At 63.8% G+C, this 111,361-nt stretch carries 109 protein-coding genes, 1 tRNA gene and 2 pseudogenes (1 of these 112 running past the window's edge); 61 read left to right on the top strand and 51 right to left on the bottom strand.

The genetic code is table 11. The features are described 5' to 3' along the window. Positions 1-129: 129 nt before the first annotated feature. Genes hutU through hutI form a run of 4 tightly spaced genes read right to left on the bottom strand, consistent with a single transcriptional unit; the run spans position 130 to position 5,406 of the window. Positions 130-1,797, bottom strand: a complete 1,668-nt coding sequence (gene hutU / locus ACZK2G_RS14070; protein WP_478473638.1) for a urocanate hydratase — start codon at positions 1,795-1,797, stop codon at positions 130-132. Further along, positions 1,794-2,648 carry an N-formylglutamate deformylase gene (gene hutG / locus ACZK2G_RS14065; protein WP_046986813.1) on the bottom strand — a complete coding sequence of 285 codons (855 nt, stop codon included), beginning with the start codon at positions 2,646-2,648 and terminating at the stop codon, positions 1,794-1,796. Before hutG ends, hutU begins: the two co-directional genes overlap by 4 nt. Beyond that, positions 2,645-4,186, bottom strand: coding sequence for a histidine ammonia-lyase (gene hutH, locus ACZK2G_RS14060; protein ID WP_478473636.1), 1,542 nt, complete (start codon positions 4,184-4,186; stop codon positions 2,645-2,647). Before hutH ends, hutG begins: the two co-directional genes overlap by 4 nt. Continuing rightward, positions 4,183-5,406 carry an imidazolonepropionase gene (hutI, locus tag ACZK2G_RS14055; RefSeq protein WP_136638234.1) on the bottom strand — a complete coding sequence of 408 codons (1,224 nt, stop codon included), beginning with the start codon at positions 5,404-5,406 and terminating at the stop codon, positions 4,183-4,185. Before hutI ends, hutH begins: the two co-directional genes overlap by 4 nt. Before the next feature lie 67 nt (positions 5,407-5,473). Here hutI and ACZK2G_RS14050 point away from each other — a divergent pair, with 67 nt between their 5' ends. Both ACZK2G_RS14050 and hutC read left to right on the top strand, forming a co-directional pair. Beyond that, positions 5,474-6,844, top strand: coding sequence for a formimidoylglutamate deiminase (locus ACZK2G_RS14050; protein ID WP_136638233.1), 1,371 nt, complete (start codon positions 5,474-5,476; stop codon positions 6,842-6,844). A 28-nt stretch (positions 6,845-6,872) separates the two neighbouring features. Further along, the gene (hutC, locus tag ACZK2G_RS14045; RefSeq protein ID WP_136638232.1) at positions 6,873-7,601 is read left to right on the top strand and encodes a histidine utilization transcriptional repressor HutC; all 729 of its coding nucleotides are present in this window, start codon (positions 6,873-6,875) and stop codon (positions 7,599-7,601) included. Positions 7,602-7,758: 157 nt separating this feature from the next. Here hutC and ACZK2G_RS14040 read toward each other — a convergent pair whose 3' ends face one another. From ACZK2G_RS14040 to ACZK2G_RS14030, 3 genes are all read right to left on the bottom strand, one after another. Next, positions 7,759-8,763 carry a restriction endonuclease gene (locus tag ACZK2G_RS14040; RefSeq protein WP_046987521.1) on the bottom strand — a complete coding sequence of 335 codons (1,005 nt, stop codon included), beginning with the start codon at positions 8,761-8,763 and terminating at the stop codon, positions 7,759-7,761. Positions 8,764-8,999: 236 nt separating this feature from the next. Continuing rightward, positions 9,000-9,491 carry a phasin family protein gene (locus tag ACZK2G_RS14035; protein WP_253078535.1) on the bottom strand — a complete coding sequence of 164 codons (492 nt, stop codon included), beginning with the start codon at positions 9,489-9,491 and terminating at the stop codon, positions 9,000-9,002. A gap of 80 nt (positions 9,492-9,571) precedes the next feature. Further along, positions 9,572-9,847 (bottom strand): polyhydroxyalkanoic acid system family protein, encoded by a 276-nt coding sequence (locus ACZK2G_RS14030; RefSeq protein WP_005410185.1) that lies wholly within the window; start codon positions 9,845-9,847, stop codon positions 9,572-9,574. Positions 9,848-9,972: 125 nt separating this feature from the next. Here ACZK2G_RS14030 and ACZK2G_RS14025 point away from each other — a divergent pair, with 125 nt between their 5' ends. The 4 genes from ACZK2G_RS14025 (at position 9,973) to aroA (ending at position 14,818) form a co-directional block, all read left to right on the top strand. Further along, complete coding sequence (locus tag ACZK2G_RS14025) at positions 9,973-10,779, top strand: FHA domain-containing protein (protein ID WP_046987519.1); 807 nt, start codon at positions 9,973-9,975, stop codon at positions 10,777-10,779. A gap of 318 nt (positions 10,780-11,097) precedes the next feature. Further along, positions 11,098-12,183, top strand: a complete 1,086-nt coding sequence (serC, locus tag ACZK2G_RS14020; RefSeq protein WP_337302680.1) for a 3-phosphoserine/phosphohydroxythreonine transaminase — start codon at positions 11,098-11,100, stop codon at positions 12,181-12,183. Between the two features lie 51 nt (positions 12,184-12,234). After that, positions 12,235-13,434 carry a prephenate dehydratase gene (gene pheA / locus ACZK2G_RS14015; protein ID WP_046987517.1) on the top strand — a complete coding sequence of 400 codons (1,200 nt, stop codon included), beginning with the start codon at positions 12,235-12,237 and terminating at the stop codon, positions 13,432-13,434. Between the two features lie 76 nt (positions 13,435-13,510). After that, complete coding sequence (gene aroA, locus ACZK2G_RS14010) at positions 13,511-14,818, top strand: 3-phosphoshikimate 1-carboxyvinyltransferase (RefSeq protein ID WP_046987516.1); 1,308 nt, start codon at positions 13,511-13,513, stop codon at positions 14,816-14,818. A 212-nt stretch (positions 14,819-15,030) separates the two neighbouring features. Here the strand turns inward: aroA and ACZK2G_RS14005 are convergent, their stop codons facing one another. Together ACZK2G_RS14005 and ACZK2G_RS14000 are read right to left on the bottom strand one after the other, a co-directional pair. Further along, positions 15,031-15,603, bottom strand: coding sequence for an energy transducer TonB (locus ACZK2G_RS14005; RefSeq protein ID WP_478473634.1), 573 nt, complete (start codon positions 15,601-15,603; stop codon positions 15,031-15,033). Positions 15,604-15,722: 119 nt separating this feature from the next. Beyond that, positions 15,723-16,361 (bottom strand): energy transducer TonB, encoded by a 639-nt coding sequence (locus tag ACZK2G_RS14000; protein WP_136638230.1) that lies wholly within the window; start codon positions 16,359-16,361, stop codon positions 15,723-15,725. Between the two features lie 113 nt (positions 16,362-16,474). On the opposite strand from ACZK2G_RS14000, the gene serS reads away from it, so the two are divergent. Then, complete coding sequence (serS, locus tag ACZK2G_RS13995) at positions 16,475-17,755, top strand: serine--tRNA ligase (protein ID WP_478473633.1); 1,281 nt, start codon at positions 16,475-16,477, stop codon at positions 17,753-17,755. Positions 17,756-17,840: 85 nt separating this feature from the next. On the opposite strand, the gene ACZK2G_RS13990 is transcribed toward serS, so the two are convergent. After that, complete coding sequence (locus ACZK2G_RS13990; protein WP_046987637.1) at positions 17,841-18,191, bottom strand: SH3 domain-containing protein; 351 nt, start codon at positions 18,189-18,191, stop codon at positions 17,841-17,843. A 237-nt stretch (positions 18,192-18,428) separates the two neighbouring features. Further along, entirely contained in the window at positions 18,429-19,016 is a 588-nt protein-coding gene (locus ACZK2G_RS13985; RefSeq protein WP_136638228.1) for an FMN-dependent NADH-azoreductase, read from the bottom strand. Between the two features lie 125 nt (positions 19,017-19,141). Here ACZK2G_RS13985 and ACZK2G_RS13980 point away from each other — a divergent pair, with 125 nt between their 5' ends. Next, entirely contained in the window at positions 19,142-20,134 is a 993-nt protein-coding gene (locus tag ACZK2G_RS13980; RefSeq protein ID WP_006375981.1) for a LysR family transcriptional regulator, read from the top strand. Positions 20,135-20,188: 54 nt separating this feature from the next. Here ACZK2G_RS13980 and ACZK2G_RS13975 read toward each other — a convergent pair whose 3' ends face one another. Beyond that, the gene (locus ACZK2G_RS13975) at positions 20,189-21,256 is read right to left on the bottom strand and encodes a DUF4241 domain-containing protein (protein WP_478473631.1); all 1,068 of its coding nucleotides are present in this window, start codon (positions 21,254-21,256) and stop codon (positions 20,189-20,191) included. Positions 21,257-21,380: 124 nt separating this feature from the next. Between ACZK2G_RS13975 and ACZK2G_RS13970 the strand changes: the two genes are divergently transcribed. The 3 genes from ACZK2G_RS13970 (at position 21,381) to ACZK2G_RS13960 (ending at position 24,114) form a co-directional block, all read left to right on the top strand. After that, positions 21,381-21,470 (top strand) — tRNA-Ser (locus tag ACZK2G_RS13970). Between the two features lie 84 nt (positions 21,471-21,554). Continuing rightward, positions 21,555-23,021, top strand: coding sequence for a DUF6538 domain-containing protein (locus tag ACZK2G_RS13965; RefSeq protein ID WP_478473630.1), 1,467 nt, complete (start codon positions 21,555-21,557; stop codon positions 23,019-23,021). 871 nt (positions 23,022-23,892) lie between these two features. Further along, complete coding sequence (locus ACZK2G_RS13960; RefSeq protein ID WP_478473629.1) at positions 23,893-24,114, top strand: hypothetical protein; 222 nt, start codon at positions 23,893-23,895, stop codon at positions 24,112-24,114. A gap of 298 nt (positions 24,115-24,412) precedes the next feature. Here the strand turns inward: ACZK2G_RS13960 and ACZK2G_RS13955 are convergent, their stop codons facing one another. The 5 genes from ACZK2G_RS13955 to ACZK2G_RS13935 form a co-directional block, all read right to left on the bottom strand. Continuing rightward, entirely contained in the window at positions 24,413-26,101 is a 1,689-nt protein-coding gene (locus ACZK2G_RS13955) for a retron Ec67 family RNA-directed DNA polymerase/endonuclease (protein WP_478473627.1), read from the bottom strand. Beyond that, positions 26,098-26,454 (bottom strand): hypothetical protein, encoded by a 357-nt coding sequence (locus tag ACZK2G_RS13950; protein ID WP_478473625.1) that lies wholly within the window; start codon positions 26,452-26,454, stop codon positions 26,098-26,100. The genes ACZK2G_RS13955 and ACZK2G_RS13950 overlap by 4 nt, the downstream gene beginning before the upstream one ends. Positions 26,455-26,614: 160 nt before the next feature. Next, positions 26,615-27,076, bottom strand: coding sequence for a hypothetical protein (locus ACZK2G_RS13945; RefSeq protein ID WP_478473624.1), 462 nt, complete (start codon positions 27,074-27,076; stop codon positions 26,615-26,617). Positions 27,077-27,083: 7 nt separating this feature from the next. After that, entirely contained in the window at positions 27,084-27,404 is a 321-nt protein-coding gene (locus ACZK2G_RS13940; RefSeq protein ID WP_478473623.1) for a hypothetical protein, read from the bottom strand. Positions 27,405-27,435: 31 nt separating this feature from the next. Then, the gene (locus tag ACZK2G_RS13935; protein ID WP_478473621.1) at positions 27,436-28,206 is read right to left on the bottom strand and encodes a hypothetical protein; all 771 of its coding nucleotides are present in this window, start codon (positions 28,204-28,206) and stop codon (positions 27,436-27,438) included. 112 nt (positions 28,207-28,318) lie between these two features. On the opposite strand from ACZK2G_RS13935, the gene ACZK2G_RS13930 reads away from it, so the two are divergent. Then, a complete protein-coding gene (locus tag ACZK2G_RS13930) occupies positions 28,319-28,669 on the top strand; it encodes a helix-turn-helix domain-containing protein (RefSeq protein WP_100443450.1) in 351 nt (116 codons plus the stop codon). A gap of 80 nt (positions 28,670-28,749) precedes the next feature. Here ACZK2G_RS13930 and ACZK2G_RS13925 read toward each other — a convergent pair whose 3' ends face one another. From ACZK2G_RS13925 to ACZK2G_RS13910, 4 genes are all read right to left on the bottom strand, one after another. Beyond that, a complete protein-coding gene (locus ACZK2G_RS13925; RefSeq protein ID WP_478473619.1) occupies positions 28,750-30,090 on the bottom strand; it encodes an ATP-dependent nuclease in 1,341 nt (446 codons plus the stop codon). After that, positions 30,087-31,043 carry a reverse transcriptase domain-containing protein gene (locus tag ACZK2G_RS13920; RefSeq protein ID WP_478473618.1) on the bottom strand — a complete coding sequence of 319 codons (957 nt, stop codon included), beginning with the start codon at positions 31,041-31,043 and terminating at the stop codon, positions 30,087-30,089. The genes ACZK2G_RS13925 and ACZK2G_RS13920 overlap by 4 nt, the downstream gene beginning before the upstream one ends. A 303-nt stretch (positions 31,044-31,346) precedes the next feature. Beyond that, complete coding sequence (locus ACZK2G_RS13915; protein ID WP_478473616.1) at positions 31,347-31,718, bottom strand: H-NS histone family protein; 372 nt, start codon at positions 31,716-31,718, stop codon at positions 31,347-31,349. Between the two features lie 81 nt (positions 31,719-31,799). Continuing rightward, complete coding sequence (locus ACZK2G_RS13910) at positions 31,800-33,191, bottom strand: site-specific integrase (RefSeq protein ID WP_478473615.1); 1,392 nt, start codon at positions 33,189-33,191, stop codon at positions 31,800-31,802. 413 nt (positions 33,192-33,604) lie between these two features. Between ACZK2G_RS13910 and ACZK2G_RS13905 the strand changes: the two genes are divergently transcribed. The 3 genes from ACZK2G_RS13905 (at position 33,605) to mobQ (ending at position 36,581) form a co-directional block, all read left to right on the top strand. After that, positions 33,605-34,306, top strand: coding sequence for a DUF5343 domain-containing protein (locus ACZK2G_RS13905; protein WP_478473614.1), 702 nt, complete (start codon positions 33,605-33,607; stop codon positions 34,304-34,306). Continuing rightward, positions 34,303-34,887, top strand: a complete 585-nt coding sequence (locus ACZK2G_RS13900; RefSeq protein WP_197581457.1) for a Swt1 family HEPN domain-containing protein — start codon at positions 34,303-34,305, stop codon at positions 34,885-34,887. Before ACZK2G_RS13905 ends, ACZK2G_RS13900 begins: the two co-directional genes overlap by 4 nt. 152 nt (positions 34,888-35,039) lie before the next feature. Beyond that, on the top strand, positions 35,040-36,581 hold the full coding sequence (gene mobQ / locus ACZK2G_RS13895) for a MobQ family relaxase (RefSeq protein WP_478473613.1): 1,542 nt from the start codon (positions 35,040-35,042) through the stop codon (positions 36,579-36,581). Between the two features lie 40 nt (positions 36,582-36,621). On the opposite strand, the gene ACZK2G_RS13890 is transcribed toward mobQ, so the two are convergent. Continuing rightward, on the bottom strand, positions 36,622-37,128 hold the full coding sequence (locus ACZK2G_RS13890; protein ID WP_478473612.1) for a hypothetical protein: 507 nt from the start codon (positions 37,126-37,128) through the stop codon (positions 36,622-36,624). Between the two features lie 568 nt (positions 37,129-37,696). Here ACZK2G_RS13890 and ACZK2G_RS13885 point away from each other — a divergent pair. Then, positions 37,697-37,948, top strand: a complete 252-nt coding sequence (locus ACZK2G_RS13885; RefSeq protein ID WP_046986722.1) for a hypothetical protein — start codon at positions 37,697-37,699, stop codon at positions 37,946-37,948. 153 nt (positions 37,949-38,101) lie between these two features. Here ACZK2G_RS13885 and ACZK2G_RS13880 read toward each other — a convergent pair whose 3' ends face one another. After that, entirely contained in the window at positions 38,102-40,855 is a 2,754-nt protein-coding gene (locus ACZK2G_RS13880) for a UvrD-helicase domain-containing protein (RefSeq protein WP_478473611.1), read from the bottom strand. Positions 40,856-41,033: 178 nt separating this feature from the next. Between ACZK2G_RS13880 and ACZK2G_RS13875 the strand changes: the two genes are divergently transcribed. Then, the gene (locus tag ACZK2G_RS13875; protein ID WP_478473610.1) at positions 41,034-41,243 is read left to right on the top strand and encodes a hypothetical protein; all 210 of its coding nucleotides are present in this window, start codon (positions 41,034-41,036) and stop codon (positions 41,241-41,243) included. A gap of 69 nt (positions 41,244-41,312) precedes the next feature. On the opposite strand, the gene ACZK2G_RS13870 is transcribed toward ACZK2G_RS13875, so the two are convergent. Further along, positions 41,313-41,645: a hypothetical protein gene (locus tag ACZK2G_RS13870; protein WP_248298424.1), complete on the bottom strand. Its 333-nt coding sequence runs from the start codon at positions 41,643-41,645 to the stop codon at positions 41,313-41,315. A gap of 116 nt (positions 41,646-41,761) precedes the next feature. Next, positions 41,762-42,751, bottom strand: a complete 990-nt coding sequence (gene acuI, locus ACZK2G_RS13865; RefSeq protein ID WP_478473608.1) for an acrylyl-CoA reductase (NADPH) — start codon at positions 42,749-42,751, stop codon at positions 41,762-41,764. 102 nt (positions 42,752-42,853) lie between these two features. Here acuI and ACZK2G_RS13860 point away from each other — a divergent pair, with 102 nt between their 5' ends. The 4 genes from ACZK2G_RS13860 to ACZK2G_RS13845 all read left to right on the top strand — a co-directional run bounded on the left by ACZK2G_RS13860 (position 42,854) and on the right by ACZK2G_RS13845 (position 46,169). Further along, on the top strand, positions 42,854-43,201 hold the full coding sequence (locus tag ACZK2G_RS13860; protein WP_478473606.1) for a winged helix-turn-helix transcriptional regulator: 348 nt from the start codon (positions 42,854-42,856) through the stop codon (positions 43,199-43,201). A gap of 197 nt (positions 43,202-43,398) precedes the next feature. Then, positions 43,399-44,262, top strand: coding sequence for a Smlt3025 familytype IV secretion system inhibitor (locus tag ACZK2G_RS13855; protein ID WP_478473605.1), 864 nt, complete (start codon positions 43,399-43,401; stop codon positions 44,260-44,262). A 31-nt stretch (positions 44,263-44,293) separates the two neighbouring features. Beyond that, the gene (locus ACZK2G_RS13850) at positions 44,294-45,619 is read left to right on the top strand and encodes a Smlt3024 family type IV secretion system effector (protein WP_478473604.1); all 1,326 of its coding nucleotides are present in this window, start codon (positions 44,294-44,296) and stop codon (positions 45,617-45,619) included. 94 nt (positions 45,620-45,713) lie between these two features. Beyond that, entirely contained in the window at positions 45,714-46,169 is a 456-nt protein-coding gene (locus ACZK2G_RS13845; RefSeq protein ID WP_046986714.1) for a hypothetical protein, read from the top strand. 177 nt (positions 46,170-46,346) lie between these two features. Here ACZK2G_RS13845 and ACZK2G_RS13840 read toward each other — a convergent pair whose 3' ends face one another. The 7 genes from ACZK2G_RS13840 to ACZK2G_RS13810 all read right to left on the bottom strand — a co-directional run bounded on the left by ACZK2G_RS13840 (position 46,347) and on the right by ACZK2G_RS13810 (position 53,289). Further along, the gene (locus ACZK2G_RS13840) at positions 46,347-46,724 is read right to left on the bottom strand and encodes an EF-hand domain-containing protein (protein ID WP_046986713.1); all 378 of its coding nucleotides are present in this window, start codon (positions 46,722-46,724) and stop codon (positions 46,347-46,349) included. A gap of 30 nt (positions 46,725-46,754) precedes the next feature. After that, positions 46,755-47,141: a hypothetical protein gene (locus tag ACZK2G_RS13835; RefSeq protein WP_046986712.1), complete on the bottom strand. Its 387-nt coding sequence runs from the start codon at positions 47,139-47,141 to the stop codon at positions 46,755-46,757. A 91-nt stretch (positions 47,142-47,232) separates the two neighbouring features. Then, positions 47,233-49,203: a MacB family efflux pump subunit gene (locus tag ACZK2G_RS13830; protein WP_478473603.1), complete on the bottom strand. Its 1,971-nt coding sequence runs from the start codon at positions 49,201-49,203 to the stop codon at positions 47,233-47,235. Then, positions 49,200-50,390 carry an efflux RND transporter periplasmic adaptor subunit gene (locus tag ACZK2G_RS13825; RefSeq protein WP_478473601.1) on the bottom strand — a complete coding sequence of 397 codons (1,191 nt, stop codon included), beginning with the start codon at positions 50,388-50,390 and terminating at the stop codon, positions 49,200-49,202. The genes ACZK2G_RS13830 and ACZK2G_RS13825 overlap by 4 nt, the downstream gene beginning before the upstream one ends. 135 nt (positions 50,391-50,525) lie before the next feature. Beyond that, entirely contained in the window at positions 50,526-50,975 is a 450-nt protein-coding gene (locus ACZK2G_RS13820) for a hypothetical protein (protein WP_295381863.1), read from the bottom strand. A gap of 290 nt (positions 50,976-51,265) precedes the next feature. Continuing rightward, entirely contained in the window at positions 51,266-52,615 is a 1,350-nt protein-coding gene (locus ACZK2G_RS13815) for a sensor histidine kinase (protein WP_478473600.1), read from the bottom strand. Then, positions 52,615-53,289 carry a response regulator transcription factor gene (locus ACZK2G_RS13810; RefSeq protein ID WP_046986708.1) on the bottom strand — a complete coding sequence of 225 codons (675 nt, stop codon included), beginning with the start codon at positions 53,287-53,289 and terminating at the stop codon, positions 52,615-52,617. Before ACZK2G_RS13810 ends, ACZK2G_RS13815 begins: the two co-directional genes overlap by 1 nt. Positions 53,290-53,503: 214 nt before the next feature. On the opposite strand from ACZK2G_RS13810, the gene ACZK2G_RS13805 reads away from it, so the two are divergent. Further along, positions 53,504-53,785 (top strand): hypothetical protein, encoded by a 282-nt coding sequence (locus ACZK2G_RS13805; RefSeq protein ID WP_046986707.1) that lies wholly within the window; start codon positions 53,504-53,506, stop codon positions 53,783-53,785. A gap of 77 nt (positions 53,786-53,862) precedes the next feature. On the opposite strand, the gene ACZK2G_RS13800 is transcribed toward ACZK2G_RS13805, so the two are convergent. From ACZK2G_RS13800 to ACZK2G_RS13780, 5 genes are all read right to left on the bottom strand, one after another. Further along, entirely contained in the window at positions 53,863-54,333 is a 471-nt protein-coding gene (locus tag ACZK2G_RS13800; protein WP_046986706.1) for an outer membrane lipoprotein, read from the bottom strand. After that, positions 54,330-54,896, bottom strand: coding sequence for a putative periplasmic lipoprotein (locus ACZK2G_RS13795; RefSeq protein ID WP_046986705.1), 567 nt, complete (start codon positions 54,894-54,896; stop codon positions 54,330-54,332). Before ACZK2G_RS13795 ends, ACZK2G_RS13800 begins: the two co-directional genes overlap by 4 nt. Before the next feature lie 214 nt (positions 54,897-55,110). Further along, the gene (locus ACZK2G_RS13790; RefSeq protein WP_136638211.1) at positions 55,111-57,246 is read right to left on the bottom strand and encodes a TonB-dependent siderophore receptor; all 2,136 of its coding nucleotides are present in this window, start codon (positions 57,244-57,246) and stop codon (positions 55,111-55,113) included. 117 nt (positions 57,247-57,363) lie between these two features. Continuing rightward, positions 57,364-59,190 (bottom strand): hypothetical protein, encoded by a 1,827-nt coding sequence (locus ACZK2G_RS13785; protein ID WP_295381869.1) that lies wholly within the window; start codon positions 59,188-59,190, stop codon positions 57,364-57,366. A gap of 153 nt (positions 59,191-59,343) precedes the next feature. Further along, complete coding sequence (locus ACZK2G_RS13780; RefSeq protein ID WP_136638293.1) at positions 59,344-59,982, bottom strand: TetR/AcrR family transcriptional regulator; 639 nt, start codon at positions 59,980-59,982, stop codon at positions 59,344-59,346. An 82-nt stretch (positions 59,983-60,064) separates the two neighbouring features. On the opposite strand from ACZK2G_RS13780, the pseudogene ACZK2G_RS13775 reads away from it, so the two are divergent. Then, positions 60,065-61,593: pseudogene (locus tag ACZK2G_RS13775) on the top strand (FAD-dependent monooxygenase). Positions 61,594-61,638: 45 nt separating this feature from the next. Here ACZK2G_RS13775 and ACZK2G_RS13770 read toward each other — a convergent pair. The 4 genes from ACZK2G_RS13770 to ACZK2G_RS13755 form a co-directional block, all read right to left on the bottom strand. Beyond that, on the bottom strand, positions 61,639-61,884 hold the full coding sequence (locus ACZK2G_RS13770; protein ID WP_046986700.1) for a hypothetical protein: 246 nt from the start codon (positions 61,882-61,884) through the stop codon (positions 61,639-61,641). Between the two features lie 126 nt (positions 61,885-62,010). After that, positions 62,011-62,280, bottom strand: coding sequence for a hypothetical protein (locus ACZK2G_RS13765; RefSeq protein WP_032971045.1), 270 nt, complete (start codon positions 62,278-62,280; stop codon positions 62,011-62,013). Positions 62,281-62,384: 104 nt separating this feature from the next. Next, complete coding sequence (locus ACZK2G_RS13760; protein ID WP_046986699.1) at positions 62,385-62,861, bottom strand: hypothetical protein; 477 nt, start codon at positions 62,859-62,861, stop codon at positions 62,385-62,387. Between the two features lie 93 nt (positions 62,862-62,954). Next, on the bottom strand, positions 62,955-64,193 hold the full coding sequence (locus tag ACZK2G_RS13755; protein WP_046986698.1) for an NADH:flavin oxidoreductase/NADH oxidase family protein: 1,239 nt from the start codon (positions 64,191-64,193) through the stop codon (positions 62,955-62,957). An 89-nt stretch (positions 64,194-64,282) separates the two neighbouring features. Here ACZK2G_RS13755 and ACZK2G_RS13750 point away from each other — a divergent pair, with 89 nt between their 5' ends. Then, positions 64,283-64,759 (top strand): MerR family transcriptional regulator, encoded by a 477-nt coding sequence (locus ACZK2G_RS13750; RefSeq protein WP_046986697.1) that lies wholly within the window; start codon positions 64,283-64,285, stop codon positions 64,757-64,759. Positions 64,760-64,775: 16 nt separating this feature from the next. On the opposite strand, the gene ACZK2G_RS13745 is transcribed toward ACZK2G_RS13750, so the two are convergent. Continuing rightward, complete coding sequence (locus ACZK2G_RS13745; protein ID WP_136638207.1) at positions 64,776-65,987, bottom strand: MFS transporter; 1,212 nt, start codon at positions 65,985-65,987, stop codon at positions 64,776-64,778. A 235-nt stretch (positions 65,988-66,222) separates the two neighbouring features. Here ACZK2G_RS13745 and ACZK2G_RS13740 point away from each other — a divergent pair, with 235 nt between their 5' ends. The 19 genes and pseudogenes from ACZK2G_RS13740 to ACZK2G_RS13650 all read left to right on the top strand — a co-directional run bounded on the left by ACZK2G_RS13740 (position 66,223) and on the right by ACZK2G_RS13650 (position 85,748). Next, the gene (locus ACZK2G_RS13740) at positions 66,223-66,480 is read left to right on the top strand and encodes a hypothetical protein (protein WP_006374755.1); all 258 of its coding nucleotides are present in this window, start codon (positions 66,223-66,225) and stop codon (positions 66,478-66,480) included. Positions 66,481-66,516: 36 nt separating this feature from the next. Beyond that, entirely contained in the window at positions 66,517-68,196 is a 1,680-nt protein-coding gene (locus ACZK2G_RS13735) for a type IV secretory system conjugative DNA transfer family protein (RefSeq protein WP_046986263.1), read from the top strand. Positions 68,197-68,622: 426 nt separating this feature from the next. After that, positions 68,623-69,069: a hypothetical protein gene (locus ACZK2G_RS13730; RefSeq protein WP_046986265.1), complete on the top strand. Its 447-nt coding sequence runs from the start codon at positions 68,623-68,625 to the stop codon at positions 69,067-69,069. An 89-nt stretch (positions 69,070-69,158) separates the two neighbouring features. After that, a complete protein-coding gene (locus ACZK2G_RS13725) occupies positions 69,159-70,214 on the top strand; it encodes a VirB8/TrbF family protein (RefSeq protein WP_046986266.1) in 1,056 nt (351 codons plus the stop codon). Continuing rightward, complete coding sequence (locus ACZK2G_RS13720; RefSeq protein ID WP_426355613.1) at positions 70,211-70,990, top strand: TrbG/VirB9 family P-type conjugative transfer protein; 780 nt, start codon at positions 70,211-70,213, stop codon at positions 70,988-70,990. Before ACZK2G_RS13725 ends, ACZK2G_RS13720 begins: the two co-directional genes overlap by 4 nt. Next, on the top strand, positions 70,987-72,252 hold the full coding sequence (locus ACZK2G_RS13715) for a TrbI/VirB10 family protein (protein ID WP_006374750.1): 1,266 nt from the start codon (positions 70,987-70,989) through the stop codon (positions 72,250-72,252). Before ACZK2G_RS13720 ends, ACZK2G_RS13715 begins: the two co-directional genes overlap by 4 nt. 12 nt (positions 72,253-72,264) lie before the next feature. Beyond that, a complete protein-coding gene (gene virB11, locus ACZK2G_RS13710) occupies positions 72,265-73,308 on the top strand; it encodes a P-type DNA transfer ATPase VirB11 (RefSeq protein WP_337302700.1) in 1,044 nt (347 codons plus the stop codon). A 3-nt stretch (positions 73,309-73,311) separates the two neighbouring features. Beyond that, positions 73,312-74,295: a lytic transglycosylase domain-containing protein gene (locus ACZK2G_RS13705; protein WP_426355615.1), complete on the top strand. Its 984-nt coding sequence runs from the start codon at positions 73,312-73,314 to the stop codon at positions 74,293-74,295. A 73-nt stretch (positions 74,296-74,368) separates the two neighbouring features. Next, on the top strand, positions 74,369-74,779 hold the full coding sequence (locus ACZK2G_RS13700) for a TrbC/VirB2 family protein (protein WP_049436633.1): 411 nt from the start codon (positions 74,369-74,371) through the stop codon (positions 74,777-74,779). Next, positions 74,772-75,080, top strand: coding sequence for a VirB3 family type IV secretion system protein (locus ACZK2G_RS13695; protein WP_006374695.1), 309 nt, complete (start codon positions 74,772-74,774; stop codon positions 75,078-75,080). Before ACZK2G_RS13700 ends, ACZK2G_RS13695 begins: the two co-directional genes overlap by 8 nt. Positions 75,081-75,161: 81 nt before the next feature. After that, positions 75,162-77,600, top strand: coding sequence for a VirB4 family type IV secretion/conjugal transfer ATPase (locus ACZK2G_RS13690; protein WP_032129524.1), 2,439 nt, complete (start codon positions 75,162-75,164; stop codon positions 77,598-77,600). A 26-nt stretch (positions 77,601-77,626) separates the two neighbouring features. Beyond that, a complete protein-coding gene (locus tag ACZK2G_RS13685) occupies positions 77,627-78,457 on the top strand; it encodes a hypothetical protein (RefSeq protein WP_154352844.1) in 831 nt (276 codons plus the stop codon). Positions 78,458-78,536: 79 nt separating this feature from the next. Beyond that, positions 78,537-79,688, top strand: a complete 1,152-nt coding sequence (locus ACZK2G_RS13680) for a TrbL/VirB6 family protein (protein WP_337302701.1) — start codon at positions 78,537-78,539, stop codon at positions 79,686-79,688. After that, on the top strand, positions 79,669-80,265 hold the full coding sequence (locus ACZK2G_RS13675; protein WP_428710128.1) for a DUF4189 domain-containing protein: 597 nt from the start codon (positions 79,669-79,671) through the stop codon (positions 80,263-80,265). The genes ACZK2G_RS13680 and ACZK2G_RS13675 overlap by 20 nt, the downstream gene beginning before the upstream one ends. 250 nt (positions 80,266-80,515) lie before the next feature. Continuing rightward, positions 80,516-80,932, top strand: a pseudogene (locus ACZK2G_RS13670) (type IV secretion system protein); the annotation flags it as partial. Positions 80,933-81,270: 338 nt separating this feature from the next. Further along, positions 81,271-82,284, top strand: a complete 1,014-nt coding sequence (locus ACZK2G_RS13665) for a hypothetical protein (protein ID WP_478473596.1) — start codon at positions 81,271-81,273, stop codon at positions 82,282-82,284. Between the two features lie 493 nt (positions 82,285-82,777). Continuing rightward, entirely contained in the window at positions 82,778-83,314 is a 537-nt protein-coding gene (locus tag ACZK2G_RS13660) for a hypothetical protein (RefSeq protein ID WP_032129521.1), read from the top strand. Positions 83,315-83,371: 57 nt separating this feature from the next. Continuing rightward, a complete protein-coding gene (locus ACZK2G_RS13655; RefSeq protein WP_046986276.1) occupies positions 83,372-84,376 on the top strand; it encodes an XVIPCD domain-containing protein in 1,005 nt (334 codons plus the stop codon). A 97-nt stretch (positions 84,377-84,473) separates the two neighbouring features. Further along, on the top strand, positions 84,474-85,748 hold the full coding sequence (locus ACZK2G_RS13650; RefSeq protein WP_478473595.1) for a hypothetical protein: 1,275 nt from the start codon (positions 84,474-84,476) through the stop codon (positions 85,746-85,748). 54 nt (positions 85,749-85,802) lie between these two features. Here ACZK2G_RS13650 and ACZK2G_RS13645 read toward each other — a convergent pair whose 3' ends face one another. Genes ACZK2G_RS13645 through ACZK2G_RS13635 form a run of 3 tightly spaced genes read right to left on the bottom strand, consistent with a single transcriptional unit; the run spans position 85,803 to position 88,478 of the window. Further along, the gene (locus ACZK2G_RS13645) at positions 85,803-87,128 is read right to left on the bottom strand and encodes an XVIPCD domain-containing protein (RefSeq protein ID WP_046986278.1); all 1,326 of its coding nucleotides are present in this window, start codon (positions 87,126-87,128) and stop codon (positions 85,803-85,805) included. Further along, positions 87,125-87,778 carry a hypothetical protein gene (locus ACZK2G_RS13640; RefSeq protein ID WP_046986279.1) on the bottom strand — a complete coding sequence of 218 codons (654 nt, stop codon included), beginning with the start codon at positions 87,776-87,778 and terminating at the stop codon, positions 87,125-87,127. Before ACZK2G_RS13640 ends, ACZK2G_RS13645 begins: the two co-directional genes overlap by 4 nt. A gap of 43 nt (positions 87,779-87,821) precedes the next feature. Then, on the bottom strand, positions 87,822-88,478 hold the full coding sequence (locus ACZK2G_RS13635; RefSeq protein WP_248298421.1) for a hypothetical protein: 657 nt from the start codon (positions 88,476-88,478) through the stop codon (positions 87,822-87,824). A gap of 268 nt (positions 88,479-88,746) precedes the next feature. On the opposite strand from ACZK2G_RS13635, the gene ACZK2G_RS13630 reads away from it, so the two are divergent. Continuing rightward, the gene (locus ACZK2G_RS13630) at positions 88,747-89,244 is read left to right on the top strand and encodes a GNAT family N-acetyltransferase (protein ID WP_136638199.1); all 498 of its coding nucleotides are present in this window, start codon (positions 88,747-88,749) and stop codon (positions 89,242-89,244) included. Positions 89,245-89,266: 22 nt separating this feature from the next. Here ACZK2G_RS13630 and ACZK2G_RS13625 read toward each other — a convergent pair whose 3' ends face one another. The 3 genes from ACZK2G_RS13625 to ACZK2G_RS13615 all read right to left on the bottom strand — a co-directional run bounded on the left by ACZK2G_RS13625 (position 89,267) and on the right by ACZK2G_RS13615 (position 90,805). Next, positions 89,267-89,473, bottom strand: coding sequence for a hypothetical protein (locus tag ACZK2G_RS13625; RefSeq protein ID WP_136638198.1), 207 nt, complete (start codon positions 89,471-89,473; stop codon positions 89,267-89,269). Between the two features lie 58 nt (positions 89,474-89,531). Further along, complete coding sequence (locus ACZK2G_RS13620) at positions 89,532-89,969, bottom strand: acetyltransferase (RefSeq protein WP_337302704.1); 438 nt, start codon at positions 89,967-89,969, stop codon at positions 89,532-89,534. 68 nt (positions 89,970-90,037) lie between these two features. Then, positions 90,038-90,805, bottom strand: a complete 768-nt coding sequence (locus ACZK2G_RS13615) for an NAD(P)H-dependent oxidoreductase (protein ID WP_478473594.1) — start codon at positions 90,803-90,805, stop codon at positions 90,038-90,040. Between the two features lie 78 nt (positions 90,806-90,883). Between ACZK2G_RS13615 and ACZK2G_RS13610 the strand changes: the two genes are divergently transcribed. From ACZK2G_RS13610 to ACZK2G_RS13590, 5 genes are all read left to right on the top strand, one after another. After that, on the top strand, positions 90,884-91,243 hold the full coding sequence (locus ACZK2G_RS13610; protein ID WP_057501872.1) for a winged helix-turn-helix transcriptional regulator: 360 nt from the start codon (positions 90,884-90,886) through the stop codon (positions 91,241-91,243). Positions 91,244-91,318: 75 nt separating this feature from the next. Further along, complete coding sequence (gene tadA / locus ACZK2G_RS13605; protein ID WP_136638195.1) at positions 91,319-91,843, top strand: tRNA adenosine(34) deaminase TadA; 525 nt, start codon at positions 91,319-91,321, stop codon at positions 91,841-91,843. 74 nt (positions 91,844-91,917) lie between these two features. After that, positions 91,918-92,490: an oligoribonuclease gene (gene orn / locus ACZK2G_RS13600; RefSeq protein ID WP_046986286.1), complete on the top strand. Its 573-nt coding sequence runs from the start codon at positions 91,918-91,920 to the stop codon at positions 92,488-92,490. Between the two features lie 114 nt (positions 92,491-92,604). Further along, entirely contained in the window at positions 92,605-93,477 is an 873-nt protein-coding gene (locus ACZK2G_RS13595) for an EcsC family protein (protein WP_046986287.1), read from the top strand. Positions 93,478-93,663: 186 nt separating this feature from the next. Next, positions 93,664-94,779 carry an alkene reductase gene (locus tag ACZK2G_RS13590; protein ID WP_337302705.1) on the top strand — a complete coding sequence of 372 codons (1,116 nt, stop codon included), beginning with the start codon at positions 93,664-93,666 and terminating at the stop codon, positions 94,777-94,779. A 128-nt stretch (positions 94,780-94,907) separates the two neighbouring features. On the opposite strand, the gene ACZK2G_RS13585 is transcribed toward ACZK2G_RS13590, so the two are convergent. Then, complete coding sequence (locus tag ACZK2G_RS13585) at positions 94,908-95,801, bottom strand: mechanosensitive ion channel family protein (RefSeq protein WP_136638193.1); 894 nt, start codon at positions 95,799-95,801, stop codon at positions 94,908-94,910. Positions 95,802-95,937: 136 nt separating this feature from the next. Further along, a complete protein-coding gene (gene ppsA, locus ACZK2G_RS13580) occupies positions 95,938-98,316 on the bottom strand; it encodes a phosphoenolpyruvate synthase (RefSeq protein WP_046986290.1) in 2,379 nt (792 codons plus the stop codon). Positions 98,317-98,460: 144 nt separating this feature from the next. On the opposite strand from ppsA, the gene ppsR reads away from it, so the two are divergent. The 3 genes from ppsR to ACZK2G_RS13565 all read left to right on the top strand — a co-directional run bounded on the left by ppsR (position 98,461) and on the right by ACZK2G_RS13565 (position 100,469). After that, positions 98,461-99,282: a posphoenolpyruvate synthetase regulatory kinase/phosphorylase PpsR gene (gene ppsR, locus ACZK2G_RS13575; RefSeq protein WP_012511422.1), complete on the top strand. Its 822-nt coding sequence runs from the start codon at positions 98,461-98,463 to the stop codon at positions 99,280-99,282. Between the two features lie 148 nt (positions 99,283-99,430). Beyond that, the gene (locus ACZK2G_RS13570) at positions 99,431-99,940 is read left to right on the top strand and encodes a DUF1249 domain-containing protein (protein ID WP_006374079.1); all 510 of its coding nucleotides are present in this window, start codon (positions 99,431-99,433) and stop codon (positions 99,938-99,940) included. Positions 99,941-99,980: 40 nt separating this feature from the next. Further along, the gene (locus ACZK2G_RS13565; protein ID WP_046986291.1) at positions 99,981-100,469 is read left to right on the top strand and encodes an NUDIX hydrolase; all 489 of its coding nucleotides are present in this window, start codon (positions 99,981-99,983) and stop codon (positions 100,467-100,469) included. A gap of 30 nt (positions 100,470-100,499) precedes the next feature. Here ACZK2G_RS13565 and ACZK2G_RS13560 read toward each other — a convergent pair whose 3' ends face one another. Then, positions 100,500-101,150, bottom strand: a complete 651-nt coding sequence (locus ACZK2G_RS13560; protein WP_046986292.1) for a class I SAM-dependent methyltransferase — start codon at positions 101,148-101,150, stop codon at positions 100,500-100,502. Positions 101,151-101,494: 344 nt separating this feature from the next. On the opposite strand from ACZK2G_RS13560, the gene ACZK2G_RS13555 reads away from it, so the two are divergent. The 9 genes from ACZK2G_RS13555 to ACZK2G_RS13515 form a co-directional block, all read left to right on the top strand. Beyond that, entirely contained in the window at positions 101,495-102,109 is a 615-nt protein-coding gene (locus ACZK2G_RS13555; protein WP_012511419.1) for a CDP-alcohol phosphatidyltransferase family protein, read from the top strand. A 22-nt stretch (positions 102,110-102,131) separates the two neighbouring features. Continuing rightward, positions 102,132-103,226, top strand: a complete 1,095-nt coding sequence (gene phaE, locus ACZK2G_RS13550) for a class III poly(R)-hydroxyalkanoic acid synthase subunit PhaE (protein ID WP_478473590.1) — start codon at positions 102,132-102,134, stop codon at positions 103,224-103,226. After that, positions 103,223-104,290, top strand: a complete 1,068-nt coding sequence (phaC, locus tag ACZK2G_RS13545; RefSeq protein ID WP_046986294.1) for a class III poly(R)-hydroxyalkanoic acid synthase subunit PhaC — start codon at positions 103,223-103,225, stop codon at positions 104,288-104,290. Before phaE ends, phaC begins: the two co-directional genes overlap by 4 nt. A 53-nt stretch (positions 104,291-104,343) precedes the next feature. Further along, positions 104,344-104,715 (top strand): YfeK family protein, encoded by a 372-nt coding sequence (locus ACZK2G_RS13540; protein WP_046986298.1) that lies wholly within the window; start codon positions 104,344-104,346, stop codon positions 104,713-104,715. 65 nt (positions 104,716-104,780) lie between these two features. Then, a complete protein-coding gene (locus tag ACZK2G_RS13535) occupies positions 104,781-104,984 on the top strand; it encodes a PspC domain-containing protein (RefSeq protein WP_006374017.1) in 204 nt (67 codons plus the stop codon). Then, entirely contained in the window at positions 104,981-105,433 is a 453-nt protein-coding gene (locus tag ACZK2G_RS13530) for a hypothetical protein (RefSeq protein WP_046986295.1), read from the top strand. Before ACZK2G_RS13535 ends, ACZK2G_RS13530 begins: the two co-directional genes overlap by 4 nt. A 759-nt stretch (positions 105,434-106,192) precedes the next feature. Beyond that, complete coding sequence (locus ACZK2G_RS13525; protein ID WP_006374014.1) at positions 106,193-106,408, top strand: hypothetical protein; 216 nt, start codon at positions 106,193-106,195, stop codon at positions 106,406-106,408. A gap of 207 nt (positions 106,409-106,615) precedes the next feature. Continuing rightward, a complete protein-coding gene (locus ACZK2G_RS13520; protein WP_046986762.1) occupies positions 106,616-109,003 on the top strand; it encodes a Tex family protein in 2,388 nt (795 codons plus the stop codon). A 207-nt stretch (positions 109,004-109,210) separates the two neighbouring features. Next, a protein-coding gene (locus ACZK2G_RS13515) for a PAS domain S-box protein (protein ID WP_046986761.1) crosses the window boundary here: on the top strand, positions 109,211-111,361 show its 5' portion. 39 nt of this gene lie beyond the right edge of the window; 2,151 of the gene's 2,190 nt are visible here — the first part of the coding sequence; its start codon is at positions 109,211-109,213; its stop codon lies beyond the right edge, outside the window.

Here is a 111,361-nt window from a genome sequence, read left to right as displayed (position 1 = left end):
GATGGCGCATGTTGGTCACGGCGGAAGGCCGGGTCAAGGGCACCGATTCCCGCATCAGGGAGAGCCGGCCAACGGCCGGCACTACCCTGCGTTTCCGGTAGTGCCGGCCGCTGGCCGGCAACGCCGCGATCAGCCGAGAATCCCCGGCAGATCCAGTCCCTTTTCCTTCGCGCAGTCGATTGCGATCTCATAGCCCGCGTCAGCATGGCGCATCACGCCGGTGGCCGGGTCGTTCCACAGCACGCGTGCAATGCGCTTGGCCGCCGCTTCAGTGCCATCGCAGACGATCACCATGCCGGCGTGCTGCGAGAAGCCCATACCCACGCCGCCGCCATGGTGCAGTGATACCCACGTCGCGCCACTGGCGGTGTTGAGCAGGGCATTCAGCAGCGGCCAGTCGGACACAGCATCGGAGCCGTCGGCCATCGCTTCGGTTTCGCGGTTCGGCGAGGCCACGCTGCCACTGTCCAGATGGTCGCGACCGATCACCACTGGCGCTTTCAGTTCACCGTTGGCCACCATCTCGTTGAAGGCCAGGCCCAGTCGATCACGATCGCCCAGACCAACCCAGCAGATGCGCGCGGGCAGGCCCTGGAACTTGATCTTCTCGGCGGCCATGTCCAGCCAGCGGTGCAGGTGCGGGTTGTCCGGGATCAGTTCCTTCACCTTGGCATCGGTCTTGGCGATGTCTTCCGGATCGCCGCTCAGTGCCGCCCAACGGAACGGGCCGATGCCACGGCAGAACAGCGGGCGGATGTAGGCCGGTACGAAACCGGGGAAGTCGAAGGCATTGGTCACGCCTTCTTCCAGCGCCATCTGCCGCAGGTTGTTGCCGTAGTCCACGGTCGGCACGCCCAGCGCGTGGAAGCCGAGCATGGCGCGGATATGGTTGGCCATCGACGCGCGCGCGGCCTTTTCCACTTCCTTGGGGGCGGAAACGCGCTTCTCATCCCACTGCTCGACCGTCCAGCCCTGCGGCAGGTAGCCGTTCACCGGGTCGTGCGCGGAGGTCTGGTCGGTCAGCAGGTCCGGCTTCACGCCGCGCTTGAGCAGTTCGGCCAGCACGTCGGCCACATTGCCCAGCAATCCCACCGACTTCGGCGTGCCAGCCTTGCACGACTCGTCGATCAGGCGCAGCGCTTCGTCCAGATTGTCGGTCCAGGTATCCAGGTAGCCGGTACGCAGGCGCATTTCGATGCTGCTCTTGCGGCATTCCACTGCCAGGCAGGAGGCGCCGGCCATCACTGCGGCCAGCGGCTGCGCGCCACCCATGCCACCCAGACCGCCAGTGAACAGCCACTTGCCAGCCAGGCTGCCGTTGTAGTGCTGGCGGCCCATTTCCACGAAGGTCTCGTAGGTACCCTGCACGATGCCCTGCGCGCCGATGTAGATCCAGCTGCCGGCGGTCATCTGGCCGTACATGGCCAGGCCCTTCTTATCCAGTTCGTTGAAGTGGTCCCAGTTGGCCCAGCGCGGCACCAGGTTGGAATTGGCGATCAGCACGCGCGGCGCATCGGCGTGGGTGCGGAACACGCCCACCGGCTTGCCTGACTGCACCAGCAGGGTCTGGTCATCGTCCAGGCGCTTGAGCGTTTCGACGATGGCATCGAAGCTCTCCCAGTCGCGCGCAGCGCGGCCGATACCGCCGTACACCACCAGTTCCTGCGGGCGCTCGGCCACGTCCGGGTGCAGGTTGTTCATGAGCATGCGCAACGGCGCTTCGGTCAGCCAGCTCTTGGCGTTGAGCGTGGTGCCGGTCGGCGCGGCGATGGTGCGGGACGGGTCGTTGCGGGTCATGCGGCGCTCCGGTTCGTAGCGAATTCAAGGCAGGCGTTGAGCACCTGCGCCAGAGTGTGGCGCAGCGGTGCAGCGTGGTCGGGGTCGAGCGGGGTGGGCCAGCTGTGCTCGTCCACCTGGTCGGGCAGGGGTTCGTGCATGTAGCCACGGCAGGCCAGCTCCATCTGCAGGCTGTGCACACCGCCGGCGATGTTGCTGTAGTGGCGGGTGATCCAGCCACCCTTGAAGCGGCCGTTGCGCACCTGGCTCATGCCACTGATCTTCAGCAGGTTTTCCACTACGTCGCTCAGAGCGTTGTCGCAAGACGTATCCGGAGCACCGGAGGGACCAGCGGTGCCGAGATTGAACTGCGGCAGCTCACCCTCGAACAGGTGCGGGATATGCGAGCGGATCGAGTGCGCGTCGTACACCACCACGGTGCCATGGCGAGCACGCAGCCGCGTAATCTGCGTGGCCAATGCATCGTGGTAGGGCAGGAAATAGGTATCACGACGGCGAGTAATTTCTGCTTCGTCCGGCTCGCGGCCGGCGTGATACAGCGGCTGGTTGTCGAAGGTGGTCAGCGGGCACAGGCCGGTGGTGTTCTGGCCGGGGTACAGCGACACGCCGCTGGGATCGCGGTTGAGATCGATCACCGAACGCGAGATCGCCGAACGCACGGTAGTCGCGCCCATGCCGCGCGCGAAGTCATACAGGTCATGTACCCACCAGTCGGCATCGCGGCGGGCCAGCCACGGCGAGTGGTAGTCGCCGATCAGGTCGTGCGGCAGCTCGCTGCCGGTATGCGGAAAGCTGACGATCAACGGGGCATCACCTTCGTGCACCGTCAGCCATTCAGGGCGGGCATTCATGCCTGGGGCTCCACGGTTGGCAACAGATCGGACAAGCCCTGCGCCAGCACGCCGCTGCGCACCAGGTTGGTGGCGGTCACCATGTCAGGATGGAAGTAGCGGTCTTCTTCCAGCGTCGGTACCTGCGCACGCAGGGTGGCGCGCACGGTTTCCAGCGCGGCGCTGGAGCGCAGCGGCGCGTGGAAGTCGCAGCCCTGCGCGGCGGCCAGCAGCTCGATGCCGATCACGTTGGCGGCGTTCTCGGCCATCTGCATCAGGCGGCGCGCACCGTGCGCGGCCATCGACACATGGTCTTCCTGGTTGGCCGAGGTCGGGATCGAATCAACACTGGCCGGGTAGGCGCGCTGCTTGTTTTCCGAGACCAGCGCAGCGGCGGTCACCTGCGGAATCATGAAGCCGGAATTCAGGCCCGGGCGCGGGGTCAGGAACGCAGGCAGACCGGACAGCGCCGGGTCCACCAGCATCGCCAGGCGGCGCTCGCTGATCGAACCGATCTCGCACACCGCCATCGCCAGCATGTCGGCGGCGAAGGCCACCGGCTCGGCGTGGAAATTGCCACCGGACAGCGCTTCACCGGTCTCGGTGAATACCAGCGGATTGTCGGAGACGCCGTTGGCTTCGATTTCCAGCGTGGTCGCTGCCTGGCGCAGGATGTCCAGTGCCGCGCCCATCACCTGTGGCTGGCAGCGCAGGCAGTACGGGTCCTGCACGCGCACGTCGTTGTCGCGGTGCGATTCGCGGATGCCCGAGTCCAGCATCAAGCTGCGCAGGGTGGCAGCGGTTGCGATCTGACCGCGCTGCCCACGCAGGGCATGGATGCGCGGATCGAACGGCGTATCCGAGCCCTTCGCGGCTTCCACCGACAGCGCACCGGTGACCAGTGCGGCCTGGAACACGGTTTCGATTTCAAACAGGCCGGCCAGTGCGTACGCAGTGGAGAACTGGGTGCCGTTGAGCAGGGCCAGGCCTTCCTTCGCGCCCAGCTCCACCGGCTGCAGGCCGGCGCGTGCCAGTGCGTCCACGGCGGGCAGGCGTTCGTCTCCGATGAAGGCTTCGCCCACGCCCAGCATCACGCTGGCCAGGTGCGAGAGCGGCGCCAGATCGCCGGAGGCACCGACCGAGCCCTGTGCGGGCACTACCGGCAGCACGTCCTTGACCAGCATCGCTTCCAGCAACAGCAGGGTCTCCTCGCGCACGCCCGAAGCGCCCTGGGCCAGGCTCACCAGCTTCAGCGCCATCATCAGCCGCACCACGTTGGCCGGCATCGGCTCGCCCACGCCGGCGGCATGCGAGAGCACGATGTTCCGCTGCAGGGTGGCCAGGTCTTCGCGCTCGATGCGCACGCTGGCCAGCTTGCCGAAGCCGGTGTTGATGCCATACACCGGCGCGCCCTTGGCGACGATGGCAGCCACGGTCGCGGCACTGGCACGCACGGCCGGCAGCGCGGCCGGGTCCAGTGCAAGCGGTGCACCGCGATAGGCCTGCCGCCACTGGGCGAGGGTGACATGGCCGGGGCGAAGAACCAGGGTGTTGCTCATGTGTTGCTCCAGGAGGCAGGCAGGTCGGGCTGTCCGCGCACCACGCGCGCGTGCAGCGGGTTGAATCCAATGCGATAGACCAGGTCGGCGGGGGCGTCGATGTCCCAGATCGCCAGGTCGCAGTTCATGCCGATGGCGAGGCGACCGATGCGATCGCCACGGCCCAGTGCGCGCGCTGCTTCACGGGTGAAGCCGGCGATGCATTCGTCCACGGTCAGGCGGAACAGGGTGGCGCCCATGTTCATCGTCAGCAGCGGACTGGTCAGCGGAGAGGTGCCCGGGTTGCTGTCGGTGGCCAGCGCCAGCGGCACGCCGGCCGCACGCAGCGCGGCGATCGGCGGCAGGGTGGTGTCGCGGGTGAAGTAGAACGCGCCCGGCAGCAGTACGGCGACGGTACCGGCGGCGGCCATCGCGGCAATGCCGGCGTCGTCCAGGTGTTCGATATGGTCGGCCGACAGCGCACCGAAACCGGCCGCCAGTTCGGCGCCATGCTGGTTGCTCAGCTGTTCGGCATGGATCTTGATCGCCAGCCCATGCGCACGCGCAGCGTCGAATACCTGACGGGCCTGCGCCGGCGAGAACGCGATGTTCTCGCAGAAGATGTCCACGGCCTCGGCCAGGCCTTCTGCAGCGATGGCCGGAATCATCACCTCGCATACTTCATCGATGTATTCCTGCGCCTCGCGACCGGGCGGCACCGCGTGCGCACCGAGGAAGGTCGGCACCACGTTCACCCGGCATTCCTCGCCCAGCGCTCGTGCCACCTGCAACTGCTTGCGCTCGTCCTGCAGGGTCAGGCCGTAGCCGGACTTGATCTCGATGGTGGTTACGCCTTCGGCGCGCATCGCCAGCAGGCGCGGCCGGCTCTCGCGTGCCAACTGCTCTGGCGAGGCAGCACGGGTGGCGCGCACCGTAGAGACGATACCGCCACCAGCACGGGCGATCTCGGCATAGCTCACGCCCTGCAGGCGCTGCTCGAATTCGTTGGCGCGGTTGCCGGCGTAGACCAGGTGGGTGTGGCAATCGATCAGACCAGGCGAGATCCATCGGCCTTCGCCGTCGATGCGGGTGGTCGGCTGCAGTTGGGCATCGCTGCCGGCGGGGCCGACATGCACGATGCGGCCATCGGTGGCGGCCAGTACTCCATCGCGCAGGACACCCAGGCCCTCGCCATCGAGGGTCATCAGGTGGACGTTGGACCAGAGGGTATCGACGTGCATGGCATCCACAACGCAGCTGTGCTTATATGTCTATACAATATAGGCGTCCAATTCGGGTTGTCCAGCCATGTCCGATTCGCGTCCCGCGCACTCCTTCCATGCCGCCCACGCCCTGCTGGCCGACGGCTGGGCCGCCGACGTCCGCCTGCAGGTGCAGAACGGGCGCATCGCCGAGGTCACGCGTGGGCAGGCTTCGCAGCAAGGCGATACCCGCGTGGGCATCCTGGTGCCGGGCCTGCCGAACCTGCACAGCCACGCCTTCCAGCGCGGCATGGCCGGCCTGACCGAGATCGGTGGCGGCGACGGCGACAGTTTCTGGAGCTGGCGCGAACTGATGTACCGTTTCCTGGCCCATCTGCGCCCGGATGCAGTGCAGGCCATCGCCGCCCAGGCCTACATGGAAATGCTGGAAAGCGGCTTCACCCGTGTCGGCGAATTCCACTACCTGCACCACGATGCCGATGGCCGCCCCTACGCCGATCGCGCCGAGATGAGCGCGCAGATTGCAGCTGCAGCCGCGCAGACCGGCATCGGCCTGACCCTGCTGCCGGTCTTCTATGCACACGCCGATTTCGGTGGGGCGCCGCCGAACCCGGCACAGCGCCGCCTCATCCATGACGTCGAAGGGTTCGCGCAGCTGCTTGATGGCGCCCGCACCGCGCTGGCCACGCTGCCCGATGCGGTGCTGGGCATCGCCCCGCACAGCCTGCGCGCGGTGACGGGCGAGGAGCTGAGCGCGCTGCTGCCGCTGACCGACGGCCCGGTACACATCCATATCGCCGAGCAGGTGCGCGAGGTCGAAGCCTGCCTGGCATGGAGTGGCCAGCGACCGGTGCAGTGGCTGTACAACCATGCGCCTGTCGACGCGCGCTGGTGCCTGGTGCATGCCACGCACATCACCGACGACGAGCGTGCGCAGATGGTCGCCAGCAGGGCCGTTGCCGGCCTGTGCCCGATCACCGAGGCGAATCTGGGCGACGGCCTGTTCCCGATGCAGGCCTTCGCGCGCGAGGGCGGACGCTTCGGTGTCGGCTCCGATTCCAACGTGCTGATCGATGCCGCAGAAGAGCTGCGCCTGCTGGAATACGGCCAGCGGCTGGCCCTGCGAGGTCGCAACGTGTTGGCCCCGGATGCTGGCCGCAGCACCGGGCGCTTCCTGTTTGAAGGGGCATTGCAGGGCGGTGCACAGGCGCTTGGCGTGGCTGCCGGCCTGCTGGTGGGTGCCAGCGCAGACATGGTTGAACTGGATGCCGCGCACCCTGCGTTGCAGGCGCGACACGGTGACGCATGGCTTGACAGCTGGGTGTTCGCCGCACGTAATGGCGCGCTGCGATCGGTCTGGCGCCATGGCCGCCAGTGCGTGGCCGAGGGCCGCCACCTGCAGCGCGAGGCCATCACCACCGCCTTCGCCGCTGCCCTGCGTGGCGTGCTGGGCTGATCGCCTCCCACCATCGAGACCCCACTACGTGAAGGCCAGCAAGTCCGCCACGCTCAACCAGCGCATCCGCAGCGACCTGGAAAGCCGCATCCTCAGCGGGGAGTGGGCGCCGGGCTTCCGTATTCCGTACGAGCACGAACTGATGGAGCAGTACGGGTGCTCGCGGATGACAGTGAACAAGGTGCTGACAGCGCTGGCCGAGAGCGGCATGATCGAGCGCCGCCGTCGCGCTGGCTCGTTCGTGGCGCGGCAGCCCCCGCACCTGGAGCAGGTGGCGCTGGAGATTCCCGATATCGCGATGGAAGTCGGCTCGCGCGGCCATCAGTACGCGTATCGTCTGCTGCAGCGCGACCTGCGCCTGGCCGATGCCGGCAATGCCGGTGAAGTCGAGCTGGCCGGCCAGGAAAACCTGCTGGCGATGCGCTGCCTGCATCTGGCCGACGGCCGCCCGCTGGCACTGGAACATCGCCTGATCAGCCCGGTGGGTGTGCCCGAGGTGCTGGACGTCGATTTCAACACCACCGCGCCGGGTAGCTGGCTGTTGCAGAACGTGTCGTGGACCCGCGCCCAGCACCGCATCAGCGCCTGGGGCGCGGACACCGCCACCGCCAAGCTGCTGGACGTGAAGCCCGGCACCGCCTGTCTGGTGATCGAGCGCCTTACCTGGCGCGGCGAACAGCCGATTACCCGTGTGCGCCAGGTGTTCCTCGGCGACGCCTGGGACCTGGTCGCGCGCTTCGCGCCTGGGGCGCGCTAGGGTCGACCTCGCTCGCGCATCTCGCAGCATTGGGCTGAACAGGCGCCATGTAGAGCCGAGCCAATGCTCGGCTGCTGTTCGCGCGATGCGATTGAGTCGAGCGTGGCTCGACTCCACAAGGGCATCCACGCATGGCGTTGATCTACGGACACCCCAATCAATACGTGGCGCACTGCCGCCAGCGTACGGGCTCATCCACGCCGGGGCGGGCGTTGAGCTGGATGCGCACGTTGCGCAGGGCGGGGTAGTGCAGCACTTCCTCGCAGACCCGCGGCCACACCGCGTCCAGCTCGCCGGTGCGGTTGATCGCCAGCGTCTGCCGGGTCAGCCAGACACCGCTGGCAATACCGGGCTTGCCGGCCAAGGCACGGGACAGATCGGCCTGGAAGCGCTCCAGCGTGGCGGCATCCGGGTTGGGGTTGCTGCGCGCGTCGGTTGAGGGCGTGGCCGGTGCAGGCGCAGCGGCCGGTGGCCTGGTAGCGGGGGCCGGCTCGGGCGCCGCTTCAACCGCAGGCGCAACGGGCGCGGGGGCGACCGGCACCTCCGCAACGAGCGGGGCGTCCTGCACATGCAGGCCCTGCAGGCTCAGTCCCACCAGCAGGCCCAGCGTCACCGAACCCAATGCGGCAATGGCAATGCGACGCAGCGCCTCATGACGGGCACTGGCACGCACACGGGCTTCGATATCAACCGGCAGATAGGGCTGCAGCAGCGGCCACAGACGCGGGCCGTCCAGCACCTCGACCGCCTGCTTCTCGGCGGCGCTGCGGCCGTCGCGTTCCATCCGGCCTTCGGTCAGCAGCACACCGCCGCGGGCGCCGGCCAGGCGGGCCGCCGCACCCAGTTCGTTCACTGCGGCGGTGCCGATGCGATAGGCCAGGCCGTGCTTGCACGAGACCAGCCAACTGTTGGGGCCGTCGCTCAGCAGGAAATCACTGCTGGGTTCGCGTGACTCCTCGGTGGGGTCGTTCAGTTCTCGCAGGCCGCGCTGCTCGCGCAGCATGCGTTTGACCAGTACGGAGAACTCGCGCCAATGCATCCCGGCCAGGGCCTGCAGGCCCAGTTGCATCTCCTTTTGTCGCCGCTTGATCCACCACAGATAGACAACGGCCAGGGAACAGGTAAGCAGGGCCGACAGCAGGGCCAGGATCCAAGGGAGCATGCAGGAGGTGCGCGGAAGGGGCGAATGCGGAGAGCGACAGTGTAAAGGTCGCACCGTGCCGCTGGGTCAGGAGGATCCTGACAGGAAGCGTGATGGAACGCGCAGATCGGCGTAGAGCGGGCATGAAAAACCCGCCAATCCTGAAGCCGTGAGGGGAGGGAACAAACGGCAGCCGAAGCGATTGGCGGGTTGCTCGCGATTGTCGATCAAATTTTATTGCATTGCAACAATTGCTGTCAGGGCACGCTGCCAGGGGATTGATGGCTGCCCGGCGCCGGTGTATCGATGTCTGAGGCGGCGCGGTTTTCCAGCTTGGCCAAGCGCGCCTGCAACGCGTCGATGCGGGCCTCCAGCGCGGTCACTTCGTCGGCGGTGGGGACATGCAGGCGCTTGAGCACGCCCTGCACCTGGTCATCGAAGGCCTTCTCGACCTTGGTCCACGTGCCGGAGGCCTTTTCGCGGGCCTCGTCCAGCGACGATTCGACATTGTCACGCCAACCGGGAGGCTGTTCGCCATTGCGTTCACGGCGGCGGGCCTCCCAGGCTTCGCCTTCCTTGACCAGGCCATCGAAGAATCGGCCGCCTTCGGCCTGGGCGCGGCCCAGGGCACCCAGGCCGGCCAGCCATACCTGTTGTGCCGAGTCGCTCAACTTGCGCGAGAAGCGCTCAGCCTGGTCACCGAAAGAGGCGTCGTCGTCGCGGCGGTCGTCATTTTCGTAGCGGTTCATCGCACTTCCCGTGGGAGTTGGGCCTGACCCGAGAGTAGCGCGTGACGGCGTTGCACGGTCGTGACGGTCGCCGCCGGGGTTCAGCCCAGCTTTTCCTTCAGCACGCGCTGGATCTCGCCTTCGACCATGCCTTTCATCGCCGACAGCAGGAAGCCCAGCTTGGCGGTCACGCGCACGGCGCCCGGTTGCAGTTCGATCGCGCCGTCCACACCGCTGCCGGAAAAGTTCAGCACGTCGGCGGCCCAGGACGACTTCAGGCCGAAGCGCTCGGACAGTTTGGCGGCAACCTGTTCGATCGCAGCGCGCGCCTGTGCGTCGGGCAGGGCGTGGGCGTGGCGGACATCGATGGTGGACATGCAGGCTCCTGGCGCAAAGCGGGGATGATCAATGAGGGCGAGCATTGTGCGCATCGAGGGCCTTCGCGCCAAGCGCTCATCGTGGGTTCTTCTTCGGGGGCGACCAACCTGCTAGGCTGCGCCGCGTGCAGAACCTGCTTGTTCACTTCAGCCAACAACAACAGCCCGACCAGCCGCTGCGGCCCGGGGTGCAACGCATCGTGCGCCAGGCAAACGGCAGCGTGCGGCTGGGCGATGCCGGCAACGGTGCCCTGCTGCTGGCCCAGTTCTGCATGGACGATCGCGGCCTTTGGCTGCAGGTCGGCAACGGCATCCGCGGCATCCATGTGAACGGTCGCCCGGTGCGGCGCATGGCCCTGTTGCGTGCAGGCGATGCGGTGTACGTGGATGGCGTGGAAATGGTCCTGCAGGGCGAGGTCGAGAGCCTGCTGCAGGCGCCCGCGCCCAACAGCGATGGTGGTAACGACGAGCAGCAGCGCCTGCTGCGCGGCGTCGGCGGCCTGCATCATGGCCGCAGCTTCACGTTGTCGCGAACCCGCCTGGTCGGTCGCGGCGGTGACGCCGACATCGAGATCAATGAACCGGCCTTCGCCGAACAGCACGCCCGTGTGGAAGTGCATGGCGAGCGCGTGCTGCTGCGCGACCTGGGCAGCGCCGAGGGCACCCGGGTCAACGGTGTGGCCGTGCGCCACTGCTGGCTGCAGGCGGGCGACCAGGTAGTGTTCGATGGCCAGCATCGGTTCGTGCTGGAAGTGCCGCACGACCCGCGGCGGCGCCCGCTGCCGGACGAGGACGACTCCAGCCAGGACACCGAGCAGGCGCCGGTGTTGCCGGCCGCCCCGCGCAAGGTCCGGCGCTGGCCGTGGCTGCTGGTCAGTGCGCTGCTGCTGGCGGCGGTGCTCAGCCTGCTGCTCTGGTTCGGCGCGCGCTGATCCTGCATTCGCCGGGCATGGCCCGGCGCTATCGGGACGGTGCTCATCTCCCCGCTCCTGGTAGGTGCCGACCTTGGTCGACACGTTCCTTCGGTGGGCATGACGCCTGACAGCACACTGCTTTGGTAGGTGCCGACCTTGGTCGGCACGCTCTCTAGGTGGGGATGACGCCTGACGGCGTACGCCGACCAATGTCGGCGACTACCGGCGCCATGCTGGCGGTCAATGGATTCCAATGAAACCAAATTTCCCTTGCCGCACAAGGCCGCAAGGCTGGTGCACTGCGGCATACTAGGGGTCTTGCCCCACAGGTGTGACATGACGCGCGCGTTCAACTTCAGTGCCGGCCCTGCAACCTTGCCGGAATCGGTCCTGCGCCAGGCGCAGGCGGAAATGCTGGACTGGCACGGTAGCGGTGCCTCCATCGTCGAAATGAGCCATCGCGGCGCGGAATTCATGTCCGTGGCCGCCGAAGCCGAGGCCGACCTGCGGCGCCTGCTCGACATCCCCGAAGACTATGCGGTGCTGTTCCTGTCCGGTGGTGCCACCACCCAGCAGGCGCTGATCCCGCTCAATTTCGCCGCCCCCGGCCAGCGGGCCGACTATGTGGTCAGTGGCCACTGGGGCAAGACCGCAGTCAAGCAGGCCGGCGTCTATGTCGACGTCAATATTGCCGCCAGCAGCGAGGCCAACGGCTACCGCACGCTGCCGCCGCGCGCCGACTGGCAGCTCTCGCCTGATGCCGCTTACGTGCACCTCACCGCCAACGAGACCATCCACGGCGTCGAGTTCCGTGACGTGCCTGATACCGGCGACGTGCCGCTGGTGGCCGACTTCAGCTCGTCCATCGCCAGTGAGCCGTTGGACGTGCGCCGCTATGGCGTGATCTACGCTGGAGCGCAGAAGAACCTCGGCCCGGTCGGCATCGCGGTGATGATCATCCGCCGCGATCTGCTGGAGCGCAGCGGCCAGCCGCGGGCGGACATCTTCGATTACCGCTCACACGTCGCTCGCGACTCGATGCTCAACACCCCTCCCACCTGGAACTGGTACCTGGCCGGCCTGGTGTTCAAGTGGATGCTGGCCGAAGGTGGCGTGGCCGAGTTCGCCAAGCGCAACGCCGCCAAGGCCGCGCTGGTGTACGGCGCCATCGACGGTTCCGGTGGCTTCTACCGCAACGAGGTCGCGCATGCGGCACGTTCGCGGATGAACATCCCGTTCTTCCTGCCCGATGCCGAGCTCGATGCCCGCTTCGTCGCCGAAGCCAAGGCCGCTGGCCTGCTGGCGCTGAAGGGACACAAGGTGGTCGGGGGCATCCGCGCCTCGCTGTACAACGCCATGCCGCTGGCCGGGGCCGAGGCGCTGGTCGCCTTCATGGCCGATTTCCAGCAGCGTCACGGCTGAGCAATGAACGGCGCGCACCGTTGGGTGCGGGCCCCGTAACAAGGAACTCCGATGGCAAGCAGCAAATCCAGCAAGAAGGCGCCGAAGAAGGCCGAACCGGCCAAGGACAGCGCGTCCACCAAGGCGAAGAGCAAGGCCAAGGCCGCCTCGAATCCGGCGCCCACCCTGGCGCCGCTGGCGCTGGCCGATGTGCGCTCGAAGATCGACCAGATCGACCGCGACATCCAGAACCTGATCGCCGAGCGCGCACGCTTTGCCCATCAGGTCGGCAAGGCCAAGGGCAAGCTCGCCGCCGCCGTCGACTACTACCGGCCCGAGCGCGAAGCGCAGGTGCTGCGCATGGTGGTGGACCGCAACGAAGGCCCGCTCAGCGATGAGCTGCTGGTGCACGTCTACCGCGAAATCATGTCGGCCTGCCTGGCCCAGCAGGAGCCGCTGAAGATCGGCTACCTCGGCCCGGAAGGCACCTTCAGCCAGCAGGCCGTGCTCAAGCACTTTGGCCGCTCGGCGCTGGGCCTGCCGATGGCCAGCATCGAAGAAGTGTTCCAGGAAGTGGAAGCGGGCAGCGCCGATTTCGGCGTGGTGCCGGTGGAGAATTCCGGGCAGGGCACCATCCAGATCACCCTGGACATGTTCCTGACCTCCAACCTGAAGATCTGTGGCGAAGTGGAACTGCGCGTGCAGCAGTACCTGATGTCGCGCAGCGGCCGCATCGAGGACATCGAGCGCATCTACGCGCACCCGCAGTCGTTCATGCAGACCTCGGCCTGGCTGCGCGCCAACCTGCCGAAGGCCGAGAAGATTCCGGTCTCGAGCAATGCCGAAGGTGCGCGTCGTGCGCGCAATGCCGACGACGCGGCGGCCATCGGTGGCGAGAGCGCCGGCCACGTATATGGCCTGAAGAAGGTGGTCACCAAGCCGATCCAGAACGATGCCGACAACACCACCCGCTTCCTGGTAGTGGGCCGCAACATCTTCCCGACCTCCGGCCACGACCGCACCTCGGTACTGGTGTTCATCCATGACAAGCCTGGTGCGCTGTTCGATGTGCTCAGCCCGTTCGCCCGCCACGGCATCAGCATGAACCGCATCGAGTCGCGCCCGTCGCACCACGGCAAGTGGGAATACGGCTTCTTCATCGACCTGGCCGGCCACATCGACGACGCGCCGATGCAGGCCGCTCTGGCCGAACTGGAAGCGCACTCGGCGCAGATCAAGGTACTCGGCTCCTATCCGGTGGCCGTGCCCTGATTGCTGCTGCGGTGGCTGCGGCTGCCGCTCCCTGATGCATCGCCGGTGCTGCCGGCGTTTACGGAACGATCGAACGATGAGCAACGCGCAACACTGGATCGCCCGCAAGGGCCAGCCGCTGCAGGGCAGCCTGACCATTCCCGGCGACAAGTCGGTCTCGCACCGCTCGGTGATGTTCGCCGCGCTGGCCGATGGCACCTCGCATATCGAGGGTTTCCTGGAAGGCGAAGATACTCGCGCCACTGCGCGCATCTTCAGCCAGCTGGGCGTGCGCATCGAGACCCCAAGCCCGTCGCAGCGCATCGTGCACGGCGTCGGTATCGACGGCCTGAAAGCACCGGATGCACCGCTGGACTGCGGCAACGCCGGTACCGGCATGCGCCTGCTGGCCGGCCTGCTGGCGGGCCAGCCATTTGACTGCACGCTGATCGGTGATGAATCGCTGTCCGGACGCCCGATGCGCCGCGTCACCGGCCCGCTGTCGCAGATGGGCGCGAAGATCGACACCCAGGATGACGGCACGCCGCCGCTGCACGTGCATGGCGGGCAATCGCTGCACGGCATCGACTTCGCCTCGCCGGTGGCCAGCGCGCAGATCAAGTCGGCGGTGCTGCTGGCCGGCCTGTATGCGCAGGGCGAAACCAGCGTGGTGGAACCGCACCCGACCCGCGACTACACCGAGCGCATGCTCTCCGCATTCGGGGTGGAGATCGAATTCTCGCCAGGCAAGGCCCGCCTGCGTGGCGGCCAGCGCCTGCGTGCCACCGACATCGTGGTGCCCGCCGATTTCTCCTCGGCCGCGTTCTATCTGGTGGCTGCCAGCATCATTCCCGGCTCCGAACTGCGCCTGAAGCAGGTCGGCCTGAATCCGCGTCGCACCGGGTTGCTGCACGCGCTGCGCCTGATGGGTGCGGATATCACCGAAGAGAACCCGGCCGAGCAGGGCGGTGAACCGGTGGCAGACCTGGTGGTGCGCTACGCGCCGCTGAAGGGTGCGCGCATTCCGGAGGAGTTGGTGCCGGACATGATCGACGAGTTCCCGGCGCTGTTCGTGGCCGCTGCGGCCGCCGAAGGGCAGACCGTGGTAAGTGGTGCTGCCGAACTGCGAGTGAAGGAATCCGATCGTCTTGCCGCAATGGCGACCGGCCTACGCGCGCTGGGCATGCAGGTGGACGAAACTGAAGATGGCGCAACCCTGCACGGCGGTGTACGCCTGGGTAGTGGCACCATCGAAAGTCACGGCGACCATCGCATCGCCATGGCGTTTGCCATTGCCGGCCAGATCAGTGACGGCGAAGTGCGCATCAACGACATCGCCAACGTCGCCACCTCCTTCCCGGATTTCGACGGACTGGCGCGCGGGGCCGGGTTCAATCTAGGCTGAGCGGTACCGAATCCGCCGGGCCAGGCCCGGTGGATTGCGCGCCCCGGTAGCTGCCGACCTTGGTCGGCACGCTTCCATCACCTGGTGGGTGCCAACCCTGGTTGGCACGCTCACATCGCCCGGTAGGTGCCAACCTTGGTTGGCAGACGTCTCCGCATAAAAGGACGGAGGCCGAAGCCTCCGTCGAAACATCACGAACCCCTCGTCCGCGATCAACGCTGCTCGGTACGGAAATCCACCGGAACCCGCACCACGCTTGCTACGGCACGGCCTTCATGCATTGCCGGCTGGAACTTCCAGTTCTGCACGGTGTTGAGCACCGCACGATCCAGGTCACGGCTGCGCTCGCCGCTGCGCGAGACGATCGCAGCGTTGGCGACATTGCCGCGGGTATCGACATTCAGGCTTGCGATCACGCTGCCCTGCACGCCACTGCGCAGTGCGGCAGCGGGGTAGGTAGGCATGCGATTGCTGGCCAGCGGGCGTGCTTCACGATTACGCACCACTGGCGCAGCCTTGCGCTGGCTTGAGGCCGGGGCGGCCTGGCGCGTTGCAGGTGCCGCTGCATCGATCGCCGCAGCCTGCTCAGGGGCCGGCAACATGCGCTCACCGACCGGTGCCGGCGCCACATCTTCCTGGTTGGAGTAACGCAACCAGAGCAGGGCGGCAGCAAACATCGCCACGATCAGTGCAATCCACATCCAGGGCGAGGTGGGCGTGTGCTGTGCGCTGGAATCCTGCGTCAGATGCGGCGAGTGGAGGTTCTCGTGGGTGGTGGCAGTCATCGCAAACTCCTTCCGTCACTTGGCGACGTGGGAAGTGTTGCCCGAGCCACGGACGAGGAGTGTCAGCGTTGCGTCAACGCCACCGGCAGGGTTCAGTTTGCCTGCCGGAAAGCGTTCAGTTACTGCGTCTTGAAGTCGAACGGCACCTCAATGCTGCCCGGTACGGCCTGGCCGTTGCTCTGTGCCGGAGTGAAGCGCCAGCGCCGCACGGCGTCGGTGGCGGCACGGTCGAGCTCGCGTGAGCCGCTGCGCTGGATCAGCGTGGTGTTGTTCGGGTAGCCGGTGGCATCCACGTCCACGCGCACCACCACGGTACCTGTCTCGCCGGCACGCAGGGCGGCGGCAGGGTAGGAGGGAGGCGGCGACTGGCCGGCAATCGGCATCGGCTGGCTGTTGCCGGTCGCGGCCGGCGCCGCGCCCGGGGCGGCCGGGGCCGGCTCGGCGATCGGGGCGGGCGGCGGCGGAGCGGTTTCGACCAGCTTCGGCGCTTCTTCCTCCACCGGTGCCGGCTTGGCGTCAGGCATGTCGCTGGAACCGGCCGCAGCGGCCAACGGTTCCGGCAGAGGCTCGACCTGGGCGGTTTCCTGCGGGGTCTGCGCGGCCGGGTCGGCGCGGAAGAACTCCTTGTCACGACCGGTCAACCAGACCAGCACGAACAGCAGCACGCCCACACCGAAGGCGATGCCGGCGATCTTCAGGGCGTTGCGCGGGATATGCACAGTGAACGACTTGGCGGGCGACGAGCGAGGTGCAGACATGGACCAGACCAGTACGGAATGGCTCGATTCTGCCACGGCGGGAATGAACCGGGCGGCAGAAATCCGTATAACAGGCGATAATCCCGTTCCTGATACCCACCACGACACCTGCCATGCTTGATCCAGCCCTGCTCCGCCACCAGCCCGCCGACCTCGCCGAACGCCTGCGCACCAGCCGCGGCTTCGAGCTCGACGTGTCTGCCCTGGAGTCCCTGGAGGCAGATCGCAAGCGCATCCAGGTGCGTACCCAGGAGCTGCAGAGCCTGCGTAACAGCCGTTCCAAGGCCATCGGCCAGGCCAAGGCCAAGGGCGAGGATGTCTCGGCCATCATGGCTGAAGTCGCCGCGTTCGCCGACGAGCTGAAGGCTTCGGAAGTGGCGCTGGACGAGCTGCGCGAGAAGATCGACGCCATCTCGATGGGTATCCCGAACCTTCCGGCTGATGACGTGCCGGCCGGTGCCGATGAAAGCGAGAACGTCGAGCAGTCGCGCTGGGGCACCCCGCGCCAGTTCGACTTCAAGGTGCTGGACCACGTTGAGCTGGGCGCACGCAACGGTTGGCTGGACGGCGAAACCGCGGCCAAGCTGTCCGGTTCGCGCTTCACCGTGCTGCGCGGCCCGATCGCGCGCCTGCACCGTGCCCTGGCCCAGTTCATGGTCGACCTGCACACCGGTGAGCACGGCTACGAGGAAACCAACGTACCGCTGCTGGTCAATGCCGATTCGTTGCGCGGCACCAGCCAGCTGCCGAAGTTCGAGGACGACCTGTTCAAGACTGCCGTGGGCGACTCCACGCGCTACCTGATCCCGACCTCGGAAGTGCCGCTGACCAACATCGTGCGTGACGAGATCGTCGATGCCGAACGCCTGCCGCTGCGCATGACCGCCCATTCGATGTGCTTCCGTGCCGAGGCTGGCAGCGGTGGTCGCGACGTGCGCGGCATGATCCGCCAGCACCAGTTCGAGAAGGTCGAGCTGGTTTCGATCAGCCGCCCGGAAGACAGCGACTCCGAACACCAGCGCATGACCCGCTGCGCCGAAGTGGTGCTGGAGAAACTGGGCCTGCCGTACCGCAAGGTGCTGCTGTGCACCGGCGACATGGGCTTCTCGGCCATCAAGACCTACGATCTGGAGGTCTGGCTGCCGTCGCAGGAGACCTACCGCGAGATTTCCTCGTGCTCGAACTGTGGTGACTTCCAGGCCCGCCGCATGCAGGCCCGCTGGCGTAACCCCGCCACGGGCAAGCCGGAACTGGCGCACACGCTGAACGGCTCGGGCGTGGCCGTGGGCCGCGCGATGATCGCGGTGATGGAGAATTACCAGAACGCCGACGGCAGCATCACCGTGCCGGATGCCCTGCGCCCGTACATGGGGGGGCTGGAAACCATCGGCTGATTCCCTGATCGGGTGGGTGCCATGCTTGCATGGCACCGTATCCACGCATGGCGTGGATCTACAATGCGTGGATGAACCACCGCGATCACTCCACGGCGCGCACCTTCTCCAACGGCACCCATCCGGGCTCGCCCGTCTCCGGCACGCACCACGCCCAGCCATTGAGCGTGTGTTGCCCGCGCAGCATCTGCCCTGGATCCACATCCAGTTCGCGCGCACAGTAGTCCACCGTGGCAAACGCGCCACCCTGCGCATCGCGGCCGATCACCGGCGCCGGCACGAATCCGGGCTGCTGGCCCTCGGCTTCGCACAGGAACCAGTCTTCCCAGCCCTCCGGGCCCTCATAACGTTCGCCCACCACCAGTGCCTGGCCACGGCGGAGGGTGATCGGGTGCGGAAATTCGCTGCGATGTGCAGTGGTCACGATGTAGTCCATGAACCACTGTACCGCTTCCGCCGGGCATGGCCCGGCGCTACCAGAGCCGGCCGGACCATGTCGGCACCTGCACGGGCAGCGCCGGGCAATGCCCGGCGGGCAAGAATCGGCATGCAAAAAAGCGGCCCCGCAATGCGGGGCCGCCAGGGTGGGCCGGGATGGGGGAGGGGATCCCGGCCCGCGTTCAGCGCCCAGACGAGGAGAGAGCGGCGCCGAACGCTGGAACGCTGGAACGTGTTACGCCGCGGCGGCTTCAGCCGCTTGGTGAGACGGCAGTGCGGCCAGTGCACCGGCAATGGCGTCTTCGCGGTGCTGCGGCGAGTAGGCAATGCCCTCCGCACGCACGAACTCGATGTCGTTGATGCCCCAGAAGGCGAACGTCTGGCGCAGGAAGGGCTCCTGGAAGTCCGCCGGCGAATCGGTGTAGATGCCGCCACGGCTGCTGACCACGATCACCCGCTTGCCACCGGCCAAGCCCACAGGGCCGTTCTCGGTGTACTTGAAAGTGCGGCCGGCCACGGCGACGCGGTCGATCCAAGCCTTCAGGGTGGAGGGGATGCTGAAGTTGTACATCGGCGCGCCGATCACCACGATGTCAGCTGCCAGGAACTGCTCGAGCACCTGTTCAGCCTCGGCGGCTTCGGCCACGTCGGTCTTGGCCAGCGAACCACTGCGCAGATGCGGTACCGGATTGGCGTCAAGATCGCGATAATCGACCTGCAGGCCTTCGACCTGCTGCTTGAACCGGGCCACCACGGCGGCGGTCAGGTGGCGGGAGACGGAGTTCTCGCCAAGCACGCTGGCGTCGAGATGCAGAAGCTTCATGGCAGTCACCTATGTTCTGGAGGGAAGGGCGGGTGGCCCCGCCGACGGAGAGAACGATAGGTTGTTGCAAAGGCAGGATAAAGGTGGTTGAATGCCACGTATTGTTCTAGATATGGAACTCGGGCATGCATGACCTGAATGACCTGTACTACTTTGCGATGGTGGTCGACCACGGTGGATTCGCCGCCGCCGAGCGCGCTCTGGGTATCCCCAAGTCGCGCCTGAGCCGCCGCATCAGCCAGCTGGAAACCGACCTGGGCGTGCGCCTCCTGCAGCGCTCCACGCGCCGTTTCGCGGTGACCGACGTTGGTACCAGCGTGCATCGCCACGCGCAGACGATGCTGGCCGAGGCGCAGGCCGCACGCGAGGTGGTGGATCGCCTCAGTGCGGAACCGCGCGGCCTGGTGCGTGCCAGCGTGCCGGTATCGCTCGCGCAGATGCAGCTGCCCAAGCTGCTGCCCAAGTTCCTCGAGCAGTACCCGAAGGTGCGGCTGCAGCTGAACATCAGCAACCGCCGCGTGGACATCATCAATGAAGGCTACGACGTGGCCCTGCGCGTGCGTTCGCGACTGGACGACGACGGCAGCCTGGTGATGCGCAGCTTCGGCCAGGTGCAGGAACTGCTGGTGGCCAGCCCGAAGTACCTGGACCGTGCGGGACGCCCGAAGGATCCTGAAGAGCTGACCCAGCACGTCACCCTCAGCATCAGCGAAGACGAAGCCCGCCAGCGCTGGGAGCTGCATGGCCCGGAAGGCGAAGTGCGCCGGGTCGACCTGCAGCCGCGCGTGGCCGGTTTCGACTTCCCGCTGCTGCAGAGCATGGTGAAGGACGGTTTCGGCATCACCATGCTGCCGGAAACCGTGTGCGCCGATGCGGTGCGCAACGGCGAATTGGAAGTAGTGCTGCCGGACTGGTCGCTGCCGCAGGGCGTGTGCCATGCCGTGTTCGCCTCGCGCCGCGGCCTGCTGCCGGCGGTGCGCGTGTTCATCGACTTCCTGGCCGAGCACCTGCCGCCGCAGCTGGAGGCCTCGCGCCTGGATTGCGGTGGCGCCTGTGAAAAGGCCAAGGAGCGGATCAAGGCCAGTGCACTGGGTGCGCTGGCAGTGGATGCCGGCTGAGAGAGTTGAACGGTAGCGCCGGGCCATGCCCGGCGTTGTCGCTTCCGATCGCGATCAATTCCGCCCTAACAACCGATCCCAGAAGCCGCGTCGCGGCTGGGCCGTTGGCTGGGGAGCAACGACCGGCGCTTCCAGCACCGCCATCAGTTCCGCGCTGCGTGGCTTCTTCAGGAAGCGGGCGTAGTCCATGTAGCTGGTCACCTTGCTCATGTGCAGGCGCTCGGGCATCGCCGGCAACGCGCCGCCCTGCAGCAGCACCCGCAACGCTTGCGGGCGGTCCAGGCGGACCGCCTCGAACAGCGCGGTGCCGCCACAGCCCGGCTCGATCTGGTTGGCGCGCCGCGGCGCGTCCTTCAGCAGGGCTCTCAGTGCGTCTACGTCGTCTCGCTCCACGGCAGCCACCAGCCGCGCCAGGGCATCCGCTTCTTCGGGTGGAAGATTGTCGCGGTAGGCCTGGTCGGCAATCTCGCGCTCGTCGCGCCCGTCACCGCCCTGGATGCACAGGAAGTCGGTGACCAGGGCGACCGGAATGCCGGAGGTATCCAGCGCCCAGTAGCTGGGATACACACCGTCGCCCCAGCCGCTGGTGAACACGACCAGGCCGTGTGGTGAGTCCTCGCCCCAGGGGCGGTATTCGGCGCCGTCATCCAGGCCGTCATGGTCGATCAGCGCATCCGACCACTCGCTGTCTTCGTCGCCATCGGCCTGTTCGATCAGGGCCAGCAGTGCCTGCTGGGTGTCGGTGTCCATGAAACAGCCGATGCCGGCGTCGACCGGATAGCCGATGAAGCTGTCCTCGTCCAGGCCGGTCAGGTCCTGCGTGGTCCAGCGCGCCATCTGCCAGTGCAGGGCGGATGCGGTGAGCGACTGGCGCGGCTTGAACCAGACCACGGCCAGCGCCGGGCGGCCGCTGTGCACGATGATCTCCACTGGATGCCGGCCCAGCGGGGCGGTGTGGTCGGCCAGCGCAGGCGCCTCGGCCTGGACCAGCGGATCGCAGACCACCAGATGCCCGCTGCTGACCGGGAGGTGGCCGGCGAAAGTACGGTGCAGGGCCACTGCGGCCAGCTGGGTGTCGTCCAGCAGGGTGGTGCGCAGGTTGGCCAGGTCGAGGTGGGCCATGGGGGCTCCGATTGCAGTGAAGGCCCCACCGTGCCGCATGCGAAGGGAGGGAGCAAGGGTGGTCTTGGGCAAATGGCCTTCACGTGCGAGAATACGGCGCTGCCCGGGCGACCGGGACCCGATTGGAGAGATGGCCGAGCGGTTTAAGGCACCGGTCTTGAAAACCGGCGAAGGGTCAAACCTTCCGTGGGTTCGAATCCCACTCTCTCCGCCAAAAGAACCTAACTCGTTGATTTTCAATTGAAATCATCGATACGGTCGGATTGGAAAGCAGGAAGCATGCAGAGGAAACACTCGCATGCGCATCCCTCATCATTTGAGCCGGTCATCCACCGGCCGCTGGTCGTTCGTCCAGCGCGTTCCTATTGATTTGCAAGCCGTGCTCGATTGCCGGCTGATCAAGCGCACCCTCAAGACCCACGATCTCGCCCAGGCGCACGTGCGTGCAGTCGTGCTTGGAGCGGGCTATGCTCGGCTCTTCGCACAGTTGAAGGATCAACGCGTGGACAAGCTCAGCAAGCAGGAAGCTGATCTGCTCATCGCTCGCCTGACGAGCGCCGAGAACCTCCGTGAACTGACGTTGGACCGCACGCGTCAACCGGATGGGACGGTGACGGAGCGGTGGCAAATCGACAGTCCCAAGGACCTCAAGCTGTATCGGCAGTTGATGGAGCTTGAAGCAACCGCGGGAGGGATCTCTCAATCCCTCGCAGTAACCGTGCCGTCCCTGTTTGGCTCTGCATACGCCGGCAGCCACAAAGGTCTGGCCTCCACGCCTGCCATTGAGACGATGACGCTGGGCAAGGCTCGGGATGCATTCTTGGCGACGCTCAAGGGTTCGACCCTGCCCAAGACCTACACGATCAAGAAGACGGCCATTGAGGCATTGGTGGCCTTCTTGGGGCCGAAGGCAAAGGTTCACGCCATCACCAGGTCCGATCTGGCGCGGTGGTATCAGGACATGCGTGAGAAAGGCGCTTCCACGCCAACGCTCACTAACAAGCAGAGCTACATCGGTGGCAAAGGTGGCTTCTTCGAGTGGGCCATGGCGTCTGGGCACTATCCCCGTGGCGACAATCCGGCCAGCGGCCATGTCAGCTATTCCCAGCGCGAGAAGCGGGCGCGGAAGAAGCTGGGGTTTAAGGCCTACGATAGAGCCCAGATCCAGGCGCTGTTCGCGCCCGAGGCGCTTGCCAAGCTGTCCGAGGCGGCCCGCTGGGCCTCCCTTCTTGGGCTCTATACGGGGGCGAGGGCGTCAGAGGTCGGTCAGTTGCTGGTCCGAGACGTGTTTGAGGAGGACGGCATCCCGTGCCTCCGTATCTCCGACGAAGGCGAGCACCAGAAAGTGAAAACCGAGGTCAGCCTTCGCACGGTCCCGCTCCATCCTGAGCTCCTCAGGATGGGCTTCCTGGACTGGGTCGATGGCAAGCGTAAAGCCGGTGAAACCAGGCTGTTCCCGGCGGCCAAGGCGACCGCCGTGAACGGGCAGGGCAACTGGATCACCAAGGCGTTTAGTCGACACTTGGCTGAGGTCGGGAAGAACTGGGAGCCAGCCAAGCGCGGGTTCCATTCGCTTAGGAAGACGTTTATCCAGGAGCTGCAGGGGGCTGGCGTGGTGTCGGAACTCAGGGCCCAGATTGTTGGGCATGAACTGGACGACGAGCATCATTCGACCTACAGCCGTGATTTCACAGCAGTGGAGAAACTCAACGGACTTGGTGCGCATTCGCCAGGCTTAGCTTCCCTTGTTTGGGACTTGCGGTGACATCGCCTGCGTGCGCATTGGCGAAGGCATCGACAAAGCTTGAGAAGTGTCCATAGCCCCCTTGGTCGAAGTCGGGCACTTTGCCGTGGACCCGATGGCGGGCATGCGTGCGATTGCCAGACTGGAGTTGGAAGACAACGGCTCACCTTTAACTGACATCGAGTCGCAGGCGATTTTTGCAAAGGATTTTCTGGTGGGTTCCAAATCTGTTTAATATTTAAATCACGAACAGTAGGCGTGGCTTCAGTAATGGTAAGGAGGGATATGTGTCAGCATCAATGAAGGAAGCCGAAACAAGATACAGCTCCATTCGACAAGAGTCCTACCAGCTCGCTGAAGAGTTGTTCAAGTTGCAGTTCGAGGATGTCGCGGTCACGGGAATAACGTATCGAACTGCTGAGATAGCAGATGGATGGGCTTATCTGCCCGATGACCAATTCTCGATAGGCTGGAGTTGGAAGGATAAGCTGCGGCTGTTCCGAAAGCGTCCCAGACGAGTAGAGGTAGCGTTGTGGGAGGGTGGAGAATTATGCGGCCTAGCGTTAGGGAAGGTTACGAAGGGGCGGCTCTTCGCTACCATTCATTACCTGCAGGGGAGTCCTAGAAGTTCTTCGGGATTGCGCGGTCAAGTAGGTAGAATGGTTACAGATTATTTAAGGATCTACGCAACCCTTTGCGAATGTAAAAATATTGTAATTGATAGTCCTATCCCTGAGCTGATCGAATATTACAAGAAACTTGGATTTGTCAATGAGATCAGGGGCGCGCGAAGCGTGTATCGACTATGGGTTCCCTTGGAAGCCGTGAGTTGACTGTTTCTACAATTAACGGTATCATGAAGAGGAAGTCAATGTGACTATGGAGGGTTTCCGTGAAAAAGACTAAGAAGTTAAATATTGGTGCCGCCAAAGGTCGCAATAAGCCTGTCTTGACCTCCGGGAACATGCGTGGCCTTGCCGCAGCCAAGATGCTGACCGAAAAGCTGAAGGTTGAGTATTCCAGGGGTCATTCATATTTCATTGATTCTTTGCCTCCAGTCTCCGTAACTGTAATGGCTGGTCCGCGTGGGAAGAAGATTGTTCATTCAGATTAGCGTTATGGAACTTTAGAAAAATGGCCCTCCAGGGCCATTTTTTTCTGTATAAGCAACGAAAACATCAAGCACATCGTCAGCGATACGAATGCCCGAGTGCAACATCGGTTTTAGCAAAATATCCGTCATGCCAACATTTACATGTCGTGCCTCGCCTACTGCTCTCTGCCGCTTGGGATCTGGTCTGGCGGAAATTCCAGCGCGTCATCATCCTGACTGAATTAGGTCGTGAGTGGCGTGTACGGCGGATATACCCTTGGCTTGTGGGCCCATAGCCTCTCACCGCACAGTCGCGACTTCAGTGGGAGTGGTTTTGAATGATCTCAGAAATGGGATCCAAAATCCCGCTGAAGCCGGAGAAATCGATGTCCTTGTAGTATGGCTTCACAATCTTCTCAGCAAACCATGCTTTGCCATACTCGTCGTCCTTCAGTTTTTTGTTGGACAAGCTGAGCTTTTTCCCGGAAAGGGTTTTGGCTAGCGTTGATGCACTGAAGAAATGCTCAATACAATGGTTCGCTGCAGGGTTCTTAATCGAAGTCAGTAAGATGTAAAGGTTGTCGTAAACACGTAGATACTGGGTGCCGTTTTGCATATCCAGCTTGTAGTGCTTCTTGATCGCGGCAATAACGGCGTTGGAGCCCTTGTCGTTATCGAAAATTACTATGACGGGATTCGCTCCCTTAGGGGCTTTGATGCGCCGGTAGTTTTCTCGGTAGGATGCGATGAAGTTCGTCAAAGGACTGTCGCCACCGGTTAGGCTAAAAATTCTCTCCCGCGTCTTCGTATGAGGAAGGAGTTTAACGAGCAGATCCTTTGAGCCTGGCGCCATGAGTAGTGGGTAGGACGCCCCAAGTCGCTTGATCGCGGCGCTTATATATATGTTGTCTGTCTTCCCTTCAAAAAGAATAACTGGCTTATCATTACTTGCGAATGTTGTGAAGAAGAGAAATCGGTGTAGCAGAAGCTCTGTAGAGCTTAAGTTCGGCGGAGGAAGCTCGTCTGCCCTGCGGTATCGCTCTACTTGTAGCAAAAATCCCAGCATGCCCTCGAGTTGTGACCGAGTCCCATCAACGGACACCATGGCCGTGTCTTCTGCTACAACAATGGATTTTCTGCGGTGATAGGCGCCGGTTGAACATAGATTATTGACCATCGCCCGAACCTCTCTACGATAGTCAGTATTCACATTGACGTGTCTATTGATGACAATGCCAGTGACATCTTGGCGCGAGCGGCGGTGGAGAAGTCGCGTCTTTGCGTGGTTAATTCTGAAGCCACAGGCCACAACTGCTTGCTCAACTTCCTTCGCAATTGCCCACTTTGAGATGGGATCTACTTGATTCGCGATGGCGTTGGGAAAATCAGGCTGCGAAGTGGACATTGTGATGTCGTCTGCATAGCGAGAGTAGGCACAGCCGTGAGCCCGGGCCACCTTGGACAACCTAATGTCCAGGATGTTCCCAATCAAGTTAGATATTACAGGCGAAGTTGGGGCTCCCTGAGGAAGCATGTCCTCATGACAGGCTATCTGAGCAATCAGGGTTGCAACATCCGGATTCAGCCGAAAATGACGATTGCCGATTAGGAACCCGCGCACTCGTCCAAAGTTGATGGTTCCAAAGAAGTCTGACAGGTCGAAGTTGAGCACGTAACGCTGGCGTCGGTGCACGTCGGCGTTGGTAAGAATGGAGCGGCCTAGTTTGAACCCGTGAGCGACGGTGCGCTTGACTCCCAGTGCCTCTTCAATTTCCTTTTCGCACGCCTGAAGCAGTATCGAGAGCTTTCCTTGAGCAAGCTTCAATTGTGGGGAAGGCGCGTGGATCGTCCGCTTGCCACCTGAGCGTTTGGGGATGTCGAAAGTGCTGTATCTGGCTGCAGATGGAATTCCCCAAGCTATGTAGCCGAGAGTCTTTACCTGAAAGCCCATTAGCCGTGCCAAGTCGCTAATTGTGGTGCATGCTTTTAGCTTGGCCAACTCACTCATCTGACATCCTTGTGAGAAAGAAGAGGGGTTGCAGGAACTCCTTCGCACGCATGGCGAGCGTATAGCGGCACTCGGGCCATTCGGCAAATCCACCTTGCAAAAATTTCTGATGCCGCGAAACGACGGCAACCAAATCTTCCTGCAACCCCAGCCGAAACATAGCTCATACCGAGATCAAACGCGATAGCGCTCCATACGCAGCATACGAAGAAGGCCGCGGGTGGCGGTGCCTGCTGCTTTGGCTTTGGAGTGACCTCCTGAATCAACTGCGCATACATCATGAACAGACGCATCGGCAGTCCAGTCAGTAGCCCAAAAACCGAGCACGCGCCCGGCATGGTCAGGGCGGTCATGACCCGCCACTGTTACCAGGCGAAGCCCTAGTCCCGCGCCTGAGCTACCCGGTCCTCAACCGGATGCCGCAGAGCCGCCTTCCGGTTTCCGCGTTGGGCCATCACTGGCCCAACGACGAACCCGAAAGGTTCGGGTAAGAGCTGAAGCAGTTTGAGGTGGCTACCTCAACACCGTTGACTGGACCAAGGTGTAGACCGCTCCACCGAGGGTCGGCACCACCAGGTGCGCCGGCACCAGCGCCAGGGCGAGCAAGCTGAAGATCGCTCGGCTTTGCTCAGGATGCGGTAGCAGGTCTGCGAACCCCACCCCCAGGTAAGCTGCCACGTGGGCAGCCACCACGATCACCCAGGTCACGAAGAAGCCCTTCCAGAACCCACCCCGCTTGGGCGAGGGTGGGGCGTACGGTTGCCGTTGGGCTTCTTCCTGACGTCGGTAGGCCCGGGCGTTGATCCAGTAGAGAAAGCCCAAGACGGTCCAGATGGCCAGGCCGCCCGCGATGGCGAGCCAGCCCAGCGGGGCGCCCTGCTGCAGGGCCTCAAGGCCACCGGCCACGAACAACAGGCCGGCGCCTCCCAGCAGGACCGTCGCGCAGCCGACATGGGCGTAAGAACGCGTGGTCATAGTGGCCTCAGAGCTTGTGGGCGGTCCACTCGCCGGACGCTTTCGAAAAGCGCACCGGCTGGACGAACGGCCGGGCCTGGGCGACGCCACCGATGTCGAGGACCACCGCGCCGCCCACGTCGCAAATCACTCCCTCAGCCGATTCCGATCTCTTGCAGCCGCTGAGGCTGAAATCTCGGTATTCCTTTACCCAGACCTGGCTTCCCAGCACCCGTTCAAACTCCGCGGTGATAGCCTTTTGGGCTTGGGCGTCGGAGGGTTTGTTGCCGCAGGCCGTCAAAGCCAAAGCGGTGGTCACGGCGAAAGCGATGGTCCTGATCGTGCTCATGAGGGTCTCTTCCTGGCTGAGGGTTGGTGTCTTACTTGTCGCGGTTGCCGGCCGGATCGAAGCCGGCGATCCACATGCGGGTGTCGCGGAAGGGCGTCAGCATTCCCGAGGGGCCGGGATACAGGTCGTCAGCTCGCAAGAAGCCGGAGACCCAAGCGGCGCTCAGGCCCACCTTCCGGGCCTGCATAGCGACCCCCTCGCGGGTCGTGCGCACGTTGAAGGGCTCGCGGGGCGGGGTAGGGCCAGTGGTCCGATCGTCGCCGGTGTTCGGCTTCCCGGCGCGAACCCTCAGGCCCACCATCAAGTCCGTGGTGGCTTTGGCTCGAGCGTTGCTGTTGAGCTCCGCTTCTTCGCCCAGGTCGTCCCGGATGGTCAACGGGGCGTCGGCGCAGGCTCGGAAGGTCTCGGTGGTGGAGGCAGTGGCGCTGGTCCAGATCCGGGCTTCGACGGTCCAGCAAGGCAGGGAAGCGCCCCATTCCTTGTAGGTCAGTGCGACCCGCGGCCAGTCCAGCCGGCCCTGCTGCGCGCTCTGGTGGTTCTCGCCCTTGAACAGGCCGTTGATCCGGCCAGCACCACTGATCGGGGCGTAGAGCGGACCAGTGGCCGACGCGGAGCCGGTTGCCGGCTTGGCCCCCAGGGCTTGCTGGCCCGCGTCTTTCAGGCTCTTTCCCAACTGGCGGAAGAAGCCGGGCCTTTCACCGGTTTGATCCGAATTCGAAGGGCTCTGCGCGTCGGCAAAGAAGTGCGGGCAAAGGCCCAAAGCCACGAGCGCGAGGAACGCTACTTGTCCACGATGCTTCATTCAAATCCCCTGCAAAACCGCCCGCTTGGCGGTATTTGCAAATATGGCAAATGCAGGGCAAGATTGGAAGCGGCAGACTAACGGGTCAATTCAGCATTCGTTGGTCTTCTCCATGCCCGCAGCGCTTCCCCCCGCCTCTACCTTTGGTCGCCGTTTACGCGAGGCGAGGCTGAGCAAGGGACTGACCCAGGCTGCGTTGGGAGCGGTGCTGGGGTTGGAGGAGGAAAACACTGCCGCCCCTAGGATTTCTCGCTACGAGAGAGGCGATCGGATGCCGGACAACGAGAGCATGGCAAAGCTGGCGGAGGCCTTGGAGCTGCCCGTCGCCTACTTCCACGCTGTCAGCGAACCCATGGCAGAAGCCATCCTAGTGATGTCACAGTTGCCAGAAGGGGCGCAGGAGGAGCTGCTGCGTCAGATGCGTGATTTCGCCAAAAAACGCGGGTCGGTGATCGAGGGCTAGGCACCACGAGGTGTTTAAATTAGACCTCTAGCTCTACTAATAGGGCTTGCAGCTCTTCAAGGGGGAAAACGCTGGAGCCACTAGGTTTGTGGTTGAGGCAAGAAGGCACAAATGGTTCCAACTATGTCCTGGAAATCATCCCTATGCCTTTCAAGAAGGTAGTCAAAGATATCCTCTTGAGTGGCGATTCTCTGGTCTCTGATGTCGTAGTTCAAGCTCCGACCGTTGGTGTAATCGCTCTTGTGTGTCCTGAAGGGGAAGTCTGCATCCTCTCGGCTCGCGCTTAGCAGAGCTTTTTCTACGCTATCCAGCGGGATGGTGTAAATGCCCGGGTCCCCGGCAAATTTTTCGTTCTTCTGGTCTGCATCCAGGATCGCGATGACCTTATCATGTGGGGCTAAGAACTCTTCCGTTCGATTCTTACTGATGAGCTCGGCAATCTGAGAGCCGCCGCCGATGAAGATGATCTTGTGGCGAAGAAGAGTTTTTTCGCAATGCTTAGATACGATGTGACCAATGAAGGCAGTAAGCATCTTGTCCTCTGTCAAGATGTATCTGTCATACCCTTCAAATCCAAATAGCCTCGCCATCGCGTAGCTGTAGGAGATTGGCTTTATTGAGACCTGGGTAGTCTCCCGCTCCATGTAGAAGAGCTCATCAACCTCTAACTGCCGCATAAGCGCGAGAGAGTGGGTTGTGAATAGGATCTTGCGATCGTATTTTGCGCAAAACCCACGCAGCCAACCTGGAAGATTCGCTTGGGCTGCTGCGTCTAACGAAAGGTCAATCTCGTCAATCACCAAGAGCTTGGAAGAGCCTTTGATTGTGCGGTAAAGATTGATGAGGAAGTGCTCCCCGGAACTGAGGTAATCCTCTCGGATGTATGTGCCATCATCCATGACAAGAGCGTAGTAGCTCTTTCCCCTGACCCGGATCTCGGCCATTGCCAAGTAGCGGTCGGTTTCGTAGACAGCGTTCAAAAAGGCGATCAGCTCCTCGGGAGAATGATAGGTTGTTAGCGCAATGGCTTTGCGAATGTCTTGATCAGCATCGCTGGCGCTTTTGAAGTAGTTGAACCGAGCTCCGTAAGGCATCGGGAGCTCCGCGTCCACAAGGTCGCGTAACTCCTTGGATATCTTGTCTCGACAATCCAGAGAGCGGAGGGCGCTGTTATAGGTGAACGTTGCTTGCTCGCCGTCTAGGTCGTAAACGATCCGGCTCTTCTGAGAGAAGGCATAGGGTGTCGCTGTCCGTATGAACGTGTCCGCGTTGGACAGGTTCCGAAGAGCTCGCACCAAGGTCGTCTTTCCTGCCCCGTTTCGGCCGACAAGGCACATCAGTCCGCTCTTGGAAAGATCCACGTCCAGTTGGAGATGCGCCACGTGCTGGATAGCGTCAAGTGTTACTTGGAGGCGGCTCATTGGGCAGACCTATGCAGGAGGCTGTCAATGACGGTGGTGCCGAACTTGCTCCTAAGCTTCTCAAGATAGGCTGGATCGGCGGCGTGGGCATAGCTGATGAGGCCACTGAGCCGCTCTAACCCTTCTTCCATTCCCTGGCTATACGTTTCCTCAAATATCTTCAACAGCCGCGCCCGATCGCTGAGGTAGAAGTGGATCCAAGCCTCAATACGGTTCCTGACTTCCCGATCAATGGCAATGGCGCCCGTGGGCAGGATCACCAGCCCCAAGAGCTTGACCTTCCTGCCTACCGTCGTCAGCTTGCTCTTTGTCGGATTGAGGTTGAATTTATCGCCCAGCTCACTAGCAAGGCAGTCTTCAATGACAGCCCCTGCATCCGAAAGATTGGTGCGCTCCTGAGTGGATAGCATGATGTCGTCGGCGTAGCGGGTGTAAATCCATCCCCGGTCTTGGCTGATTTGCGTCATGCGACGGTCAAAAGGGAGCAGGCAGGCGTTACTCACGATAGGGGAGGTGGAGTAGCCGATAGGCAGCTTCCCATCGATGGTAAGCAACCCGAGGATATGCTCCAGGTGATCATGAAGGTCTGCAACGGGTGTCGCGCTCTCCATCAGAACCTTGCGAACCAACGGCGTCGTGATGCTATCGAAAAACCGTTCTAGGTCAGTCTGGAAGAAGGCTCGGCTATTCGCATGCGGTTCGACCGCCTGAATGAGGGTCGCTCCCTTGCGATATGCAAAAGAGACCGCAGTGTCGACAGGCAGGTGCTCCAAAACAAAGCCGTTGAGGAAGGCATGAAAGTCCTTCAGGATTTTGGACGGCTTGTAGATGGTGCGGCTCTTCCAGCTGACCGGGCTGTAGTTCTCTCCAGGGGAAAGGGCCAAGAATTCGTCGAAGCGGTATTTGCCGTGATACATGGCGTCGAACAGCTTGTGCAACGGCTGCGGGGTCATGAATTGCGGCCTGTGGCTCCCTAGAATGGAAGAAAGCGTAGCCCATTACCGGCCAGGAATGCACAAACGAAATGCCCGGTCGGGCGTGAGCCTGCGACCGGGCATACGTAAGTTGATAAAACGCCCTAGGGACCAGACGTTAGACCGGAGCTACTCCTGGTCGCTGGTATGGAATAACCCTAGCACGATTCCCGGCTGGCTTACAAGTTCACGCGGGTTCACCCGCACCATCGGCCGTCCAAGGCGGGGGCTGGAATAGGAAGCATTGCGCCGCGCTGAGCCACCTGCCCAGCGTGACGTAGGTCAAGCGATAAGGAAGTCGCTAGGGGATCTGCCCATGGCAACCAGCTGGGCCATCCACTTGGGCTGTCTGCCACGCCCAGTCCAAGTCTCTTGCGGATTGGCCGGGTTGCGATACTTCGGAGCCACCTTGCCCAGTTTGTGCGCCGAAGGGCTTTTCCGCACATTTGTCTTCTTGGGCTTGCTGGGCGCTGCCGCATTAGGGACTCCGTAGAGCTCCTCGATTGTGTAGCCATGATCCTTGACGTATTTGTTGATCTTGGCTCGCATCGCAGCAGCCTTAGGGCGGGTCAGGATCTTGGTCTGCTGCTTCTCGGCGGTGCTGATCAGAGAGCGCAGCTCCTTGACCGATAATCCCGTCAAATCGATAGGCATTGGAGAGTTCCTCAAAATGGACAGCCGTTAGCCTAGTGTGGAACGAGCTTGATTGCCACACGCGCGCTGGCCGGGTGGCCATTATGGATAGAACTTGCTGGGGTCGGACAGCTGCTCCGCAAACTGGCCCCGCTGATACTTTGGCAGTTCAACGATAGGCTGGTAACGCTTGATGGTGCGAATCTTCTTCTTTTGAGCCAGCGCCGGTTTTTTGTGGAAGTAGGCCTCGTGCAAGACGGCGACACGCTTGTTGGGCGAGTGCCCGGTGATCAGTGCGATGACCTCTTCTGGGATGTCCTGGTGATGAAGCTCTGTGGCAATGGTGTGGCGGAATGCATGGAATCCAACGCCCTTTCTGAAGCCAAGGCGCTTCATGTAGGTGCTGAACTGGTTGAGTGCCGCTTGGCTGTAGCGAGCGTTTGAGTCGCCCGTTTTGCGGTTGACGCCCGCCGAGAGGTGAGGGAAAAGCCTGGGATGGCCGCACTGCCGAATGTCCTCCACGAAGTCTAGGAAGCCAGCGTCGATGAGCTGCTGTGCGATGGGCACGTCCCGGATGGCGGACCTGCCTTTCAGGCGCTGTCGGCTTCTGCCTCGGCTCTTATGCGCCAGGTCTGGATCGATCGTGACTCGAATGCGGAGCCACCACATGCCCGCCTCCTGAACGATATCCGCAACCTTCAATTGCGCGACTTCGTTGATGCGTGCTCCCGTGTAGAGCCCGATCATGGGCATCCACCAACGATGGGGATGGCTCTTTGCCCAGGGAACAAAGGTCTCCGGTGCGAAGATTCGCTGCAGGTCTGATTCGTCGAACAGGCGCTCTGCCTTGTCTGCGTCTTCGGCCAAGTCTTCCTTGAACTTCTTGAAGGGCGCCATGGGGGAGGCGGGAATCGCGTTGGCCTCGACCAGGCCTTTGAAAAAGGTGGAAAGGAAACGGCGATGCTTCTCAAGCGTCTTGGGTGCCAGCGGAGGAACGGCCAGCTCCTTGCCCAGTGCGACTGCCTCTTCATAGCTGTAGTCGCGATACTTCGGGTCTGAGAGAAGCAATGGCGGAGCCCACCGCAGCAACTCCCATAGGCGATAGATATGGGCATGGTCAATGCGGGAGACGGGGATGTCCCCACACGCCATTTTGAGCAAGGTGAGCGTGCGGAAGGTCGAGCCGGTCGTGTCCTTCGCCAAGCCTCGGTCATCGCGGGACCTAATGTAATCCGCTATCTCCACTGAAAGAAGACGAGGGGCGGATGCGACAGGCAGCGGGACAGGGTATTGGGTGCAGCCATTGGCCCGGCGGCTGCGACGTTGGCGGTCGTCGGCCCGGTCCAGCATTTCTTGAGCGTGGATGGCAGCCTCTCGGCCGGTGATGTTCAATTCCTCAATGCGAAGATTGCCCACCTGAACGCCCCTGAGTTGGAGCGTGCCCATGGGGTGGAGCAGGTATTGGTTGAGGTGTTCTAAAGCGGGGGAGGGCATTGCTTGGCTTCCATCGGAACGATGGAAGTACCAATAGAACAGGTCCCAAAATGGTCAATACAAAATCGGGATCAATCTGAACGCCGTAAGTGTTGCGCAACGCCACGACCAGCTCAAGGAAGTGTCACATTTGTACCGGGCTGGTTTTCATTGTCTTTATTAGTAATAACAATGAGTTAGGGGTTGAGGGCTCCGAAAACTCAGGAGTCATTTTGGTACTGTTTAACTGAAATAGCCTAACTGGCGATCGCCTAAAAGATGAACGGCGGATAAACGAAGTCGTGCTGATGTTAGTTTCTTTATCCCCCTTTCATATGCTCTGCCTCACTGATTGATGCTGCGGCTGGATGCGGAAGGCTCATCCGCTGCGGCAGACCTTGCTAAGCTGATGAACCTATCAAGGAGCGATACAGATGGCTGATTTGGGTGCAGAGGCTGCGGTCCAAGGCAAGACAGGCCAAGACAAGACGGGCCAAGACAAGGCGGCGCGTAGAAAGATTCCTGGCGGGCTTCCATACACCACCAGCCCGGGAGTGTTGAAGAGTGTTCTCGAGAAGATTCCACACTCGGAGAAGCCACATGTCTTCAACCCAGATTTCATCTCGACAGTCCTTGGCTCCTCGGGTGGTGCCGCTCGCCAGATTCCACCGATACTAAAATCCGCCGGTTTGCTCAGTCAATCAGGCGCTCCAACTGAACTTTATTCTCAGTTCCAAACAGAATCTGGGCGGTCCGCCGCTGCTGTTCAGATCCTCAAGAACGGTTTCGCCGAAGTATTCAGGAGGAACCAGTTTGCTCACAAGGCAGATGAGTCTGCCCTGACAGACATCGTGGTATCGGTGACAGGACTGCCAAAAAAGGATCCAGTAGTCCGCTCTATCATCAGCACGTTCAAGGTCTTTCAGGACTACGCTAAAGGCGTGCGAGACACGGACGTAGCGGAGGTCGAACCTGCGCAGGTGGATCGAGAGGCCAGCGCACCGCTGGCGTCTTCTGAGGGAGTGGCGCGGACGATGCAACTTGCCTACAACATCAACGTTGTCCTGCCGGAAACGACAAACGTTGAGGTCTATAACGCCATCTTCCGAAGCCTTAAGGCCAATCTGCTGACATGAATGACCACACCATAGAGCTCTTCGTGCTCAAATGCGCCGTTATTCAGTCGGGGTTGAATGCCGACAACATTGCTTTGGATCCCGACCTTGCTCCGCTCGACTCTGATGAGAGGCTCGAGCCATTTATCAGGCAGTTCGATGCCAGCAATAGAAGAAACGCGGCAAAGATGTCTAGGTATTATGAGCTGTTCTATCTGCTCGAGAACGACATTAGGCGTCTAATCGTTGATACGATGGAGTCAGCTCACGGTCCAGAGTGGTGGAGCACGCACGTCCCCCAAGGCGTGGCGGAAGAGGCTAGAAAGAATCAGACGCGAGAGGCTAATGCTGGTGTGTCAAGTCGATCTGATGACAATATCGACTACACCACTTTTGGTCAGCTTGGCGAGATCATTCGGGACAACTGGAGTGACTTTGCTGGGATGTTGAGCAACCAGTCTGCTGTCACCCGCGCGCTCTCCGGCCTAAATATGCTTCGTGGCACCATTGCACATTGTGGTGTGCTGGCTGAAGACGAGGTGGATAGGTTGAAGCTTGCGATTCGGGATTGGTTCCGGGTGCTAGAAGGGCCGAGAAACTGATCTTTAAAACACACTGAGCAAAGCAAGAGCGCACTTAGGCGTTCCTGCGGAACGCGTGCGCCAAGGGCTCCGCCCCTGGGACCCCAAGCCTCTACGAGGCTTGCCAACGGCAAAAGCTGGTTCATAAAGAACCTGTATTCACAGGAGTCTTTATGGCCATCTTCCACACCTCGATTAAAACTTTCAGCCGAGGCAAAGGCCAGTCGGCCGTCGCCGCAGCCGCCTATCGGGGCGGTCTGCTGTTGTCCGATTTCGTCACTGGGCAGCAGCACGACTACCGCCGCCGCAGCGGCGTCGTTGAGAGCTTCTGCCTCGCCCCGCCTGACGCTCCCGCATGGGCCGTGGACCCTCGGGAGCTCTGGGCAGTCGCAGAGGCTGCGGAGCGGCGGAAAGACTCGACTGTAGCGAGGGAGTTTGAAGTCTCCTTACCCCATGAACTATCCGAAGAGCAGCGGGCGCACTTGGCGTTTGTCATCGCCGACGCGCTGGTCGATCGTTATGGGTTCGCTGTCCAGGCCAGCATCCATTCGCCTGGGACGCCTGATGGGCTCAATCACCATGTCCATATCCTGGCCACCACGCGCCGCCTCGGACCTGAGGGATTCGGTGAGAAGACCAGGGAGCTGGACGTGGGGCCCTCAGGTAAGGTGCAAGTGCAATGGATTCGGGAAATGGTCGCAGCGGCAACCAACGCGCACTTGGAGGCGGCTGGGCTTACCGACACGATCGACCATCGCAGCCTGGCCGAACAAGCTCGGTCGGCGATAGAGCGGGGGGATGATCTGGCAGCTGCGGCGCTTTCTCGCGAACCGACCCAGCACCTGGGCAAGCGGGCAGCCGCGTTGGCCGGGAAGGGCGTAGCCACCGACAGGGTGAGCACAAACGAAGAAATTGCTCAGGACAACCAGGAGCACTTCGAATACTTGGTGCGCAAAGCCGGGCTGGAAGGAAAGCCCGCCCCAGTGCCTGGCCAAGAGGCCGCGAAGCAAAGTGGGCGAGTGCTCAATGCAGAAACCGCGGGGCTACCTGGGGGGCTGGAGATGCGAGGCGTATCCGGGATCCGGCTGCAGAACCTGCTCCTTTCGTCTCACGGGCATACGCCGGAACCGACGCCCATCAGCGTTGCCGAAAAGATTATCGATGCACTGCGCGACGTGGAAGAGATTTCCCGGGCCAGGGCAGACTTGGCCATGGAAAAGATTCGTGATGCCTTGAGGTGGGCTCAGCGGCAGCTTTCCTCTCAAGGAGAAACCAGCCAGCTTCGGCAGTGGGTCACCAGAGCTTCGCTCCAGGTTCGTGCCCTTAAGTCCCTCATCATCAGTCGGGCTCGCAGGTTGCTTAACGTGAAGAGTGCAACCAGGCTGCGTCACATGGCCGAGCAGGAGTGGGAACGGTTCAACGCCGATTGTCCGCCCGGGTCGACCAGATACTCAAGGTCGGAGTGGACCCTGCGCCGGGGGAGGCGACTTTCGGTTCTCGAGAAACATACAGCCGAGCTGAAGGCGGCTCAGGAGCGGGCATCGGAGGGAGAGCTGAATGCCATCGATGCTGAGATCCTTATGAAGGCTGCATTGCTTGGAGCGTTGCCCCATCCCTCACAGGCTGTCGCTCCTACGCTCGCTGAGCCGACGCCGGTGGCCTCAAGCGTCTTGGGTTCCGTCCCGTCGGTCCCCCGAGGGCCAACGTTCCACTGACCCTGCAAAGAACAGGCCCCGCGAATGCGGGGCTATCTTTTTAATGGGGGCCGGTGCCCACCGATGGTTTTCGAGCCGGCAATGGTTTCGCTGGCGGAAGGCCGCGAGACGCACGCCAAGCATCGGGTGAAGGGAAGCTTATCGGCACTTGGCTGCGGTCCACGCTCGCCGCTTGCGATACAGTGCTTCTCGTAGGAGAGTAGGCGAGGGGCTGACCTCCTTGGCCTCCCTGCGATTCGGCGAATCGACGCAACAGTAATCTTGCGACATCCAGCGCATGTTGGACATCCAACTCACGCTCAGCAGCGTTGCGGGTGTTGTTTTCAGGCAACAAGGCTTGAAGAACCTGGCTGGCGATACGAAGTTCGACGTTTGCTGGCATTTGTAATTCATCTGGTGAAGGTTCTTCACATCGAAGCACCCAGATGGAAATGCGCAAGCGGATGATGACGCAGCGCGTCACACATTTGCCGTTTGGATGCCTTGCCTTAAGCGTCGAGAGTTGCTGCGTTTTAGTCTTGTCTTGCTGGACTGCTTTCCAGCGCAAGCTTGACCAACCAGTGGCCTCCCGGGGCGCCTGAGCGATCAGGAGGTCGGAGTGCAACGCCACCCCGAGCCCATCTATGTGCGTGACCAAAAGTGGATCGGCAGGGTTTCCTCCGGCTATGATTGGGGAAACATTGAAAGGAAACCTGCCCAGCAGGCTTTCTGCAACGGTTTGAAGGGGTTGGGTCGAAGGTGATCCGATCCCACTCTCTCCGCCAGGATTCCAGAAGGCCCCTAGTGATAGGGGCCTTTTTGTTTTCTCAGGCTTCCCTACCTGCGCAGCTGTCCTCAGCTGAGGACAGGGATGGATGCAAAAAAACTCTCGGCAGAGAATCAAGAAATCGATTCAGACCGTTGCTGCAGTGGAAGTGATCGCGCTGTTTCACGCGGAGTCTGATTTCGACTGCGCTGCTGCGGCCCAAGCAGGAAGTGGTGCGCGGTACCCCTGTGTTCTTGCTGAGTCGGCGGATAAGAAGCGCTCCCACTGGATCGGTGGGATGTTCCGAGAGACACCAGCACAAAACGCCGTTTACTGAGCTAATATTCAGGTTTCACGGACAGGACTAATCATGAGTGAAATGGATGCGGTGGACCCGGCTTCGGCAGAACAGTCACGAGTAGAGAGTGAGACGCTGCCGCTTGTCATCCAGACGGTCGGAGGTTTGTCGGCCGCGGTTGGCGTCATCAGCATCGTGTTGGCGCTTACTGGCATTGTTCCCTGGCTTTTGGGATCAGGCGTCTCCGCGCTTCTTGCTGCGCCTTTCCTTTATGGCTTTGCGGACATCGTGCTCAGCTTGAGAAAGCTGTGCTCAAAGCGTTGATGCAGGTGCTGGAAAAGGATCCATAAGCCGGCCCAGTGCCGGCTTTCTCTTTGTGGGAAAGTGGGAGTCGGTGGCCCTGCCGCCGTTACAGTCGATATCCCACCGCTGAGGTTTAGTGTCAGCGTGTTCGAACGGGTGGCAGATCCTGGACGGCTACCCGCGGCGCCCACCCTTCGGCTTGTTATGGCACAACGGGTAACTGGAGCACGACCGGAAGGCCCCATGCGGCCCATTCCGGTCCACGAACACGCCCACCTTGCACACCGGGCAGCGCTCTTCGTGGATCGCCGCGCCTGATATCGCGGTCACTTCCACAGCTCCGTCCTTCACCAGCTCGTCCAAGAACGGCGAGTGCTTCCCCTGCAGGGTGAACATGGCCACCGAGCGTCGCGCACGCGTCAGCGCGACATAGAACAACCGCCGCTCTTCGCTCAATGGGTAGGTATCCCCATCCGGCATCGCCAGCGAAAGCACCGGGTCATCCGCGCGCAGGCTCGGAAAGCTGCGGTTGACCATGCCCGGCAGAACAACGTAGTCCGCCTCGCGTCCCTTCGACCGATGGACCGTGAGGAACTCCACGTCCATCGTGCTGCCGAAGGCGGTCTTCCAATCCGAAGGCATCGCGCTGCGATCGGCGCGGTAGCGCCCCAGGATGAAGACCGTCACGCGTCCGTTGCGCCCTTGTGGCACCGCCCCGGACAACAACTGCTGATGCAGCGTGGCGAGGTACTGGCGAACGCCATCCTGCACCTCCTCACGCCGATTCATCTGGAACGCCTGCAGCACTGGGCCAATGGCCGGTGCTGCAGAACGAACCTCCTTGCCAATCTGCGCCGGGTTCCTGCTGACGAAGTGGCTGGAGGCATCGCAGAGCGCTTGAGGGCAGCGGAATGTCTGCTCGAGCATCAGCACCTGGCCGTGTCCCATCCACTCGCGGAATCCGGTCATCACCGAAACGTCGGCACCGGCGAAGCGGTTGATCGACTGCCAGTCGTCGCCCACTGCAAACAGATAGCGGCCGGGGCGGCTGACCAATGCACGGCAGAGTCGGGCACGGGCGCGTGAGGCGTCCTGGAATTCGTCGGCCATCACCAGTTCGTAGGGTGATTCATAGTGGCCCTGTTCAAGCAGGCCGGCCGCCATGTTGAGCATGTCCTCGAAGTCGATGCTGCGCTCGTCAGCCAGCGCACTGTCCCAGGCCTGGAAAACCGGCCCGGCGATCTCCAGGAAGCGCCGGTAGCGTTCCTTGAACTGATCCTCGGGCATCCGCCGCAGGCGCGCCGCCATATCGTCCAGCGTCAGGCAGTTACTCTTGGCATGCGCAATGAAGGTTCGCATCAGGCCGATCAGGTCCGCATCGGGCATCGGCTTGGCGCCCTGGTCGGGCAGCTCGCGGTCCGGGTTCGGGTCGAGTTCGATGTCAGACTCGCCGAGCTTCTCTGCGAGGTCCAGCAGGGCATGTCCGCTGCGCAGGCCAAAGGAGGTCGTCTCGACAAGGGCCGTGCCGCGCGCTGCATGCTGCTGGCGCTTCCAGCGCATGCCTTCGAGATAGTCGGAAACGTGCTCCGGCGGCTGGCCATCAGCATCCAGCGCAAAGTGCTCGTGATACAGCCCGGCGTCCGGGTAATGGAAGGCGGGGCGATACTGGCGATGGGTGTCGGTCGCCGCATCAAATTCGTAGCGTCGCTCGTAGTCGTACGTCACGCCGTTGTAGAAAAGCCAGTCGGCGATCACGCACTCTTCCAGGCTCTTCACCCGTTCCCCCTGCAGGGTACGGATGTAGGGCGTGCCATCGCGGTCGTAGCCGTCGGCCTCCATTTCCGCGCCGAATGGCGGCAGGTCGCGCCCGAACACCAGACGGAACATGTCCCATTGGGTGCGGAAGTGGGTCGAGCGATCCTTCAGGTCGTCCACCAGTTCGGCCAGCTTGTTGAAGCCCAGCGTTGCGTCGATCGCCCATTCGGGGATATCAGGCTTGCGTCCGGTGGCCTTGGCGACGATGGCCAAGCCGAGTGCATGGAAGGTCCGTGCCTCGATTGCGATATCGCCCATGCCCAACCGGTCGAAGGAACGCTGTGCGCGCTCTTCAAGCTCCCTGGCGGCATCCTTGTTGAAGGCGAGCATCACGATCCGCTCGGGTTCGACAAAGCCGCGATCAATGGCGTAAGCGGCCTTGGCGACCATCGTGGAGGTCTTGCCGGAGCCGGCTGCGGCCACGACCTGCACGCGGTTGTCGAAGCAGATGACGGCGCGGGCCTGTTCCTCGGTCAGTGGTTTGCTCTCGACCCTGTCCAGGAAGTCCTTGGCCAGCACCAACTCACGCGTTGCCATGGTCGCGTTGGCCTCGGCCCACACGGCAGGCCAATCCAGCTGCCAGTCGTGCAGGGCGTCCAGCGCTGCACGGTTGCTGGGCGAATGCAGGTCCTGGTGCACATCCTCATCGAGGAACAGTTGTTCCAGCTCGCGTGGCGGGAGCGGCAGGGCGGGGCGACCGGCCAGCAGTGCCTGCTGTTGTTCGTGCGTGATCCAGCGGCGGCCGGTGCTGCTCCGGTCGATGAGGGCGTCTGCTTCGGCGAGCCATGACTGGATCTGCTCCAGGAGGGTCTCAAAGAGGGCCTTGCGCCCGCGCGTCGTGCGCGCGAAACGCACATGCTGCAAGGCAGCCGCGAGCCGGGAGGCCTGGCCGTTGGGCAGTCCATACATGGTCAGAACGCCGCCGCCCTGGGTCTGCAGCACGACCTTGGCCCAGAAGAGTCCGGGAATGACCTGCACGCGCTCGTCGTCAGCCGCGTGCTGCCGGTACTGCTTGCCGCCGACCGTGAGCTCGACGTGCTCACCATCAAGCTTCAGCCGCCAATCTGGTGAGCGGGTAAGAAGTCGACCCCAGCCCGAGGGGTGCCAATCCATAGACATCCAGTTACTGCCTTGCGTACGTCAATTGGGCTTGCAGAGCCCTTACGCCTCCATGATAAGGGGCGTTGACGACGCATGTGGCCTTTCGCTTCATGGCCGGCCATGCGACCGGTTTCATTGACGTTCGTGAAGGCGGTTGCCAGCATGACGCCTGTGGATATGGGCGCCGATCATGGAAATCGACTGGAACAGCGTGGGTACCTTGAAGCACTCCGTCGGCGGCTACGATATCCGCACGGATGCACTGAAGATTCTGGTGACCACTGCAATGCAGGGGCACGAGGGTGATGTCTCGCAGATGCGCATCGAGATGGAAGATGGCATCGTCCTTCCGCCAGACGAGATCAGGCGGCTGGCACTGGCGCGGAGTCGCATCCGCTAGCCGCGCCGATCGGCACTGGACCTGGCCCCTCTGCGGCAGCTCCAGGTGCCAGCACCTGCCAGCATGGAATCACTCGTAGACGCGGTCCTGCCTCGTTGGAGGCACCTCAACCAGGTCTCCCCGCCGGATCAGCTCATCCAGATCCACTGCCGATGCTGCCAATGCCTCCTGCGCATCGAAATCCCATTTGTTCCTGTACTCACGCGCCAGAAGATCGCATACCGCCTTGGCTCGCTGGTAAGCATCGTTCTTCGCGTCATCCTGCATCAGCTCATCGCGATGGATCTGGCAGAGCATCAGCTGGTGCGCGTCTTCACCGCGCTCGCGCTCCCAGGCAATGTCGGCCAGGCCGGAAAGGGCGGTGGCAAGTGCAAGTGCAGTCATTGACATGGCGGTGTCCACAGTCGGCGGAAACCTGAGCGTATGCGAGCAGCAGTGGCAAGCGGCCACTGACGCTCGCATGGTTTCACGGCGTGTTCACCATTCGTTGCCGGATGGACTCCGCTGGGGAGGCTTCCTCAGGCATTCACATCCACGACAATCCGCCCACGCACCTTGCCCGGAATGATCTGCTCGTAGACCTCAAGCACGTCGGCAAGCCCAATCAGCTGCACCGTGCTTTCAAGCTTCTGCGGATCCAGGTCGGTGGCAAGCCGGTCCCAGGCACGCTGGCGAACGTCCTGCGGCGCATTCACCGAATCCACGCCCGCAAGGGTTACGTTGCGGAGAATGAAGGGCAGCACCGAGCCGTGCAGTGCATCGCTCTGCGCCAGTCCACAGGCGGCGACGGCACCGCGGTATTTCGTCTCGGCAATCGCGTTGACGAGGGTAGGGCCGCCAGCCACATCGACGACGCCGGCCCATCGTTCGGCGCTCACCGGACGGTCGCGCGGTTCTGAAAGCTGCGCGCGATCGATGATCTCGGCGGCGCCCAGGCTGTGCAGATACTCGGCGTGTTCCGGGCGCCCGGTGGCGGCCACAACGCGATAGCCCAGCTTTGAAAGGATCGCCACCGCGATCGAGCCGACGCCACCGTTGGCGCCGGTCACCAGCACATCGCCCTTGTCGGGCGTCACGCCGGCTTGTTCCAGGGCCAGTACGCACAGCATGGCGGTATAGCCAGCGGTGCCGATGGCCATGGCGTCGCGGGTGGTCAGGTTGTCGGGAATCCTGTTGAGCCATTCGCCACGCACGCGGGCACGCTGTGCCAGGCCGCCATGGTGGCCCATGCTCAGGTCCCAGCCATTCAACACGACACGGTCACCGGGCTGGAAATCGGCATTGCTCGACTCCAGCACCACGCCGGAAAGGTCGATGCCGGGAATCAACGGGAAGGTGCGGATGACCGGGCGCGTATTGGTGAGGGCCAGTGCGTCCTTGTAGTTCAGCGTTGAATATTCAACCTGCACCAGCACGTCGCCGTCCATCAGGTTGGCGTCATCGAAATCGACCAGTTCCGTGGATACGCCGTCGTTCGTTTTGCGGGTCAGCAGTGCCTTGAAACTCATGGTGGGGGCTCACGTTCAGTGGATGAGCCCATGCTAGGCTCGCACCGTTATCGCAACAAGAACGATGATTTTCCGTAGGTACTATGGTTTTCCGGAGTATTCATGCGTAGCAAGCGTTGGGATGGCAAGAGCGGTTGCGCCGTGGAGGTCACGCTGTCGGTGATGGGTGGCGTGTGGAAGCCTGTCATCCTCTTTCACCTGATGTCCGGCAAGCGTCGCTTCATGGAGCTGACACGGCGGGTGCCCAATGCCACCCAGTCCATGCTCACCAGCCAGCTGCGTGAACTGGAAGCCGATGGCGTGGTGATCCGCCACGTGTACCCGGAAGTGCCGCCGAAGGTGGAGTACGAGCTTTCCGAGTTCGGGCGCACGCTGGTGCCGGTGCTGCTGGCGATGCGCGAGTGGGGTGAAACCTATCGCGGCCATAGAAGCCCGGACAGCGACGGCTGAGACCTGAGGCGGAGCGCCGAGCGTCGTCGACATGGCCCGTGCTCCCCGCAGTGTCCTGGAGACCACGGCAATAGCCGCAGTACTACAGGCAGCGCATGTGGAGCGCCGCCTCACTCGGTGAAGGGCTGCGAAGCGGTTCCTGTTCCATTGACGCCCGGTTGCCTATAGTGGCGCCGGAACCCTGCAATGGAATGCCCATGCACGTGATGTCCCCCGGCCGTTGCCTGACGCTCGCGCTTGCCGTCGTAGTGAGTGCCGGCGCGTGTGCACGTCCGCCGTCCACCGAACACGAAAGGAATCCGGCCATGTCCGGCGCAACCCAGACCGGCCGCACGATCAACGGCCACACCTATACCGATGCCCCCGTGGACGTGAAGCTGGGGCCGAACACCTTCCGCATTCCGGCCAACTACCTGGACAGCCAGATCGCACCGTGGCCTGGCGAGGGCGTGACGCTGGTCATCGAGTGGCCGGACATGAAGCCGACACTGCCAGGTGCCCGGGCCAATCCGCGTACGAATGATTTCCGTAAGGAGATTCCCATTCGGATCAACTACGTTGATCGCGTTCCCGTCGAAACACTGCTTTCAAGGCTGTCGTCAAATGAAGCCGTCACGGAAGAGGATTCTGTGGAAAGGGAGGATCCCAGGGATCGTCTCGATCAACGCGTTGCACAGCCGGAGACCTTGGGGCTGACGCCCTATGCAATCGACGAAGCGAAGATGGTGGTGTACGCGAAGAAGTATGAGGCGCGGTACGGGAAGCCGCCTGTCCGCAATCCCGCCTACGAGAGAGACTGGTACATCGCACGCCAGGCCGACGGCCGGATCAGCTCGTTTATCAAATGTGACGGCAAGGAATTCCGACGCGACGGCGTGCGGCTGGAGGGAAGCGAGGTGATCAGTGAGCCAGGAGAAGTGGCAGCCGGCTGCGTTCATTATTTCGTGGACATCGACAACAAGCTGTCCGTCAGCCTGGACTACAAGAGAGCGTTTCTGAAGGACTGGAGGCGTATGGAAGAGGTTGTCAGGGATGTCATCGCGCGCACCCGGTCCCAGTGATCGGTGAATCAAGGAAGAGAAGGGACAGGGTATGAGTGGATTGACCGAACGCGATCTCAGAGTCCTTGGCAGCTATGCCAGAGACGGCAACCGCGAGCTTTACTGGAACTACCTGTCGCAGCTGCCGGGAGCCGATGGCTACGGGACGCTGGCACTGGGTGTTGTACGCAATGACAGCCTTCCGGGACGTGTAGCGAACACCTATGCACAGAACTACGCGAAGACCCAACAGGATGAGGGATCGCGTTTCTCAAATGCACAGTTGACCGAGCGGCAGTGGGAGTCCTTTGGGCAGACCCTGCTCGAAAGAGATCTTGAATTGCGGCAGCAGTGGATGAACGAGCGCCGCCCAGACCTGGCACTGAATCTTCCCGGCAAGGATGTGATGCTGGCCCACGATCGGGCATTTGAACGGCATGAGCTTGATCCCAACTGCTGGACGCCGCGCGTGCTGCTGCAGGCGGCTGAGCAGAAGAGCGGCCCCGCGAAGCTGGAGCAGATCTGGACCAACATGCTCAACAACGACTACGCCGGAGGCCCGCGCGTAGGCAACACCAGCGTTGATGCCATCAGCCAGATGGGATGGGCGAAGGGCGGGCAGTACCTGACCCGGTTGAGCGTGCTGGAAGCCACCCAGACACTAGAGGGCCGCTCAGCGGTCGATCCGAACGTCATCGGCGGCAACAGCTACTACGCGATGTACTTCGAAGCCGACAGGAAATGGGCCAGCGTCAGTGCAGGCGGCGGCCACATGTCGCTGCGCGAGATCACCGATCCCGCCCGTATCGCCGAACTCAACGACGCCCGCGAGGTTCGTCTGGAACGGCAGGAGAAGCTTACCCAGTTCCACCCGGACGACCCATACCGGACCATTACCCGCAGCCCGCTTACCGCAGCCGTGGACGACGTGCCGGATCCCTCGCAGGCACCGACCCGTCTGGCCGACATTGGTCCTGGCCACCGTGAGTACGCATTGATGCAGCAGGTGCGCGAAGGCGTGGCCGCGATCGATGCCAGCGCCGGGCGTACTCATGATGAGAACAGTGAGCGCCTTGTGGCGAGCGTGATGGCATTGGCGCGTCGCAACCAGCTTGAACGCGCCGATCACGTGTTGCTGAGCGCGCAGACCACCGATCACCCGGCCGGCCGCAACGTGTTCGTGGTGCAGGGTGAGTTGAATGATCCGGCGCATCTACGGGCCTCCATGCCCACGGACAGGGCAGTGCAGACACCGGTCGAGCAGTCACTGCAGGCCCTGCAGGCCGTCGGTGCGGATCGTGGACAGGCACATGCGCAGCGCCAGCAGCAGGAGATCGATGTGCAGGCGCGCGACACGCCTGCCATGCGTATGGGCTAGGTTTCCGGCCTGCCCCAGCCCACCTCACGCGGTCTTTGCAACTCGGTGCGCGGGCATTGCTAAGTTCGCTTGGCATCCATCACAGGAACCTGCAATGACCCGGACGTCCCCGCTTGTCCTGCTTGGCCTCTGCCTTGCCCCGGCCCTGGCCTTCGCCCAATCCGACCGGCAGGTGGCCGAAGACATGGTGACCCGCGCGGCCAACGTCTGCCCTGGCCACAGCACCGAGCGCACTGCGCCTACGGTGAAGAGGGTGCCAGTGGGCGCGCTGCGCGTCATGCTCGACCGCGGCCTGGTGATGTGCCCGGACCGTCGCCTCGATGCCTCTGCGCCGGCCGTGTTCTACGGCCGGGTAGGTGTGTTTGGCTGGAATCCGGAAGTGCCAGCGGCTGCGACCGTGGTCGTGGCGAAGATCGACCAGATGACCCGTAAGGATGAGTACCCGGTGGAGACGATGGTGTGGGACGCGAAGGGCACGGCGCTTACCCAGCAGACGGTGCCCTCGTTTGAGCCGCGCCCGGGTGCGGCGGTGCTGTACAAGGTGCGCTGAGCGCTGCGTGCTAGCTGGTAGATGCCCACCTTGGTGGGCGTTCTGGCCCTCGCGCGTGGTGACGGAGCCGTGCCCACCACGGTGGGCACCCACCAAAGCGATGCGACGTGGCATCCGGTAATGGCGCGCGATTAGGCGTTTTGCCCACCAGGGTGGGCAACTATCAATACCGAAGCGCTACTTGGCCGGTGCGTCTGCCGTCTGCGCGGCCACCATGGCCTGCTGCATTTCCTTCAGCGACAGATAGCCATCGCCATCAGTATCCAGCCCCGCGAAATACTTCGCGATTTCCGGCACCACAGCGGCTTCCTTCCTGCTGATCTTTCCGTCTTTGTCGGCATCCATTTCCTTGAACGCGGCGTCGATGGAGTCGGCCTGCTTGTTGAAGCGTGCCTGCTGGTACTTCGCGTACTCGGCCTTGTCGATGTGGCCATCGCCGTTGCTGTCCATGACGGCGAAGCTGGAGTCGATATAGGCCTGCTTCGGGTCGCCGCTGGCGGCGTGGCCGATCAGCGGTGTGGCACACAGGGCGATGATGAGAAGCGTCTTGTTCATGCGGTCGGTTCCTTCGGAATGCAGGGCAGGTCAGCGGCAGGGATAGCTGTAGCCATCCGAACCTCGGTAGGTGTCGCTGCGGCGGTCGTAGTTGCCGTAGCGGCTCATGCAGTAGTCGGCGCGCTCGCGAACCTCACGCTCGCGCTTGGCCGCGGCGGCGATCACGCCGGCCACCACCGCCGCGCCGACCACGCCCACCACCACGCGCTTGGCTTTGGCATCGTCGCGCCGGTCACGCTCACGTTCGCGTTCGCGGCGCTCCCATTCGTCGCGCTGGCGGTCCTGGTAGCCCCGGTCCCAGCCTGAGCGGTAGCCATCCCGGTTCTGTGCGTGAGCCTGGCCCGCATAGGGCAGCAGGACCAGCACTTGCAGTGCGGCACCCAGCAGCAACGCTGCACGTCCTGTCTTCTGAAACATCGTTCCGCTCCTGTGCGGCTGTGTCGGTGGTGCCAGTACAGCGCGCGGACATTGCGCGAACCTGTAGCCGTCTCCGCTGGACGCATTTCGTTCAGCGCACCAGCGCCTCCACCGGGTCCAGCTGTGCCGCACGGCGTGCCGGCAGGAAGCCGAAACCAATGCCGATCAGGCTGCTGCAGGCAAACGCGGCCAGAATCGAGGTTGTCGAGAACACGAGCGAGAAGCCGATGTCGGCCAACGCCAGAACTCCCCCCAGCGCGAGTGCCACGCCGATACCCAGCACGCCACCGAGCAGGCAGACCAGCACCGATTCGATCAGGAACTGCTGCAGGATGTCGCTGCGGCGCGCGCCCACCGCCATGCGCACGCCGATCTCGCGGGTGCGCTCGGTCACTGAGACCAGCATGATGTTCATTACCCCGATACCGCCCACCACCAGTGCGATGGCGGCAATGGAGCTGATCATCAGCGTGAGGATACGGGTGGTCTGCTCGATCGAAGTGCGGATCTGTGCGTTGTTGCTCATGTAGAAGTCCTGCCGCCCGTGGCGGCGCTCCAGCAGCCGGCGGATGGAGGCTGCCGCGGCCTGCATGCCCACGGTATCGGACACGCGCACGGTGATGCTGGACACATGGCTCTGACCCAACATGCGCGCCATGGCGGTGGTGTAGGGCACCCAGACCTGCAGCAACGAGGCATCGCCCACGGCGCCGGCCTCTTTCTTCACCACGCCCATCACCCGCACCGGAACATTGCCGAGCAGCAAGGTCTGGCCGATCGGGTCTTCCTGTGCGGTGAAGAACCGTTCGCGCGTATTGGCGTCGATCACCGCCACCTGCTGGTAGCCGGCGACGGCGGGCTGACCAAAGAAGCGCCCTTGTCCCAGCTTCAGGCCGTGCACGCGGAAGTACTGCTCACTCACACCCTGCATCTGCACGTTGGCCGAGCGATTGCCACGCTGTGCGGTGCCGCTGCTGGCGACGCCGGGCGTGGCGCTGTCCACGAACGGTTGCCCGGCCAGCGCCGTGCTGTCGCCGGGCGTCAAGGTCTCGACCTGTGCGGCGTGCACATCGCCGAAGCCGGAGCCGGGATAGACCTCGATCGTGGTGGTGCCCAGCGAAGCGATGTTGGACAGGATCGCCTGACGTGCGCCCGTGCCCAGGGCGACCACCGACACCACCGAGGCAATGCCGATGATGATGCCGAGCATGGTCAGGAAGGTGCGCATGCGGTGTGCGTTCATCGCGCGCAGGGCCATGCGGAAGGCTTCGCTGAAGCGGTCGCGCAGGGCCTGCCAGCCGGTGCCTTCGCTGCCTGCCTGCAGGCTGGCAGCGATGCTGCTGGCGGTGCCTGTCGCGGCAGCGGTGGGGCGATCGTCGACGATACGCCCATCGCGGATCTCGATGATGCGCTGCGCATGCCCGGCCACGGCCATGTCATGGGTGACCAGCACCACCGTATGGCCTTCGGCGTGCAGTTCGCCCAAGATCTTCATCACCTCCTTGCCGGACTGGGTGTCCAATGCGCCGGTGGGCTCATCGGCGAAGATCACTGCGCCGCCGTTCATCAGCGCGCGCGCGATCGACACGCGCTGCTGCTGCCCGCCGGAAAGCTCGCCGGGCAGATGCAGCATGCGTTCGCCCAGGCCCAGTCGCTGAAGCAGGGCCTGGGCGCGGGCATGGCGGTCGGCGCTGGGTTGGCCGGCGTAGATGGCCGGCACCTCCACGTTACCCAGCGCGGTCAGGTCGGTCAGCAGGTGGTAGCGCTGGAATATGAAACCAAAGTGCTCGCGGCGCAGCTCGGCCAATTCGTCCGGTGCCATCTGCGCGGTCTCGCGACCGGCGATCTGATACGCGCCGGACGAGGGTCGGTCCAGGCAGCCCAGAATGTTCATCAGGGTGGATTTGCCCGAACCGGACTGGCCGACGATGGCCACCAGCTCACCGGCGCGGATATCCAGATCGATGCCATCGAGCACGACCAGGGTCTGTTCGCCGGCTGCGAATTCGCGGCGGATGCCGCGCACGCGCAGCAGCGGTGCGTCCTTCTCTGCATCCATCATGGCTGTGCAGCGGCTGCGCCGGCAGCATCGCCGGACTGGACCAGTACTACCTGCTCACCTTGCTGCAGGCCACTGCGCACTTCCACGTTGATCTGGTCGTCCAGCCCGGTGGTGATGCGCCGCGGCGCAGGCTGGCCATCCGCGCCGCGTACCTGCACGCTGTAGCTGCCATCGGCGGCACGCGCACCCAGTGCGGCCGAGGGAATGGTCAGCACGCCCTTGGCACGCCCCAGAACGATGCGCACCTGTGCCGTCATGTAGCTGCGCAGACGGCCATCAGCGTTGTCCACGTCGAACTGACCGTTGTAGTACATGGCCGTGCGGCTGGCGCCCACCGAAGCGCTGGCGGGCGCGAAGCCGGAGGTGTCTTCGTTGGTGATCGAGTCGGGTGCCGGTGCGATGTCGCGCAGCGTGCTGCTGTAGCGTCGGTCGCTGTCGCCCAGGATGGTGAAGAACGCCTCCTGTCCCAGTGCGGTGTGGACCACGTCGGCCTCGGAGATTTCGGCGTAGACGGTCATCACGTCCTGGTTGCCGAGCATCACGATGGTCGGTGCGCTCTGTACCGCATTGACTGTCTGGCCCTGTCGCGCGACCACGGCCAGCACGGTGCCATCGGTGGGCGCAGTGATGCGGGTGTAGCCCAGGTTGGTCTGTGCCACATCCACATCGGTCTGGCGCTGCACCACTTCGCCATCGAGTGCGGCGATCTGTTCACGGGTAGCATCGACCTTGGCCTTGGCCGCATCGTAGTCTGCGCGCGCGACCAGTTGCCTTGACACCAGAGCCTGCTGGCGTTGAAGGGTCAGCTGGTACTGGCGCAGGTCGGTGGCCAGCGCGTCGCGGTTGGCACGCGCGGTGCGCTGTGCCGCCTGCGCACTCAACAACGCGTTGCGCTGGGTGCGTGAATCGATATCGGCAATCGGATCGCCAGCTTTCACCTTGTCGCCCAGCTTCACATGCAAGGTCTCGATGCGGCCGGAGACCTGCGCGCCCACGCTCACCAGTCGCGAAGGCTTCAGTGTTCCGGTGGCTTCCACAACCTGCTCGATGTTGCCGCGGGCGACCGGTGCCACCTGCAGTTGCGGTGGTGGTGCGGGCCAGAGCCACGCGAAGAGCACCAACAGGGTGCAGAGGACTGCAGCAGCAATGATCAGCGCGCGGCGGCGGCTGTGCGGTGCGGCGCTCATCGGTACAGCATCCAGAAAAGACAGTGCATCGTGTGTCCTCGCGACAGATGGGATTGCACGCCGGCAGGGCAGGCGTGGATGGCCGTCGAGTCTCGATGCGCTGGATTGCGTGAACCTTGCGGTGGTGCGCCCGTTTCAGGAGGCAACGCCGAGCGTGAGCAGTGCCATCGCGATGAACTGGAGCACGCTGCCGAGCGCCAGCAGCGCATGGTGCAGGCGTTGTACTGCTGTGTGCAGGCTCGAAAGCTGGCATAGCGCGCCGACGACCAGCACGGCACATGCAGTAGCGGGCAGCCTCGCGGCAGCTGCGCTGATCGCGATGATCAGCAATGTTGCAGCAAACATCACGGCGGCCGCATATGCATGCAGGGTCTGCAGGAACTGAGGAACGGGGCGCGATGCAGCTCCCCGCCACACTGCCAGCATGTGCAGTGCGGCATGCACGACGACGAACACCACCACGGCGGCGGTCGTTGGGTGCGCGTGCCGATAGGCTGAGGCCACCAGCGCAAGGCCTGGGAGCAGCAGGAACAGGGCGGCGAACAGGCGGATCAGCACGCCTGCCCGCTCGCGTTCGGGAATCATCCGCAGCCAGTGCGGCCAGTGTTCAAGCCCACGCGCGCGGCCTGCATGCGCGCGGCAGTTCCACGCTGCGGCGGTCAGGCTGGGCGCATTCCGAGGAGGCGTAGTAGGTGTGGAAGAGGGCGGTGGAGAAGCTCCCTGTGTCACATGCAGGCTTCCTGTCAGATCCGGACGCAGCACCTTCAGCGGTGCAACTCACCTGGATGCTGGGCAGAGAACATTGCCGCAACCTTGCGCATCAACCGCGGCGGATGCGCGTGGACAGCCGGTAGTCATACACGTGGGGGAAGCGCTCAGTGCGCCGGCGTCGATGCGCTGGTGACGCCTGGATGCAGGGGGAACTCAACGCGGATCAGGGCGCCGCCACTGGGTGCATCCAGAATCGTGACGTGGCCGCCGTGGCGGTCGATCACCTGCCGTACCAGGTTCAAGCCCAATCCGGCGCCAGTCTGCCGGGGGCGCAGGCGCTGGAAGGGTTCGAACACGCGTTCGCGCTGGTCGACCGGAATGCCGGGGCCATCGTCTTCCACCTCAAGGCAGCTGCCCTGCACGCGCACGATGATGTGGCGTCCACCGTGCTCGGCGGCATTCAGCACCAGGTTGGAGAGCACCCGTTCGATGGCACCGGACTCGCCCAGCACCGGGAAGTTCGGTTCCACGGCCACGGCGACTGTCTTGTCGGACTGGATCAACAGGGGGGCCAGATCAGCGACGACCCGCTTGGCCACGCGGGCCAGGTTGAGGGAGTCCTTCGGCCCATCTGCTTCCATGCGGTGCAGGTCCAGCAGCTGCTCGGCCAGTGTTGCCAGCCGAGCGACCTCCACGGTCAGGCTACGCGAGGTGGAGTCGTCGGCCGCATCGATCTTCACCCGCAGGATGGCGATGGGCGTACGTAGCTCATGGGCGGCAGCGGCGATGAAGCGACGTTGCCGTTCGTGCCCTTCGTCCAGACGGTCAAGCGCTTCGTTCACCGCTGCAACCAAGGGGGCGATCTCGACCGGTACTGCGGTCTCCGTCAGGCGGATACCGCGGCGGCTGGCAGAGATGTTGCGGGCTTCCTGCGCGATGCGTTCCACACCGGCCAGCGCGCGGCGCACGATGATCGGGGTCAGGATGATAGTGGCCAGGCCCAGCAGCAGGAAGATCGGCAGGGTGATGATGTGTGCAGCCAGCGCCATCTGCCAGGTCAGCGAATCGGTTTCGCCATGGGCCATGATGGTCAGCTTGCCGGCCGGGCCGCTTTGCTGGCGTATCACCACGGCCAGGCCGTCGTTGCGGCCGCGTCCGCGCAGGTCGCCATAGGGAATTCCGTCCAAGGCGCCAACCAGCGACGCGTACGCTGGCGGGACATGGCCGAATGTCACATGGTGGCCCTGCTCATCCTCGGCGATGAACCACGCGCCGGGGACGATCTTCAGCAGCTCGGCCAGCTCCGGCGTGTGTTTCACATACAGTTCGCCCTTGCTGTCGCGGTGAACGGCATCTGCCGCCACCGGGGCGAAGGTCTGGATGGTGTAGTAGCCGCCACTGTCAACACGCACCAGCACCATCAGCAGGGCGAAGAACGCCACCAGTAGCGCAAGCAGCTGGTAGATCAGTGTCTTGACGATCAGCGGGCGCTTGAGTGAGGGACGACGCGCCATTACTTCGTTTCCCGCATCAGATAGCCGACGCCGCGGATGGCATGGATTTCCACCCCCGCATCAGCGTCGGCCAGCTTGCGCCGCAAGCGTGAGACATGCGAGTCCAGCGTGTTTGAATGGATGCCGTCGTCGAAGCCGTACACTGCCATTTCAATGGACTCGCGCAGCACCGTGCGGCCCAGTCGACGGGTGAGGGCCGCCAGCACGCGGATCTCGCGCCGCGGAAGCTCCAGTCGCTGTCCGCAAACGCTGGCCTCGCCCGAGGCGGGATCGAACAGGAGCCGGCCGATGCTCACCGGCTCGACCTGCATGCCACTCGGCCGGCGCGCGGCCGCACGGATCCGCGCGAACAGCTCCTCCAGCGCGAACGGCTTGGCCAGGTAATCGTCGGCTCCCTCATCCAGGCCGGTGATGCGGTCCGGCAACTGTCCCAGCGCGCTCAGTACGATGATCGGCACTCCGGGGTTGCGCCCACGAAGCACCGGAATCAGGCCCAGCCCGTCACCATCGGGCAGAGTGCGGTCCAGCAGCACCAGGTCGTGTGGCCCGGAAAGTGCGGCTTCGCGAGCCAGTGCCAGGGTATTGGCCAGGTCCACCACATAGCGCTCGCGCTGCAAGGCAGACTTCAAGGTGGCAGCCAGTTCGGCTTCGTCTTCGATCAGCAGGATGTGCATCGGCGGGAATCGGGCGGGAAGGAGGGCGCAGGAGGGGGCTTCGGCACGCGCCGGCACCGTATTACAGGAACATTGCGTGAACATGGCGTGCCTTCAGGGCCTGCCGATGACGTCGAAACGCCGTTGCGGCGCGGGCCGCCGGGCGCAAGGTTCGCGCAATCCGGGCACTCCAGCCTTGGCGCCCATTTGCTGATTCCCAACCCCTGGAGTACCCATGAAGTTGTTCATCCCGCTGTTGTTCGTTGCCGTTCTGGGCGGCTGCACCACCGCCAAGATGACCGTTACCCCCGACGGCCGGCGTGGCGTTTCCATCGACTGCAGCGGCTCCAGTTCCTGGAGTGGCTGCTACGAAAAGGCCGGGCAGATGTGCCCGGGTGGCTATGTTGTCTTCAGCAAGGATGGCGATGAAGGGAACGCCATCGCCGTGGGCAACAGGAACGGCTTCACCTCCACCCAGATGGCCACCCGCTCGATGCTGGTGTCCTGCTCGCACTGATGCCGGCAGGGGAGGTGGGTTGCCACCTCCCTGGTGTCCAATGCAACGATGCCCCTCGGAAGGGGCATCGTTGGGGTTTACGGCGTTGTCTTCGCTTGACGCGGATCGGCAATGATGCGCGAGGGCGATCCATACAGAACCAGGACCCGCATGCCGGCACTGAACACAGGATCGGGGCCTTGCACGACGGTCATCAGATTGCCGTTCTCGGTCTGCACCACGTATTCCAGGCCCTTGGCCTGCGAAAGCGCGCGTTCGGAAGCCGCACCGGCAATCGCGCCCACCACCAGGCCGCCGATGGCACCGATGGCCGCAGCCTGATCGCTGCCACCGATGGTGGAGCCAGCCACACCGCCGGCGGCAGCTCCAGCAACGGCTCCACCTCCCTGCGAACCGTCAATACTGACGGCGCGAACGCTGATGACGGTACCGCTGACAGTCCGATTGACCTGTCCAACCGAGCCGATGGAATAGCTGTCGGTACGTACGTTGGGCGCGCAGGCCGTCAGCATCGCGGTAACCGATGCGGCCAGCAGCAGACGCTTCACGGTGCTTCCTGCTTGTTCGGGAACATCGGCTTGGACACGTCCACGGTTTCCAGGGCCTGCAGGAACTGGGCGATGTTGTTCTGTGCCGAGCGGCTGATCGATTCACGCGCCCGGACCACACCAGCGAAGGCATAGTTGAACGGCACTTCCCCCGATGCGCTGACATCCTGCGTATAGACGATGCCACCGGTTGCGCGGTCGATCAGCTCGTAGCGGGCGACCGTCTTGGTGGTCATCGAGGCGCCGAAGCTCGGAATGTCGATCGCCAGGATCTTCACCGACAGGCTCAGCTTCACCGGCGCGTCGTCGCGGAAGACGGCCATCTTGTTCAGCGCTTCGGTCAGCGCGTTCTGCCACATCTGCGGGACTTCGTGCTGGGCCTGGGCGGGAATCTTGCCCTTGGCCTCATCCGGACGTGCCAGCGTGACCGTCAGTGACTTCAGCTCGCCGTCGATCTTCTTGCTGCTGACCCCGACGTTCGGGACCGAGAAATTGAGCGGCGGATTGGTGGTGCAACCCACCAGCGACGCAGCGATGATCGCTGCGAACAGGAACTTCTTCATCCATTTTCCCCTGTGATTGCGTTGGAACATCCATGGTGAATCGTGTGCTGGCCCGCAACGCTCCTGCTGCACCGCAATTACCGCCGATGGTCGGCTGCGAGCGTGGCTGACTGCGCGCAAGAATACCCGAATCACAGCGGATCGCGGCCTTGCTGCTCCGCACCAAAAGAGGCGTGCCAAAGGCGAGGCAACAGGGCTGCGGAGGTTCCCCTTCTCAGAAACTGTAAGCCGCCTGCAGATACACCCGTCGCGGCTCACCTGGGAAATGCCCGTTGCGCTCGATGAAGCCGCTGGCTGCATATACCTTGTCGAACAGGTTCTTGACGTTGGCCTGGAACTGCCATTGCTTCCAGCTGGTCTTCCAGCTCATGTCGAACACGGTGTAAGCCTTCACCGTCTGCCCGTCCAGACTGACGCGCTCACCCACATGGTCAGCACCAAAGCCGATGGCCGAATTGAGCGCCGGCAGGTCGTAGCGCGTCCACAGACCTAATTTGTTGCGCGGCGCATTGGCGAAGCGGTTGCCGGAGGCATTGGTGATGCCGCTTGGACCTGCGTCCTTCACCCGCGCGTCGTTGTAGGCGTAGGTCAGGTTCAATACCCAGTGATCGGTGACGTCGGCCAGCAGATCCAGCTCCATGCCGGTGCTGCGCACCAGGCCCAGTGCGGCCAGCTGGTTCACGCCGCCAATCACTTCACCCGTGGCCTGCACGATGTTGCTGCGGTCAATCCGGTAGGCCGCCAAGTTCAAGGTCACGCGGTCGGCCAGCAGGGATTTCATGCCCACCTCCCACTGCTTGCTGCGCTCGGCATCGAACGGGCCACCGGCGGCGGGATTCTGGTTGGCCGCGCTCTGCGGTACGAAGCCGCTGGCCACGTTGGCGTAGACATTCAGGCCTTCGCGGACGGTGAACGTGCTGCCCAGCCGCCAGCTGAGGTCGTTGCCATCCACGCTGCTGCCGGCGATGCGGTCGTCGTCCTTGAAGCCATCCCAGCGCAGCCCGGCCAGCAGGTGCCAGCGAGCGGTCAGCGCCAGTTCGTCCTGCAGGTAAGCGCCGTAGCGCTTGCTGCGGGTGGACGTGCTACGCCACGGCAGGGCAGCCAGGTTGTAGTCGTGCCAGGTGCTGGCCCCGTACACGGGATTGAACAGGTCGATGCCTCGCACCGGCCCGGCGCCACGTGCAAGGTCGGCGCTGTTGGCGGTCTGTGCAGTGAAATCCGCATCCAGCTGATACACGTCCGCGCCGAACAGCACCTTGTGCTCGACGGCGCCGGTATTCACCCGCCAGACCGCGTTGCCATTGGCAGTGAATGCCTCGTTGTCGCGGATCTGGTTGCGCAGCTGGCGGGTCATCCACTCGGCCACGCCATCACGGTCACGGTCGATCAGCCCCATTGGCTCGTGATACATCTGGTGCTCGTTGTTGCTGAACCAGCGTGCGGCGAAATCGACGTCCAGGTTGTCGCGCGGTGCGAAGCGGTACTGCGCCAGCGCCACCTTGGCGCGCATGTCGAGAAAGTCACTGGTCTCGTTGTGGTTCCAGCGGCGGTCGGTCAGGAAGGTGCCCGCATCATTCACCGGCACGCCGCGCAAGCGGTTGCCGCCCAGGTTCTGGGTGATGTCGGTGAACTGCAGCACCAGCTCGCCGGTCTGGCCAACATCGAAGGCCAATGAGGCATCACCGATCACGCTCTCGCTGTCGGCATTCCAGCGCACACCCTGCTCGGTGTCGGCGTACAGGCCGGCGCGGTAGCGCACGCTGCCAGCGGCATTCAATGGAGCCGTGCCTTCGATTGAGCCGGCGCGGAAATCCCGGTTGCCCATCTGCACTTCGATACGGCGCTCAGCGACCGCCCTGGGCTTGCGCGTGACATAGTTGATGACGCCGCCGGCGTCGCCACCACCGTAGAGTGCGCCGGCCGGTCCCTTCAGCACTTCCACGCGTTCGATGTTGAACAGCTGTGGTACCGAGAATCCCGCGTACGGGTCGCCGCGCAGGCCGTCATACAGCACGTTCTCCTGGCGGAAGCCGCGCAGGGTCACGCCGGCATAGCTGAAATAGCTGACGCCGCTGATGCTGCGATAGAGGTCGGTCACCTGACGCGCGGCCTGATCGTCGATCAGCTCGCGCGGGATCACCTGGATCGACTGTGGGACCAACTCGAGCGGTGTATCGGTGCGGGTGCCGACCGCAGCGTCGTCCACCCGGTACAGCGTCTGTGCGCGGCCGCGCACTTCGACGGAATCCAGCTTCTTCGGCGGGCCATCCGCCGCATGGGCGGGGAGGGGTGTCAGGGCAATGGCCAGAGCGGCGCAAAGGGGGTACCTACAGAGCGATGGGAGGGCCATGGGGGCGACAGTATGGATTTCAAATGAGAAAGACTATCATTTGCATTGTCATAGTGCCGCTTCGCCGATCATGCGCTGCCCGCCCGGTCAGGGTGGGCAGCGCCGGGAGCGTGCATCTCACGTCGGTGTCAGCAACTCGCTGATGGCGTCGTGCTGCTTTCCAAGTTGCTGTTGCAGCACGAAATCGTGCAGCAGGGCCGCAGCGGCCTTGCGTTGCCCATCGATGTCCTGGAGCGAGGCATAGCGCACGGTCGGGTCGTTCGGACTCGGTCGCCCAGGCGCCTCCATCTCAGTGGCGGAGGTGAGCGTGATGAAGGCCAGCGCGCGCTTGTTCTCCTTCAGTTCCGCGTTGGTGGTCAGCACTACCAGAGTGACCTCATAACTGAGGCTGCCACCGCGCCGGGTGTTGTAGGCGTGGCTGCGCACGCTGACCTTGGTTCCCTTGGGCAATACCGCCTGCAGCTTCCGGGCGAAATCCCATTTATCGAATGCCATCTGTGTCTTCTGGTCGACGCGCACCATGAACGCAACATCGACACCGGTAAACGGAACCTGTGGCACGTCCAGATAGGGGCTCTGTTTCAGGCTCTGCACCAGGACCAGATCGTCACTGAACATGGCAGAGGGGTCGACGGGGGCGGTGAAGGACTGTTTGAGCAGCTCGAAGATGGTCAGTGCGCGTTGGCGTCCCTGGGCAATCCGCTGAAGTACCGCCGGTGCTGGATTGTTCTGCACATAGCTGGCGTTGGCATCCTGCATGCGTCGCTGCACTACCGCTGTCAGTCCATTGATCTGCTGGTCGGCAGACGCATTGGCGTTGGCGGAGGCCTCTTCACCGGCCATGCTGTCGACTACCTTCTTGAACTGTGCCAGACGGTCCTGGCCCGCGTAGAGGGTGTAGATCTCGTTTACGCGCGCCACCCGCTTGTGTCGCTTGCGCGCGCTGGGGCGGTTGGGGTCGACGGCGATCTCACACAGCATCACCAGGTTCTCGCGCAGGTGGTAGTCCATGTCCGGTAGTGGCAGACGGACCGGATCCTGGGCCCCACCATCGGTGCCGATCACCAGTTTTCCGCGGTCGATTTCCGACCAGACAGTGACCGCCTCGATCGAGTTCCGGCGCGGCAGGCTGACGTCGATCAGTTCCATCAGGATCGGTCGGGGCGTAGCGGGTGCCGTCTGAGGTGGATTCGGCGGCGCGGTGATCAGCTCGGCATGCCAGGTGTAACCCATCCGGTAAAGGATGAAGGGCCGGATGGCGTCGTTGAGGATGATGCCCGGCGGAGCTGCACGTCCCGGCGATGTGAGGTCACGGCGGGTGTCAAGGGTGAGCCCGGTGGTGTCGCGGCTGTAGACACGGCGCAGTGCCTGGGTGGGATCGCAGGTGGCACGCCAGGTGACGTTCGCGGGCTGGCCTGGAGGGAGGGGCAATGGCTGAGGCGTCGGTTCCAGCGGCGATGCGGCGGGCTGCGGCGGCCTGGGAAGGGGCTGCAGCGGATACGCCGCATTCTGTGCTGCGAGCTGATCGATCAGGAGTGCGACGTTCTGGCCGGCAATGGTTAGTTCTTCCACCACCAGATCTTCGATCAAGGCATGCAGTTCGTTTTGCACCGCGCCTGGCAGCCAGGGATCGATCACAATCTGCGTATCCCAGTCCGAGTCACCCGAGGTGAAAAGGTGTTCGTTGTGGTTCTGCAACATGTCCATTCGTGCGGCGAAGGCATTGCCGCCCTTGATGTAGAAATGCACCAACGACATGTCCTGGCGGAGCAGGTACTTGGTGCGCACGCCGTCAGACAGGGCATGCAGTTTCCCGTCGATGTCGGCCAGCGCTCTGATGACGGCGTTGCGGATGTCCGGGTACGTCTGCGCGCTGTTGATCTTCTTGGTCAGGTCGCCGCTGATCTGGCGGCGCCAGTCGGCTTGCTCAGGTGTCTCTTTCATGGCTTGGCCTCTGCGGGAAGACAGGGTGCTGCGCGAGGTGGGGCCTGACGCAACAGTGGCTTCACCGTAGATGCCGGCAAGCGGGAATGATCGGGGCAATCGATGCTGGTCGTGACCGCCGATGCGGTGGATTCAATGATCGTTGCGGGCTGGTTACTGGTCGCGTGCTGTGTAGGCGGTCCCGCTGAGCGCAGCGCGCACGCCGATGCTGCCGCGCTGCCAGGTTGCAGCGAATGCCGGCGTGGAATCGTTGCCTTTGTTGAAGGCACGCAGTGCATCGGCATAGGCCACCACCAGCGCTGCGATCAGCATCGATGCACCCAGTTGTGCCGGTGCGTCGGCGGGGTCGGCCCCGGTGGCATCTGCCATCAAGCATGCAAGGTCTGCGATGAGCAGGGCCTGCAGCTCCCGTGCGCGGCCTGCAAGTACGGGGCTTTCGGCTACGGTCAGCCAGAAGGCCGCCGCGCCTGTGTTGATCCGCAGCAGGGGGTGGCCGCTCTCCAGAAGTTCCTGCACCAGCGACTGGAAGGCCACAAGCGGGGGCATGCTGCGGCGCGCCAGCATGCCCTCGCGCAGTAGATCCCGGGCCTCCTCGTCGCGGTCAAACACCAGGTCTTCCTTGCTCGCGAAGTAGTTGAAGACCGTTTTGCGTGAGACACCTGCGGCCTCGGCGATCTCGGACATCGATACGGCTTCGAAGCCGCGCCGGATGATCAGCTCGGTGGCGACGTCCGAAATCGCTTGCCGGGTCTCGGCCTTGCGTTGTTCGCGACGGCCTGGGGGCGGGGTCATGGGCGGCTCACTTGTGAAAAAGTACACCGAGTGTAACATTCGCTTCGCCAGAGTGCCGGCCCGGTGCTCACAAGGAATTCCGATGCTGTACGACGTCGTCATTGCCGGGGCTGGCCCGGTCGGCCTGTTCCTGTCCTGCGAGCTGGCCCTGGCCGGCTGTTCGGTGTTGGTGCTGGAGCAGGCCGAGTCCCCTGAATCACCCCTCAAGCGCCTGCCCTTTGGGCTGCGCGGCTTGAACACGCCCACCCTGGAGGCGCTGGACAGGCGCGACTTGCTGCAGGCGGTGGCCGCGCGCCAGGTGCTGAAACCCGACAAGGGCGCACCACCGCCCGGCACCGCCCACTGGCTGGCGCAGCCCCGGCCGCTGGGCGGCCACTTCGCTGGCATTCCGTTTGCGCTGGACAGCGTGGCCAGCGAGCGCTGGCTGTATCGCCTGCCGTCGCCGGTCGGCTTCCAGATGGCGATTGAACTGCAGGCGCTGGAAGCGGTGCTGGCCGAACGCGCGACCGCGCTTGGCGTGCGCATCGACCGCGGGAGCGCGGTGCAGGCGGTGCGCATGGAAGGTGAGCAGGTTGCCGTGGAGACCCTTCGCGGTACAGCCCATGGCCGCTGGCTGATCGGTTGCGACGGCGCGCGCAGTACCGTGCGCAAGCAATCAGGTTTCACCTTCGCCGGTACCGAGCCGGAATTCACCGGGCACTCGCTGCTGATCGAGCTGGAAGATCCGTCGGTGCTCACGCCGGGGCGCCATTACACCGCCGCTGGGATGTACAACTTCAATCCGCCAGGCGTGTTGGCGTTGGCCGATTTCGACGGCGGTGCCGGTCATCGCACGCCGCTGGACCGGGAGCGCGCGCAGGCCATGCTACGGCGCATATCCGGACGTGAAGCGACCATCACGGCGGTGCATCTGGCTACCACCTGGACCGATGCCGCGCGCCAGGCCGTGGCCTATCGCAAGGGACGCGTGCTGCTGGCCGGCGATGCAGCGCACATGCATTCGCCGCTTGGCGGGCAAGGCCTGAACCTTGGCATCGGCGACGCGATGAACCTCGGTTGGAAGCTGGCCGCCGTGGTGCGTGGCGATGCCGATGAGGAGCTGCTGGACAGCTACCAGGCCGAGCGGTATCCGATCGGCGCGAAGGTGCTGGACTGGTCGCGTGCGCAGGTCGCGTTGATGCGGCCGGGCGCTGGCTCGCGCGCGCTGGCGGCGGTGATGGCCGATCTGGCCGGCACCCGTGATGGTGCGACATACCTGGCTGAGCGGGTCTGGGGCGTTGCGCAGCAGCTGGATCTGGGCGTGGGCCATCCGCTGGTCGGCCGCAGCGCGCCGGACTTCCAACTGGCCGATGGACGCCGCATGGGTGAACTGCTGCGTGCAGGGCAGGGCGTGCTGCTGGTGTTCGACGCGGGCACGTCGTTGTGCGCAAGCATCGAGGGTTGCCAACGGCGCCCGGCCCTCATCCGGCAGGCGGTGGATGACACGCTCGGACTGGGCGCGGTGCTGGTGCGCCCGGATGGCATCGTTGCCTGGGCCTGTGATGCGGGGGGGATGGGGCCGGGATGTCCGATGCGCTGCGGCGCTGGTTCGGGTCGATGGCAGCAGGCTGACCGGCAAGACGGTGGCGCAGCCGGCAAGGGCTGCGCCAGTTGTGGTCAGAGGTCCTTCTTCTTTCCGCTCAGATCCAGCGGCCGGTCACTGCCCTTGCGCTCACTTGACCACACTTCCATGCTCTTGTTGCAGCGGCTCTCGCGGGCCGCCACTTCGCGCGGTAGATCCTTCAGATGCGGCGACTCCTGGCAGGCCTGATGCATGTTGCTGTCGTCATAGGTAGCACAGGCGCTGAGCGATGCCAGGGCGATGGCGGAAAGGGCGGCGCGATACAGGGGCTGCAGGGTCATGGCGTGGTCTCGGGGGTAATGCCGGGTGGCCATGGCATTCCAATCCGTGACCCCCGGCACGCACAATCCGACTGATCGCACTTGTTATCTTGTAACGTTTAAGTGATAGTCGTGCGCTTGCCCGGATCAGGCGAGGCAGATCATCAGCACCGTGCACAGCACCAGCATCAGCACGAACACACGCCGGCTCAATGCGAGGCAGGCCAGGTAGGCCGCCAGCGCCCAGGCGCCCAGCAGTGCGCAGGCCAGCAGCCAGAGGCCGATCACCATCAGTGATCCGCTCGCCAGCGCAGACAACGCAATCGCTTTGAACAAGGCCACGCCCAGCACGCTGCCGAGCACGCCGGCCTGCAGGGCAACGGCATCGTGGCGGGCAGGGGCAGGGTGGCGGAACATACTGGCCGGAGTGGTCACATGGAAGGGCGGCGCAGCTACTGTGCCCGACCCCATATCCACGCCGCGTGTACTTCGCGTGCGCCATGTGCCTGCAGCAGGGGCGCTCAGTCGAACTCACCCTCGGCCGATTCCAGTCGCTGCCGGTACGCCGCCCGGTGCTGGTACAGGCGCTGGCACTCTTCCGACCTGTGGATGCGGCTGCCGGGTTCGTTGGCCACCGAGTCGCACATCCGCGCGATGTGGTTGTTCTCCGCCAGTTCGGTGACGAAGAACACTGCAGTGACGCCGGTGCCGAGCAGCACGACATACAGCAGGCGGCTGAGCCAGCGCGACAGCTTGCGCTCGAAGTGCTGCTGGATGGTCAGGTCGAAACGGATGATGCTGAGCACGATCCAGACGATCGCGACCAGGAAGCAGAGCGTGGGCAGCAGGCCACGCCAGATTCCCGCTTCATATACCGATTCGCTGTAGTGCACGGCGGCCCCGGCACCGGCGATGGCGATGGCCAGTGCCCAGTTGCGGCCCAACGAGAGCAGGTCATCGAGCAGTTTCTCGCGGTCCTTGGTCGGTGCTGCTGCCACGTCGGTTCCTTCTGCCCGTTGCGATCGGCGGCGGGGTGCCGCCGATCCTGCAGATGGTCGGGTATTGCCCCGGTGATGAGAAGCCTTTCCGGCTCAGTGCGCGGCCGCGCGTGCCCCCATCCAGCGTCGGTAGCGGCGGGTCCTGCATGTGGCCGCGGCCTGTGCCAGCAGCAGTGCCCACACTGGCGAGACGCCGGGGGCGGTCGGCTGACGTCGGCTCAACCGCCCCAGCTGGTACTTCACCGTGGCCATGTGTGCACTGGCAGCCAGCGGCTTGCTGCGCCAGTCGATGTTGCGCAGGGTCGGTACCTGATCGCGGCCTTGCTGCCAATGGTGTGGCAGGTCCGGCTCGATTGCCAGCGCGGTGGCGATGCCGACCATCGCAACACCGCTGTCCAGCACCTGCTCGGCCACTGCACGGCGACGGATGCCGCCGGTGACCATCAGCGGCATCGTTGCCACCGTGGCGATCTCGCGTGCGAATTCGAGGAAGTAGGCTTCGCGGGCCAGGCTGCGGCCGTCGCGTGCGGCGCCGGTCATCGCCGGCGCTTCATAACTGCCGCCGGACAGTTCCACCATATCCACGCCCAGTGGTGCCAGCATCTCCACTACTGCGCGCGCCTCCTCGTGCGAGAAGCCACCGCGCTGGAAATCGGCTGAGTTGAGCTTCACTGCCACCACGAAGGCGGGCGACACCGCCGCGCGTACGCCCTGCACGATCTCCAGCAGCAGGCGCGCACGGTTTTCCAGGCTGCCGCCCCAGTGGTCCTCGCGCCGGTTGGACAGCGGCGACAGGAACTGGCTGAGCAGGTAGCCGTGCGCGGCATGGATTTCCACCCCGCTGAAACCGGCACGTTCGGCCAGTTCGGCGCTGCGGATGAAGCGGGCAATCACTTCCTCGATGTCGGTCCCGGTCATCGCCCGCGGCGGTGCGAACTGCTTGGACAGGGCCCCCAGATCCATGGCTACCGATGAGGGTGCCAACGCCGGTTGGCCGAGCGCGGCCGGCATCTGCCGCCCGGGGTGGTTGATCTGCATCCACATCTGCGCACCGCGCGAACGAGCGGTGTCGGCCCAGGCGATGAAGCGATCAAGGTGGCGATCGTCTTCCAGCACCACACCGCCGGGGCCGGTCATGGCACGGCGGTCGACCATCACGTTGCCGGTAATGATCAGGCCGGCGCCGCCGTCGGCCCAGCGCTGGTACAGCTGCAGCAGCGCGGCCGAGGGCGCGTGGTCGGCGTCGGCCATGTTTTCTTCCATCGCCGCCTTGGCGATGCGGTTGCGGATGACGGCACCGGAAGGCAGTACCAAGGGCGAGAACAGCGACATCGGACAGCTCCAGGACAGGGGAATGGCGCTACGCTAACCTTCAAGTTTGATTGAAGGTCAACGGGTTCCAATGTCGAGGATTCAGGCAGATGAAGATCGGTGAGCTGGCGCGACGCACCGGCCTGGCGGCATCGCGCATCCGCTTCTATGAGGATGCAGGGTTGCTGGTTGTGCAGCGCCAGGCCAACGGCTATCGCGACTATCCGGAGCAGGCGGTGCTGCTGCTGGAGCTGATCACCGGTGCGCAGCGCGCCGGTTTCAGCCTGGAAGAGATCCGCGCGCTGTTGCCGCCGGACATGGGCCAGTGGCAGCACGACGCGCTGATTACGATGCTGCAGCAGAAAGTGGCCGACATCGAGGCGCTGCAACTGCGGCTGGAACAGAGCCGTGTGCATCTGCTGGCGCTGATCGAAGATATCCAGGCGCGGCCGGAGGGCATCGATTGCGCGGCCAATTCCCGGCGGGTGCTGGACCGCGTGAAGCGCGGTGAGCTGGCGCGGCCGACGCTGGCTGCCGGTGATGTGGCGATGCTGCGCCCGGATCGCCGCCGCATAGGCCGCGACTGACGATCCGGCGCGATGTTCAGTGGCTGCCGGCTACGGCGGCCTTGCGCTTCTTGTCCAGCATCACCGCCACGCACCACAGCAGCAGGCCGCCGATGGCGGTGGCCGCGCCCACATAGCCGGTGCTGGCCGGACTGAAGCCGGCGCTGATCGCCATGCCGCCCAGCCACGGGCCGAGCGCATTGGCGGTATTGAAGGCGGCATGATTGGAGGCGGCAGCCAAGGTCTGCGCTTCGCCGGCCACGTCCATCAGGCGCGTCTGCAGCACCGCAGCCAGCGCACCCATGGTGCCAACGGTGATGATCATCGGGCCGATGGTCCACACCGACTGTGCGGCCAACGGATACAGCAGCAGCATCACGATCGACCACAGCAGCACCACCGCAGCGGCCTTGAAGTGGAATTTGTCGACCAGCCAGCCACCGGCGATGTTGCCGATGATCGCGCCGATGCCGAACACGCCCACTGCCAGTGGCATCCACGATTCGGCCACGCCGGTGACCTGCACCAGGGTCGGCGCCAGGTAGGTGAACACGCAAAACATGCCGGCGAAACCGACCGCGCCGATCGCCAGCGCCAGCCACACCTGGGTGGTGTTGAAGGCACGCAGTTCGCGCATCGGCGAGGTGCGCACCTCGTCCGGGTCCGGCAGCAGGAAGCGCGCGATCATCGCCACGGTGGCGATGGCCAGCAGGCTGACCAGAGCGAAGGCGGTGCGCCAGCTCAGCTGCTGGCCCAGCCAGGTGGTCAGCGGGTTGCCGATCAGGATCGCGATCGACAGGCCCAGCAGCACCCGCGACATCGCCTGGCCGCGCTGGCCGGCCGGACTGATCGCAGCGGCCACCAGCATCGCCACGCCGAAGTAGGCGCCATGCGGCAGGCCGGCAACGAAACGTGCTATCAGCATCGTGCCGTAGTTCGGGGCCAGGGCGCTGGCCAGGTTGCCAACGGCGTAGAAGCCCATCAGCGCCAGCAGCAGCTTGCGGCGCGGGAAACTGGCGCCGACGAAGGCCAGGATCGGCGCACCGACCACCACGCCGATGGCGTAGGCGCTGATCAGGTGGCCGACCTGGGTTTCACTGATCGACAGGCCGCGGCTGATTTCCAGCATCAGGCCCATGCTGGCGAATTCACTGGTGCCTATGGCGAAGCCGCCCAGTGACAGGGCAAGGATGATCAGGGTGCGCTGACGGGGCGTCAGCCGCGCAGCCAGGGAAGAGTTGGGGCTCATGCGGGGGCGCGATGGGGGCGGGGAGCTCGCCATTGTACTGCTGCACCGCAACAGCAGCAGCCACGCTGGCGGTAAAACAGCGTTTGATCCGTGGAGCTGCGGCAAGCCGGGCATGGGCTCGGTACGACGGCAGGTTCGGGGCGCTGTTGTCGGCGTCCTGCATGTGATGACGACATGGCGGTCGGCATGATGCGAAACACAGGGGCTGTGGAGTGCAGGAACAAGGAGGATGTCGATGCAGGAATTCAGGCATGTACTGGAGACGCGAGGTCGCTATCAGCTGGTAGCGGTGTCCTACGCGCCGGTGTACGCTCCGGGCGATGTGGTCGGCCATGCGGTCGTAGCCGACGATGGGGATCGTCTGACCGACCTGATGTCGCTGGCCGAAGCGCGCCAACGCCTGCAGGCACTGGTGCGTGAAGAGGGCGAGGAGCCCGGGCTGGAGAACGAAAACCACCTGCGGAAGAAGGCGTCGCGCTGGCGCCGCCGCTAGGCCGTCGCGCCCTTGTGCGCATCATGGAGGATTCGGGTGTTGCCCAGTAAGAAGTATCTGCTCATCGCCATCATCACGCTGGCGACCCTGCTGCTTGGTTTCGTGTTTTCCGGTTACCTGACCCTGCTGTTGCTGGGGCTGGACACCAAGCTGTTCACCTGGAACACCTACTACCAGTACTTCAACGCGCTCGGCCAGCCACAGGTCGCGCCCTTCGTGGGCAAGATCAAGTGGGCCGGTTATCTCGGTTTCGGCCTGCCGCTGCTGGTGCTGCTGGTGACCGGCCTGGTGCTGCTGCTGAAGAAGGACAAGCGCTCGCTGCACGGCGACGCACGCTTTGCCACCAGCGCCGACCTGTCCAAGCACGGCATGTTCAAGAAGACCGGCCAGAGCATCGTGGTCGGCAGTCATGGTGGCAAGCTGGTGCGGCTGGACGGCCAGCAGTTCGTGATCCTGGCCGCGCCGACCCGCTCGGGCAAGGGCGTGGGCGTGGTCATTCCGAACCTGCTGGAGTACGGCGAATCGCTGGTGGTGCTGGACATCAAGCAGGAGAACTTCGACCTGACCAGTGGCTGGCGTGCCAGCCAGGGCCAGGAGATCTACCTGTTCAATCCCTTCGCCGAAGACCGCCGCACGCATCGCTGGAATCCGCTCAGCTACGTCTCCGACGACCCGGCGTTCCGCGTTTCGGACCTGATGAGCATCGCCGCGATGCTGTATCCGGATGGTGCCGAGGACCAGAAATTCTGGGTCAGCCAGGCGCGCAACGCGTTCATGGCCTTCACCCTGTACCTGTTCGAGAACTGGGATGACGAGCGCAGCAGTGGCTTCCCGGGCGGCTCGGGCACGCCCACCCTGGGCGCTGTCTACCGGTTGTCATCGGGTGACGGCAGCGATCTGAAGAAATACCTCAAAGCCTTGTCGGAGCGGTCGTTCCTCAGTTCCAACGCGCGCTCGGCGTTTGCCAACATGCTGTCCCAGGCCGATGAGACCTTCGCCTCGATCCTGGGTACCTTCAAGGAACCACTCAACGCCTGGATCAACCCGGTGCTGGACAGGGCCACCAGCAGCAACGATTTCCTGCTGACCGATGTCCGCAAGAAGAAGATGACCATCTACATCGGCATCCAGCCGAACAAGCTGGCCGAGAGTCGCCTGATCATCAACCTGTTCTTCAGCCAGCTGATCAACCTCAACACCAAGGAACTGCCCAAGTCCAATCCGGACCTGAAGTACCAGTGCCTGCTGCTGATGGACGAATTCACCTCGATCGGCAAGGTCGAGATCATCGCGTCGGCGGTGTCCTACATGGCCGGCTACAACATCCGCCTGCTGCCGATCATCCAGAGCATGTCCCAGCTCGATGCCACCTACGGGCGGGAGGTGTCGCGCACGATCATCACCAACCACGCGCTGCAGATCCTTTACGCGCCGCGTGAGCAGCAGGACGCCAATGACTACTCGGACATGCTCGGTTACACCACCATCCGCAAGAAGAACGTCACCCATGCCCGCGAGAAGACCCACAGCTTCACCGAGGAGCGGCGCGCACTGATGCTGCCGCAGGAGCTGAAGGCGATGGGGCCGGACAAGGAAGTATTCCTGTACGAGGGCATACCGCATCCTGTGAAGTGCGACAAGATCCGCTACTACAAGGATCGCTACTTCACCTCGAGGCTGCTGCCGAAGGTCGACGTTCCGATGCTTAACGTCTAATTCACGTCGCTAAATTTGTGACGTAGATTCATATTCATTGACGTGAATTCGTGAGCTAAGTCAAAAAAACATCATCTGTTCATAGAAATTCAGACTTGTCTGACATGGAATTGACGCGTGGTTGTGCGACCCTGTGTTCGTCATCCAGAAATGTGTGCTGGGTGTCAAATGTTGTAGAGCAGGGTGGCCAGGAGTTTGTGCCATGGAAACAAGGATGGTTTCGACGTTGGAGATGTGTGCGGGTGTGTCGTCGGCAATGACTGGCGGCCCCGTCACTTGGTTGGCGGCTTTCGGGCTGCAGGGGAACCGGGGCAGGTGTGCTGCGAGCCAGCGCGTCTTCCCGTTTCCGGTGCGCGTGATGCGGCGCCGGACGACCAGGGAGCCAATGTTCGGGACTGCTTTTTCGTACGTCAAAGTGAAGCCCGTATGAATCAGGCGTTTATCGCGAAAATATCCATCGCCGCAGTGGCGGCGTTGATGGTGGCAGGGTGTGCCACCAAGTCCGCTCCCGATTTCGGAGGGCGCTGGAAGCCGGTCAACCGTTTCGCTGCGGCGACGACCGAGATCCCGCTGTACTCCAGCTACGTCTACCAGGCTTCGCCGATGGATGGCACGCTCAAAGCCATGCTTGAGCGCTGGGCCAAGGATTCCGGGCGCACGCTGGACTACCGCCTCAGCTCGGACTTCACGCTGTACGGCGCGGTCTCGAACATCGACACCACCAATGCACAGCAGGCCGTGATCGATCTCACTGCGGCCTATGCGACGCAGGGAATCTCCGTCTCCATCGTTGGCAACCAGATCGTTGTGCAGAGCGCTGGCGCGACGCCGACCGCGTCGGCGCAGGGCGCTGATTCCAACAGCGGCACCTGAGTCCACATCGAAATCATCGAACGTGCTGCTCCCCGCGCCTGGCGCAGGGGCTTCACGCCCATTGATGTTTCAGCAGTACGGAAGAATCCATGTTCCGCAAGAAGGATCCCGGCAACAGTCCCAAGGTCGAGCAGTCGGTCGCCAAGGCGGTCAGCTACGAGATCACCGTGGCCGACATGGCGCGTCGCAGCGAGCGACGTGCCTGGTGGGTCGCCACGGGCTCGCTGTTGATGTCGCTGGCATTGGCCGGTGGCTACTACTACATGCTGCCGCTGAAGGAGAAGGTGCCGTTCCTGGTGATGGCCGATGCCTACACCGGTACTGCCACGGTTGCGCGCCTGAGTGGCACCTTCCAGGGCGAGACCATCACCAGCAATGAAGCGATCAATCGCAGCAACGTGGCCCAGTACGTGCTGGCGCGTGAATCGTACGACTCGGCGGTGATGGGCCTGCGTGACTGGGAACTGGTGTTCGTGATGTCCACCGATCCGGTGGCGCAGTCCATGCGCGTGCGTTATGCCGGCAACAACCCGCAGAACCCGTTCGTGATGTACGGCCGCGAGCGCGCCATCCGGGTCAAGATCCTCAGCATCACGCCGCTGGGTGCTGAGCCGAACGGCAGCTTCCGCGGTGCTTCGGTACGTATCCAGCGCAGTCTGCTGGACAAGCGCACCGGCGTTGCCACCTATCTGGACAACCAGTTGGTGACGATGCGCTTCGGGTACAACCAGAACCTGGCGCTGTCCGAACAGGATCGCATCCTCAATCCGCTAGCCTTCCAGGTCACCGAGTACCGCGTCGACAACGACTATTCGCGTGGCGTACCGGTGCCGGATGACGGCGCCATGCAGGCACAGGCGCAGCAGGCAGCACAGGCCGCGCAGCAGGCCCAGGCTGCCTACGATCCCAACAATCCGGCCGCGGCCATGATGATCGATCCGGCCACCGGCCAGCCGGTCGCCGTGCCGGCCAATGGCCAGGTGCCGGGCCAGCCGATACAGGGGCAGCCGATACAGGGGCAACCGATGCCGGCGCAGCCGGTACCGGGTCAAGCAACACCGGGGCAGGCCATGCCCGGTCAGCCGGCCATGAGGCCGGCGCAGAACAATTCCACCGGAACTGCTGATGGAGCAAGCAACCGATGAGTAGTCGAGATATCAGGGGAAGCGCGCTGGCGCTGCTGTCGATGTTGTCGCTGTTGTTTTCAGCAGCTGCGATGGCGCAGGCGGTGGACCACTACGAGTACGAGAAGGACCGGATCTATCCGGTTCGCACCGGCCTGGGCCTGACCACCCAGATCGAACTGAGCCCGAACGAGAAGATCCTCGACTACAGCACCGGTTTCAGCAGTGGCTGGGAACTGACACGTCGAGAGAACGTGTTCTATCTCAAGCCGAAGAACGTCGACGTCGACACCAACATGATGGTGCGCACCGAGACCCATTCCTACATCTTCGAGCTGAAGGTGGTGGCCACTGACTGGCGCCAGCTGGAACAGGCCCGTCGTGCTGGCGTGCAGTACAAGATCGCCTTCACCTACCCGAACGACACCGTGTTCGGCGTCGCGCAGGAAGCGGTGGAAGAGGAGGCGCAGCCGCTGTTGAGCTCTGAACTGGCCAAGGACCGCCAGTACAACTTCAACTACTCCTATTCGACCAGCAAGGCGAAGAAGATGGGCTGGCTGATCCCGGTCAACGCCTACGACGACAGCCGTTTCACTTACCTGAAACTACCGAATTCGCCCGAGTACAAGACCGGCATCTTCCCGGCCGTGTTCGGTCGTGAAACGGAATACGGTGAAGACTTCGTGGTCAACACCACGGTTGAAGGCAATACGCTGATCGTGCACGGGACCTACCCGTACCTGGTCATCCGCCACGGCGACTTCGTCGTCGGCCTGCGAAGGAACGTGAAGAAATGAGCCAGCAGAACACTCCCGGAAACGACCCGAACAACGGACGCGACGAGAGCCAGAGCCCGTACGGTGCACAGGCTGCTCCGGAGGCGCAGACGAATCCGTACTTCGGCACGACCCAGGCTGAGCCTGCACCGGATCTGGACGCGGCCGCGCCGCAGCTGCGCTCGGCTGAAGAGCAGCGATTGAACCGCAAGGCGCTGCTGTTCCTGGGCGGTATCGTGGTGCTGCTTGTTGCCATGGGCTTCCTGCTTTTCCGCAAGGGCCAAGACAAGGACGATGCGCCGAAGGTGCCGGATGTTGCGCGCGCGAGCACGCCAACACTGCCGGACGCTGTCCAGACCGATCCGGGTCCGGCGCAGGCAATGCAGCCCGTTGATCCGATTCCGATGTTGCCGCCGCCTCCATTGGGGCCGAGCCGCCCTGAGCCGCCAGTGACGTTGGAAGATCGCTCCGCGGGCCCTCGTGGTCCGACGCTTGCCGAACGTCGGATGGGTGCCAGTGCCGATGGTTTCGTTGGCAATGGCGGTTCACAGGATGAGGAGCGCTCGCAGCAGGCGGGCATGGACGAATACACGCGGGCAATGCTGCAGCAGATGAACGGGCAGCAGAATGCAGCGCCAGCGCGCGTGCGTCGTGGCCCCGACGTGGATGACGTGTCCAATGCCAGCTACATCCGCAGCCCCGATGCGCTGCTGGTGCGAGGAACCTATCTGCGCTGTGTACTGGAAACCCGCATCATCACCGACATCGCGGGTTACACCTCGTGCCTGGTGACAGAGCCGGTGTACTCGATCAACGGCCGCAATCTGCTGCTGCCGAAGGGCTCCAAGATCTATGGCGCCTATGGCGGTGGTCCTACCGGCAAGCGGGTGGAAGTGATCTGGGACCGCATCACCACGCCGAACGGTATTGACGTGGCAATGTCCAGCCCGGGCGTTGATCAGCTGGGTGGCGCAGGCCATCCGGGCCAGTACAGCGCGCACTGGGGCAGCCGTATCGCCTCGGCGCTGATGATCAGCCTGTTGGCCGACGCGTTCAAGTACGCCGCCGCCGAACATGGCCCGGAGACCACCACGGTGGCCAACAACGGCATGACCATCCAGTCGCCCTATGAGAGCGCCACCGCGCGCACCATGGAACGCCTGGCCAACGAGTCGCTCAGCCAGCGTCGCCCGCCGACCGTGACCATCAACCAAGGCACCATCGTGAATGTGTACGTCGCCAAGGACGTCGACTTCACGAGCGTGCTGCATCCCCGCCGGTAACAACGAACGATCATGGACGCTGAAGTGTCACCCCTCGCCCTCGTCTCCAGCGATTTCCTGCGCTATCAGTACGAAGTGCTGGGCATCGCCGAGTACATGACTTCCCCGGAAGTGACGGAAATCTGCATCAACCGTCCCGGTGAGCTGTACCTGGAAACCCGGGCGGGGTGGCAGCGGGTGGATGTGCCGAGCCTGACCTTCGAGCGGGCCCGGCAGTTCTGCACGGCGGTGGTGAACGAGAGCAACACCGGCCAGCGCATCACCGATGCCGATCCGGTGGTCTCGCTCACGTTTCCCACCGGCCAGCGTGCCCAGTTCGTGATTCCGCCGGCGTGCGATGCAGGCAAGGTGTCGATCACCATCCGTCTACCGTCCAAGCACACCAAGTCGCTCAGCCAGTATCACGAAGATGGGTTCTTCAACCAGATCCTGGAAAGCGATGGCAGCATCAGCGAGCAGGATCGCGAGCTGCTGGAACTGCGCCAGCAGCGCGAGTACGCCGAGTTCTTCCGGCGTGCGGTGATGTACCGCAAGAACATCGTGGTATCCGGTGCGACCGGTAGCGGCAAGACCACCTTCATGAAAGCGCTGGTCAATCATATCCCGGACAACGAACGCCTGGTCACGATCGAAGATGCGCGCGAGCTGTTTCTGACCCAACCCAATGTGGTGCATCTGCTGTACTCCAAGGGTGGGCAGAGCACCAGCAATGTCAGCGCCAAGAGCTGCATGGAAGCCTGCCTGCGCATGAAGCCCGAACGCATCATCCTGGCCGAGCTGCGCGGTGACGAGGCGTTCTACTTCATCCGCAACTGCGCATCGGGCCACCCTGGCTCCATCACCAGTTGCCACGCCGGCAGCCCGGAGCAGACCTGGGACCAGCTGGCACTGATGGTGAAGGCGTCCAGCGAAGGCTCTGGCCTGGAATTCAACGTGATCAAGCGACTGTTGATGATGACGATCGACATCGTCGTGCATATCAAGGCCCATGCTGGCTCGCGCTACATCACCGGTATCGATTTCAATCCTGGGCGTGCCCAGGGGCAGGAGGGCTGAAGGATGCTGCCAGGACTTGAAATGATGGCGTGCCCGGAGATGGCGGTGTCGATGGACGTGATGCAGCATGTCATCAACGTTGAATCGTCGCGCAATCCCTATGCCATCGGCGTGGTTGGCGGCGCGTTGGCGCGTCAGCCCAAAGCGCTGGATGAAGCGCTGGCGACGGTTCGGATGCTGGAAGAGAAAGGCTACAACTTCTCCATCGGGCTGGCCCAGGTCAATCGCTATAACCTGGGCAAGTACGGCCTGGATTCCTACGAGAAGGCTTTCCAGCAATGCCCGAACCTGCAAGCGGGTTCTCGGATCCTCGCCGAGTGCTACAAGCGCTCCGGTGGTGACTGGGGCAAGTCATTCAGTTGCTACTACTCGGGCAATTTCGAGACCGGCTTCCGCCATGGCTATGTGCAGAAGGTCTATGACTCGATGCGCCGCGGGCAGCAGCTTGCCAGCAATGGTGTTGCACCGATCGACGTGGTGAGTCGCGGCGAACGCCGCAGCGTGAAGGTCGAGCATCACCCGCAGCTCGCTTCGCCGGCGCAGGCGCGCATCGTTGCGCAGGCGAGTGGCCCGGTGTACGTGCCGTCGGAAGACCCGGCACGCGCGTATGTCGTGTATCCGTCCACCGGTGCAATGGCGCGGGGCAGCCTGCTGAACATCGCCGACCAGACGCTGTCCAAGGTAGTGCTGGGTTCGGTGGACCGGATGATGCAGCCACAGGCGCAGCCCACCCAAGGGGCCGCCTATCCGCAGCAACAGGCCGGTGGCATGCCGCAGCAGCTGCCTCAGCAGGGTCCGGCGCAAGCGATGGCCATGCCGCAGCAGTTGCCAGGTGCTGCAGGTGGCAGCAACGAGGGCCCTGTGATGTTGCGGCCCTGGAATGAGCGCAATCAGCCAGTGGCCGGCAATGGCAGTTCATATAACGCACCGGCACAGTCCGCACCGGTGCAGCAGATTCCCGCAGGGGATGCGGCCTTCGTGTTCTGACGAAGTCGTGGTACGGCCAGTCCCCCGGCTGGTCGATTCAGTTGTGTTAGTCCATCAACAAGGAAATCAATCCATGAAGCGATCCAATCTCGACCTCGTCCAGGCCCAGCGCACGCTGAAGACCCTGCTGATGGCCACTCTGTTCGTCGGCGCACTGTTTGCCCCGCAAGTCTTCGCCAACGGCGCCACCGACTTCGGCGGCACCGACAAGAAGGTCTGCGGCTTCTTCAACAACATCAACGGCCTGCTGAACATCGCCTCGATCGCCGTGGTCACCATCGCGGTGATCTTCGCTGGTTACCAGATCGCCTTCGCGCACAAGCGCATCGCTGACGTCGCCCCGATCCTGATCGGTGGTGTGCTGATCGGCGCCGCAGGCCAGATCGCGCGCATGCTGCTGGGTGATGGCAGCGACGGCAAGTGCGGTGGTGGCACCAGCACCTCCTACCTGATCAACCACGTGATCCAGTACTACAGTGCATAAGAACGTCGTGTTCCGCGGCTGCACGCGTCCAGCGATGTTCCTGGGCGTTCCCTACCTGCCATTCTTCATGGTGGCAGGCGGGCTGTTGCTGCTCAGCATGTACACGAACTTCTGGTTCCTGCTCACCATTCCGGTGGCGGTCTTCATCATGCGGCACATGGCCAAGCGTGACGAAATGATCTTCCGTCTGCTGGGCCTGCGCCTGATGTTCAAGCTGAAGGTGCGCAACGTGCAGGAGCACGATGGCATGTGGGTGCTCAACCCCAACCACTACCGCAACAAGCCGGCCCGAATGGATTGAGGTCCGGATCCGGCCTGGCGGGCGTCCGCGCCCGCCAGGTCTCTTGAAACTTCTTGGCAGTACCTCTTTGGAAGCAGTCGTATGTTCAGCCCTGACACCTCCATCAGTGAGTTCATCCCGTTGTCGTCGCATGTCGCCCCGAACGTGGTCAAGACCACGGGCGGCGACTACCTGCTGACCTGGCATCTGGAAGGGCTGCCGTTCGTCGGCCGCGAGGAGTGGGAGCTCGAGCATCGCCACAATACGTTCAACCGTCTGCTGCAGACGTTGCGCGCGCCTGACTTTGTCAACGTCGCCTTCTGGGTGCACGACATCCGTCGCCGTCGCACGTTGAAGGGCAAGAGCAACTACAGGCAGCGCTTCAACCAGGACGTTTCCGACCAGTACATGGGCATGCTGTCCTCGCAGCGCATCATGCAGAACGAGCTGTACCTGACCATGATCTATCGCCCGGTGGTGGCGGGCAAACGCTTCGTCGAAAAGTCGGCGAACGTGGAGAAGCTGCGCGCCGAGCAGGAGCAGGCGGTAGAGAAGTTGATGGAACTGGCCGGCAACGTCGAGGCCGTGATCCGCGACTACGCGCCGTATCGCCTGGGTATGTACGAAGCCAAGAATGGCGTGGTGTTCTCGGAAACGCTGGAGCTGTTCGGTTACCTGATCAATCGCATCGACGAGCCGGTGCCGGTGCTGTCGGCACCGATCAAGGATTACCTGCCGGTCAGTCGCCACATGTTCTCGGCCAAGACCGGCGATTTTGCGATCAATACTCCCAACGGTGCCAATCACTACGGCGCCATTCTGAACATCAAGGAGTATGCCGAGGGGACTTACCCGGGCATCCTCAACGGCCTGAAGTACCTCGACTACGAATACGTCATCACCCATTCGTTCAGCCCGATGGGGCGCCAGGACGCGCTGAAGGTGCTCGACCGCACCAAGGGCATGATGATCTCCTCCGGCGACAAGGCGGTCAGCCAGATCGTCGAGCTGGACCAGGCCATGGATCAGCTGTCGTCGGGCAACTTCGTGCTGGGTGAATACCACTTCATCATGGCGGTCTACGGCGACACCCAGGCCAAGCTTTCGCAGAACGTCGCCTCGACCCGCGCCGAGCTGTCCAACGCCGGGTTCGTATCGACCAAGGAAGACCTGGCGGTTACCTCGTCGTTCTATTCGCAGCTGCCGGGCAACTGGCGCTATCGCACACGCCTGGCCAATGTCAGCTCGCTGAACTTCCTGGGCCTGTCGCCGCTGCACAACTTCGCCACCGGTAAGCAGCACAACAACCCGTGGGGCGACTGCGTCACCACGCTGCAGACCACCAATGGCCAGCCGTACTACTTCAATTTCCACGCGACCCATCCGTCTGAGAATTCACTCGGCGAGAAGGCGATCGCCAACACCATGGTCATCGGCAAGTCCGGTACCGGTAAAACCGCGCTGATCAACTTCCTGCTCAGCCAGGTGCAGAAGTACGAGCCGTCGCCGACCATCTTCTTCTTCGACAAGGACCGCGGCGCGGAGATCTTCGTGCGCGCCTGCGGTGGCAACTATCTGGCCCTGGAGAATGGCGCACCGACCGGCTTCAACCCGTTCCAGTGCGAGAACAATGAAGCCAACCTGCAGTTCCTGGCTGACCTGATCAAGGTGCTGGCCGGCAAGCGCGAGTACAGCGCCCGTGAGGAAGAGGATATCTACCGGGCGGTGGAGAGCATGCTCGATACGCCGATGCACCTGCGCAGCATGACCAACTTCCAGAAGAGCCTGCCCAACATGGGCGACGATGGCCTCTACGCGCGCATGCGCCGCTGGACCTCGGGCAACTCGCTGGGCTGGGTGTTCGATAATCCGATCGATACCGTTGACCTGAGCAAGGCCAACATCATCGGCTTCGACTACACCGACATCATCGACAATCCTGAAGTGCGCGTGCCGGTGATCAATTACCTGCTGCACCGCCTGGAGTCGCTGATCGACGGTCGTCCGCTGATCTATGTGATGGACGAATTCTGGAAGATCCTGGACGGCGAAGGTGGCCTGAAGGAGTTCGCGAAGAACAAGCAGAAGACCATCCGTAAGCAGAACGGTCTCGGCATCTTCGCTACGCAGAGCCCGGAAGATGCGCTGAAGAGCGATATCTCCGCCGCCCTGATCGAGCAGACCGCTACCCTGATCCTGCTGCCGAACCCGAATGCCAGCAAGAGCGACTACATGGACGGCCTGAAGCTGACCGAGGCCGAGTTCAGGGTGGTGACTGCACTGGACGAGCGCTCGCGCTGCTTCCTGGTCAAGCAGGGCCATGCCTCCAGCGTGTGCCAGCTCAACCTGCGCGGCATGGACGACATCCTGTCGGTGATCTCAGCTTCGACCGACAACATCGATGTCATGCATCGGGTCCTGCAGACGGCCGCGGTCCGCAATCGCGTCACTGTAGACGAGCTCAGCCCGGAGCAGTGGCTGGAAGATTTCTACAAGAACCGGAAGGGATCGGGAAAGGAACCCCGGTCCGACGCGGCCTGATGGCCGTGCGAGCAGGAGACAGGCAAGTGGACGTCAATCAGAACAACAGGAGTTTCCCAATGAACAACGTCAAGCGTCGGGCCAGCGCCCGCAAGGTACTCAAGCCGATGGCCAAGGTGCTCGGCGTTGCCTTGGCGCTCTCAGCGACCAATGCGGGCGCCATCGGCCCGGTGCAGGAAACGGGTCCTGCGCTGTGGCAGCACATCCTCAATCAGATCAATACGTACCAGGCCCGTTTCCAGGAGAAGTACCAGTTCGTCAAGGAGAACACCCAGTGGGCACGGGACTGGGCGCAGACGATCAAGGAGTACCAGGAGACGATGGTCCAGATCCAGGGCATCGTGAATTCCTTCGGGTTGCCGGATTCCGCCCCGCTGACGCCGGTGCCACCCAATTATCTGGTTGCCGAGACCTGCGGAATCGGCACCGACCTGAAGACTCTCGCGACCCGGGTCGTTTTCAATTTCAAGGGCGATTGGAAAGATCAGCAGCAACAGATCTGCGTGAACATCCGGATGATGCAGAACCGCAAGTACAACGATGCGGTGGACTTCATGCTCAAGACGATGCCGTCGTTCTTCGATAGCCTCGATGCAATCGAGAAGCAGCGAAATGTCAGCAATCTGCTCGGCAACGTCAACGCAACGCAGAACGACACGTTGCGCACCGCAAACGACATGGCAGCCAAGGCAAAGTCCTTCGAGGCACAGCAGAAGGCCTACGATGCCTACATCGAGGTGATGGAAGCCAATCAGAAGGTAGTCGCACAGGCAGCGTTGAAGGGCGACCCGATGAAGACCATTGCCAGTGATCTGGTCAAGACGGCGGCGCTGAAGGCAGCGCTGTCCATCGACTGATGCATGGAATGGAGCACCAAGGGTGCGCGCGTCAGCGTCGCCCCTCATGTGATTGCAGTATTACCAAGGGAATGTGGGTATGACGATCAGGTCGATTGCCAACTTTGATTTTTCGGGCGGATTCCAGGATCTGATGGGGCACGTCGCACGTGTCCAGTCGATTGGCGATTTCGTGTTCTTCAAGCTGATCCTGGACTACCTGCGGGACAGGATCGGCAAGTTCGGCTTCGACCTGATGGACAACATGATGGCGTGGGTGGGCGGCATCGCGCTGACCCTCATGACCTTGTGGGTGCTGATCCAAGGCTATCGAATCGTTACAGGCCGCAGCCGCGACTCGATGATGGTCCTGGTAACCAACATGGCACGCGCAGCGTTGATTGTGGCCGTTGCCACCAGCATGGGCATGTTCGGGCGCGATCTTCATGAGTTCCTGACCGAGGACGTGAAGGGCCTGATCACCCATGTTGTCACTGGCAAGGATCAGAAGCCGGAAGAGCAGATCGACAAGAGTCTGGCTTGGATGCAGGTGGCGCTGTCCAGCATTGATGGCATCAAGATTCTGAATGACCCTGGATTGCAGGAAGACAAGACCCGGGCCATGTGGTTCATCGGCCTCGGCACCGGTGGTCCAGCGGTAACTGCGGGTTCAATGCTTCTGCTCTACGAAGTAGCAATGGCGTTGTTCATCGGATTCGGACCGTTGTTCATTCTTTGCCTTCTGTTCGACCAGACCAAGCAGTTGTTCCAGCGATGGTTGTTCTATGGCATCGGAACCATGTTCTCCATGGCGGTATTGGCAGCCATGGTCTCGATTGCGCTGGACATGGTGATTCGCGTGTCTGCGTCGTTCTGGGTGACAGCGCTGGTGAACAAGTTCCCGCTGATGGGCGCGTCCAGCGACGGCATGACCAGTCAGGCGATGCAGCAGGGCGGCATGGGATTGATCCTGACGACCCTGATTCTGACTGCGCCCCCAATGGCGGCCATGTTCTTCCAGGGCACCTTGGGTAGCTTCATGGCATATTCGCAGATAGGTGGCAGCCCAGTGGCACAGGCGCCGGGACCGAGCGGGCAGCCTCCGGGTAGTTACTATTCGCCAGCCCAGACAAAGGATCATTCCAGTGCTCCATCGGTCAGTTCCGGCCACGGCGCGACTTCTGGTTACGGTATTGGGCGATCAGGTGAGATCAAGCAAGATACTGGAAAGTATGGGCAGGCTGGTGCCTGAGCGTGAAATGACAGTGTCGATTGATAGAGGTGTAAGTATGAAGTGCATTGTCGTGCTTTTGCTGCTCGTTATTTCTAATGTGGCGTTGGCAGAAGGGCGGTGCCCCCCAGGGCAGTACCCGGTGGGAGGGCAGGGCGTAGGAGGTTGTGCGCCAATTCCGGGCGGTCAAACTAGTGGTGAGAGCAATGGCCCCATGCCAACTGGCAAGTGGGAAACCCGGTGGGGTGCTTTGGCGCAAGACGCAGACCATCAAGTAGGCCAGAATTTGGCGATTGGTGTGGCAGAGGTCAAAAAATCAAAGAGAGAAGCCAGGTCTCTCGCGCTCTCTGAATGTCAGCGCATGGGGGGGCAGAAGTGTAAAGTTATTCTTGAGTACCACAATCAATGCGCCGCGCTAGCCGGCCCGGTGATTGGCTCAGTACCCCTGGCCGACGTGACAACCGTGGCGTATCGATCACCTAATGAAGAGGATGCGAAGGCGGAATCAGTGCGCCGTTGTGAATCCGAGGGTAAGGGGCGCAGTTGTACCGTTATCTACTCTGCGTGCAGCATGTCTGAGTTTAAGCCTTTCCGCTGATGGAATCCTCGCGTTGGGTGAGCTTTGTTGCACGCCGAGGTTCTGCTCATTTGTTTTAGAGGTGGCCTGCTGAGAAGCGGGCTATTTCTATTTCTCACTTCCGCCTAGGACGTGGACTTTGCCTTTGGGGTTGGAGTCGCTGGCCATAGGTTCAGTCAAATTAAGTGCGTTGAAGTTGCTCTCGAAGATCAAATTTCTTTCTGCAATTAGTATCTCTACGAACTTTAATCTGTAGTGCTGAGTGCATTGTCTTGGGGCGCAGTTCATCCTTCATCTATTGTTCGATAAGACCAAGCAGTTGTTTCAGCGATGGCTGTTCTACGGCATTGGAACCATGTTCTCCATGGCGGTATTGGCAGCCATGGTCTCGATTGCGCTGGACATGGTGATTCGCGTGTCTGCGTCGTTCTGGGTGACAGCGCTGGTGAACAAGTTCCCGCTGATGGGGGCGTCCAGCGACGGCATGACCAGTCAGGCGATGCAGCAGGGCGGCATGGGATTGATCCTGGCGACCCTGATTCTGACTGCGCCCCCAATAGCGGCCATGTTCTTCCAGGGCACCTTGGGTAGCTTCATGGCATATTCGCAGATGGGTGGCAGCCCGGTGGCACAGGCGCCGGGACTGAGTGGGCAGCCTCCGGGTAGTTACTACACGCCGGCCGCTCCGGAGAAGGGGTAGTCCGGCCAAGACAGTGGTGCGCATGATCGACATGCGGCCGCACGTTCAACCCTTCCGTCGTCGGAATCCGCCAGGGTTGCCGAATCCGGTCTCAGAGCTGCACATCCCGGCAATCAATAGCCCCCATGCGTACGGAGTAGAAATGTGAAATACATGGTTCTTTTGAGGGTGGCCTGCTGAGAAGTTGGCTGTTTCTTTCTTTCGCTCACGCTTAATGCGCCGGCTTTGCGCTAAGAATGAGCGTCGTTCGAGGTGGCGGGCTAGGCCGTGCTATAAGGAACCATTGGCATTGCCGTAAGTCTTCGCGCCATTCGAAGGAACGAATCATGCAGAATCCCTGCCGTGTAGCCCTGCTGATTGGAGGGCTGGTATCAGCTTCGTCGGCACATGCCACTGATAGCTGGGTCATTTTCACCGGTGGCGAAACGCCGAACCGGGAGGCATGGGTGGTCGATGCGCAAACGCTCAGCGACCGCTCGGATCTGGTCGGTTTCCTGCAGCGTGCCACGCCGGCGGAGCAGAATGCGTACCTGAAGCAATTGCGCCGTAGAAAGCCACCAAAATCCGGTGAGCCGGTCGCTGGTCCGGAACCGGTATACGAGATCCAGGTCAACACCATCTACGAGAACGCGATCAAGCCAAATCGACTGATCAGAAAGTACTGGGTGAATTGTTCACAAAACACCGTGGACATGAGGATGAGCCTGGTCCAGTGGCGCGATCGCCCGATGGAGGATGTCCCACCGGAAAGATTCGAACCGCGAACCGAGGCGATCGCGCCGTGGCAGGTGCAACTGGTGCGGTTTGCCTGTCTCGTGGGGCCTGACCCCAAGGCCAAAGTACCCGCGGAAATGATGAAGCGCGGCTTCCTGTCCATCGGTGACGTCGGCCTATCACCTGCTGATTTCATCTGGGGCGACCTGTGGAAGGACGGCAAGCGACCAGCATTCACCTATCGGCCGACCGACGCCGAAATGGACCGAACTGAGCGCAGCCTGGAGGCGAATCTGGCGCGTGGCCAGAAGGAGACGACCAAGGCTCTGGACGAGTCGCATCGAGCAGCCAACCGCGTGGGCCGCAACAATCTCATTGACCTGTGGATCGGCAAGACAGAGCAGGAATTCGTGCGGACATGGGGCACACCGGATCGTGTGGAGATTGGGGCCGATGGTTCGCGCACTTTGTACCTGCATCGTGGCGAGCGTGTGCAGGGGCTGAACGTTTACGGGCATGTCATCAGTGACGTGAACAATCGATGCGATATCACGGTGCTGACGATGGACGGCTACATCCGTGACTACGCCACACAAGGAGCCGCATGCGCGCAGCAGTTGCGTTGATCGCGATTGCTGGTCACGACGCGAGGCGATAAAGGGCGTGCAGGGTCCCGCACCCATCCGCATAAGCAGCGCACGCTTGTCGCGCAACCTCGGGCCGGCGGGGCTGCGGGGCTGCGGGGCTGCGGGGGCGATGCATCCCCGGCGCCATCCACCGCGGATCTGTTTTTCGGATAAGCCACCATTCACGTTAACTGCGCTTTTTCTGTGATCAAGTGCACTTTTCATCCCAAGCTCCCTTCGACGAGCCCCGCCTCCTCGAAGTAAGCTGCGTGCGCGTCAAAATCCCGACGCATCGGTGCCATCGAACGCAGGAGCTTTTCCGTCCATGAGGACTCTGACGACCCACGATGCGGATGTTGATTGCGACCATCGCAGACGCCGCAGGGCCGGGGCTATCATCCGCCATGGTGGACACCGGAGCCTGCAGCGCAGCGCATGGTTTCCCGGTCGTCGCGCGGGTACTGGAAAGTCAGGATTGAAGGAGTCGCAGGGGATGCAGAAGGGGAGTGGCGTACACATGGACAATGCCTTGGCGTTCGTTCCGTCCGGCGCGAACCTGCTGGAGGCGGTACGCGGCGATCTCACCGGCAACGGGATCGACGACCAGTTGCTGGTGATCGATCAACCGGCACCCGACGGCTTGGTGCCCGGCGAGCACGGTCCTAACCGGGTGTTGTTGCTGCTGCTGGGTGACGCCGCGGGCCGATGGCAGTTGGCCGCGCGCAACGACAAGCTGGTGCCGTGCTCCACCCGTGGGGGCATTGCCGGCGACCCCTTCGCGTACGTGACCATCGAGGATGGCGCTTTCAGTGTGATCACCAACGGTGGGAGCCGTGAGCGCTGGAGCAGCATCTACACGTTCCGCTACGTTCCGGCCGACGAGGCCTGTTGGGTGCATGGCGTGCAGCGCAGGGTGGTCGACACCGAGACCGAGGCCAGTCATACACGCGATTTCTCGGCGGCCGAACTTGGTCGGGTGCGGTTCGAGGATTTCGATCCGTCCGTTGTCGCCGACGTGAGCTTGCCCTGAGTGCCATGCCTGTGAGGAGGCGGGAGTACCCAACGATGATCGAGCAGGAGTTTCACCGTGTCGCAGGATAGAGAGTCGCAGTTGCTGCGGCAGGCCACGGAGGCCGGCATCACCTCGTCCCGGGAACTGGCCAACTTCATGGCGCAGGCCGGGCACGAGTCCCGTGGCCTGAGCCGGCTCAATGAAAGTTTCAACTTCACGCGGGGTATCTCGCAGATCCCGGTGGAAGCGGCGTGGCGCAATGGCAATGGCGCGCTTGAGGGCGCCCGCCAGGACGCGTTGCGCGGCCGTCCGGAGAATCTGGCCGAGCTGATGTACGGCGGGCGCATGGGCAATGATGCGCCCGGCGACGCATTGAAGTATCACGGCCGCGGCTATCTGCCGCTGGTCGGCAAGGAAAACTATGAGCGTGCCGGCAAGGCGCTGGATCTGGATCTGGTGAATCAGCCGGAACTGGCCGCGCAGCCCGAGCACGCAGGCCGTATTGCGGTGTGGCAGTGGCAGACGCGGGTACCGGAGGCGGCGCGCGAGGATGTGCGCGAAGCGACGCGCGCGATCAATGGTGGCCTGAACGGCATCGAGGCCCGCCAGCAGCGATTCGATGCGTGGCAGCAGAAGCTGACGCCTGATGTGATGGCGCGGCTGGAGCGGGGCGAAGTCGGTGCGCCGGCGCAGAGTGTTGCCCGAGACATGTCGCAGACCGGTGAGCCCGGCAACGCGTTGTTCGAGGATGCGCGCCGGCACCTGCAGCAGATGGGACCACAGAATGGACTGCGCAGTGCACAGGCGCTCGACAATACCGCTGGCGCATTGGCGCTGGGGGCGCAGAAGGCCGGCCTGTCGCGTATCGATCATCTGCTGGCGGGCAACGACGGGCGCACGCTGTTTGCGGTGCAGGGCGCGCTGGGGGATCCGGCGATGCTGCGTGCGTCCGTTGACCGGGAGCAGGCCGCCCAGCAGCCGCTGGCGCAGAGCAGCCAGCAGTTGGCTGCCAGTGTCGCCCAGCAGGACCCGGCGGCCGCGCTCGCCCGCGAGCAGGAGCAGCGTTCTCGATCCCTGTAACACCTGATGCCGGCGGGCAGGGGACCCGCCGGCGCTTTACGTACGACGCGTGGCGCCCTGTGGCGCCGACATGGAAACCCACTCGGAAGGACACCACATGCGAATCGTTCCCTCGAATGCCCGGCACGTCGCTGCCCGCTGCGATGCATCCGCGCGCCGCCTGCCGCCGCTCTGGCTGCTGTCACTTGGACTTGCCGCAGCGTCGGCACAGGCACAGGCCCAGGAGACAGCGGCGCCCGTCGTGGAGGCGCCCATCGCCGCCGAGGCGATCGTTGACGCGCCTGCAGGGACGGCGTCTGTTGCAGCACCCATGCCGGCTGAAGCCGTTGTCGCGGCGCCGGCTCCCGAAGTGCCGGCTGCCGTGACACCCCCTGCGACGCCTGTGGTGGACGCGCAGCCGGCGCCGGCTGCAGACCCGACGCCTGTGCCCGTTGCACCCGCAGCGGCGGCGCCTGTCGCTGCACCGCCTGCCGTCGTCGAGCCAGCCGTCCCGGCGGTAGCTCCCGCGCCACCCGCCTTGGTCATCGTGCCGTTACCGCCCGAGCAGGCCACCGAACGCGCGCTTGGTGCCCGCTGCCCGGTCGACCTGGCCGGTCGCCTGGCGACACAGGGCGATCTATTGATCGGCGCTTGCGAGGGACCGATGCCGGCCCACCTCGCAGCCGTTCTGGTCGCGTTGCCCGAACAGGACATCCATCTGCCACGCAGCTGGCGCGAGCGTGAGGTGCGGCAGAAGGTCTGGTTCAAGGCGGTGCCCGGCTACGGCCAGCGCCCGGACTTCATCGCGCGGATGGGCGACATCTGGGTGCGCTCGCTGGAAGGACGCGACGCCGACAGCACGTTCTACCTGGTGTCGGCACCGTTCACCTGCAGCGACCGGGTCGCCAACCGCGATGAGTACGGCGCGGAGCCGGTACGTGTGCCAGCGGGTGACTGCCGCGAGGCCTATGTGGCCCAGCGTGTGTACCAGGTTCGCGGGGACGCCGCGCCGAGGGATGTGACCGCCGATGCCATGCCGGCCATGCCCCAGGTGACGGAGGCCGATCGTGCGCGGCAGCTGTCGCGCGACGGCCGGATCAGCCTGGACCACAGCAAGTTGCAGTACGGCCCGGCCATGCGCTGGTTCGTGCAGTACCCGGAGACGGCGCAGAAGGTCGGTCCGCGTGCCTACAGTGACTGGAACCGCGAGCACCTGGCCTTCGTGGTCTGGACTGGGGATCGCTTCGAGCTGCGTGAGAAGGTCGCGCGGGCGCAGTGGCCCTGTGATCCGGTAGCACCGGGCGATCGCGCCTGTGGTGGCTTCCCGGATTCCGGGCCGGATCTGTTCGTGACCGCCGGTGCGTCCGCGCCGGTCGCGGCCTCCAGCCCCTGAGGCAGAGGGCCGAAGTGACGCGGGAGCCGGAATGACCGGCTCCCGCGCTGTTCATCAGGCCTGCATGCTGCGGGTCTGGTTCTGCTGTTGTTCCAGTTGCTGATCGCGGTCCTGTGCCAGACGCTGTCCCGCGGCTTGCTGATCAATGCGCTGGCTGCTCTGCTCCAGCGGGGTGTTCATCGCCACGGCCGTGTCCACCGACACGCGCAGATGCGCCGGGTCGCCGCCCTGGCCCTGCACCGCGAAGCTGCGCGAGGCATCGGCATTCATCACCACTTCGTCGATGCGCTTGCCGCCTGCAGCGTGCATCTCCGCCGCCAGGCTACCGGCCAACTGCGTACTCATCACATCCGGCACGCGGCCGACGCGAACGTCCTGCGCATGCACGCCACGGATCGCGTCGTTGAAAAGCGGGTTGCCAAGATGAGTGGCATCGTCCATGCGCAGCATGCTGGTGTGGTGGCCGTTCTTCTCCGCCTCGCGACGGGCCGGCTCACCGGGTTGCAGCGGGCCACGGATGTGGTCGTACAGATCGACGGCACCGCCCGGGATGCCGCGTGCCGCGCGGGTGACGCCACGACGCAGTGATTCCACGTCGTCGCGGTACTCCTCGATCATCTTGGCGTTGTCTTTCGCCAGCTTCTGCGTTTCCGGGTGCTTCAGCACCGAGCCTTCGTTGAGGAAGTTGCCCAGTTTGTGCGCGCCGAATGAGCTGGTGGCCGCGATGATCGGACGGTCTGGAATCAGATCACGCAGGGCGTGATTGCTGAAGCCGTTTGCCGCGAGCGTCTTGATTTCATCGGGCTTGGCGTAGATGCGGACCTGGCCGAAGTGGGGCGATGCAGCACTGACCGGATCGGAGGCCATGACGTGGTTGATCATGGTGTTGCCGCCTTCCGGAATGCGGTAGCTGAGGCTGACCGCGCCGTAGGCGTTGAAGGTCTCGCCCTTGACGTTGAAGTGGTGCGAGGTGATCTGGGCCAGGGCGCCGCCGAGGGAATGGCCTGTGACGGTGACCTGGGGCGCGCGGCCTCCAAATGCAGCTTCCTGCTTCGCGTAGTCCAGCGCGCTTTTGGTCAGGGCGATGGCATCGGGGGCCTGCACATTGGTGCGGGCAACGACCATGCCTCCGTCGGTGAGGATTGCATCACGAGCAATCTGTTCGGTGCCGCGATGAGCGACGACGATCTCGTTGGTGTCGGTGCGTTGGTAAATGGTGCCTTGGTAGCCGTTGAGTCGATTGTCGACATGCTCAAGAACTTTGTACTCGTGTCCGTTGAGCGTGACTTTCTCTTCCTGGCCCGGAGCCCGTCGCCCGACTGCACGATCCTTATAGGCGTCATCGGAAAGTGCGGCGTAGTCCTGAGAGGTGATGGTCATTGGGTGACCTCACTGGCGCTGAGGCTCATGGTGAACAGCTTGCCCTGCAGCTCGGCTACGTAGTCTGCAGGATTGGTCTTGCCCGTGGCCGGATAGTTGGCAGCAAGCGGAGCCCGCGGATAGGCCGCGTCCGGGTAGTAGAGCGTATGCGCGCTACCTTCGGTCAGTGGCTTGGCCTCGACGAAGGTCAGGAAGCGCGTTTCGCCTTCAGCACCCGTTGCCTTCAGCATCGCCCCTGCGCCGCTGAACTCCCACTTGCACACGCCGCGGCCGTAGTAGTCCTCATCCAGCATGCGGTCCACATACAACGTGCCGCGGTACTCGCCGTCGGCGACCTTGCGCAGCTCCACCGGTTCCTGGCTGGTGATACGTGCGGCGGTACCGGTGGCAGGTTCGATGTGCCCACACTGGTCTTCGTTGGTCACGTCATACTGCGCGACACCTTCAACCACCGCGAAATCACCGGGGGCATCCTTCAGGCGCAGCACCAGTTCATAGGCCTTGCGCGGGCTGGGGTTGAGCTTGGCGAGGCCACGCCCACCCTGGGCGACATCGGCTTCAGCAGCGGCACGTTCCTGGTTCATGGCGGTCTCCGGATTGCAGGCGGTCAATAGAAGCAGAGCAAGGCACGGGATCATCTTGTGGCGCAATGTCGGCCTCCTTTGGGGGTAGATGGATGGTTGAACTGGCAGCTCATGGCGCGAGTTTCTGCACAGTGGTCGTGGTCGAGAACAGCGCGTCGCGCAGATCTTCGCTGTACTCTGATGGATTCTCCTCGCCACTGGCGCCATAGTTGGCGACGGTGGCGGCGAGTGGATAGATCAACTTTGGGTAGTAGAGCGTCAGAGGAGACTCGTTCTCCATGCGCTCCTTGTCGACGAACGTCAGGAATCGAGTGTCCGCTTCGTCGGTCGTGGCGCGCAACATCGCACCAACTCCGGTCAGTGTCCAATGACAGACGCCGCGATCGTAATAGTCTTGGTCCTGCATGCGGTCGAGGTAGAACGTACCGCGGTACTCGTTCTCACCGACCTTGCGCAGCGTGACGAGCTCCTGGCTGGTAATACGGCTGGCGGTACCGGTCGCCCTCAGGACCCGGCCGCAGTCCTTGTGGTTGCTGACGTCGTACTGGGCAACGCCCTCGACCACCGTGAATGGACCAGGGGCATCCTTAAGTGTCAGTACCAGCTCGTAGCCCTGCTTTGGTGCAGGGTTGAGTTTGGCCAAGCCGCGCCCACCAGCGGCGACGTCGCGTTCGGCATCAGCATAGGGCGAGCATGCGGCCAGTGGGATAAGGGCGAGCAACGCCAGCAGCGGCTGCCTTTTCCTTTCAGGGAGCACTACTCCCATGGCCTGATCCTGCATCGTGCGTCCATGTCCATATATCCTTCCTGGGTGACAGGTTTCTCGATTATGGAGCGTGTCAGGAATGCTGCGCCACCGTCGCGACGGCTTTTTGACGCGCCCGATGCGGTGTATTCCGGCGAATCGATTGCAGCACAGGGGATTCGGGCGTCGCGTTGGACTTGCTGGCAGGGTCTGTTCGCGGTGGAATCTGCGACGTAAATCAATAATTCACACATTCATCACATTATCAAAGGCGTTCTCCTTGAGCTGCATGATCCGCACCGAAACCACGGCCGACCACGCCGCCATCCGCGCACTCACCGAGGCCGCCTTCCGCGAAGCCCCGCACAGCAGCCACACCGAGCAGTTCATCGTCGATGCGCTGCGTTCGCGTGGGGAGTTGAGCATTTCGCTGGTCGCCGAAACTCAGGGCCAGGTGGTCGGCCACATTGCCCTGTCGCCGGTGACGGTCAGCGATGGCAGCGCCGGCTGGTTCGGCCTGGGCCCGATTTCGGTATTGCCCGCATGGCAGGGGCAGGGCGTTGGCGCGGCCCTGATGCACGCGGCTCTGGAAGCCCTGCGCCAACAGGGCGCGTACGGCTGCGTGTTGCTGGGTGAGCCGGCGTACTACGGGCGCTTCGGGTTCCGTGCCGAGCCGGGCCTGGTGCTGCCGGGCGTGCCGGCAGAGTACTTCCAGGCGCTTTGCCTGCAGCCTCCGGTGGCACAGGGCGGGGTGCAGTACTCACCGGCCTTCGAGGCGACGGCCTGAGCCGGACCTGGCGCGCTGCAGCTCAGGGCGCGCGCCAGACGGTCGGTTCGGGTTGCGGCTTGGGAATGCGGTAGCCGCCGATATGCTCGAGCAGTGCGTTGGTACGGCGCTGTTCGACCAGTACCTCACGCAGCAGATTGCGCACAGCGAAGATGGCGAACGGCACCAGGATCCAGACCAGGCTGATTCCCAGCGCAAACAGGGTAAACAGCGCTTTTGCACCATCCATGCACGGCATTCCTTGATCGAAAGCAGCCACGCTAGCACGCGGCTGCTGCCGACGGATGTCAGGCCTTATGCCGAAGGTGGATCAGCGGATACGGGCGGCCCTGCGAATCCAGCGGCGAGCGACCGGTTTCGACGAAGCCCATGCGCAGGTAGAAGCCTACGGCCTGCGCGTTCTGTGCGTTGACGTCGGTGCTCAGCTGCGGGTGCAGCGCCAGCGCATGCTGCAACAGCTGCCGACCGATACCGGTGCCGCGCGCGTCCGGATCGATGAACAGCGCTTCCAGGTGGGTGCCATCGATCAGCATGAAGCCCTGCGGCTGGTCCTGTGCATCGACGGCGACGGTCATCGGCGTCTGCGGCAGGAAAGCGGCTACTTCGGCATCGATGGCCTGGCGGTCTTCGGCACTGAGGAAGTCATGGGTAGCGTCGACGGCGCGACGCCAGAGGTCGACGAGGGCGACACCGTCGTCGGCGCGCGAGGGGCGCAGAGTGGTCATGGGTTCACCAAGGTGCTTCGGAAGAGTGCGCATTATGAAGCCTTCCGGCTGCAGGTGCGGGCGCGCACTCATCCATCGTTGCGATGGCGGATGAAGGGGCTATGGGTCTTTGCCTCGGCGCGCAGCACCACGCCATCCTCGAAGTCCCCGCTGTCGTTGAAAGGCACGATCGGCCACTGCCTCCACCGGGCAAGCCGTTCCATATAGTTGCGCGTAGCCATGGCGAGCGCCTCGTCGTGGGCCTGCTTACGCTCCGCTGCATGCCCTGAGCGCACGCCGTGCACCATATGCGGCTCCATCACCTCGAAGCCGACGTAGCGCAGGCTGTACATCAACGGCCACAGCAGCAACCGGGTGTCACCCTCGCGGCCATCAACCGCGCACGCCCGTGCCGATGAGCCGGTGGTGACGCTCAGCAGTGCACGCTTGCCGCGCATCACGCCATGTTCGTGGCGCTGACGGCTGTTGTACATCGGCCCATAGACCAGCACGCGGTCCAGCCAACCCTTGAGGATGGCCGGCGCCGCGAACCACCACAGCGGGAACTGCAGGATCACCAGGTCTGCGGCCCGTAGCAGGTGCAGGTGACGTTGCACATCGGCGGGCAACTGGTCGTGTTCGGCGCTGTAGCGTTGTTCGCGCTGGGCATCAAAGCGCTCGGGCTGCAGGCGCCGTGGATGGTGCCAGGCCGCTTCCAGCGGATCGAAGCCTTCCGCATAAAGGTCGACCACGTCCACCTGCAGGTGGTCGTGCCGCAGCTGCTCGGCCCCCTGCACGGCCAGGTGGGCGTTGAAGGAGCGGGGTTCGGGGTGGGCAAGCAGGATCAGGGCGCGCATGGAGCGAGGTGTTCGAGGAGTGTGCGACCATCCTCGCGGTGCCGGCATGCCCCGGCAATTACGCACCTTGAGGTAACCATGGCCTTTCCCGGAGATGTCTATGCCGCCGATTGCTCGGCGCGCGATGCGCTGGCGCTGATCTCGGGCAAGTGGGTGATGCTGTTGTTGCCGGCGTTGGCGCAGGGCCCGCAACGCAACGGTGCGCTGCTGCGGAAGATCGAAGGCATCTCGCAGAAGGTGTTGACCCAGACCCTGCGGCAGCTGGAGCGTAATGGCCTGGTCGAGCGGTGTGATCTCGGTAGCAAACCACTGCATGTGGAGTACCACCTGACCGAGGTCGCGCGCGGTCTGGTCGAGACGCTGTCCGCCCTGGACCGCTGGGCCGAGCATAATTTTCCCGCACTGGACGCGGCCCGCGAGCGCTTCGACGCGCGCTAGCGGCACCTGCACGGCCGCGGGCGTACAATGCGGCCCCGGCGGCCATCCTGGCCCTGCAGACACGCGAGAACCGCCATGACCGACGCCCTGGGCGTGCCGGTGCACGACACCGACGAACACTGGATGCGCCATGCGCTGGCGCTGGCCGAGCGCGCGCAGCGCGAGTTCGACGAGATTCCGGTGGGAGCCGTGCTGGTGAGCGCCGATGGCCAGCTGCTGGGCGAAGGCTGGAATCTCAACATCGCCTCGCACGACCCCAGCGCGCACGCCGAGATCGTGGCCATGCGTTCAGGTGGAAAACTGCTCGCCAACCATCGCCTGCTCGGCAGCACCCTGTATGTGACCCTGGAACCGTGCGCGATGTGTGCGATGGCGATTGTGCATGCGCGCGTCGCACGACTGGTCTACGGTGCCAGCGATCCCAAGACCGGGGCCTGCGGCAGCGTGTTCGACCTGCTCGGCGATGCCCGCCACAACCACCGCGTCGAGATCCACGGCGGAGTGCTGGCCAAGGAAGCCAGCATGCGGCTGACCAACTATTTCCGCGCCAAGCGCGGCAAGCCGCCGCTGCTGCTGGAAGACCATGCCGGCGAGGCCTGAGGGGCGAACGGGTATGATGGGCGCCTCTTTCCATCACCGGTAGGCCGCGCGCCTGCCCAGCAACGAGGCGACACATGGCGGACAACGGCGCGGCCAACGAACGACTGATCTGGATCGACCTGGAAATGACCGGGTTGGATACCGACAACGATTCGATCATCGAGATCGCCACCGTGGTCACTGACGCCCAGCTCAACGTGCTGGCCGAAGGTCCGGAATTCGCCATCCACCATCCGCTGGAAACGCTGGAAGCGATGGACGAGTGGAACCGTAACCAGCACCGCCGCTCGGGTCTGTGGCAGCGTGTGGTGGACAGCACGGTGACCCTTGCCCAGGCTGAAGCGCAGACGGTGAATTTCCTGGCGCAGTGGATTCCGGCCGGCCTGTCGCCGATGTGCGGCAACTCGATCTGCCAGGATCGTCGCTTCCTGCACCGCCAGATGCCACGCCTGGAGAAGTACTTCCACTACCGCAACCTGGACGTGTCCACGGTGAAGGAACTGGCCAAGCGATGGGCACCGACCGTGGCCGCCGGCGTTGGCAAGAACAGCAACCACACCGCGCTGAGCGATGTGCACGACTCGATCGCCGAGCTGCGCCACTATCGCCAGTTCATGGGCGCGCTGTCGGGGTTGCCGACCTCTTGACCGGTAGTGCCGGCCGCTGGCCGGCAGTTCCAGGACTTTCGTGAGGTGTATAAGGTTGCCGGCCAGCGGCCGGCACCACTCTCCGTTCAACTCCCTGGCGCTAAGATCGGCGCCATGAACGAGCCCATCCTGCTCCCCCGCGATATTGCCCACGACGCCCGCGACTGGTCTGACCTGCAGCGAGCGGTGGCCCTGCTGGAAGCGCCGACCCTGACCGCGCGCATGGCCAATCTGGTCGGCACGCCGCTGGAGTTCGCGGTCAAGGCGCTGCCCAGCTCGGTCTCCAATCGCATCCACGGCGCGGTGCAGGCCGCGCTGACCAAGTCGGCGCAGGCGGCGCTGTGGAGCATGGACAACACCCCCGGCAAGGGGGCATCCACACGTTGGCACAAGCTGGCCGCAGCGACCTCCGGTGCGGTTGGCGGCGCCTTTGGTTTTGCCGCGCTGTTCATCGAGCTGCCGGTGTCGACCACCATCATGATGCGTGCCGTGGCCGACGTGGCCCGCAGCGAAGGCTTCGATCTGTCCGAGTTCAGTACCCGCCAGGCGTGCCTGGAGGTGTTCGCGCTGGGCGGCAACTCGCCGCGCGATGACGCCAGCGAGACTGGCTATTACCTGGCCCGTGGCTTCACCACCGATGTGATGCGCCATCTGTCGGCTGAGCTGGCCGGGCGCGTGGTGACCGGCCGTGACCTGACCCTGGGCGTGGCACCGAAGGAAGCCGGCAAGCTGCTGGCGAAGATGGTGGAGAAGGTGGCCGCGCGCTTCGGCGTGGTGGTTACCGAGAAATTCGCCGCGCAGGCGGTGCCGATCGTGGGTGCAGCTGCCGGTGCGACACTCAATACGATGTTCACCGATTACTACCAGGACATGGCGCGCGGCCACTTCATCGTGCGCAGGCTGGAGCGCAAGTACGGCGAAGACGTGGTGCGCACCTGCTATGACCGCGTGGCGCACGGCGGGGCGTTGATCGAGCCCACGTTGTAACGGTGGGTCAGAGCCCTTTCCTGCGGAAAGGGATCCGACTCCGACCTCGCACAGGGTCAGATCCCTTCCGCAGGAAGGGCTCTGACCCTTGCCTGCCAGGCACAACTGTTTTGCCACGATCCGCCTGTTGCGCTGCGGCATCCATCCCCATCCTTGCGGTCAGTCCCCCCGCAAGAGATCGCCGCCATGTTGTTCACTCCCCACCCTCTGGGCCTGTTGGCCCTGCCCAACCGCATCGTGATGCCGCCGATGACCCGCTCGCGTGCCGCCGACGGCAACGTTGCCACTGCGGAAATGGCCGCCTACTACGCGCAGCGCGCCGGTGCTGGCCTGATCGTCAGCGAAGGTACCCAGATCAGCCCGCAGGGCCAGGGCTACGCCTGGACCCCGGGCATCCACAGCGCCGAACAGGTGCAGGGCTGGCGACAGGTGACAGACGCCGTGCACGCTGCCGGCGGTCGCATCTACGCCCAGTTGTGGCACGTGGGTCGGGTCTCGCACGTCGCGCTGCAGCCCGGTGGTGCCGCGCCGGTGTCGTCGTCGGCGCTGCTGGCCGAAGGCGTGAAGGTGTTTGTCGATCCTACTGGCGCTGGTCCGCAAGCGGGCGTGGGCGAGATGATCCAGCACTCGATGCCGCGCGCGCTGGCCGAGGCTGAGATTCCGGGCATCATCGCCGACTACGCGCAGGCCACCCGCAATGCGCTGGCCGCCGGCTTCGATGGCGTCGAACTGCACGGGGCCAATGGTTATCTGATCAACCAGTTCATCGATTCGCAGGCCAACCAGCGCACCGACGGCTACGGTGGCGCGCTGCAGAACCGGCTGCGCTTCCTGCGTGAAGTAGTGGAGGCGGTGGTGGCGGTGGCCGGTGGTGAGCGCGTTGGCGTGCGCCTGGCGCCGCTGACCACCCTGCAGGGCGCGGTGGACGACACGCCGCAGGCCACCTATCTGGCTGCGGCACACCTGCTGGGCGGGCTGGGCGTGGGCTACCTGCACATCGCCGAGGCCGACTGGGACGACGCACCGCTGATGCCGGTGGCGTTCAAGCAGGCGCTGCGGATGATCTATCCGGGAACGCTGATCTACGCCGGCAAGTACACCGCCGAACGCGCGGAGCGGGCACTGGCCGAAGGCTGGGCCGACCTGATCGGCTTCGGCCGCCCGTTCATTGCCAATCCGGACCTGCCCGAGCGCCTGCGTCTGGGGGCGGAGCTGAATCCGCCGGATCGCGCGACATTCTTTGGCGGTGGCGCGGTCGGGCTTACCGATTACCCGACGCTGGAAGAAAGCGTCGCCGCCTGATCCCGGAGGCTGCCGGCCAGCGGCCGGCACTACCGGGGCGTGCGGGGCAGGGTAGTGCCGGCCGCTGGCCGGCATTTCAATCTCGGATCGCCGGTGGGTGGGTGCCGACCGTTGGTCGGCACTCCCGATCAAGGCTTGTCGCGCACCAGCGCGTCGGCCTCGATCACGCCGCCATCCTTGCCATGCAGGTACAGGTGCATGTCCTGCTGCGGATACGGAATGTTGATACCGGCTTTGTCGTAGCCCAGCTTCAGTTGCTCCAGCAGCGTCACCTTGGTGCCGAACCAGTCGGCCGACTTCACGTAGCAGCGGATGCCGAGGTTGATCGCATGCGCGCCGAGTTCGTACACCACCACGTCCGGTGCTGGCGTCTGCAGCACGCGCGGGTCGGCCTTCATCAACTGCAGCGCGGTGTCGCGTGCCAGCTGGATGTTGTCCTCGTAGCCGATGCCGATCACCAGTTCGACGCGGCGCGTCGGTTCGGCGGTCAGGTTGATGATCGGTGCGGCGGTGATCAGCGTGTTCGGAATGGTGGTGTGCTGGTTGTCGGCACCAGTGATGACGGTCTGGAAGATGCGCACCTCGCGCACCGTGCCGGTCTGTCCGGCCACCGTCACTACATCACCGACGCGGAACGGACGCAGCGTCACCAGCATCACACCCGAGGCGATGTTGGACAACGAATCCTTCAGGGCCAGGCCCACCGCCAGGCCGGCGGTGCCGAGCACGGCCAGCAGCGGGGTGATCTGCACGCCCAGCGTACCAATGGCCAGCACGACCACGATCACCAGCGACGTGGCATACACCACGTTGCGCAGGAAGCTGCCCAGCATCGGGTCCACGCCCATGCGCGCGGTGGCGCGCGGCATCGCATTGGACAGGCGTCGTGCCACCCACATGCCGACCAGCAGCACTACGATCGCGGCCAGCAATGGCACGCCGTAGGTCTCCAGCAGGCGCTCCCAGTCGAGGGAATGGAACCATGGCGTTGCGACGGGGACAGGTTGGGCAGTGGCGAGCATGCGGGCTCCTTTGCAGCGGGGGAGGTGGCGCGCGCAGACGCCAGAAACAACAAGCCCCGCAGAGGCGGGGCTTGCATGCAGCTGAAGTATGGGCCGGCGCCGATGAAAGCGACGTCAGCCCTCAGCAATCACGGTCTCAGCCGTTGGCCTTCAGCTTGGCCAGGCGCAGCCAGGTATCGACCACGGTGTCCGGGTTCAGCGACACCGACTCGATGCCTTCCTGCATCAGCCACTCGGCCAGATCCGGATGATCGGACGGGCCCTGGCCGCAGATGCCGACGTACTTGCCCTTGGCACGTGCTGCCTTGATCGCCATCGACAGCAGCTTCTTCACCGCCGGGTTACGTTCGTCGAACAGGTGCGCGACGATCGACGAATCGCGGTCCAGGCCGAGGGTCAGCTGGGTCAGGTCGTTGGAGCCGATCGAGAAGCCGTCGAAGATCTCCAGGAACTCATCGGCGAGCAGTGCGTTGGACGGCACTTCGCACATCATGATGATCTTCAGGCCGTTCTCGCCCTGCTTCAGGCCATTCTGTTCCAGCACCTCGATGACCTTGCGGCCTTCTTCCAGGGTGCGCACGAACGGAATCATGACCCACAGGTTGTCCAGGCCCATTTCGTTGCGCACGCGCAGCACGGCCTTGCACTCCAGCGCGAAGGCGGCCGAGAAGCTCGGGTCGACGTAACGGCTGGCGCCGCGGAAGCCGATCATCGGGTTCTCTTCGTGCGGCTCGTAGTTGCTGCCGCCGATCAGGTTGGCGTACTCGTTGGACTTGAAGTCCGACAGGCGCACGATCACGGCGTTCGGTGCGACCGAGGCAGTGAGGGTGGCGATGCCTTCGGCCAGGCGGTCCACGTAGAAGCCGACCGGGTCGGAATAACCGGCGATCTTCTCGTCGATCTTCTTCCTGGTCGCCGCATCCTGGCGGTCGTATTCCAGCAGCGCGTTCGGGTGGATGCCGATGTGGCTGGCGATGATCATTTCCAGGCGCGCCAGGCCGATGCCGGCGTTCGGCAGCTGGCCGAAGTCGAAGGCACGTTCCGGGTTGGCCACGTTCATCATGATCTTCAACGGTGCCGGCGGCATGTTGCCCAGATCGGTGGTGGTGCGCTCGAAGCCCAGCTTGCCTTCGTAGATGAAACCGGTATCGCCTTCAGCGCAGCTGACGGTGACCAGCTGACCATCTTCGATGACCTTGGTGGCGTTGCCCGAACCGACCACGGCCGGCACGCCCAGCTCGCGCGCGATGATCGCGGCGTGGCAGGTACGGCCACCACGGTTGGTAACGATGGCCGATGCACGCTTCATCACCGGCTCCCAATCGGGGTCAGTCATGTCGGCGATCAGCACGTCGCCCGGCTGCACGCGGTTCATGTCGTCCAGCGTCTTCACCACGCGGGCCACGCCGGCGCCGATCTTGGCACCCACGGCACGGCCCTCGGCCAGCACGTTGCCGCCCTTTTCGGTCAGCGCGAAGCGCTCGATCTGGGTGGCATGGCTGCGCGACTTCACCGTCTCCGGGCGCGCCTGCACGATGAACAGCTTGCCGCTGACACCGTCCTTGGCCCACTCGATGTCCATCGGGCGGCCGTAGTGCTTTTCGATGACCAGCGCCTGCTTGGACAGTTCCTGCACGTCCTCGTCGCTGATCGAGAAGGTGTTGCGCAGTTCTGCCGGGGTGTCCTCGATCCTGACGCGCTCGCCGGGGACATCCGAATACACCATGCGGATCGCCTTGCTGCCGAGCGAGCGGCGCAGGATCGCCGGCTTGCCGGCCTGCAGGGTGGGCTTGTAGACGTAGTACTCGTCCGGGTTGACCGCGCCCTGCACGACCATTTCGCCGAGGCCGAACGAGGAGGTGACGAACACCACGTCGCGGAAGCCTGACTCGGTGTCCAGGGTGAACAGCACGCCGGAGGAACCGACGCCGGAACGCACCATCAGCTGCACGCCGGCGGACAGGAACACGTCTTCATGCTTGAAGCCGTGGTGCACGCGGTAGGCGATGGCACGGTCGTTGTACAGCGAGGCGAACACTTCCTTGACCTTGTGCACGACGTCGTCGGCGCCGGTGACGTTGAGGAAGGTTTCCTGCTGGCCGGCGAAGGACGCATCCGGCAGATCCTCGGCAGTGGCCGACGAACGCACGGCCACGGCCACGTCGCCGCCGCCGTTTTCGGCGCTCAGCTTGGCGTAGGCGGTGCGGATGTCCTGGTCCAGCTGCGGCTGCAGCGGCGCGTCGATCACCCAGCTGCGGATCTCCTTGCCGGCGGCGGTCAGCGCGTTGACGTCTTCGACGTCCAGCGTGGCCAGCTTGTCGAAGATGCGCTTGGACAGGTCGTTGTGCGCGATGAAGTCCTTGAAGGCTTCAGACGTGGTCGCATAACCTCCAGGAACGGAGACGCCCAGACCGGCCAGATTGCCGATCATCTCGCCCAGCGAGGAATTCTTGCCGCCTACGCGGGCCAGGTCGGCCAGACGCAGTTCGTGCAACCACAGGATGTTCTCGTTCAAGCGCGATGCTCCGTTTGGCCATCGCCCGAGGCGGGCTGAGTGGCCGCGTCCGTAGGAAGAAGCCGATATGATGCCGGGCAGACCGCTGTCGGCACAAGCTTGTGTTGGCGGCCCTTTTAGGCTTCGTAGGGGGTAAAAGCGCGCATGTCGACCATCCGTCCGGTGTTCTACGTTTCCGATGGAACCGGTATCACCGCTGAAACCATTGGGCATAGCCTGCTGACCCAGTTCTCCGGGTTCAGCTTCATTACCGACCGGATGTCGTTTGTAGACGACCCCGAAAAAGCCCGGGAAGCCTGTTCCCGGATCCAGGCGGCGGGGGAGCGTTACCAGGTCAGGCCGATCGTGGTGAACTCCTGCGTGGACCAGAGCCTGAGCCTGATCCTGGCCGAGAGCGGGGCCCTGATGCTCGATGTGTTCGCGCCATTCATCGAGCCGCTGGAGCGTGAACTGTCCAGCTCGCGCGTGAACCGGGTGGGGCAGGCGCACGGTATGGTCGACTTCGACACCTACCACCGCCGCATCAACGCGATGAACTTCGCGCTGACCCATGACGACGGCATCGCGGTGAATTACGACGACGCCGACGTGATCCTGGTGGCGGTGTCGCGGGCCGGCAAGACGCCCACCTGCATCTACCTGGCCCTGCATTACGGGGTGCGTGCGGCCAATTACCCGCTGACCGACGAGGATCTGGAAAGCGACCGCCTGCCGCCGCGCCTGCGCAACTACCGGCGCAAGCTGTTCGGCCTGACCATCGACCCGGACCGCCTGCAGCAGATCCGCCAGGAGCGCCGCCCGAACTCGCGCTATGCCAACCTGGACACCTGCAAACGCGAGGTGGCAGCGGCCGAGGTCATGTTCCAGATGGAACGCATCCCGACCCTGAGCACCACCCATACCTCGATCGAGGAGATCTCCAGCAAGGTGCTGGCCACGCTGGGGCTGCAGCGCGAGCTGTATTGATCCTCGTCTGGTAGAGCCGGCCGCTGGCCGGCTGGTCGATGAACCCTCGGCCGTGATGCGGGGCTGCCGGCCAGCGGCCGGCACTACCCAGGGGTTGGCTTGCACGTGCGCGCCCCCACGTTGAAGCACCAACGTGTAGGATCGACCCATGGCCCGAGCCTTGCCCCGCACCGAACGCATTCCCCGCCTGAGCCGGCTCAGCTGGCTCATGGGCCTGTACGCGGAAAACTACCGCCATCTGGTGCGCCTGTTCGAACCGGCCGGACTGGTGGCGGGCAGCTACATCTCCTCGATCGGCGACGGCCTGGATGTTCGCCTGGACGTGATCGAGTGCCACCGCTATACGGTGGAACTGCGCCTGACCTACGACCTGGCCGATCCGGTCACCGGCGAGCCGGATCCCTCGGCCTATGTGCGCCTGTACCGTGATGCGCGCCAGGCCGAGACCACCCACTGTTATGTCGGCCGTCGCTGGCAGGACACGATGGGCCTGTATCCACCGCCGGCAGAGCTGATCAGCCACCGCATGCGGATGAACACCTTCCTCGGCAAGTGGCTGGAATACCTGGCCGAACGCGGCCACGGCGTCGCCACCCTGCGTCGTGATCCCGACGGCGCCAGCACGCCCGCCGAGCGCCGCCTGTCGCTGGTGCGCTGATCGGCCATAATCCACGGCTGACCTGCCGCTGGATGCTGCCATGCCGTATACCCCGATCGTCGCCACCCTGGGCTACGTGCTGTCGCCGGATCGTCGCCAGGTGCTGATGATCCATCGCAACACCCGTCCCGGTGACCACCACCTGGGCAAGTACAACGGCCTGGGCGGCAAGATCGAACCGACCGAAGACGTGGCCGCCGGCATGCGCCGCGAGATCGCCGAGGAAGCCGGCATCGACTGCATGGACATGCGCCTGCGCGGCACCATCAGCTGGCCGGGCTTCGGCAAGCATGGCGAGGACTGGCTGGGCTTCGTGTTCGTCATCGACAGCTTCGAGGGCAGCCCGCATGGGGGCAACCACGAGGGCACCCTGGAATGGGTGGATGTGGACAAGCTCGACCAGCTGCCGATGTGGGAGGGTGACCGCAACTTCCTGCCGCTGGTGTTCGACGCCGACCCGCGCCCGTTCCATGGCGTGATGCCTTACAAGGACGGCCGCATGGTGAGCTGGTCCTACAGCCGGCTGTGACCCGGCTCGCCGGGCCATGCCCGGCGAGCACTACCGCCGTTGCGCCAGCAGCAGATGGAAGTGCTTCTCGCGAACCTGCCCGTCATTGCCGGTCGCGGTTTCCCGATGACTGCGCCAGGCCGAGACAGTGAAGCCGGATACGCGCAGGGCCAGTTCCACCGCGTCCAGCTCGTGCAGCTGGAAGTCGCTGGCAAATGGCAGGCTGCGCATGAAGGCCGCGTCACCGAAGGCCAGGCACAGCCGGCCACCCCGGCGCAGCACCCGCGCCAACTCGTCGAGCACCGGCGCCAGGTGCGGCCAGAAGTACAGGGTATTGACCGCCAGCGCGGCGTCCATCGAGGCGTCGGCGACCGGCAGAGCATGGGCGTCGCCATGGCGCATCGCGGCACGCCCAGCCAGTCCGGCACTGGCCAGGCGCTGGTTGCCGGCCTCGACCATGGCCGGGGACAGCTCGATACCCAGATAGTGGCTGCCGGCGGCCTGTAGCAGCTGTGGCGCGAATGCAGCGTTGCCCGGACCGATCTCCAGGATCCGTTCGCCGGCGGAGGCGGCCAGCAGCCCGATCGCGGCCTGATTGAGCGCGCCGTTGCTGCGATTCATCGCGTCGGCCACCTCCAGCGCAGCCTCGCCATGGGGCTGCCGCAGCTGTGCGGCCAGGGTAGGAGCATCCAGCATCATCATCGTCCGTTGCAGAGTTTCGGACGTGGCGACGGCGGGTCCGCCGGTGACCATAGCGCCGACCCTGCGGCTTGGGAAGTAGGGAAACCCCGCTTCGGGGTGATGAGGAAATGTCCAGCGTCGCAGTCGGTGAGATCTGGTTGTCCACAGGGGGTGTGGATTACGCGTGGGCAACTTTGTGGATAAGCGTCGACAGGCGCCACCCCCCTAGGCTGTCAAGATGGGTGGCGAAAAATTCACCGCCGGTGAGGACAGGTGAGGGAGCGGTGAAGGGTGGTCCCTGCCGCCGCTGTCGCCAGCAGCGGTGCTCGCGGTAACCTGTGGGCCTTGATGCTCCGTGAGACCCCATGAAACGTCACTTCTCGATGCTGCGCGAATTCCAGCTGGCCGACTGGTTCACCCTGGCCAATGCTTTCTGCGGCACCGGTGCGGTCTTCGCCGCGATGCGCTTCCTGCAGGACGGCGAGCGCGGCTATCTGCTGTTCGGCATGGCGCTGATCCCGCTGGCCTTCATCTTCGATGCACTCGACGGGCACATCGCGCGCTGGCGCAAGTCCAGCTCCACCCTGGGCCGGGAGCTGGACTCGCTGTCCGATGTGATCTCCTTCGGTGTGGCGCCGGCGGCGCTGGCCTATGCCTGCGGCATGCAGGGCGGCTGGGACTGGCTGGTGCTGAGCTACTTCGTCTGCTGTGGTGTCAGCCGCCTGGCCCGCTACAACGTCACCGCCGAGGCACTGGCCGGCGACGAGGGCAAGGTCAAGTATTTCGAGGGCACGCCGATCCCGACCAGCCTGCTGCTGGTGATCGTGCTGGCCATCGCCGCCGGCACCGGCGCCATCGGTCAGGACATCTGGTTCGGCCAGTGGCAGATCGGGCCGTGGCAGCTGCACCCGATGGTGCTGCTGTTCGCCCTGTCCGGGTCGCTGATGATCAGCAAGACCCTGCGCATCCCCAAGCCATGAGCCAGCCCTGCGGAGGCCTGCGATGACCAGCTCGGCCCACGACCCCGGCAGCAGTGATTTCGAGACCCTGGCCCGGCAGTACTTCGGCGCCTGGGGCGACGCGCTGCGTCACGCGTCCACCCCGGGTGCACCGGCCGGTGACGACCCCGGCAGCTGGCGGCGCCTGTTCGACTGGTGGGGCCAGCTGCTGCCCGAGCAGGGACCGGGTGCACCGGAAGATGCCGTGCGCCGCTTCCGCGAACAGGCGGGCAGCTGGTACGGCACCATGCAGGAAGTGGCTGCGCGCTTCGCCGGCCGCGATGCCAGCAGCGCCGAAGTGGCCCAGGCCTGGCGCGAGGCGGTGCAAGGGCAGGGCGATGGCATGCTGCAGTGGATGCTGCAGGGCGCCCGTGGCAGCACCCACGCCGGCGCCGCCGTGCCCGAGTTCGCCGCGTGGCTGCAGCAGTTCCAGTTGCAGGCCGGCCCGTGGCTGCAGAGCCCGGCGTTCGGCCCCGGCCGCGAGCACCAGGCGCGCTGGCAGTCCCTGCTGCGTGCGCAGGATGAATACCAGCAGCATTCACGCGCCTACGTCGATCAGATCAAGCAGGCACTGGACGAGGCCTTTGCGCTGTTCGAGCAGCGCTTGGCCGAGCACGAGCAGCCGGGCAGCCAGCTGACCAGCGCCCGGGCGATGTTCGACCTGTGGATCGAAGTGGCCGAGGAGGCCTACGCCAAGGTCGCCATGTCCGAACCGTTCCAGCAGGTGTATGCCGCGCTGGGCAATGCACAGATGCGCCTGCGCGCCGGCCTGCAGCGCGAGGTGGAACAGATGAGTGAACGCATCGGCCTGCCGACCCGCAGCGAGATGGACGCCGCACACCGCCGTATCGCCGAGCTGGAGCGCAGCCTGCGCCGCCTGCAGGCACAGGTGGCGGTGCTGGCCGGTACCGCCGAGGTGGATCCGGTGGCGCAACCGGCGCCGGCGAAGGTGAAGCCGGCCGCGCGCAAGGCTGCGAAGAAGACGGTGCCCGCAAAGAAGGCGCCTGCGAAGAAGTCGTCTGCGAAGAAGTCGTCTGCGAAGAAGTCGTCTGCGAAGAAGGCCGCACCTCGTACTTCCACTCGGGCGCGTGACCGATGAAGGGGCCGCTGGGTTTCAACGCCGATGACCTGATGCAGGAAACCTTGGCCATGCAGCGCAAGCTGATGGAAGGGCTGAAGCTGCTGCCGCAGGTCGAAGATGTTGATTACGGCGTGACAGCCCGCGAGGAGGTCTGGCGCGATGGCAAGGTGGTGCTGTACCGCTTCGTCGGCGAACAGGCGCCGACCCGGCGCACGCCGCTGCTGATCGTCTACGCGTTGGTCAATCGGCCGTACATGGTCGATCTGCAGGCCGACCGTTCGCTGGTGCAGAAGCTGCTGGCGCTGGGCCAGGACGTGTACGTGCTGGACTGGGGCTACCCGGACCGCTCCGAGCGCTTCCAGACCCTGGAGGACTACCTGCTGCGCTACATCGATGGCGCGGTGGATGCGCTGCGTGCGCGCAGCGGCGGTCCGGTGGACATGCTGGGCATCTGCCAGGGCGGCGTGTTCGCACTCTGCTACGCCGCGCTGCGCCGGCAGAAGCTGGGCAAGCTGATCACCATGGTCACCCCGGTCGATTTCCACACCGCCGACAACATGCTTTCGCATTGGGCACGGCAGGTGGATGTAGACCTGCTGGTGGATACGCTTGGCAACATCCCGGCTGATCTGATGAATGCCAGTTACCTGATGCTCAAGCCGTTCCGCCTGAACGTGCAGAAGTACGTCGGCCTGCTCGACATCCTCGATGACAAGGCGGCGCTGGAGGATTTCCTGCGCATGGAGAAGTGGATCTTCGATTCACCAGATCTGGCGGGCGAAGCGTTCCGCGACTTCATCAAGCAGTTCTACCAGGGCAACGGGCTGGTGAACGGCACGGTGCGGATTGGCGAGGAGGCGGTGGATCTGTCGAAGGTGACCCTGCCGGTACTGAACATCTACGCCGAGCAGGACCATCTGGTGCCGCCGGATGCCTCGCGTGCGATGCGTGGGCGCTTGGGCACTGACGATTACACCGAGTCCAGTTTCCGCGGCGGGCACATCGGTATCTATGTTTCCGGGCGTGCACAACGCGAAGTGCCGGCGACGATCGATGGCTGGCTGAAAGCGCGCGACGTGTAAGGCTTGCTTCGCTTTTGTAGAGTCGAGCTTGCTCGACTGCCTGGAGAATGATGATGTCGCAACGGATTTCGATGATGCTTGCTGCGCTGCTGCTGGCAGCGCCTGTCGCCCATGCCGCTCCCGGCCCGCAGGCGCAACGGGAGATCGCGCAGCTGATCTCCAGCCTGGACGGCTCCCAATGCCGCTTCCAGCGCAATGGCAGCTGGCACGATGGCAGCGATGCGCGCGCGCACCTGCAGCGCAAGTACGACTACCTGCTGAAGAAGGACATGGTGGACAGCGCCGAGCAGTTCATCGAGCGTGCGGCCAGCCAGAGCAGCATGAGCGGCAAGCCCTACCGCATCCAGTGCCCGGGGCAGCCTGAACAGACCGCGGCCGCCTGGTTCGGCGCACGCCTGCAGGCCCTGCGCCACCGCACGCCGTAGACATAGGGGCGGTGTAAAGTCGAGCCGTGCTCGACTGCTTTTTCCCGTAGCCCAGGAGAACCGCCATGAACACCACGCCGCGCACGCTGTCGCGTTCATTGAACGACCGCATGATTGCCGGCGTGATGGGCGGCATCGCCCACCGCTTCGGCTGGAACCCCACGCTCGTGCGGATCGTGTTCGTGCTGGTCTCGATCGGCTCGGCGGCCTTCCCTGGCATCCTGGTCTACCTGATCCTGTGGCTGCTGATTCCCAACGAGGCCGATTGAAGACTCCCGTGACGCCCTGGCCGATCTGGCTGCGCGCGCTGCAGGTGCTGGGCGCGGTCTGGACGTCCCCCAATTCCCTGCTCGGCGTGATCGGTGGCCTGGCCGGCATGCTCGGTGGCGCGACATTACGCTGGAGCGGCCGTGACTGCGCACTGGTGTTCGACCGCTGGCCGTGGGGACCAGGCGGGGCGATCACCCTGGGCAACGTGATCCTGCATACCGGTCATGACCTGGGCATCTCCTGCCGCACCTATGCGCATCAGGCGGGGTGGGGCGTGGAGCCGCTGATCCGGCTGGATGACCACGAACGCGCGCACGTCTACCAGTACATGGTGCTGGGGCCGCTGTACCTGCCGGTATACCTGCTGTGCGGCGGGGTGAGTGCGCGCAACCCGTTCGAGCGCGCGGCCGATCATTTCGCCCGGTTCGGGCACGGCTGGTGGCCGTAGTTTCCAGCCAACGGCGCAGCCCCTCGTGGCTTGGTCGCGGAATACGTTTCATGTGATTGGGCCGGGCGGGGTGGGTTCGCGGGACACGCCGTAAACCCGTCCCTGGGGGCTCGATGGCGCCATCCATGGCGCCAACGGTCCCGCGAACCCACCCCGCCCGATCCCTGACAGTTTCCGTGCGCGTCCAGCCACGGAGAAGAAAAAGAAGAGCAGAAGCGGGTCGCGCGCTGCGCTTGCTCGTATAGAGCCGAGCCTGCGGTCGGCTTCGCGGACTGGCCTGAAAGCAGCCGAGCGTGGGCTCGGCTCTACAAAAAGCGGCCAGCCAGGCTGCTTTTGCTTTTGATCTTCTTTTTTCTTCTCCGTGGGTGGCAGACGCAGCAGAAATCTGTCAGCGGCCGGGTGGGTGGGGCTGGCGGGGTATCCGCGGCATGGATGCCGCGGCTAAGCCCCCAGGGACGGGTTCACGGCGTCCCCGCCAGCCCCACCCACCCGGCCAGCTCACAGGAAACCGGCTTTCCGCGATCATCCCAAACCACCCGCGAGGGGCTGCGCCGTTGGCTGGAAACCCTCGATTCGTTAGTCGGGAGTTAAAGATCCGTAAGCATTCTGCTGCGATCCCGCAGTCATCTGCATGCAACCGATCGTCATTAGCCTTCGTGACGTTCCAGTCAGGTTCGACGCGGTAAGCTCTCCCTCGATGAGCTCGCAGCATCGCTCATCGAGCGCAGTACGCAGTAGCAATTTGGAGGAAGACATCACATGGCAATCGTTCTTTATGTCGGTGGTAGCAAGGATGGCGAGAAGGGCGTGGTGCCCTACGGCTTCAGCAAATCCCGCGCCGACACCGCGCTGGGGCCGGAGTTCTACACGGAGCGGTTCATGGAACTGCAGGGTGTCGGCAAGGTCCGCCTGATGGCCCTGGAAAGCATGCGTGACGAGATCGTCATGCAGCGTGCCGCCCGCCACTACCGCTGACCTTCGCAACATGCGGCAGGGCGCGCCCACCATCGTGCGCCCGCGCCGGCATCCCAGCCCAGGGCCAGTCCGAGCCCTCTCTTTGCCAGGATGCCGGCGTCCAATCCGGTCCCGCCGCTGAACCTCGCCCCCTGTCAATGCCTTGTCCGGCTCCGTCGTGGATTGCCAGAATGGGGTCTTCCCGTATCGCGGCACAGACCTGAAGCAATGCACGACGCCAAGAATGCCCAGAGCGCGCTCGCCCAGCAGATCGCCCAGACCATCGCCGACGAGATCGGTGCCCAGTCCACCCAGGTACACGCCGCTGTCGGCCTGCTCGACGAGGGCGCCAGCGTCCCGTTCATCGCGCGCTACCGCAAGGAAGTGACCGGAGGCCTGGACGACACCCAGCTGCGCAACCTGGAAACCCGCCTCACCTACCTGCGTGAGCTGGAAGACCGCCGCGCGGCCGTGTTGTCCAGCATCGGCGAGCAGGGCAAGCTCAGCGACGAGCTGCGCAACGACATCCTGGCCGCCGATACCAAGAGCCGGCTGGAAGACCTGTACCTGCCGTACAAGCCCAAGCGCCGTACCCGTGCACAGATTGCCCGCGAGGCCGGCCTGGAACCGCTGGCCGATGGCCTGCTGACCGACCCGACGCAGGACCCGCAGGTTTTCGCCGCCACCTTTGTCGACGCCGACAAGGGCGTGGCCGACACCAAGGCCGCGCTGGAAGGCGCGCGCGCGATCCTGATGGAGCGCTGGGGCGAAGACGCCGCGCTGGTCGGTGAACTGCGTACCTGGCTCGGCGAAACCGGGGTGATCCGTGCCCGCGTGGCCGAGGGCAAGGAAACCGAAGGCGCCAAGTACCGCGATTATTTCGAACATGCCGAAGCGCTGGCGAAGATTCCGTCGCACCGCCTGCTGGCACTGTTCCGCGCACGCCGCGAGGAAATCCTGTTCCTGGAGCTGGACCCGGGCAGCGATGCCGAGGCTGGCCACCAGTACGCGGAAGGCCGCGTGGCGCGCAAGGCCGGCATTGCCGACCAGGGGCGCGCTGGCGACCGCTGGCTGCTGGATGCCTGTCGCCTGACCTGGCGCGCCAAGCTGCATACCCATCTGCTGCTGGACCTGTTCAACCAGGCCCGCGAAAAGGCCGAGGCCGAAGCCATCGCGGTGTTCGGCGACAACCTGAAGGACCTGCTGCTGGCGGCTCCGGCTGGCCCGAAGACCGTGCTCGGGCTGGACCCGGGCATCCGTACCGGCTGCAAGATCGCCGTGGTCGATGCCACCGGCAAGCTGGTCGCCACCGACACCATCTACCCGCACGAACCCCGCCGTCAGTGGGAGCAGTCGCTGCAGACCATCAAGCAGCTGTGCGCCAAGCACAACGTGGAACTGATCGCGATCGGCAACGGCACCGCCAGCCGTGAGACCGACAAGCTGGCCGGAGAGGCGATCAAGGCCGCGGCCAACCCGAAGCTGCAGAAGGTGGTGGTCAGCGAGGCCGGTGCTTCGGTGTACTCGGCCTCGGAGTTCGCGGCCAAGGAATTCCCGGGCCTGGACGTGTCGCTGCGCGGTGCGGTGTCGATCGCCCGGCGCCTGCAGGATCCGCTGGCCGAGCTGGTGAAGATCGAGCCCAAGGCGATCGGCGTTGGCCAGTACCAGCACGACGTGGATCAGTACCGCCTGGCACGGGCGCTGGACGCACGCGTGGAGGACTGCGTGAACGCGGTTGGCGTGTACGTGAACACCGCTTCGGCCGCGCTGCTGTCGCGCGTGTCCGGCTTGTCAGCGACGGTGGCCGAGAACATCGTGCGCCATCGTGACGACAACGGCCCGTTCAAGCGTCGCAAGGACCTGCTGAAGGTCGCGCGGTTGGGCGAGAAGACCTTCGAGCAGTGCGCCGGCTTCCTGCGCATCGCCGATGGTGACCAGCCGCTGGATGCCTCGGCGGTGCACCCGGAAGCCTACCCGGTGGTCGAGCGCATCGTTGCCAGCACCGCGCGCCCGATCAAGGCGCTGATCGGTGATGGCAGCTTCCTGCGCGGCCTGAAGGCAGAACAGTTCACTGACGACACCTTCGGCGTGCCGACCGTGCGCGACATCCTCAAGGAACTGGAAAAGCCGGGCCGCGATCCGCGTCCGGAGTTCAAGGCCGCCCGCTTCGCCGAGGGCGTCGAGGACATCAAGGATCTGCGCGAAGGCATGGTGCTGGAGGGCGTGGTCAGCAACGTTGCGGCCTTCGGCGCCTTTGTCGATATCGGCGTGCACCAGGATGGCCTGATCCACATTTCGGCGCTCTCCGATACGTTCGTGAAGGATCCGCGCGACGTGGTCAAGGCCGGCGATATCGTCAAGGTGAAGGTGCTGGAGGTGGACGTGGCGCGCAAGCGCATCGCCCTGACCCGGCGCTTGGACGACACCCCCGGCCAGGCCACCAGCCGCCCGGGCCAGCGCGATGAGCGCAATCAGGGCCAGGGGCCACGTCGTGACGCGGGTGGCCAGAACCGTGGCCCCAACCGCAGCCCGGGCAATGGCGGCCGTGGTGGCCAGTCGGCGGCGCCGGCCAACAATGCCCTGGCAGACGCCTTCGCCCGCGCCAAGCGCAGCTGAGGAGCGTGTCCCCCGTCACGGTTGATCCGGGGCGGGGGACTTGTCGATTTTCCCCGTGATTGCGCACACTTGCGCCTGAGGGGGGCGTGTGGCCTCCCCGCTGTCTCTGGGGAGGGCCATGACGCCAGCACGACCCGTCGTCTTCATTGACGTCTGCAGCGCCCTGCTGCGGCCGGAGGCTGCCTGCGCGTCCCGGGGAACGGGTTGATGGCCGGCCAGGGAAGCAACGGCAACGGGCTGCTGGAGCGGCGCCTGCAGGAGCTGGCTGAAGAACGCCGCCGGCTGGCGATGATCATCGACGGCACCGCCGCCGGCACCTGGGAATGGAACGTGCAGACCGGCGAGATGCGGGTCAACGCGCGCTGGGCCGAGATCGTCGGTTACCGGCTGGAAGAATTGGAGCCGGTGTGCCAGAAGACCTTCCTGACATTGGTCCATCCCGACGATATCGCCCTGTCCGATGCGGCGCTCGAGGACCATTTCGAGGGCCGCAGCGACAATTACGTCTGCCTGTTGCGCATGCGCCACAAGAACGGCCAGTGGATGTGGATCCACGACCGTGGCCGCGTGTTCGAATGGGACGGGCAGGGGCGGCCACTGTGGATGGCCGGTGCGCATGCTGATGTGACCGAACTGCAGCAGGCACGCCAGGATGCGGCCGATACCCGGCAGCGACTGCAGGCGGTGGTCGACGCCTCCGACGAGGTTGCGGTGATCGCCACCGATATCGACGGCACCATCACCCTGTTCAATACCGGCGCACAGCGCCTGCTCGGCTACGCCGCCGAGGAGGTGGTTGGCCATCGGCGCCTGGATGCGTTCCATGACCCGGACGAGCTGAGCGCCTGGCTGCAGCCGCTGGCGGGCGACGACGGCGAGGTACCTGGCGTGTTCGAGGCGCTCAGTGCCCGTGCCGATGGGCAGACCTATTCGCGGCAATGGACGCTGCGCCGCAAGGACGGCCAGTCACGCCAGGTCCGCCTGTCGATCAGCCGCATGGATGGCGCCGACGGCACGCGGATCGGCTACGTCGGCATGGCGATCGACATCACCGAGATCCTGCAGGCGCGCGCCGAAGCACGGCTGTCGGCGGAGAAGTTCGCCGGTGCGTTCACCTCGGCTGCATTGGGCATGGCACTGGTGTCGCTGGAAGGGCGCTGGCTGGACGTCAATGACGCGCTGTGCCGGATCCTCGGCTATCCACGCGAAGAACTGCTGCAGGTTGATTTCCAGCGCCTGACCCACCCCGATGACCTGCAGACCGACCTGGCTCTGGTGCAGGATCTGCTGGCCGGGCGGCGCAGCCACTACCACCTGGAGAAGCGTTACCTCGATCGCGACGGCAAGGTGATCTGGGCGCGGCTGTCGGTTTCGCTGGTGCGCAGCGAGCGCGGTGAACCTGTGCATTTCGTGTCGCAGATCCAGGACATCAGCGCCCAGCGCAGCAGCGAGCAGCGCTTGTTCGAAAGTGAGCAGCGCAGCCGCATTACTCTTGATGCGGTCGCCGACCTGGTGCTCAGTGTCAGCCTCGATGGCCGCATCGACTATGCCAATGCGGCTGCGGTGCGTACCTTGGCCGGTGATGGTGCGCTGTCGCTGGCCGGGCACAAGGTGCAGGACGTGCTGGCGTTGACCACCGAGTACGCGCCTGGATCGGTGCTGGATGTCTCGGTGCTGCTGGATCCGGAAAGCAACGCAGTGGACCTGCATGCCGACCTGCTGTTGCGGCTGGGCACGGCGACCATACCGGTGGACCTGACCCGCGCCTGGCTTCGCGATGACGAAGGCCATGTACGCGGTGCGGTGTGGGTGCTGCGCGACGATACCCAGCAGCGTGCACGCCAGCGCGAGGCGCGTCACCTTGCCGAAATCGATCCGTTGACCGAGCTGAGCAACCGCCGCGGCTTCGAGGTGCACCTGCAGCAGGCGATCACCCGTGTCGAGCGCACGGGCCAGGCCGCGTCGTTGATGTACATCGATCTGGATCGCTTCAAGCCGGTCAACGACACCTGGGGCCATCTGGCCGGTGATGCGGTGCTGTGGGCGGTGGCCAGCGTGCTGCGCCATGGCGTGCGTGATTCGGATGTGGTGGCACGGCTGGGGGGGGATGAGTTCGCGGTGATCCTGTCCGGCTGTACGCCGCGGCGTGCCGCGCGTATCGGCGGCGAACTGCTGCATACCCTTGCGTCGCTGTCGATTCCGTGGGACCAGGACCGCCTGCATGTCGGGGCCAGCATCGGCATCGCGCCGCTGGCGGGCGGCATGAGCGTGGACCAGGCGGTGGCCGCCGCCGACGCCCAGTGCTACCGGGCCAAGGCGATGGGACGCAACAACGTGCAGGTGCAGGGTGAGGCCAGT

The organism is Stenotrophomonas sp. 107298_Sma (assembly GCF_056480345.1).
Note: the sequence above shows the minus strand (reverse complement) of the source record. Positions and strands in the feature narration are given on the sequence as shown.

What these genes read in the sequence shown, in the direction of transcription:
- ACZK2G_RS13630 (WP_136638199.1), top strand. Translation starts at nt 88,747, where the DNA reads ATGATCCGCACCGAAACCACGGCCGACCACGCCGCCATCCGCGCACTC.
- ACZK2G_RS13785 (WP_295381869.1), bottom strand. Translation starts at nt 59,190, where the DNA reads ATGAAAGAGACACCTGAGCAAGCCGACTGGCGCCGCCAGATCAGCGGC.
- ACZK2G_RS13915 (WP_478473616.1), bottom strand. Translation starts at nt 31,718, where the DNA reads ATGCCTATCGATTTGACGGGATTATCGGTCAAGGAGCTGCGCTCTCTG.
- ACZK2G_RS13570 (WP_006374079.1), top strand. Translation starts at nt 99,431, where the DNA reads ATGGCCCGAGCCTTGCCCCGCACCGAACGCATTCCCCGCCTGAGCCGG.
- ACZK2G_RS13635 (WP_248298421.1), bottom strand. Translation starts at nt 88,478, where the DNA reads ATGGGAGTAGTGCTCCCTGAAAGGAAAAGGCAGCCGCTGCTGGCGTTG.
- ACZK2G_RS13705 (WP_426355615.1), top strand. Translation starts at nt 73,312, where the DNA reads ATGCTGCCAGGACTTGAAATGATGGCGTGCCCGGAGATGGCGGTGTCG.
- ACZK2G_RS13660 (WP_032129521.1), top strand. Translation starts at nt 82,778, where the DNA reads ATGCAGAAGGGGAGTGGCGTACACATGGACAATGCCTTGGCGTTCGTT.
- ACZK2G_RS13750 (WP_046986697.1), top strand. Translation starts at nt 64,283, where the DNA reads ATGAAGATCGGTGAGCTGGCGCGACGCACCGGCCTGGCGGCATCGCGC.
- ACZK2G_RS13740 (WP_006374755.1), top strand. Translation starts at nt 66,223, where the DNA reads ATGCAGGAATTCAGGCATGTACTGGAGACGCGAGGTCGCTATCAGCTG.
- ACZK2G_RS13680 (WP_337302701.1), top strand. Translation starts at nt 78,537, where the DNA reads ATGACGATCAGGTCGATTGCCAACTTTGATTTTTCGGGCGGATTCCAG.
- ACZK2G_RS13860 (WP_478473606.1), top strand. Translation starts at nt 42,854, where the DNA reads ATGCGTAGCAAGCGTTGGGATGGCAAGAGCGGTTGCGCCGTGGAGGTC.
- ACZK2G_RS13595 (WP_046986287.1), top strand. Translation starts at nt 92,605, where the DNA reads ATGAACGAGCCCATCCTGCTCCCCCGCGATATTGCCCACGACGCCCGC.
- ACZK2G_RS13645 (WP_046986278.1), bottom strand. Translation starts at nt 87,128, where the DNA reads ATGACCATCACCTCTCAGGACTACGCCGCACTTTCCGATGACGCCTAT.
- orn (WP_046986286.1), top strand. Translation starts at nt 91,918, where the DNA reads ATGGCGGACAACGGCGCGGCCAACGAACGACTGATCTGGATCGACCTG.
- ppsR (WP_012511422.1), top strand. Translation starts at nt 98,461, where the DNA reads ATGTCGACCATCCGTCCGGTGTTCTACGTTTCCGATGGAACCGGTATC.
- ACZK2G_RS13525 (WP_006374014.1), top strand. Translation starts at nt 106,193, where the DNA reads ATGGCAATCGTTCTTTATGTCGGTGGTAGCAAGGATGGCGAGAAGGGC.
- ACZK2G_RS13990 (WP_046987637.1), bottom strand. Translation starts at nt 18,191, where the DNA reads ATGGACTACATCGTGACCACTGCACATCGCAGCGAATTTCCGCACCCG.
- ACZK2G_RS14050 (WP_136638233.1), top strand. Translation starts at nt 5,474, where the DNA reads ATGTCCGATTCGCGTCCCGCGCACTCCTTCCATGCCGCCCACGCCCTG.
- ACZK2G_RS13780 (WP_136638293.1), bottom strand. Translation starts at nt 59,982, where the DNA reads ATGACCCCGCCCCCAGGCCGTCGCGAACAACGCAAGGCCGAGACCCGG.
- ACZK2G_RS13965 (WP_478473630.1), top strand. Translation starts at nt 21,555, where the DNA reads ATGCGCATCCCTCATCATTTGAGCCGGTCATCCACCGGCCGCTGGTCG.
- ACZK2G_RS13700 (WP_049436633.1), top strand. Translation starts at nt 74,369, where the DNA reads ATGAAGCGATCCAATCTCGACCTCGTCCAGGCCCAGCGCACGCTGAAG.
- ACZK2G_RS13910 (WP_478473615.1), bottom strand. Translation starts at nt 33,191, where the DNA reads ATGCCCTCCCCCGCTTTAGAACACCTCAACCAATACCTGCTCCACCCC.
- ACZK2G_RS14000 (WP_136638230.1), bottom strand. Translation starts at nt 16,361, where the DNA reads ATGTCTGCACCTCGCTCGTCGCCCGCCAAGTCGTTCACTGTGCATATC.
- ACZK2G_RS13950 (WP_478473625.1), bottom strand. Translation starts at nt 26,454, where the DNA reads ATGACCGCCCTGACCATGCCGGGCGCGTGCTCGGTTTTTGGGCTACTG.
- ACZK2G_RS13850 (WP_478473604.1), top strand. Translation starts at nt 44,294, where the DNA reads ATGAGTGGATTGACCGAACGCGATCTCAGAGTCCTTGGCAGCTATGCC.
- acuI (WP_478473608.1), bottom strand. Translation starts at nt 42,751, where the DNA reads ATGAGTTTCAAGGCACTGCTGACCCGCAAAACGAACGACGGCGTATCC.
- ACZK2G_RS13590 (WP_337302705.1), top strand. Translation starts at nt 93,664, where the DNA reads ATGTTGTTCACTCCCCACCCTCTGGGCCTGTTGGCCCTGCCCAACCGC.
- ACZK2G_RS13540 (WP_046986298.1), top strand. Translation starts at nt 104,344, where the DNA reads ATGTCGCAACGGATTTCGATGATGCTTGCTGCGCTGCTGCTGGCAGCG.
- ACZK2G_RS13665 (WP_478473596.1), top strand. Translation starts at nt 81,271, where the DNA reads ATGCAGAATCCCTGCCGTGTAGCCCTGCTGATTGGAGGGCTGGTATCA.
- ACZK2G_RS13815 (WP_478473600.1), bottom strand. Translation starts at nt 52,615, where the DNA reads ATGGCGCGTCGTCCCTCACTCAAGCGCCCGCTGATCGTCAAGACACTG.
- ACZK2G_RS13935 (WP_478473621.1), bottom strand. Translation starts at nt 28,206, where the DNA reads ATGAAGCATCGTGGACAAGTAGCGTTCCTCGCGCTCGTGGCTTTGGGC.
- hutG (WP_046986813.1), bottom strand. Translation starts at nt 2,648, where the DNA reads ATGAATGCCCGCCCTGAATGGCTGACGGTGCACGAAGGTGATGCCCCG.
- ACZK2G_RS13975 (WP_478473631.1), bottom strand. Translation starts at nt 21,256, where the DNA reads ATGGCCCACCTCGACCTGGCCAACCTGCGCACCACCCTGCTGGACGAC.
- ACZK2G_RS13795 (WP_046986705.1), bottom strand. Translation starts at nt 54,896, where the DNA reads ATGAAGAAGTTCCTGTTCGCAGCGATCATCGCTGCGTCGCTGGTGGGT.
- ACZK2G_RS13730 (WP_046986265.1), top strand. Translation starts at nt 68,623, where the DNA reads ATGAATCAGGCGTTTATCGCGAAAATATCCATCGCCGCAGTGGCGGCG.
- ACZK2G_RS13565 (WP_046986291.1), top strand. Translation starts at nt 99,981, where the DNA reads ATGCCGTATACCCCGATCGTCGCCACCCTGGGCTACGTGCTGTCGCCG.
- ACZK2G_RS13790 (WP_136638211.1), bottom strand. Translation starts at nt 57,246, where the DNA reads ATGGCCCTCCCATCGCTCTGTAGGTACCCCCTTTGCGCCGCTCTGGCC.
- serC (WP_337302680.1), top strand. Translation starts at nt 11,098, where the DNA reads ATGACGCGCGCGTTCAACTTCAGTGCCGGCCCTGCAACCTTGCCGGAA.
- pheA (WP_046987517.1), top strand. Translation starts at nt 12,235, where the DNA reads ATGGCAAGCAGCAAATCCAGCAAGAAGGCGCCGAAGAAGGCCGAACCG.
- ACZK2G_RS13985 (WP_136638228.1), bottom strand. Translation starts at nt 19,016, where the DNA reads ATGAAGCTTCTGCATCTCGACGCCAGCGTGCTTGGCGAGAACTCCGTC.
- ACZK2G_RS13805 (WP_046986707.1), top strand. Translation starts at nt 53,504, where the DNA reads ATGAAGTTGTTCATCCCGCTGTTGTTCGTTGCCGTTCTGGGCGGCTGC.
- phaE (WP_478473590.1), top strand. Translation starts at nt 102,132, where the DNA reads ATGACCAGCTCGGCCCACGACCCCGGCAGCAGTGATTTCGAGACCCTG.
- phaC (WP_046986294.1), top strand. Translation starts at nt 103,223, where the DNA reads ATGAAGGGGCCGCTGGGTTTCAACGCCGATGACCTGATGCAGGAAACC.
- ACZK2G_RS14005 (WP_478473634.1), bottom strand. Translation starts at nt 15,603, where the DNA reads ATGACTGCCACCACCCACGAGAACCTCCACTCGCCGCATCTGACGCAG.
- ACZK2G_RS13855 (WP_478473605.1), top strand. Translation starts at nt 43,399, where the DNA reads ATGCACGTGATGTCCCCCGGCCGTTGCCTGACGCTCGCGCTTGCCGTC.
- hutH (WP_478473636.1), bottom strand. Translation starts at nt 4,186, where the DNA reads ATGAGCAACACCCTGGTTCTTCGCCCCGGCCATGTCACCCTCGCCCAG.
- ACZK2G_RS13955 (WP_478473627.1), bottom strand. Translation starts at nt 26,101, where the DNA reads ATGAGTGAGTTGGCCAAGCTAAAAGCATGCACCACAATTAGCGACTTG.
- ACZK2G_RS13830 (WP_478473603.1), bottom strand. Translation starts at nt 49,203, where the DNA reads ATGATGGATGCAGAGAAGGACGCACCGCTGCTGCGCGTGCGCGGCATC.
- ACZK2G_RS13835 (WP_046986712.1), bottom strand. Translation starts at nt 47,141, where the DNA reads ATGTTTCAGAAGACAGGACGTGCAGCGTTGCTGCTGGGTGCCGCACTG.
- ACZK2G_RS13825 (WP_478473601.1), bottom strand. Translation starts at nt 50,390, where the DNA reads ATGAGCGCCGCACCGCACAGCCGCCGCCGCGCGCTGATCATTGCTGCT.
- ACZK2G_RS13765 (WP_032971045.1), bottom strand. Translation starts at nt 62,280, where the DNA reads ATGTTCCGCCACCCTGCCCCTGCCCGCCACGATGCCGTTGCCCTGCAG.
- aroA (WP_046987516.1), top strand. Translation starts at nt 13,511, where the DNA reads ATGAGCAACGCGCAACACTGGATCGCCCGCAAGGGCCAGCCGCTGCAG.
- ACZK2G_RS14035 (WP_253078535.1), bottom strand. Translation starts at nt 9,491, where the DNA reads ATGAACCGCTACGAAAATGACGACCGCCGCGACGACGACGCCTCTTTC.
- ACZK2G_RS13845 (WP_046986714.1), top strand. Translation starts at nt 45,714, where the DNA reads ATGACCCGGACGTCCCCGCTTGTCCTGCTTGGCCTCTGCCTTGCCCCG.
- ACZK2G_RS13980 (WP_006375981.1), top strand. Translation starts at nt 19,142, where the DNA reads ATGCATGACCTGAATGACCTGTACTACTTTGCGATGGTGGTCGACCAC.
- mobQ (WP_478473613.1), top strand. Translation starts at nt 35,040, where the DNA reads ATGGCCATCTTCCACACCTCGATTAAAACTTTCAGCCGAGGCAAAGGC.
- ACZK2G_RS13900 (WP_197581457.1), top strand. Translation starts at nt 34,303, where the DNA reads ATGAATGACCACACCATAGAGCTCTTCGTGCTCAAATGCGCCGTTATT.
- ACZK2G_RS13885 (WP_046986722.1), top strand. Translation starts at nt 37,697, where the DNA reads ATGAGTGAAATGGATGCGGTGGACCCGGCTTCGGCAGAACAGTCACGA.
- ACZK2G_RS14030 (WP_005410185.1), bottom strand. Translation starts at nt 9,847, where the DNA reads ATGTCCACCATCGATGTCCGCCACGCCCACGCCCTGCCCGACGCACAG.
- ACZK2G_RS13585 (WP_136638193.1), bottom strand. Translation starts at nt 95,801, where the DNA reads ATGCTCGCCACTGCCCAACCTGTCCCCGTCGCAACGCCATGGTTCCAT.
- ACZK2G_RS13675 (WP_428710128.1), top strand. Translation starts at nt 79,669, where the DNA reads ATGGGCAGGCTGGTGCCTGAGCGTGAAATGACAGTGTCGATTGATAGA.
- ACZK2G_RS13535 (WP_006374017.1), top strand. Translation starts at nt 104,781, where the DNA reads ATGAACACCACGCCGCGCACGCTGTCGCGTTCATTGAACGACCGCATG.
- ACZK2G_RS13520 (WP_046986762.1), top strand. Translation starts at nt 106,616, where the DNA reads ATGCACGACGCCAAGAATGCCCAGAGCGCGCTCGCCCAGCAGATCGCC.
- ACZK2G_RS13620 (WP_337302704.1), bottom strand. Translation starts at nt 89,969, where the DNA reads ATGACCACTCTGCGCCCCTCGCGCGCCGACGACGGTGTCGCCCTCGTC.
- ACZK2G_RS13625 (WP_136638198.1), bottom strand. Translation starts at nt 89,473, where the DNA reads ATGGATGGTGCAAAAGCGCTGTTTACCCTGTTTGCGCTGGGAATCAGC.
- ACZK2G_RS13555 (WP_012511419.1), top strand. Translation starts at nt 101,495, where the DNA reads ATGAAACGTCACTTCTCGATGCTGCGCGAATTCCAGCTGGCCGACTGG.
- ACZK2G_RS13875 (WP_478473610.1), top strand. Translation starts at nt 41,034, where the DNA reads ATGGAAATCGACTGGAACAGCGTGGGTACCTTGAAGCACTCCGTCGGC.
- hutI (WP_136638234.1), bottom strand. Translation starts at nt 5,406, where the DNA reads ATGCACGTCGATACCCTCTGGTCCAACGTCCACCTGATGACCCTCGAT.
- ACZK2G_RS13650 (WP_478473595.1), top strand. Translation starts at nt 84,474, where the DNA reads ATGCGAATCGTTCCCTCGAATGCCCGGCACGTCGCTGCCCGCTGCGAT.
- ACZK2G_RS13615 (WP_478473594.1), bottom strand. Translation starts at nt 90,805, where the DNA reads ATGCGCGCCCTGATCCTGCTTGCCCACCCCGAACCCCGCTCCTTCAAC.
- ACZK2G_RS13610 (WP_057501872.1), top strand. Translation starts at nt 90,884, where the DNA reads ATGGCCTTTCCCGGAGATGTCTATGCCGCCGATTGCTCGGCGCGCGAT.
- ACZK2G_RS13560 (WP_046986292.1), bottom strand. Translation starts at nt 101,150, where the DNA reads ATGATGATGCTGGATGCTCCTACCCTGGCCGCACAGCTGCGGCAGCCC.
- ACZK2G_RS13880 (WP_478473611.1), bottom strand. Translation starts at nt 40,855, where the DNA reads ATGGATTGGCACCCCTCGGGCTGGGGTCGACTTCTTACCCGCTCACCA.
- ACZK2G_RS13810 (WP_046986708.1), bottom strand. Translation starts at nt 53,289, where the DNA reads ATGCACATCCTGCTGATCGAAGACGAAGCCGAACTGGCTGCCACCTTG.
- ACZK2G_RS13690 (WP_032129524.1), top strand. Translation starts at nt 75,162, where the DNA reads ATGTTCAGCCCTGACACCTCCATCAGTGAGTTCATCCCGTTGTCGTCG.
- ACZK2G_RS13820 (WP_295381863.1), bottom strand. Translation starts at nt 50,975, where the DNA reads ATGATTCCCGAACGCGAGCGGGCAGGCGTGCTGATCCGCCTGTTCGCC.
- ACZK2G_RS13925 (WP_478473619.1), bottom strand. Translation starts at nt 30,090, where the DNA reads ATGAGCCGCCTCCAAGTAACACTTGACGCTATCCAGCACGTGGCGCAT.
- ACZK2G_RS13940 (WP_478473623.1), bottom strand. Translation starts at nt 27,404, where the DNA reads ATGAGCACGATCAGGACCATCGCTTTCGCCGTGACCACCGCTTTGGCT.
- ACZK2G_RS13840 (WP_046986713.1), bottom strand. Translation starts at nt 46,724, where the DNA reads ATGAACAAGACGCTTCTCATCATCGCCCTGTGTGCCACACCGCTGATC.
- tadA (WP_136638195.1), top strand. Translation starts at nt 91,319, where the DNA reads ATGACCGACGCCCTGGGCGTGCCGGTGCACGACACCGACGAACACTGG.
- ACZK2G_RS13905 (WP_478473614.1), top strand. Translation starts at nt 33,605, where the DNA reads ATGGCTGATTTGGGTGCAGAGGCTGCGGTCCAAGGCAAGACAGGCCAA.
- ACZK2G_RS13725 (WP_046986266.1), top strand. Translation starts at nt 69,159, where the DNA reads ATGTTCCGCAAGAAGGATCCCGGCAACAGTCCCAAGGTCGAGCAGTCG.
- ACZK2G_RS13945 (WP_478473624.1), bottom strand. Translation starts at nt 27,076, where the DNA reads ATGACCACGCGTTCTTACGCCCATGTCGGCTGCGCGACGGTCCTGCTG.
- ACZK2G_RS14040 (WP_046987521.1), bottom strand. Translation starts at nt 8,763, where the DNA reads ATGCTCCCTTGGATCCTGGCCCTGCTGTCGGCCCTGCTTACCTGTTCC.
- ACZK2G_RS13745 (WP_136638207.1), bottom strand. Translation starts at nt 65,987, where the DNA reads ATGAGCCCCAACTCTTCCCTGGCTGCGCGGCTGACGCCCCGTCAGCGC.
- ACZK2G_RS13770 (WP_046986700.1), bottom strand. Translation starts at nt 61,884, where the DNA reads ATGACCCTGCAGCCCCTGTATCGCGCCGCCCTTTCCGCCATCGCCCTG.
- ACZK2G_RS13715 (WP_006374750.1), top strand. Translation starts at nt 70,987, where the DNA reads ATGAGCCAGCAGAACACTCCCGGAAACGACCCGAACAACGGACGCGAC.
- hutU (WP_478473638.1), bottom strand. Translation starts at nt 1,797, where the DNA reads ATGACCCGCAACGACCCGTCCCGCACCATCGCCGCGCCGACCGGCACC.
- virB11 (WP_337302700.1), top strand. Translation starts at nt 72,265, where the DNA reads ATGGACGCTGAAGTGTCACCCCTCGCCCTCGTCTCCAGCGATTTCCTG.
- serS (WP_478473633.1), top strand. Translation starts at nt 16,475, where the DNA reads ATGCTTGATCCAGCCCTGCTCCGCCACCAGCCCGCCGACCTCGCCGAA.
- ACZK2G_RS13720 (WP_426355613.1), top strand. Translation starts at nt 70,211, where the DNA reads ATGAGTAGTCGAGATATCAGGGGAAGCGCGCTGGCGCTGCTGTCGATG.
- ACZK2G_RS13755 (WP_046986698.1), bottom strand. Translation starts at nt 64,193, where the DNA reads ATGTCGCTGTTCTCGCCCTTGGTACTGCCTTCCGGTGCCGTCATCCGC.
- ACZK2G_RS13920 (WP_478473618.1), bottom strand. Translation starts at nt 31,043, where the DNA reads ATGACCCCGCAGCCGTTGCACAAGCTGTTCGACGCCATGTATCACGGC.
- ACZK2G_RS13930 (WP_100443450.1), top strand. Translation starts at nt 28,319, where the DNA reads ATGCCCGCAGCGCTTCCCCCCGCCTCTACCTTTGGTCGCCGTTTACGC.